Annotated in this window: 108 protein-coding genes (2 of these 108 cut by a window edge); 41 read left to right on the forward strand and 67 right to left on the reverse strand. The window is 37.6% G+C overall.

From position 1 onward, the window contains the following. Positions 1-247, reverse strand: partial view of a helix-turn-helix domain-containing protein gene (locus HL290_RS05560; protein WP_198495863.1) — the 5' portion only. The gene continues 608 nt to the left of window position 1, outside the view; the window shows 247 of its 855 coding nt (coding positions 1-247); its start codon is at positions 245-247; its stop codon lies beyond the left edge, outside the window. A 166-nt stretch (positions 248-413) separates the two neighbouring features. Here HL290_RS05560 and HL290_RS05565 point away from each other — a divergent pair, with 166 nt between their 5' ends. Continuing rightward, on the forward strand, positions 414-1,331 hold the full coding sequence (locus HL290_RS05565; RefSeq protein ID WP_198495864.1) for a DMT family transporter: 918 nt from the start codon (positions 414-416) through the stop codon (positions 1,329-1,331). Positions 1,332-1,364: 33 nt separating this feature from the next. Here the strand turns inward: HL290_RS05565 and HL290_RS05570 are convergent, their stop codons facing one another. From HL290_RS05570 to HL290_RS05585, 4 genes are all read right to left on the reverse strand, one after another. Then, a complete protein-coding gene (locus HL290_RS05570; RefSeq protein ID WP_198495865.1) occupies positions 1,365-2,369 on the reverse strand; it encodes a homoserine dehydrogenase in 1,005 nt (334 codons plus the stop codon). A 109-nt stretch (positions 2,370-2,478) separates the two neighbouring features. Beyond that, positions 2,479-3,270, reverse strand: coding sequence for a sulfite exporter TauE/SafE family protein (locus HL290_RS05575; protein ID WP_198495866.1), 792 nt, complete (start codon positions 3,268-3,270; stop codon positions 2,479-2,481). A 195-nt stretch (positions 3,271-3,465) separates the two neighbouring features. Next, positions 3,466-5,121, reverse strand: coding sequence for a bifunctional protein tyrosine phosphatase family protein/NAD(P)/FAD-dependent oxidoreductase (locus tag HL290_RS05580; RefSeq protein ID WP_198495867.1), 1,656 nt, complete (start codon positions 5,119-5,121; stop codon positions 3,466-3,468). A 9-nt stretch (positions 5,122-5,130) separates the two neighbouring features. After that, a complete protein-coding gene (locus HL290_RS05585; RefSeq protein WP_198495868.1) occupies positions 5,131-5,826 on the reverse strand; it encodes an MBL fold metallo-hydrolase in 696 nt (231 codons plus the stop codon). A 191-nt stretch (positions 5,827-6,017) separates the two neighbouring features. On the opposite strand from HL290_RS05585, the gene HL290_RS05590 reads away from it, so the two are divergent. Next, positions 6,018-7,289, forward strand: a complete 1,272-nt coding sequence (locus HL290_RS05590; RefSeq protein ID WP_198495869.1) for a sigma-54 interaction domain-containing protein — start codon at positions 6,018-6,020, stop codon at positions 7,287-7,289. Between the two features lie 69 nt (positions 7,290-7,358). Then, positions 7,359-8,270: a bestrophin family protein gene (locus HL290_RS05595; RefSeq protein ID WP_198495870.1), complete on the forward strand. Its 912-nt coding sequence runs from the start codon at positions 7,359-7,361 to the stop codon at positions 8,268-8,270. Between the two features lie 47 nt (positions 8,271-8,317). Here the strand turns inward: HL290_RS05595 and HL290_RS05600 are convergent, their stop codons facing one another. Genes HL290_RS05600 through HL290_RS05625 form a run of 6 tightly spaced genes read right to left on the reverse strand, consistent with a single transcriptional unit; the run spans position 8,318 to position 15,167 of the window. Continuing rightward, positions 8,318-9,376 (reverse strand): 2,3-butanediol dehydrogenase, encoded by a 1,059-nt coding sequence (locus HL290_RS05600; RefSeq protein ID WP_198495871.1) that lies wholly within the window; start codon positions 9,374-9,376, stop codon positions 8,318-8,320. Positions 9,377-9,405: 29 nt separating this feature from the next. Then, complete coding sequence (locus HL290_RS05605; RefSeq protein ID WP_198495872.1) at positions 9,406-10,191, reverse strand: acetoin reductase; 786 nt, start codon at positions 10,189-10,191, stop codon at positions 9,406-9,408. A gap of 26 nt (positions 10,192-10,217) precedes the next feature. Continuing rightward, positions 10,218-11,621 carry a dihydrolipoyl dehydrogenase gene (gene lpdA / locus HL290_RS05610; RefSeq protein WP_198495873.1) on the reverse strand — a complete coding sequence of 468 codons (1,404 nt, stop codon included), beginning with the start codon at positions 11,619-11,621 and terminating at the stop codon, positions 10,218-10,220. A 10-nt stretch (positions 11,622-11,631) separates the two neighbouring features. Then, entirely contained in the window at positions 11,632-13,170 is a 1,539-nt protein-coding gene (locus tag HL290_RS05615) for a 2-oxo acid dehydrogenase subunit E2 (RefSeq protein WP_198495874.1), read from the reverse strand. A gap of 1 nt (position 13,171) precedes the next feature. Beyond that, positions 13,172-14,191, reverse strand: a complete 1,020-nt coding sequence (locus tag HL290_RS05620; protein WP_045125398.1) for an alpha-ketoacid dehydrogenase subunit beta — start codon at positions 14,189-14,191, stop codon at positions 13,172-13,174. Positions 14,192-14,204: 13 nt separating this feature from the next. Continuing rightward, the gene (locus HL290_RS05625; RefSeq protein WP_004642729.1) at positions 14,205-15,167 is read right to left on the reverse strand and encodes a thiamine pyrophosphate-dependent dehydrogenase E1 component subunit alpha; all 963 of its coding nucleotides are present in this window, start codon (positions 15,165-15,167) and stop codon (positions 14,205-14,207) included. 361 nt (positions 15,168-15,528) lie between these two features. Between HL290_RS05625 and lipA the strand changes: the two genes are divergently transcribed. Together lipA and HL290_RS05635 are read left to right on the forward strand one after the other, a co-directional pair. Continuing rightward, on the forward strand, positions 15,529-16,515 hold the full coding sequence (gene lipA / locus HL290_RS05630) for a lipoyl synthase (RefSeq protein ID WP_045432554.1): 987 nt from the start codon (positions 15,529-15,531) through the stop codon (positions 16,513-16,515). A gap of 156 nt (positions 16,516-16,671) precedes the next feature. Beyond that, a complete protein-coding gene (locus HL290_RS05635; protein WP_198495875.1) occupies positions 16,672-17,811 on the forward strand; it encodes a transcriptional regulator in 1,140 nt (379 codons plus the stop codon). A 49-nt stretch (positions 17,812-17,860) separates the two neighbouring features. Here the strand turns inward: HL290_RS05635 and HL290_RS05640 are convergent, their stop codons facing one another. Then, positions 17,861-18,613 carry a TenA family transcriptional regulator gene (locus HL290_RS05640; protein WP_198495876.1) on the reverse strand — a complete coding sequence of 251 codons (753 nt, stop codon included), beginning with the start codon at positions 18,611-18,613 and terminating at the stop codon, positions 17,861-17,863. A gap of 319 nt (positions 18,614-18,932) precedes the next feature. On the opposite strand from HL290_RS05640, the gene HL290_RS05645 reads away from it, so the two are divergent. Continuing rightward, positions 18,933-20,162, forward strand: coding sequence for a GGDEF domain-containing protein (locus HL290_RS05645; protein ID WP_045432559.1), 1,230 nt, complete (start codon positions 18,933-18,935; stop codon positions 20,160-20,162). A 305-nt stretch (positions 20,163-20,467) separates the two neighbouring features. On the opposite strand, the gene HL290_RS05650 is transcribed toward HL290_RS05645, so the two are convergent. From HL290_RS05650 to HL290_RS05685, 8 genes are all read right to left on the reverse strand, one after another. Beyond that, the gene (locus HL290_RS05650; RefSeq protein ID WP_198495877.1) at positions 20,468-21,193 is read right to left on the reverse strand and encodes a hypothetical protein; all 726 of its coding nucleotides are present in this window, start codon (positions 21,191-21,193) and stop codon (positions 20,468-20,470) included. A gap of 332 nt (positions 21,194-21,525) precedes the next feature. After that, complete coding sequence (gene aroC / locus HL290_RS05655) at positions 21,526-22,617, reverse strand: chorismate synthase (protein WP_003651625.1); 1,092 nt, start codon at positions 22,615-22,617, stop codon at positions 21,526-21,528. Positions 22,618-22,629: 12 nt separating this feature from the next. Beyond that, a complete protein-coding gene (gene prmB, locus HL290_RS05660) occupies positions 22,630-23,634 on the reverse strand; it encodes a 50S ribosomal protein L3 N(5)-glutamine methyltransferase (protein ID WP_003651622.1) in 1,005 nt (334 codons plus the stop codon). Positions 23,635-23,871: 237 nt separating this feature from the next. Continuing rightward, the gene (trpB, locus tag HL290_RS05665) at positions 23,872-25,077 is read right to left on the reverse strand and encodes a tryptophan synthase subunit beta (RefSeq protein ID WP_198495878.1); all 1,206 of its coding nucleotides are present in this window, start codon (positions 25,075-25,077) and stop codon (positions 23,872-23,874) included. Positions 25,078-25,113: 36 nt separating this feature from the next. Continuing rightward, the gene (locus HL290_RS05670; RefSeq protein WP_198495879.1) at positions 25,114-26,301 is read right to left on the reverse strand and encodes a vWA domain-containing protein; all 1,188 of its coding nucleotides are present in this window, start codon (positions 26,299-26,301) and stop codon (positions 25,114-25,116) included. A 15-nt stretch (positions 26,302-26,316) separates the two neighbouring features. Then, a complete protein-coding gene (locus HL290_RS05675; protein ID WP_004642719.1) occupies positions 26,317-27,168 on the reverse strand; it encodes an AAA family ATPase in 852 nt (283 codons plus the stop codon). 29 nt (positions 27,169-27,197) lie between these two features. After that, positions 27,198-27,584, reverse strand: coding sequence for a hypothetical protein (locus tag HL290_RS05680; RefSeq protein ID WP_003651617.1), 387 nt, complete (start codon positions 27,582-27,584; stop codon positions 27,198-27,200). Further along, positions 27,577-27,882, reverse strand: coding sequence for a YcgL domain-containing protein (locus tag HL290_RS05685; RefSeq protein WP_003651616.1), 306 nt, complete (start codon positions 27,880-27,882; stop codon positions 27,577-27,579). The genes HL290_RS05680 and HL290_RS05685 overlap by 8 nt, the downstream gene beginning before the upstream one ends. 470 nt (positions 27,883-28,352) lie before the next feature. Here HL290_RS05685 and HL290_RS05690 point away from each other — a divergent pair, with 470 nt between their 5' ends. Beyond that, positions 28,353-28,517 (forward strand): hypothetical protein, encoded by a 165-nt coding sequence (locus HL290_RS05690; protein WP_002113596.1) that lies wholly within the window; start codon positions 28,353-28,355, stop codon positions 28,515-28,517. Between the two features lie 67 nt (positions 28,518-28,584). Here the strand turns inward: HL290_RS05690 and HL290_RS05695 are convergent, their stop codons facing one another. From HL290_RS05695 to HL290_RS05705, 3 genes are all read right to left on the reverse strand, one after another. Continuing rightward, complete coding sequence (locus HL290_RS05695; RefSeq protein WP_127491681.1) at positions 28,585-28,920, reverse strand: hypothetical protein; 336 nt, start codon at positions 28,918-28,920, stop codon at positions 28,585-28,587. Between the two features lie 159 nt (positions 28,921-29,079). Beyond that, positions 29,080-29,346 carry a hypothetical protein gene (locus HL290_RS05700; RefSeq protein ID WP_045432582.1) on the reverse strand — a complete coding sequence of 89 codons (267 nt, stop codon included), beginning with the start codon at positions 29,344-29,346 and terminating at the stop codon, positions 29,080-29,082. A 96-nt stretch (positions 29,347-29,442) separates the two neighbouring features. Next, a complete protein-coding gene (locus HL290_RS05705; RefSeq protein ID WP_198495880.1) occupies positions 29,443-30,294 on the reverse strand; it encodes a LysR family transcriptional regulator in 852 nt (283 codons plus the stop codon). Positions 30,295-30,412: 118 nt separating this feature from the next. On the opposite strand from HL290_RS05705, the gene HL290_RS05710 reads away from it, so the two are divergent. Further along, entirely contained in the window at positions 30,413-31,096 is a 684-nt protein-coding gene (locus HL290_RS05710; protein ID WP_198495881.1) for an FMN-dependent NADH-azoreductase, read from the forward strand. 462 nt (positions 31,097-31,558) lie between these two features. Here HL290_RS05710 and HL290_RS05715 read toward each other — a convergent pair whose 3' ends face one another. The 5 genes from HL290_RS05715 to HL290_RS05735 form a co-directional block, all read right to left on the reverse strand. Next, complete coding sequence (locus HL290_RS05715) at positions 31,559-32,683, reverse strand: ribonuclease D (RefSeq protein WP_004642712.1); 1,125 nt, start codon at positions 32,681-32,683, stop codon at positions 31,559-31,561. A gap of 327 nt (positions 32,684-33,010) precedes the next feature. After that, on the reverse strand, positions 33,011-33,607 hold the full coding sequence (gene recR / locus HL290_RS05720) for a recombination mediator RecR (protein ID WP_017390620.1): 597 nt from the start codon (positions 33,605-33,607) through the stop codon (positions 33,011-33,013). Positions 33,608-33,616: 9 nt separating this feature from the next. Next, positions 33,617-33,946, reverse strand: a complete 330-nt coding sequence (locus HL290_RS05725) for a YbaB/EbfC family nucleoid-associated protein (protein ID WP_004642711.1) — start codon at positions 33,944-33,946, stop codon at positions 33,617-33,619. A gap of 281 nt (positions 33,947-34,227) precedes the next feature. Continuing rightward, positions 34,228-34,461: a hypothetical protein gene (locus HL290_RS05730; protein WP_017390619.1), complete on the reverse strand. Its 234-nt coding sequence runs from the start codon at positions 34,459-34,461 to the stop codon at positions 34,228-34,230. Positions 34,462-34,655: 194 nt separating this feature from the next. After that, entirely contained in the window at positions 34,656-35,843 is a 1,188-nt protein-coding gene (locus HL290_RS05735; protein ID WP_198495882.1) for an O-succinylhomoserine sulfhydrylase, read from the reverse strand. Between the two features lie 135 nt (positions 35,844-35,978). On the opposite strand from HL290_RS05735, the gene HL290_RS05740 reads away from it, so the two are divergent. From HL290_RS05740 to HL290_RS05760, 5 genes are all read left to right on the forward strand, one after another. Then, positions 35,979-37,064, forward strand: a complete 1,086-nt coding sequence (locus HL290_RS05740; protein WP_005040948.1) for an alpha/beta fold hydrolase — start codon at positions 35,979-35,981, stop codon at positions 37,062-37,064. A gap of 10 nt (positions 37,065-37,074) precedes the next feature. Beyond that, positions 37,075-37,947 (forward strand): NAD(P)-dependent oxidoreductase, encoded by an 873-nt coding sequence (locus HL290_RS05745; protein WP_198495883.1) that lies wholly within the window; start codon positions 37,075-37,077, stop codon positions 37,945-37,947. Between the two features lie 719 nt (positions 37,948-38,666). Then, complete coding sequence (locus tag HL290_RS05750; protein WP_003651599.1) at positions 38,667-38,936, forward strand: YARHG domain-containing protein; 270 nt, start codon at positions 38,667-38,669, stop codon at positions 38,934-38,936. An 18-nt stretch (positions 38,937-38,954) separates the two neighbouring features. Then, on the forward strand, positions 38,955-39,368 hold the full coding sequence (locus HL290_RS05755; protein ID WP_198495884.1) for an HIT family protein: 414 nt from the start codon (positions 38,955-38,957) through the stop codon (positions 39,366-39,368). A 255-nt stretch (positions 39,369-39,623) separates the two neighbouring features. Next, positions 39,624-40,730: a porin gene (locus HL290_RS05760; RefSeq protein WP_045432597.1), complete on the forward strand. Its 1,107-nt coding sequence runs from the start codon at positions 39,624-39,626 to the stop codon at positions 40,728-40,730. A 109-nt stretch (positions 40,731-40,839) separates the two neighbouring features. Here HL290_RS05760 and HL290_RS05765 read toward each other — a convergent pair whose 3' ends face one another. Both HL290_RS05765 and HL290_RS05770 read right to left on the reverse strand, forming a co-directional pair. Further along, on the reverse strand, positions 40,840-41,430 hold the full coding sequence (locus HL290_RS05765; protein WP_198495885.1) for a YidB family protein: 591 nt from the start codon (positions 41,428-41,430) through the stop codon (positions 40,840-40,842). Between the two features lie 99 nt (positions 41,431-41,529). Continuing rightward, on the reverse strand, positions 41,530-41,991 hold the full coding sequence (locus HL290_RS05770; protein WP_080026988.1) for a DUF6231 family protein: 462 nt from the start codon (positions 41,989-41,991) through the stop codon (positions 41,530-41,532). A 39-nt stretch (positions 41,992-42,030) separates the two neighbouring features. On the opposite strand from HL290_RS05770, the gene HL290_RS05775 reads away from it, so the two are divergent. Then, on the forward strand, positions 42,031-42,900 hold the full coding sequence (locus tag HL290_RS05775) for a DUF2797 domain-containing protein (RefSeq protein ID WP_198078578.1): 870 nt from the start codon (positions 42,031-42,033) through the stop codon (positions 42,898-42,900). A gap of 44 nt (positions 42,901-42,944) precedes the next feature. Here HL290_RS05775 and HL290_RS05780 read toward each other — a convergent pair whose 3' ends face one another. Genes HL290_RS05780 through HL290_RS05795 form a run of 4 tightly spaced genes read right to left on the reverse strand, consistent with a single transcriptional unit; the run spans position 42,945 to position 47,978 of the window. Next, complete coding sequence (locus tag HL290_RS05780) at positions 42,945-44,063, reverse strand: ABC transporter permease (RefSeq protein WP_198495886.1); 1,119 nt, start codon at positions 44,061-44,063, stop codon at positions 42,945-42,947. A 4-nt stretch (positions 44,064-44,067) separates the two neighbouring features. Next, complete coding sequence (locus tag HL290_RS05785; protein ID WP_198495887.1) at positions 44,068-45,192, reverse strand: ABC transporter permease; 1,125 nt, start codon at positions 45,190-45,192, stop codon at positions 44,068-44,070. 10 nt (positions 45,193-45,202) lie between these two features. Next, complete coding sequence (locus HL290_RS05790) at positions 45,203-46,966, reverse strand: ATP-binding cassette domain-containing protein (RefSeq protein ID WP_198495888.1); 1,764 nt, start codon at positions 46,964-46,966, stop codon at positions 45,203-45,205. Beyond that, on the reverse strand, positions 46,956-47,978 hold the full coding sequence (locus tag HL290_RS05795) for an HlyD family efflux transporter periplasmic adaptor subunit (RefSeq protein ID WP_198495889.1): 1,023 nt from the start codon (positions 47,976-47,978) through the stop codon (positions 46,956-46,958). The genes HL290_RS05790 and HL290_RS05795 overlap by 11 nt, the downstream gene beginning before the upstream one ends. Before the next feature lie 118 nt (positions 47,979-48,096). On the opposite strand from HL290_RS05795, the gene HL290_RS05800 reads away from it, so the two are divergent. Continuing rightward, positions 48,097-48,744, forward strand: coding sequence for a CerR family C-terminal domain-containing protein (locus HL290_RS05800; protein ID WP_198495890.1), 648 nt, complete (start codon positions 48,097-48,099; stop codon positions 48,742-48,744). Here the strand turns inward: HL290_RS05800 and lpxB are convergent. Continuing rightward, positions 48,741-49,916, reverse strand: coding sequence for a lipid-A-disaccharide synthase (lpxB, locus tag HL290_RS05805; protein WP_198495891.1), 1,176 nt, complete (start codon positions 49,914-49,916; stop codon positions 48,741-48,743). The genes HL290_RS05800 and lpxB overlap by 4 nt on opposite strands. A gap of 221 nt (positions 49,917-50,137) precedes the next feature. On the opposite strand from lpxB, the gene HL290_RS05810 reads away from it, so the two are divergent. The 6 genes from HL290_RS05810 to HL290_RS05835 all read left to right on the forward strand — a co-directional run bounded on the left by HL290_RS05810 (position 50,138) and on the right by HL290_RS05835 (position 56,713). Then, positions 50,138-52,273 (forward strand): TonB-dependent siderophore receptor, encoded by a 2,136-nt coding sequence (locus HL290_RS05810; protein ID WP_198495892.1) that lies wholly within the window; start codon positions 50,138-50,140, stop codon positions 52,271-52,273. A 66-nt stretch (positions 52,274-52,339) separates the two neighbouring features. Further along, a complete protein-coding gene (locus HL290_RS05815; RefSeq protein WP_026056105.1) occupies positions 52,340-52,639 on the forward strand; it encodes a hypothetical protein in 300 nt (99 codons plus the stop codon). Then, entirely contained in the window at positions 52,632-54,188 is a 1,557-nt protein-coding gene (locus tag HL290_RS05820; RefSeq protein WP_198495893.1) for a PepSY-associated TM helix domain-containing protein, read from the forward strand. Before HL290_RS05815 ends, HL290_RS05820 begins: the two co-directional genes overlap by 8 nt. Next, positions 54,185-54,466 carry a DUF1634 domain-containing protein gene (locus HL290_RS05825; protein ID WP_127491660.1) on the forward strand — a complete coding sequence of 94 codons (282 nt, stop codon included), beginning with the start codon at positions 54,185-54,187 and terminating at the stop codon, positions 54,464-54,466. The genes HL290_RS05820 and HL290_RS05825 overlap by 4 nt, the downstream gene beginning before the upstream one ends. 153 nt (positions 54,467-54,619) lie before the next feature. Beyond that, the gene (locus HL290_RS05830; protein ID WP_198495894.1) at positions 54,620-55,507 is read left to right on the forward strand and encodes a sulfite exporter TauE/SafE family protein; all 888 of its coding nucleotides are present in this window, start codon (positions 54,620-54,622) and stop codon (positions 55,505-55,507) included. A gap of 96 nt (positions 55,508-55,603) precedes the next feature. Next, positions 55,604-56,713 carry a 3-deoxy-7-phosphoheptulonate synthase gene (locus HL290_RS05835; protein ID WP_080028257.1) on the forward strand — a complete coding sequence of 370 codons (1,110 nt, stop codon included), beginning with the start codon at positions 55,604-55,606 and terminating at the stop codon, positions 56,711-56,713. Between the two features lie 101 nt (positions 56,714-56,814). On the opposite strand, the gene HL290_RS05840 is transcribed toward HL290_RS05835, so the two are convergent. From HL290_RS05840 to ybaK, 8 genes are all read right to left on the reverse strand, one after another. Continuing rightward, positions 56,815-57,555: an adenosylcobinamide-GDP ribazoletransferase gene (locus HL290_RS05840; RefSeq protein WP_198495895.1), complete on the reverse strand. Its 741-nt coding sequence runs from the start codon at positions 57,553-57,555 to the stop codon at positions 56,815-56,817. 107 nt (positions 57,556-57,662) lie between these two features. Beyond that, positions 57,663-59,234, reverse strand: a complete 1,572-nt coding sequence (locus tag HL290_RS05845; RefSeq protein WP_198495896.1) for a histidine-type phosphatase — start codon at positions 59,232-59,234, stop codon at positions 57,663-57,665. A gap of 124 nt (positions 59,235-59,358) precedes the next feature. After that, the gene (locus tag HL290_RS05850) at positions 59,359-59,958 is read right to left on the reverse strand and encodes a histidine phosphatase family protein (protein ID WP_198495897.1); all 600 of its coding nucleotides are present in this window, start codon (positions 59,956-59,958) and stop codon (positions 59,359-59,361) included. Further along, a complete protein-coding gene (gene cobT / locus HL290_RS05855; protein WP_198495898.1) occupies positions 59,951-61,006 on the reverse strand; it encodes a nicotinate-nucleotide--dimethylbenzimidazole phosphoribosyltransferase in 1,056 nt (351 codons plus the stop codon). Before cobT ends, HL290_RS05850 begins: the two co-directional genes overlap by 8 nt. A gap of 1 nt (position 61,007) precedes the next feature. Further along, positions 61,008-61,526 carry a bifunctional adenosylcobinamide kinase/adenosylcobinamide-phosphate guanylyltransferase gene (gene cobU, locus HL290_RS05860; protein ID WP_198495899.1) on the reverse strand — a complete coding sequence of 173 codons (519 nt, stop codon included), beginning with the start codon at positions 61,524-61,526 and terminating at the stop codon, positions 61,008-61,010. Next, positions 61,514-62,140: a 2'-5' RNA ligase family protein gene (locus tag HL290_RS05865; RefSeq protein WP_198496393.1), complete on the reverse strand. Its 627-nt coding sequence runs from the start codon at positions 62,138-62,140 to the stop codon at positions 61,514-61,516. The genes cobU and HL290_RS05865 overlap by 13 nt, the downstream gene beginning before the upstream one ends. 105 nt (positions 62,141-62,245) lie before the next feature. Further along, entirely contained in the window at positions 62,246-64,393 is a 2,148-nt protein-coding gene (mtlD, locus tag HL290_RS05870; RefSeq protein ID WP_198495900.1) for a bifunctional mannitol-1-phosphate dehydrogenase/phosphatase, read from the reverse strand. Between the two features lie 651 nt (positions 64,394-65,044). Beyond that, the gene (gene ybaK, locus HL290_RS05875) at positions 65,045-65,512 is read right to left on the reverse strand and encodes a Cys-tRNA(Pro) deacylase (RefSeq protein WP_198496394.1); all 468 of its coding nucleotides are present in this window, start codon (positions 65,510-65,512) and stop codon (positions 65,045-65,047) included. A 190-nt stretch (positions 65,513-65,702) separates the two neighbouring features. Here ybaK and HL290_RS05880 point away from each other — a divergent pair, with 190 nt between their 5' ends. The 4 genes from HL290_RS05880 (at position 65,703) to HL290_RS05895 (ending at position 70,351) form a co-directional block, all read left to right on the forward strand. Further along, the gene (locus HL290_RS05880; RefSeq protein WP_004792622.1) at positions 65,703-66,005 is read left to right on the forward strand and encodes a hypothetical protein; all 303 of its coding nucleotides are present in this window, start codon (positions 65,703-65,705) and stop codon (positions 66,003-66,005) included. A 232-nt stretch (positions 66,006-66,237) separates the two neighbouring features. Continuing rightward, on the forward strand, positions 66,238-67,611 hold the full coding sequence (locus HL290_RS05885; RefSeq protein WP_092705633.1) for an ABC1 kinase family protein: 1,374 nt from the start codon (positions 66,238-66,240) through the stop codon (positions 67,609-67,611). Between the two features lie 227 nt (positions 67,612-67,838). Then, positions 67,839-69,122 (forward strand): acyl-CoA dehydrogenase family protein, encoded by a 1,284-nt coding sequence (locus HL290_RS05890; RefSeq protein WP_198496395.1) that lies wholly within the window; start codon positions 67,839-67,841, stop codon positions 69,120-69,122. A 23-nt stretch (positions 69,123-69,145) separates the two neighbouring features. Next, positions 69,146-70,351, forward strand: coding sequence for an acyl-CoA dehydrogenase family protein (locus HL290_RS05895; RefSeq protein WP_198495901.1), 1,206 nt, complete (start codon positions 69,146-69,148; stop codon positions 70,349-70,351). 110 nt (positions 70,352-70,461) lie between these two features. On the opposite strand, the gene HL290_RS05900 is transcribed toward HL290_RS05895, so the two are convergent. Next, positions 70,462-71,685, reverse strand: a complete 1,224-nt coding sequence (locus tag HL290_RS05900; RefSeq protein WP_045125381.1) for an alkane 1-monooxygenase — start codon at positions 71,683-71,685, stop codon at positions 70,462-70,464. A 189-nt stretch (positions 71,686-71,874) separates the two neighbouring features. Here HL290_RS05900 and HL290_RS05905 point away from each other — a divergent pair, with 189 nt between their 5' ends. Then, positions 71,875-72,819 (forward strand): AraC family transcriptional regulator, encoded by a 945-nt coding sequence (locus HL290_RS05905; protein WP_413784442.1) that lies wholly within the window; start codon positions 71,875-71,877, stop codon positions 72,817-72,819. 48 nt (positions 72,820-72,867) lie between these two features. Here HL290_RS05905 and HL290_RS05910 read toward each other — a convergent pair whose 3' ends face one another. The 3 genes from HL290_RS05910 to HL290_RS05920 all read right to left on the reverse strand — a co-directional run bounded on the left by HL290_RS05910 (position 72,868) and on the right by HL290_RS05920 (position 75,761). Then, on the reverse strand, positions 72,868-74,733 hold the full coding sequence (locus tag HL290_RS05910) for a SurA N-terminal domain-containing protein (RefSeq protein WP_198495902.1): 1,866 nt from the start codon (positions 74,731-74,733) through the stop codon (positions 72,868-72,870). Between the two features lie 131 nt (positions 74,734-74,864). Then, the gene (locus HL290_RS05915; protein WP_001043034.1) at positions 74,865-75,137 is read right to left on the reverse strand and encodes an HU family DNA-binding protein; all 273 of its coding nucleotides are present in this window, start codon (positions 75,135-75,137) and stop codon (positions 74,865-74,867) included. 168 nt (positions 75,138-75,305) lie between these two features. Continuing rightward, on the reverse strand, positions 75,306-75,761 hold the full coding sequence (locus HL290_RS05920; protein WP_198495903.1) for a phasin family protein: 456 nt from the start codon (positions 75,759-75,761) through the stop codon (positions 75,306-75,308). Positions 75,762-75,969: 208 nt separating this feature from the next. Here HL290_RS05920 and HL290_RS05925 point away from each other — a divergent pair, with 208 nt between their 5' ends. The 8 genes from HL290_RS05925 (at position 75,970) to fdx (ending at position 82,081) form a co-directional block, all read left to right on the forward strand. After that, entirely contained in the window at positions 75,970-76,617 is a 648-nt protein-coding gene (locus tag HL290_RS05925; protein WP_005041007.1) for a hypothetical protein, read from the forward strand. Positions 76,618-76,726: 109 nt separating this feature from the next. After that, positions 76,727-77,200 (forward strand): Rrf2 family transcriptional regulator, encoded by a 474-nt coding sequence (locus HL290_RS05930; protein WP_003651563.1) that lies wholly within the window; start codon positions 76,727-76,729, stop codon positions 77,198-77,200. A gap of 1 nt (position 77,201) precedes the next feature. Beyond that, positions 77,202-78,419 carry an IscS subfamily cysteine desulfurase gene (locus HL290_RS05935; RefSeq protein WP_198495904.1) on the forward strand — a complete coding sequence of 406 codons (1,218 nt, stop codon included), beginning with the start codon at positions 77,202-77,204 and terminating at the stop codon, positions 78,417-78,419. A 67-nt stretch (positions 78,420-78,486) separates the two neighbouring features. Beyond that, positions 78,487-78,873 (forward strand): Fe-S cluster assembly scaffold IscU, encoded by a 387-nt coding sequence (iscU, locus tag HL290_RS05940; protein ID WP_003651560.1) that lies wholly within the window; start codon positions 78,487-78,489, stop codon positions 78,871-78,873. 30 nt (positions 78,874-78,903) lie between these two features. Continuing rightward, entirely contained in the window at positions 78,904-79,224 is a 321-nt protein-coding gene (iscA, locus tag HL290_RS05945) for an iron-sulfur cluster assembly protein IscA (protein WP_003651558.1), read from the forward strand. 84 nt (positions 79,225-79,308) lie between these two features. Continuing rightward, the gene (hscB, locus tag HL290_RS05950; RefSeq protein WP_003651556.1) at positions 79,309-79,827 is read left to right on the forward strand and encodes a Fe-S protein assembly co-chaperone HscB; all 519 of its coding nucleotides are present in this window, start codon (positions 79,309-79,311) and stop codon (positions 79,825-79,827) included. Positions 79,828-79,865: 38 nt separating this feature from the next. Then, a complete protein-coding gene (hscA, locus tag HL290_RS05955) occupies positions 79,866-81,725 on the forward strand; it encodes a Fe-S protein assembly chaperone HscA (protein ID WP_198495905.1) in 1,860 nt (619 codons plus the stop codon). A gap of 17 nt (positions 81,726-81,742) precedes the next feature. Next, positions 81,743-82,081 (forward strand): ISC system 2Fe-2S type ferredoxin, encoded by a 339-nt coding sequence (gene fdx, locus HL290_RS05960; protein WP_003651552.1) that lies wholly within the window; start codon positions 81,743-81,745, stop codon positions 82,079-82,081. 45 nt (positions 82,082-82,126) lie between these two features. Here fdx and HL290_RS05965 read toward each other — a convergent pair whose 3' ends face one another. From HL290_RS05965 to HL290_RS06000, 8 genes are all read right to left on the reverse strand, one after another. After that, complete coding sequence (locus HL290_RS05965; protein ID WP_004642669.1) at positions 82,127-83,593, reverse strand: adenylate/guanylate cyclase domain-containing protein; 1,467 nt, start codon at positions 83,591-83,593, stop codon at positions 82,127-82,129. Positions 83,594-83,649: 56 nt separating this feature from the next. After that, complete coding sequence (locus HL290_RS05970; protein ID WP_003651547.1) at positions 83,650-84,084, reverse strand: HIT domain-containing protein; 435 nt, start codon at positions 84,082-84,084, stop codon at positions 83,650-83,652. Between the two features lie 201 nt (positions 84,085-84,285). Next, positions 84,286-87,747: a transcription-repair coupling factor gene (gene mfd, locus HL290_RS05975; protein ID WP_198495906.1), complete on the reverse strand. Its 3,462-nt coding sequence runs from the start codon at positions 87,745-87,747 to the stop codon at positions 84,286-84,288. A gap of 134 nt (positions 87,748-87,881) precedes the next feature. Continuing rightward, entirely contained in the window at positions 87,882-88,238 is a 357-nt protein-coding gene (locus HL290_RS05980; RefSeq protein WP_045432652.1) for a hypothetical protein, read from the reverse strand. 82 nt (positions 88,239-88,320) lie between these two features. Next, positions 88,321-89,253, reverse strand: coding sequence for a Dyp-type peroxidase (locus HL290_RS05985; RefSeq protein ID WP_198495907.1), 933 nt, complete (start codon positions 89,251-89,253; stop codon positions 88,321-88,323). A gap of 133 nt (positions 89,254-89,386) precedes the next feature. Beyond that, positions 89,387-90,169 carry a glutathione S-transferase N-terminal domain-containing protein gene (locus HL290_RS05990; protein WP_080758433.1) on the reverse strand — a complete coding sequence of 261 codons (783 nt, stop codon included), beginning with the start codon at positions 90,167-90,169 and terminating at the stop codon, positions 89,387-89,389. 21 nt (positions 90,170-90,190) lie between these two features. Then, complete coding sequence (gene rraA / locus HL290_RS05995; protein ID WP_045432975.1) at positions 90,191-90,697, reverse strand: ribonuclease E activity regulator RraA; 507 nt, start codon at positions 90,695-90,697, stop codon at positions 90,191-90,193. Positions 90,698-90,709: 12 nt separating this feature from the next. Further along, positions 90,710-91,375, reverse strand: coding sequence for an NAD(P)H-binding protein (locus tag HL290_RS06000; protein WP_198495908.1), 666 nt, complete (start codon positions 91,373-91,375; stop codon positions 90,710-90,712). A 212-nt stretch (positions 91,376-91,587) separates the two neighbouring features. Between HL290_RS06000 and rpsT the strand changes: the two genes are divergently transcribed. Continuing rightward, positions 91,588-91,854, forward strand: a complete 267-nt coding sequence (gene rpsT, locus HL290_RS06005; protein WP_003651535.1) for a 30S ribosomal protein S20 — start codon at positions 91,588-91,590, stop codon at positions 91,852-91,854. Between the two features lie 57 nt (positions 91,855-91,911). Here the strand turns inward: rpsT and HL290_RS06010 are convergent, their stop codons facing one another. Then, positions 91,912-92,646 carry a histidine phosphatase family protein gene (locus tag HL290_RS06010; protein WP_004642661.1) on the reverse strand — a complete coding sequence of 245 codons (735 nt, stop codon included), beginning with the start codon at positions 92,644-92,646 and terminating at the stop codon, positions 91,912-91,914. A gap of 57 nt (positions 92,647-92,703) precedes the next feature. Further along, positions 92,704-93,561, reverse strand: a complete 858-nt coding sequence (locus HL290_RS06015; RefSeq protein ID WP_198495909.1) for a 3'(2'),5'-bisphosphate nucleotidase CysQ — start codon at positions 93,559-93,561, stop codon at positions 92,704-92,706. 297 nt (positions 93,562-93,858) lie between these two features. Between HL290_RS06015 and HL290_RS06020 the strand changes: the two genes are divergently transcribed. Beyond that, entirely contained in the window at positions 93,859-94,227 is a 369-nt protein-coding gene (locus HL290_RS06020; RefSeq protein ID WP_127491629.1) for a hypothetical protein, read from the forward strand. Positions 94,228-94,285: 58 nt separating this feature from the next. Here the strand turns inward: HL290_RS06020 and HL290_RS06025 are convergent, their stop codons facing one another. The 7 genes from HL290_RS06025 to HL290_RS06055 form a co-directional block, all read right to left on the reverse strand. Then, entirely contained in the window at positions 94,286-94,945 is a 660-nt protein-coding gene (locus tag HL290_RS06025; RefSeq protein WP_005041036.1) for an SOS response-associated peptidase family protein, read from the reverse strand. A gap of 106 nt (positions 94,946-95,051) precedes the next feature. Further along, positions 95,052-96,785: an ABC transporter ATP-binding protein gene (locus HL290_RS06030; protein WP_198495910.1), complete on the reverse strand. Its 1,734-nt coding sequence runs from the start codon at positions 96,783-96,785 to the stop codon at positions 95,052-95,054. A 13-nt stretch (positions 96,786-96,798) separates the two neighbouring features. After that, positions 96,799-97,941: an ABC transporter permease gene (locus tag HL290_RS06035; RefSeq protein ID WP_198495911.1), complete on the reverse strand. Its 1,143-nt coding sequence runs from the start codon at positions 97,939-97,941 to the stop codon at positions 96,799-96,801. A 7-nt stretch (positions 97,942-97,948) separates the two neighbouring features. Next, positions 97,949-98,887, reverse strand: a complete 939-nt coding sequence (locus HL290_RS06040; RefSeq protein ID WP_198078611.1) for an ABC transporter permease — start codon at positions 98,885-98,887, stop codon at positions 97,949-97,951. Positions 98,888-98,899: 12 nt separating this feature from the next. Next, positions 98,900-100,912: a M3 family metallopeptidase gene (locus HL290_RS06045; protein WP_198495912.1), complete on the reverse strand. Its 2,013-nt coding sequence runs from the start codon at positions 100,910-100,912 to the stop codon at positions 98,900-98,902. 20 nt (positions 100,913-100,932) lie between these two features. Next, on the reverse strand, positions 100,933-102,756 hold the full coding sequence (locus tag HL290_RS06050; RefSeq protein WP_198496396.1) for an ABC transporter substrate-binding protein: 1,824 nt from the start codon (positions 102,754-102,756) through the stop codon (positions 100,933-100,935). A 15-nt stretch (positions 102,757-102,771) separates the two neighbouring features. Further along, positions 102,772-104,550, reverse strand: a complete 1,779-nt coding sequence (locus HL290_RS06055) for an ABC transporter substrate-binding protein (RefSeq protein WP_198495913.1) — start codon at positions 104,548-104,550, stop codon at positions 102,772-102,774. Positions 104,551-105,332: 782 nt separating this feature from the next. Here HL290_RS06055 and HL290_RS06060 point away from each other — a divergent pair. The 5 genes from HL290_RS06060 to HL290_RS06080 all read left to right on the forward strand — a co-directional run bounded on the left by HL290_RS06060 (position 105,333) and on the right by HL290_RS06080 (position 110,636). Beyond that, positions 105,333-108,023 carry a TonB-dependent receptor gene (locus tag HL290_RS06060; protein ID WP_198495914.1) on the forward strand — a complete coding sequence of 897 codons (2,691 nt, stop codon included), beginning with the start codon at positions 105,333-105,335 and terminating at the stop codon, positions 108,021-108,023. A gap of 109 nt (positions 108,024-108,132) precedes the next feature. After that, positions 108,133-108,846 (forward strand): energy transducer TonB, encoded by a 714-nt coding sequence (locus tag HL290_RS06065; protein ID WP_198495915.1) that lies wholly within the window; start codon positions 108,133-108,135, stop codon positions 108,844-108,846. A gap of 40 nt (positions 108,847-108,886) precedes the next feature. Then, positions 108,887-109,765: a MotA/TolQ/ExbB proton channel family protein gene (locus HL290_RS06070; RefSeq protein ID WP_198495916.1), complete on the forward strand. Its 879-nt coding sequence runs from the start codon at positions 108,887-108,889 to the stop codon at positions 109,763-109,765. Between the two features lie 15 nt (positions 109,766-109,780). Continuing rightward, on the forward strand, positions 109,781-110,203 hold the full coding sequence (locus HL290_RS06075) for an ExbD/TolR family protein (protein WP_198495917.1): 423 nt from the start codon (positions 109,781-109,783) through the stop codon (positions 110,201-110,203). Between the two features lie 19 nt (positions 110,204-110,222). Next, a complete protein-coding gene (locus HL290_RS06080; RefSeq protein WP_198495918.1) occupies positions 110,223-110,636 on the forward strand; it encodes an ExbD/TolR family protein in 414 nt (137 codons plus the stop codon). Positions 110,637-110,705: 69 nt separating this feature from the next. Here HL290_RS06080 and HL290_RS06085 read toward each other — a convergent pair whose 3' ends face one another. The 3 genes from HL290_RS06085 to HL290_RS06095 all read right to left on the reverse strand — a co-directional run. Then, on the reverse strand, positions 110,706-112,871 hold the full coding sequence (locus HL290_RS06085) for a malate synthase G (protein ID WP_198495919.1): 2,166 nt from the start codon (positions 112,869-112,871) through the stop codon (positions 110,706-110,708). 367 nt (positions 112,872-113,238) lie between these two features. After that, complete coding sequence (zapE, locus tag HL290_RS06090) at positions 113,239-114,381, reverse strand: cell division protein ZapE (RefSeq protein ID WP_003651500.1); 1,143 nt, start codon at positions 114,379-114,381, stop codon at positions 113,239-113,241. 77 nt (positions 114,382-114,458) lie between these two features. Beyond that, positions 114,459-115,343, reverse strand: the 3' portion of a protein-coding gene (locus HL290_RS06095; RefSeq protein WP_198495920.1) for an AraC family transcriptional regulator. 138 nt of this gene lie beyond the right edge of the window; the window shows 885 of its 1,023 coding nt (coding positions 139-1,023); its start codon lies beyond the right edge, outside the window; the stop codon is at positions 114,459-114,461.

Raw genomic sequence — 115,343 nt, forward strand, 5'->3', positions numbered from 1 at the left:
ACTCCTGATGTTCAGGCAATAAACAAAAACGACCCGGCCCACCGCCATTTTTCCAGCCCACTGGTGTTTTTTGATAGCTTTCATAGCCATCTTGAATATAGAGACTCAAAGTATGGTGGTCGCTACAGACACTTACACGATCTTGCTGATTAGACCAAAATGCAAGTTGCATATTTTCATCAAGCACCACGGTTTCGTGAAGCTTGGCTTTAGATTGCTGTAGCTGTTCTAAAGTTTGATAGGCCATGCAAAATTAAAACGAATATTATTGAGCTTAAGTTAACCATATTCAGCAAAATTGAGCTAGTTTAGATCTATAAAAAACGCAAGATCTTGCATGTACAACACAAGAATATATACGTGAAAAATGAAGCATTCCTCGATACTTAAGCTTAGTAATCGAGGATGAATTTATGAATATTTTACTCTATGTTGCGGTGGTGTTGATTTGGGGAACAACATGGATTGGAATTGCCGTTCAGAGCCATTATGCAACACCCATTGTCGCAATTTTATGGCGTTTTGCCATTTCAGCCTTATTACTTTGGGTTGTTTTACTATTTTCAGGAAAATTACAGCGAATTGCTTTAAAAGATCACTTGTTCTGTATGCTGCAAGGCCTTTGTGTTTTCGGCCTGAACTTTATTTGTTTTTATACTGCTGTTAAATATGTAAATAGCGGTTTAGAGTCTGTTATTTTTTCGATGGCTGTTTTCTTTAATGCCATTAATGCGCTTATCTTTTTTAAGCAAAAACCTTCCCCAAATTTTGCCCCAGCTGCACTTTTAGGACTTGGTGGTATTGTTTTACTCTTTTGGCATGACCTCATTAATAGCCAGTTTAATGCACAGTTATTGATGGGTATTGGGCTGTGTGCAATAGGCACTTACGGTTTTTCTTTAGGGAATATGATTAGTGTTAGACACCAGAAGCGTGGTTTAAATATTTTTTCAACCAATTGTTATGCCATGACCTATGGTGCATTGGTAATGTTAAGTCTGGTTTTATTTACTGGACAAGATTTAATGCCTCCGATGAATTTTCCATTTTTAAGTTCGGTACTTTACTTAGCTGTATTTGGTACAGTAATTGGCTTCTCTGCTTATTTTTCATTGGTTGGGCGAATTGGCGCTTCAAAAGCAGCATATAGCACCTTACTTTTCCCTTTAGTCGCGCTTTCTGTTTCTACATTCTTTGAAGGATATGTTTGGACCCTAAACGCTCTATTCGGAATTTTATTCATCTTACTCGGCAATTACTTAATGTTTAGTAAGTTTGAAATTGGAAAAAAGTTATTTAATACTCAAAAAAGTTGTGAGAAGCAGGCCTAAAAGCCTGCTTTTTTTTATAAATCATGATTAATTTTAGCAGCCCGTTTTCAGCATTAGTTCGAAATCTTTTAAAGCTGCGGCTGCTGTGGCTAAAGGTGCGGATGCTCCTCCACTTACAACAAGTTCCCCCATTTCTTGCGTTAGCACCCGAATGCATTTATTTGAACCTTGAAGATGGGCAAAAGGATGATTTGCTGGAACTAATCGTAATTCAACCCCTGTTTGAATTTGCTGATTTTCAATATGAATAAAACCCACCAGACGAGGAATTAGATCTTCTTTTTTCCAATCACGAATATGATCGGCAGTAACATGGCTGATTCCTTGTCTTGGAATATCTTGAATTTTTATATCAGCTCCCAAAACCGTATTTGCCAATATCGTAATTTTAGCAGCGGTATCCCATCCATCTACATCAAAAGAGCTATTAGGTTCGGCAATACCTTTTGCTTGGGCTTTTTCAAGAGATTCTGCAAACGCACATTCATGTTGCAACATATCATTTAAAATAAAATTTGTGGTGCCTGTAAAAACACCTTCTATTTCTAAAATCTGACAGCCAGCCAAGTTATATTCAAACAAATCAACTGTCGGTAAAGCCGCAGCCGTCGCGCCGCTAAAAAATAATTTTTTATTGTGTTGATGTGCCAAATTAATTATTTTTTTGCCCTCTACAACTAAAGCACCTTTAGATACTGCTATCGCATTCATGTTATGTGTTAGAGCATAATTTAAATAAAACAGGCCTTTTCCACCTGTCACATAATCACTTGGCCCAGTCTCAATAATGACATCCGCTTGTACCTGTTCTAAAAACTTTTGTTCAGTGAGACCTGTTTGATATTTAGTTTTATCTAGCCACTTGGCAGCTTGTAAACCGTCTTGATCAATTAAGCCTGATGATGAATTACATACACCCACTAAACGGGTATCAATTTGATATTTTTGTTTATAGTATGTCGATCGATTTAAAAGAAGCTCTGCAATTTGTTGCCCAATCCGTCCAAAACCACAAATTGCCACGTTAATTCGCTTCATATCGCTTTCTCAAAAAACTTAAATGGTTTAAATACAAAATTTCCAAAGATAATTTTAAGGCTTCATTTGGAAACTTTGTATTTATAAGTGAGTTAAAATACTATATCCCTTAGATATTTGTTAGATTAACAATCTTAATCACCATATAAATTGCGACTGCAAACACCATTAATGCAAAGACTTTTTGTACAATTTCAGCCGGAATAAAACGAATGGCTCTGCGCCCTAATAACATACCGAATGCAGATGCGAGTGCAAACGCACTGGTAATGCCTACGGGATAGTGAAAACCCTCTGCAATATGTATCACAATACTCATTCCACTAATGAGAAAAATAATCATGAGTGAGGTGGCAACAATACTATGCATGTCGAGATTAGTGACTTTTCTAAGTGCAGGTACGATCACAAAGCCGCCACCAACCCCTAACATTCCCGTTAAAAGCCCAGCAATAATCCCGATGCTCGCAAGAACGCTTCCCGTTTTAAAATTCCAGATAAAGCGCCCCGTACTTGGGTTAACCTGACACGGCGGATTATGAAAATCCGATACTCGGTTACTGATGAGTCGATAGCCTACTGTAAACATGACTAAGCTAAACATGAGCATGAGCCAAACAGGAGAAATCGTGTTGGCTATTAAAATTCCGATATGTGCCATAGATGCGCCAATAATGGCAATCCAGATTGCGGCACGATAACGAACCATCTTTTTAAATAGCCCTTCAATCGTTCCAATCAGTGTAGACAGCGCAACTGCTAATAAACCAATAGGTGCTGCTTGAGCTACACTCCAACCTTGACTGGTCATGAGCGCAGGTACAGCAAGAATACCGCCACCAGCACCAGTAAGACCAAGTAAAAAGCCAATCACAATGCCTTCAACGACAAGTAATAACATATCAGAAGCCTAAAATTTCATGTTTTTCATTTGCAATGAGCTACAGTATTTACTCGAACCTAGTTCTCACCTTCTTTCGAAGCTTTAACCGCTTCTCAGGGTAAAGCGTTGCTTTGCTTAACCTCTTCCGCTCAAGCACAGCTTTCGTCTTCTTGCGAAGCTTCAATCGCTTCTCAGGGTAAAGCGTTGCTTTACTTATCCTCGCTCAGGTTTGACCATCCATTCGCGGCCTTTGAGCATGCCTTGCCAATAAATCGGTGGCAAAATTTGCTCTTTCAGTAACCATGCCAATCGAGATGGTTTCTGCCCATCAATCACCCATTTGGGAAAACTTGGAAGTAATTTTCCGCCATAACCAAACTCAGCCAGAACGATTTTTCCACGCTCTACAGTCAGTGGACATGAACCATAACCGTTATACTCACAAAAGTTCTGCTCACCTTTTAGTTTCGCAAGAACATTCACAGCGACAATTGGAGCTTGTGCACGTGCTGCCGCAGCAGTCTTGGCATTAGGCGCATTCATCACGTCGCCTAAAGCAAAAATATTGGCATGCTCGGTATGTTGTAAAGTTTGCGGGTTAACGCTCACCCATCCAGCTTCATCTGTGAGAGTACTGGCACGAATAAAATCAGGCGCTTGTTGCGGTGGAACAACATGCAACATGTCAAAATCGGTTTCGACTAGTTCTGCATTTTCATCGTTCACTACCTTAAACCAAGCCTTCTTCGCAGGCCCATCTACTTTGACAAGTTGATGGTTAAAGTGCAGTTCAGAACCATATTTTTCGACATATTGCATCAGTGCAGGTACATATTCTTTCACACCAAATAAAACACCGCCGGTGTTATAAAAATGGATAGAAATATCTTTAAGTTTGCCGTGCTTTAACCAATAGTCGGCTGAGAGGTACATCGCTTTTTGAGGAGCACCAGCACATTTAATCGGCATAGGCGGCTGGGTAAAGATTGCCTTTCCACCGTTTAGCTGTTGTACCAGTTCCCATGTATAAGGTGCCAAGTCATAGCGATAGTTAGAGGTCACCCCATTTTTACCAAGGGTTTCGACTAAACCTTCAATCCCATGCCAATTCAGTTTTAAACCGGGGCATACGACCAATGCTTTATATTGAATCGGTTGGCATCCTTCCAGAATAACCTGATTGTGCTCAGGGTCGAATCCTGCAACAGCAGCTTTCATCCATTTAACTTTGGATGGAATCACACTTGCCATTGAGCGTGCTGTCACTTGCGGCTTAAAAATACCAGCCCCTACCATGGTCCAGCCGGGTTGATAATAATGCGTATCTGCTGGATCAATAATGACAATATCTAAGTTCGGTTCACGGCATAAGAGACTAGACGCTACAGAAATTCCAGCTGCACCAGCACCCACAATCACAACGCTATAGCAAGGAATCGTTGCTGGTTCATGATCACGTTTTAAAATACGTGGCACTAAGCCTTTCAAGTTAAAACCAAGTTTGTTACCTGTTTCGACTAAAAGGGCTGCATCTTTTGGGTCAACTTCCGCTAAAGCCCATAGACTGATGGCACGCATGCCAGAGCGGCAATACGCTAAAACAGGTTTCTGAGTATTGTGGTAAAACTGCTTAAACTCGGTAACTTGTTGATCGGTAATTTTGCCACTCGTAACAGGCTGATAAATTACATTTAGGCCATGTCGCTGAGCTGCTTCTTCAATTTCAATCACATTCGGCTGATCCGGACCTTCTCCATCTGGACGGTTACAGATCAGAGTTTTTATCCCCTGATCTGCAATTTTTGCGACTTCATCAGCAGTGATTTGACCAGCAACATAAAAATCTTTATTAATTCGTTTGAGTTCCATATTGCCACCCTAAGATTGCGAAGTTGAGCCACAGGCTTGATTAGCTGGTAATGCTTTATCGATCTGTTTTGGATATGGCAGATTTAAATCATCCATTAATTTAATAAAATCTTCACGGGAGCGTTTTTGGCCTAAACGTGAGTTATATAAACGTTCATTAGCAATAGTCGAAGATAAACGTCCTTTATAATCATGTCCCGGATAAACAATTGTATCGTCAGGTAAACTGAAAAGTTGTTTATGAATACTGTCATAGAGTGTTCCGGCATTGCCTTGCTGGAAGTCAGTTCGACCACAGCCATCAATTAATAATGCATCCCCAGTGAAAACCATGTTTCCAACCAGATAACTCGTACAAGCATTGGTATGACCTGGTGTATAGCGCGCTTCAATACTGAGGTTGCCCAATTTAAGCGTGCAACCATCTGTGATTAAAATATCTCCGCAATTTACACCTGAATTTCGGTGTAAAACTGATTTGCAATGAAAGCGTTCACGCAGCAAATTCGCAGCCGTAATATGGTCTGCATGAACATGTGTATCTAAGGTATAGATGAGTGTAAATTGATGCTGCTCTAATTCTTTTGTATAAATCTCTATATCTGATGCAACTGGGTCAATTAAAACAGCCTCTCGTGTTTCTTCACACCCAAGCATATATGTATAAGTCGAACTTTCCTGCTCAAAAAACTGCTTAAAGAACATGATTTATACCCCAATAATTTATTTCTTTCCTATATTTTGCAAATAAGATGCCAATTATTTTAATTTAAATAATAAGTATAAAAATCATATATTTAAATTAATAATTAAATTTAACTTGAGAAAATAAGCGCTACTTGATGTTTCTGTGCAACTCAAGTATGTTTCAATGAAACGATAGTGAAACACAAGCAATGGCAAAGTTAAATTTTGAGTCAGAACAAGATTTTTTTATTCTATTTGAGCAATTAAAGGCTCTATTCCCAAGTGCTAGCCTGTTTTTAGCAGATGTAACGACTCAAGCAATTCACTATAAATTTAATACAGATGATATTTCTGTCGAGAGTATGGCAGCGCTGACTCAAGATCATCACAATCAATATCTTGAAATCAATACGCATAAAATTAAAAAGCGATTTATCTATCAAGAGCATGATATTTATATTAGCGAAAACCATTTTATTGGGAAGTTACATATTTTACAGCCAGTTGGCACAGAAGATGATATTGCTGATCAAGTGCAATTAACAGAGCAGTTACAAGACTTAGCCAAGGTTTTTAATAGTTGCTCACCAGAAATGGCCCGCATGTTTTCAATTATTCAAAGAGTGGCAATTACTGAGTTTCCAGTACTCGTCCGAGGCGAATCTGGTAGTGGTAAAGAACTGGTGGCAAAGGCTATTCATGATTATAGCCAACGTAAAAATAAGATCTTTGTTGCTATTAACTGTGCTGCTCTAAATGCAAATATTTTAGAAAGTGAATTGTTTGGGCATGTTAAAGGCGCTTTTACTGGAGCAATTCGCGACCATAAAGGCGTGTTTGAACGTGCCGCAGGCGGAACCCTTTTTCTTGATGAAATTGCCGAGATCCCTTTAGAGTTACAAGCTAAATTATTGCGGGTTTTAGAAACTGGTGAATTTACACCGGTCGGTGGTGAAAAACCTATTCAGGCCAATGTGCGCATTATTACAGCAACGCACAAAGCTTTACGTGAAGAAGCTAAGGCTGGGCGTTTCCGCCACGATTTACTCTATCGTTTACGCGTGATTCCAATTTTTATACCGCCTCTTAGAGAACGTAAAGTCGATATTCCACTCATTGTCGATCAGATTTTAAAAGAAAGCTCCACGCAACTGGACACAATGCCTCATCAAGTCAATCAAAAAGCCATGCAAGTTTTGCTTAACTATGATTGGCCAGGGAATGTTCGCGAGCTTAAAAACACATTGCTTTATGCTTTAACAATGGCAAATGGTAAAAATGAAATTGAAGTCGAAGACTTACCGAATGAACTCTTAAATGCTGAGGATTACGTTAAATTGCCCGATACAAATACAGAGCTTAATCCTGAAAATGTGCAAGCAGCTTTGGAAAAATATAACCAAAACCTGAATATGGTCGCTAATATTTTTGGAATTAGCCGCACTACGCTTTGGCGATATAGACAAAAACATAAGCTTTAGGTAGGTATTTATCTGATCTAAGGCGTATCATACTGCACTTGGTTAGGTCCGTTAGTTCAAAGGCTTTCTATGATTGTTCGCGATAAAAACAGCGTTTTTAAACTCTTATTTGCATGGAAAGGAACAGTTCTACCCAAAGTTTTACCAGCATTGAGTTTTGTTGTTCTTATTTCAGCATGTGTAGTCTGGCTTTCTTATTATCATTGGATTCAAATCCCTACCGTTCCTGCAATTGGATTTACCATCTTTGGTGTGATTCTTTCAATTTGTACCGGTTTTAGAAATAACGCGTGTTATGACCGTTGGTGGGAGGGACGCAAACTTTGGGGCGCTTTAATTGCAAATGCAAGGCATATTGTCAGAGATAGTCATGTTCTATCCAATGAACAACGTGAAAATTTAATTCATCAAGTCTTAATTTTTAGTAATTTATTGCGCGATCGTTTGCGCCAACAAACAGCAGAGCCAACGAAATTTCTTGAACATGCCTATTTAAATAACTCTTCACTCGATTATCTAAATGAGCATATTAACGCGCCTCAGTTTGTACTCGAAAATATTCAAAAAGATTTAGTCAAAGCGTTAAAAGATGGCGAAATTAGTGACATTATCTACAGCACATTGACACGTCATATTGTTGAACTAGGTAATATTCAAGCAGGTTGTGACCGAATTGCTGGTACACCTTTGCCCTATTCATATTCAGTACTTTTACATCGCGCTGTTTACTGTTTCTGTTTCATATTGCCTTTTAGTCTTGAAGCAGCTTTAGGTATTTGGACACCACTTATTGTTGGCTTAATTGCCTACATCTTTTTAGGGTTAGATGCCTTAAGTGCCCAAATTGAAGAACCTTTTGGTTTACAAGAAAATGATTTACCGCTTGATTCAATTGTTCGTTTGATTGAACGAGAGTCTTTAAGCTCTTTAGGGCAGCCATTACCCCCTATTATTGAAGCCCAAAATAACAATTTACTTTAATAAAAAAGAGCGAATTATCGCTCTTTTTTATTGGTTTAGATGTCTACTTATGGCTGTACGATAATCTTAACGGCGGACTCATTGTTATGAATTAAGGTTTCAAAACCTTGTGAAATCAAATCATCAAGTTGAATACGCTGGGTAATAAAAGGTTCTAGATTTATTTTACCCTCTTCGACCAGCTTAATGGTTTCCTGATGGTCATTGACGTAGGCAATTGTACCTCGTACATCCAGCTCTTTCATCACCACACTATGCACATTAATTGATGCTGGATGGCTCCAGATCGAAACAATCACTATCACGCCTGTTGGTTTCACGGCCGCAACCAAAGTATCTAGAACTTTGTTAACGCTACTACATTCAAATGCAACATCGACGCCATCACCATTGGTGATTTTCATGACCTCAGAAACCACATCAACTTCTGATGGGTCTAGAATATAATCTGCGACTCCCGACTCTTTGGCTTTTTCTTTACGTTTTGCACTCAACTCGGTAATGATGACGGTAAGCCCTTTGGCCTTTAAAATTGCCGAAAGTAATAAACCAATTGGTCCTGCACCACCAACCAGTGCAATATCACCAGCCTTCGCGCCACTTCGTACATAAGCATGATGACCAACCGATAACGGTTCAATCAAGGCAGCCTGATCCAGTGGAATTTTATTAGAGATTGGGTGTACCCAACGGCGTTTAACTGCAATTTTTTCCGACAAACCGCCACCACGACCACCTAAACCAATAAAGTTCATATTTTTGGAAAGATGATAATTATCTCCCGGTCCAGTCAGCACATCATCCGCCACAATATAAGGCTCTACGACCACATGCTGACCGACTTCAATATCATCAACACCGTCACCTACTGCATATACAACACCTGAAAACTCATGACCCATGGTGATTGGTGCAGATTCGCCTGAAATAGGATGAGGATGTCCACACGGTGGAATAAAAATCGGTCCTTCCATAAATTCATGCAAATCTGTACCACAAATTCCACACCAAGCAACCTTAATGCCTACAGTGCCGGGAGTGACTTCTGGTTCTGGGATATCCTCAATACGGATATCGCCTCTGTCATAAAAACGCGCTGCTTTCATTATTATCTCCCTCAAATCAGGATGTTGTTTTAACGATAGACAATTCCGCCGTCCGTTAAAATAGATTGACCCGTAATGTAATCTGAATCTTCGCTTGCTAGAAAAGCAACTAATGCAGCGACATCCTCTGGTGTTTGGGCTCTACCTAAAGCAATGCCTTCTACATATTTTTTATAGGTCTCACCTATAGCCGCACCGGTAATTTCAGCAAACCGTTTATCGATTTCAACCCACATGTCAGTCCCGACAATTCCGGGGCAATAGCCGTTTACCGTAATACCGTGACTGGCATATTCTTTTGCGGCGGCTTGGGTAAGCGCACGCACTGCAAACTTAGTAGCAGAATAAACACCCAGCAAAGCAAACCCATCATGGCCTGCAATTGAACAAGCATTAATGATTTTGCCTTTATGTTGGCGTTGTTTAAATTTTGCAGCAGCAGCCTGTATTCCCCACAGCACTCCACCAATATTGATATCAACGATTTTGTGAAATTCAGCTGGTGTCGTATCAGCAATAGCCTGAACCTGAGCAATTCCAGCATTATTAATCATGATGTCAAAGCCACCAAGCATCTGTTCAGCATCGTTAATCGCTGCATAAACTTGCTCTCGGTCACTGACATCGGCAATAAACGTACTGGCATTTACGCCTAAAGCTTGAATCTCTTGCTGTGCAGCATTGAGTCGATCTTGTTTCATATCGACCAATGCAATGTGTACACCATCTTGCGCCAAGCGCAGGGCAATCCCACGGCCAATGCCTTGAGCTGCCCCTGTCACTAACGCGACTTTATTTTTTAATCCCTTAACCATTTTCAACTCCTGTAAATGCAGAATTTCTACATATGAATCGCTCGTTGCATTGAAGCCAAAATGGATTCATGCATGGCTTCTGATAAAGTTGGATGTGGGAAAATCACTTGAGCTAGACTTTCATCAGTTGCTTCTAGATATTTAGCAATTGCGAAACCTTGAATATGCTCGGTCACTTCATGGCCCACCATGTGTGCACCAAGTAGCTCGCCCGTTTCTGCATGTATGACAGTTTTAACGAAACCTGACGCATCTCCAATTGCCAAAGCTTTGCCATTCGCAGTTAAAGAAAACTTGCCGATTCGGACAGGTAGGTTCTGCGCTTTTGCTGCACTTTCAGTCAGACCAATGCTAGCCACTTGTGGATGAGTAAAAATGCAACCCGGAATTTGGCTACGGTCGAGTGAATGCACGTTTGCTACGCCAGCAATTTTTTCAACACATATCATTGCTTCATGGCTTGCTTTGTGGGCAAGACACGGCGCACCTGCTACATCACCAATTGCGTAGAGGCCTACAACATTGGTTTTACAATAATCATCAATTGCCACAAAACCTTGCGGGTTCAGTTCTACACCTAAACGTTCCAATCCTAGTCCCGCAGTATTAGGCTGTACACCAATTGCCGAAAGCACACGGTCAAAAACGACTGTTTGAACATCATTTGCCGTTTCAATTACACAGTGAACTTGCCCATTTTCAATTTGAATACTTTGAACAACAGCATCCGTTAGGACCTTCATTCCTTTTTGTTCAAATTGTTTTCTAACAAATTGAGCAACTTCTGCATCTTCGGTCGGTAGAATCTGCTTAGCTAAATCAATAAGCGTGACCTGACACCCCAAGTCTTGATAGAGGCTGGCAAACTCACTACCAATTGCACCCGAACCAACGACGAGTAAGCTTTTTGGCAGTTCTTCTGGAATAAGTGCTTCTTTATAACTCCAGACATACGTTCCATCAACAAGAAGCTGAGGAATATGTCGGGCTTTAGCACCGGTTGCCAAAATAATATGTGGGGCGCTCAAAGCCTGACTTTTACCTTGAGCATCGGTCACTTCAAGTTTTTCTTTAGCTGTAAGTTGAGCACGACCATTAAACACAGTCACTTGATTCTTTTTCAGCAAGTAATCTATACCTTGTACTAATTGAGCTGACACTTGTCTGCTATGTTGCACAAGCTTTTGAATATCAAAATCGAGTTGAGATACCTGAAAACCAAACTGTGCTGCATTTTTAAATTGAGTTGCCAACTCTGCGCCAGCCAATAGAGCTTTGGTTGGAATACACCCCCAATTCAGGCATATTCCGCCCAAATGTTGCTCTTCTACAATTGCGGTTTTTAGCCCGAGCTGGGCTGCACGAATTGCAGCCACATATCCACCCGGTCCCGCACCAATCACAATCAAATCGAATTGAGTTTCTGACATGCGGGTTCTCCTACACCAAAATTAAAGCAGGGTTTTCAACAAACTGCTTAAAGCTGGCCAAGAATTTCGCCCCAACTGCACCATCAATGACTCGGTGATCACATGACAATGTCGCTGTGACAATTTCACGAACCACTACATTTCCATTTTCAACGACAGCACGTGGTTCTGAAGCACCCAATGCCATAATTGCGCCTTGCGGTGGATTAATGATGGCATCGAACTGTTTAACGCCTAGCATTCCTAAATTGGAAATGCTAAAGCTGCCTCCCTGAAATTCATCAGGTTGTAACTTGCCAGTCTTGGCACGCGTTGCCAAATCACGCATGTCATCGGAAATCTGTGCTAAAGACTTCTGGTTGGCGGCTTTCACAATTGGTGTAATTAAACCGTTTGGAATCGCCACAGCCACCGAAATATCTGCTTGTGAAAATTGCAGAATCGACTGTGTGACTTCATCAAACTGAACATTCACTTCAGGTACTTTAATGAGTGCCGCTGCTGCGGCTTTAATGAGCATGTCATTAATAGAAAGTTTCACATGTGGAACACTTTCATTAATCTGCTTACGTAAATTTTGAAGTGCTTCCACGTTTAGATCGACTACAAGACGGAAATGTGGCGCATTACGTTTTGCCGCTTGCAAGCGTGAGGCAATCGCTTTACGCATACCATTCATCGCGACTGTGATGATTGTCGATTGTGGTTGAGCAACAGCACACTGAGTAGACTGCTCACTTCCCGCCGTTGGGTTATCACGGTTGTAAACCGCTTCAACATCTTCTTTGCAAACGCGGCCTCGGCTACCTGAAACACGGCAGTCATTGAGGTTAATGCCCCATTGTTTTGCCAAACGGCGTGCAACAGGTGTTGCTAAAACACGGCTATCATCGGCAGTAGATTTAACTACTTTAGCTTGATGTTGCTGCTTAACATCAGGCCACTGGCCTCCAGCAGCTTGCACAGCCTTTTGGATGTCTTGAACGCTAATACGCCCTTCACGACCCGAACCCGTCACTTTTGCCAAATTAACATTATGCTTTTCAGCAAGTTTAAAGGCATGCGGAGTTGCAAAAAGCTCATTAGATGCTTGATAGCCTTGTAATGACTCTGGTACAGCATAGTCACCTTTAGCTGCTTTTACAGGAGCTGAAGTACTTGTTGCGACAGTCTTTGGTTGTTCCGCTTTTTCAACAGCAGGTGCAGATGTTTCCGCTTTACTTTGTTCTGAAGATGTTTCAGGTGCTTTAGCTGCTGAACCACCTAATGATGCAATAAACTTCTCAATTTCTGCATCAGAAACTTGGCTTTCAGCACACACAGCAATAAGACCGCCTACAGGTAAAGTATCACCGTCTTTTGCTAAGATTTTACGCAGTGTTCCCGCAAAAGGTGCTTCTAATACATTGACGATTTTCGTGGTTTCAATTTCACAAATTTCATCGCCTTTATTAAAGCTATCACCTTCTTTAATCAACCATTGGGCAATCGTGCCTTCTTCCATGGATAATCCCCATTTCGGGATCTCCAGCGTTTTAATTTCGCTCATCCTAAGCCTCCAATGTTTTTCGCACAGCTTGCTCAATACGCTCTACACTTGGAATCCATTCTTTTTCTAAAACTGGTGAGAATGGAACAGGCGTATGTGGTGGCGTTACGAGTTCAATAGGTGCTTTCAAATAATGGAAACCTTTCTGTGCAACCAATGCAGCAACATCATGACCAAAACCACAGCGTGCCGCTGACTCATCCACAATCACAACACGCCCAGTTGATGCCACAGACTCTAAAATTCCTTCTTCATCAAGAGGAGAAATTGTTCGAGGGTCTACAACTTCAACCGAAATACCATCTTTTGCTAGTTTATCTGCTACTTCATTAGCGCGGTGTACCATCAAACCTAAAGCAATAATGGTCACGTCTGTACCTTCACGGGTATAATTTGCTACCCCAAAAGGAATGGTATAGGCTTCATCAGGAACGTCACCTTTAATGTCATAGAGCATTTTGTGCTCACAGAACACGACAGGGTCGTCATCTCGAATTGCTTGAATTAAAAGTCCTTTCACATCATATGGACTTGATGGAACCACAACTTTTAAGCCCGGAACCGCAGCAAATACGTTATAGGGTGACTGAGAGTGCTGAGCTGCTGCAGAAAAACCTGCACCAATCATACCTCGCACCACCATTGGCGCTTTTGCTTTTCCACCAAACATGTAACGGAATTTAGCGGCTTGGTTATAAAGCATGTCATGACACACGCCATAAAAATCCATAAACATTAGATCGGCAACTGGTCTCAAACCTGTCGCAGCAGCCCCAGCCGCCATACCAATAATTGCAGATTCAGTAATTGGCGTATCAATAACACGCTCCGAACCAAATTCTGTCCACAAACCTTTAGTTACACCCAGCACACCACCGAAACCTTCAAGCTGGTTATCTTCGGTATTTTTACCGCCATGTCCACCGCGTACATCTTCCCCCAACACGAACACAGTTGGGTCACGGCGCATTTCTGATTCAATGGCTTCTTTAATCGCATTACGAAAACTTTTATTTGGCATCTTTACTATTCCTTTAGTAAGAGACATAGACGTCGGTAAGGAGTTGTTCTGGTTTTGGATATGCCGCAGCACGAGCTTTAGCAACTGCATCATCAACGTTTGCCTTAGACACTGCATCAATCTCGTCTAATTTAGCTTCATCAATTTTGCCTTTAACTTTTTCTCGGAAAATTTTCAAAGGGTCTTTATTTTCTTTAACAAAGTCGACTTCCTCTTTTGAGCGAATGAGCCCTGGGTCACCTTCAAAATGTCCATAAAAACGGTTAGTAATCGTTTCAATAACACTTGGCCCTTCACCACGGCGTGCACGTTCAATGGCAGTTTGAGCCGCTTCATATACAGCAAAGAAATCGGTACCATCGACTTTAACTGCTGGCAAACCAAAACCTGCCGCACGCCCAGCAATGTCTTTACTTCCTACCGCGTAGTCATGGCCTGTACCCTCACCAAACCCGTTATTCTCAAAGACAAAAATCACAGGAAGTTTAAGTACGACAGCCATGTTCATCGCTTCAAAGGTAAGGCCCTGATTTGAACCACCATCACCTGTAAAAGAAAGCCCGACACCGCCTGTCTTTAAGGTTTTTGCTGTTAGCGCAGCGCCAATTGCCAAAGGAGGCCCGCCACCCACAATCCCGTTGGCGCCAAGCATGCCTTTGTCTAAATCGGCAATATGCATAGAACCGCCTTTTCCTCGGCACAGCCCATCATCTTTACCGAAAATTTCCAGCATCATGCCGTGAATGTCACAGCCTTTTGCAATACAGTGTCCATGGCCACGATGGGTTGAAGTGATGTAGTCTTTATCTGTTAAATTCTCACAAATACCGACTGCTACAGCCTCTTCACCACTATATAAGTGAATAAAGCCGGGAATATCACCATTGGTATTTTCTTCGTGAAGTCGATCTTCAAATTCACGAATATCACGCATGCTTTTATATGCTGCGAGTAATTGCTCTTCCGTTAATTGCATATCCTTTTCCTTTATTATCTTGATTTTAAAAATCAACCAAGTTTCAAGCGAAAATGCTAATTCGCTATAAATACTTAAACTTAAATTCAATAATTGATCTATTAGACTAAAAAGTTTTTATTTAAAATACTTCCAATTAAATTATTAATTTCAAAAACTTAACAACCCAAAATAAATTTAAAAAAATTTTATAATTTTCATTAGCTTGCAAAACAAACCTTTAACCAACCTTTGTTATTTTATAATAGTCGCCACACCCTGTGTTTATAATTAATTGTGACTTATTAAGGAAATTTAAATTAGTCTTTAAATTAAATAGGCAGGAGTTTAAGTAAGTTTTAAATAAAATGGAATTATTAATATGGATTTTAAAAGACAAGTGGAAACTGGTATTAAATTACGGGGAGCTGATAAAGTCGCCCGTATTCCAATTAAGGTTTTACCAACAGAAGAGTTGCCAACTAAACCTGAGTGGATTAGAGCAAAAATTACAGATTTTGAAGAAATTAAACGTATAAAAAACCTTTTACGCCAGCAAAAATTACATAGCGTTTGCGAAGAAGCGGCATGCCCAAATTTACCGGAATGCTTTGGTGGAGGTACAGCAACGTTTATGATTATGGGTGATATCTGCACCAGACGTTGTCCATTCTGTGATGTCGCTCATGGTCGCCCAAAACCCCTAGATGAAGATGAACCTAAACATTTGGCAGAAACAGTAGCAAACTTAAACTTAAAATATGTAGTGATTACCTCTGTAGACCGTGATGATCTACATGATGGTGGTGCTGCTCATTTTGTAAAATGCATTGAAGAGATCAGAAAACGCTGCCCAGAAACTTTGATTGAAATTTTGGTACCCGATTTTCGCGGTCGTTTAGAGACAGCTCTTTCAACCTTGAGCCTATCGCCTCCCGATGTCTTTAATCACAATATTGAAACTGTTCCGCGTTTATATAAAGCAATGCGTCCAGGCTCAGACTATCAGCACTCATTGGAACTACTAAAACGCTTTAAAGCATATTGTCCCGATATCAAAACTAAATCTGGTTTAATGGTTGGATTAGGAGAAATTGAAGCAGAAGTGCTTGCCCTACTAAATGACTTAAAAGATTATCAGGTAGACCTTATTACCATTGGACAGTACTTGCAGCCTTCAAAGTCACATGCACCCATTCATCGATTTGTAAATTTACAAGAATTTGAAAGATATACGCGACATGGTAAACGGTTAGGTTTTAAAAATATCTGGAGTGCACCGATGGTCCGTTCTAGCTACTTTGCTGACCGACAATATTTTGGAGAAGAAGTACCAAAACCTTTTAGTCGAAAAGATGTCTTATCTTAAAGATCATGTAATTAACAAAACTTATCCAATAGGCTAATGGTCAAGACTTATAAAAGTATTTAAGGTAAGGAGATAACGAGGAAATAGTCACAATAAAAAAGTTATAACGGTTGAGCGGCTACGGATACGCCATTTCAATGATAAAGGAATTTCGATATGGATATGTCAGAACAATTATCATCGCCTTTAATAGATATTACGCCGTCTTTATTTCGGCCAGAAAAATCATCTCATTCTCAATATTTAGGAAAAAAGCCATCACTTGACCTTGAAGCAGCACCTATATTTGACCTAACCGAAGAATGGGAACATTCATTATTCGGACGTTCTATTCATGAATGTCACCGAAACTTAATGCACATTGCCGAAGATGCCGATATGGCAATTGGTGTGACCGACCCACATGGCACTCTACTTTGGACATGGAGCAGTCATCCAATGCGCTCTTCGGCAGAGCAAGTTCATTTTGTTGAAGGCGGCCAGTGGTCTACTCAAGCTGTGGGGCAAAATGCAATTGGTTTAGCATTAAATACTCATTCAGCTAACTGCGTTTACTCACACGAAAACCAAATGAATAGTGTAAGAGATTGGGTCTGTTACGCAGCCCCTATCACCGATGCAAACACAGGCCAGTTTTATGGGATTATGAATTTATCGACTAAATATCAAAAGCATAACTCGTTAGGTCTTTTAGCCGTTGAGAGATGTGCGGACATTGTTAAACAAGCAATTCAGCTTCACCAAAAAAATATTTTATACATTAAGGCATTGGGAACTCCAAAAGTTCAATATAACCAACGCAGCCTTACTTTAACTCAACGTCAAATTGAGATTCTGTGCATTCTGACACTGTGCCCTGAAGGTATTAATCTTGAAGAATTACACTATGCTTTATATGGTGATCGGCCTGTAAGTACGACCACTTTAAAAGCAGAACTTTCTCAACTCAGAAACTTAATTCCCGATGTGATCGAGTCTCGTCCTTACCGACTTAACTGTGAAATTCAATGTGATTTTTTAATGGCAGAACAAGCATTAAATTTAGGCTTCACATCGACAACATTAACGCTTTATAGAGGAAGTTTTTTAGCTAAATCGGAAAGTCCATTTTTGTGTGCATGGAGAGACTGTTTTGATGCTCGCTTAAGTCATGTGATCTATCAGATTGAAGATGTTGATCAATTATTACGAGTCGTAAGCCGTGTTCCTGACCGTGTAGACGCAGTTGAACGTTTGCTAGAATTATTGCCTGAAGATACGCCTTATCGAACAAAACTGTTAAAACTACTCGAATAAATTAAAAGGGAGAATATCCATACGATATCCTCCCTTTTTTAAGATAAGATCAAGCAGAGGCTTGAAGCTGTACCTTATAGCAATCATCTAAGGCTAATTCATAATACCGCAGCCCTTCTTCCGCAGCATGAAAAGCTTTTTTCTGCCAGTCGGGACGATCATTACATAAACGCTTAATCAGCTCCATGGCTTCATAAGGATGAAGATCATCATAGTGAGCATGCGCACGCAACCAAGCTAAAGAACGTTTATCAATCGTTACTTCAGGATGATCAGTATAGGTATGAATACCCTTATAGACCTGAATCGACCAATCCCCAGTTGCCCACTCAATTGCCAGATTTGTTGCAGCAAGGCACTCTGCTAAATTACCACGATGACTCATATTCCATAAGAAATGGTTCACCGCATTCATCGCAGCTGGCGGTCGTACATGATCAAGCTCATCAACAGTTAAGCCAAAACCTCCAGCCCAGTCGCGATACCATTTTAAGTGTCGCTCTTCTACCTTAATATTCTGGATTAACCAATCTCGTGCTTCTGTAACGCCAGGTTCAGAAAACCCCGTTGCTTTGCCTAACGCCCCTGCCATATATGACGGGAAATGCGCTACTAATGGATAGAAATTAAGTAAAGCATAACGGAAACTATCTAGGCTCAATCCCCCATTGGCCATTTCCGAAAAAAACGGATGTTTACTTACCCGTTCTTTCGCTGGTAGCAGGTCATCCCAGAACTGCTGTGACCATCCATTATGCGGTGTAATTTCTAAATGCATTCCATATTGATTTAGAGCAGTCATTGCTAATTTTCCTATTTATATGACAGCAATCATCTGTATTTCACGGTATAAGTCTATCCGAAAATGATAAAGATACAATCGTTAATCGACCATTTGTAACTTTTTTCGATGGATTGTGAATCTTTAGATAATTGTTACGCTAATCGTTGAAATGTCGTGATTTTTATCACATTTAACTCAGATAAAAATCATTACTTTTTTAAAAAAACTGTATTATTATTTTGAATAAATCACACATTATATAATCAATATTTTTAGATGGAACTTTACTAAAATAAGTCTCATTTTATGACAACTTCCAATATAGTGAGCATTAATTATGAAGTTGCAGGGTTCCAATATATTGGGACAGGAACAAATAGATTTATTAACCACACGAGGATTAAATTTCGTATGGTTTCCAAAGCAGCTTGAAACGATTTATCGTTTTCAATACCAAAATGGTGCTGCCTATGAGTTCCGCTATAGAGCGCCTATTATTTTAATATTATATATATTTTTAAGCTTTGGTATATATCAAGTTTTACCAACTGAGCAAGTTTTACCCTGGTTTAGCTATTATTCTTGGGTAGGTATAATCATTCTTATCGCCTGGATTTTATCATTTATTAAAAAATTAAATCAGTATTTTGATTATTATGTAGGAGTCGGTTCAGCTTTAGCTGTGGCAATTACCTTTATTTTAATTAACGTCATTGAAAATGGCCAAGATAATGTTCTTTTTCATGCAGCGATGATGTATGCGATTGTGATTATCTATGGTGCGGTAGGTATGCGCTTTTATACCGCCATATTTGCTGGATGGATGGGCGGGGTTGTTGGAATTTTGGCAAGTAATTACTTAAATGGGGTGATCGACTGGACCTTCTTGAACCGGACTTACACCTTCAGTAGTTTTTTAGGAATGACCCTTGCCTATGCAACTGACCGTCAACATAGAGAAAACTATTTACAAAACTGCATGATTGAGCTGAATCGTATTGAACTGATGCAGCAAGCACAGCAATTATCTTTACTTTCACAACAAGACGCACTCACAGGTTTAGCCAATCGACGCTATCTAGATGAAACACTTGATAATGAATGGCGCCGTGCTTTACGACATGAAATGCCCCTGACGATCATGATGGTCGATATCGACTATTTTAAAGCATACAACGACACTTTAGGACATCTAAAGGGAGATGAATGCTTAAAAGAAATCGCAATTGCTATTTCTTCTATTGCTGCACGCAGTGGTGATTTAGTTGCCCGTTATGGCGGCGAAGAATTTTTACTCTTATTCCCAATGACAAATGCTCAGCAAGCCTTGATCCAAGTTGAACGTTTAATGAATGCTATTGATAAAATTGCAATTAAACACCCATGTAGTGATGTTTCACCACATGTCACCATTAGTGTTGGAGTGGCAACCACAATTCCTCGTCTAAACGATTCAATTTCTGCTTTTGTAGCTCGCGCTGATCATGCTTTGTATAAAGCAAAAACTAATGGTCGTAATCAATATAAGATTGCTGTAAACGAAGAACAAATTGTAGATTTAACTTAAAAAAGTCAGACTTCTATTCAAAATGACTTTTGACTAATTATTATCTCTCTTAACTTCTTTTATAGCTTCTTTCCCAATTAAAATGACTCGAAATAAACAATTAGCTTTTCCATCCGTGGTAAAGCTAAAATGTAATTTAGAACCAGTACGTACCAAAACCTCTTTTATTTAAGTTTAAACCATCTGTTAAAAATGACTTATATAAACTTAATAAATTTAGCGACTTTCAATACATCAACATCCTGTTTTTAGATAATGAAAATTATTAGATTCAGATAATCTAATATAGAAAAAATTCCATTTCATTAGAGCTCACCTTTCAACTTCTTCCAAAATTTAATTAAAAAATAAAATAGTGAATTTTGTTCTATCCTTTGCGGTACAGTGGAAATAACTTCAGTTGAAAATGGTAAAATCGAAACAATATTCTCGTGTATTGTTTCATAATTTGGATAGGCTTCTTTTTTTATTATTTCTATAATTTTTTGTATTTCATCAATAGATAAATTCAAAAATCTCTTAATTTCTTGGGCTGTTTTTGACTCAATAGATAATAAGGCACAAACTCTAGTGACATTAACAATCTGCTCAGCATGAATGTTTTTAAAGTTTGGATAACAGACAAGCTTGTAAAGAATTTTTGTCTCTAAATTATCTTTAGGCACTATATTCTCGTTATTTATTATACGTTCTTGATGACTAGTTTTAAAATATTCATTCTTCTCAATATCTTGTAAAATATTGAGAAGTTCCTGATATCTTATTGGTCTCTTCAAACCATACTGATAGCCCTTTAAAAGCTCAGGATTATTACTCAATACGATCTTAATTTTTTTTGGAATAAGAATATTGGTATAACCACTATCTAAATCAATAATATGTATATCAGGATTGTCTTCACTATATATCCAATTCCCCACAAGATGAGATGACAAAGATAAGTCATGAATAACTTTTATCATTGCCTCTAAATTTTTAGGCAATAGCCTATCCTTTGACATACAGCCAATTCTATATGTACACTGATTCATTGATATTTCCCCAATTTCAATGATGACTTTGAAAATTCTTTGTTTAAAGTAATAAAAATTTAAATATGTAATAAACTTATATAAAAGCAATTTGAGTAAATTAACTTTCAGTGATAAATATAGATATCGGGTGCAGTAAAAATTAACAATATTTAATTGCCAAGTTCTACAGATGAATATACTCAAAAATAATTCGCAGAATATTATATTTATATAAATATTATAAGACAAGAAAATAATTTAAAATTTAATCAAACTTAATGGAATAAAAATTTAAAACCCCATATTTAATTTAAATATGGGGTTTTATTTACTTTAGTCAAAAATTATGACTATGGTTCGATTGGAGCAAATGGTGGAATAACATCTGCATTTTGTGCGCGATGGCGTAAGAAGTGATCCATCAAAACAATTGCTAACATTGCTTCAGCAATTGGAGTTGCTCGAACACCTACGCAAGGATCATGACGGCCTTTAGTTAACACATCTGTATCTTCACGATTTAAATTAATCGTTTTACCTAGTGTCGTAATGCTTGCCGTTGGTTTTAGTGCAATAGCGACTCGAATGGTCTGACCACTTGAAATACCGCCCAAAATACCACCTGCATGATTCGCTAAAAAGCCATTACTAGTCATTTCATCACGTGTTTCATGACCAAACTGTCCAGCAACTGCAAAGCCATCACCAATTTCAACACCTTTAACCGCATTAATACTCATCATCGCATGAGCAATGTCAGCATCTAAACGGTCAAAAACAGGTTCGCCCCAACCCACAGGAACTTTTTCAGCTAAAATTTCTAGCTTTGCACCACAGCTTGTTCCTTGTTCACGTAAAGAAGTCACTAAGGCTTCAAAACGCGAAACAGCGTCTACATCACCACAGAAAAATGGATTATTTGCAACTTCATTCCAATCCAGTTTTTCGGCAACTTCATTACCAATTTGTGTCACATGACCACGAATCAAAACGCCAAATTTTTCTGCTAAATATTTTTTAGCAATTGCACCCGCTGCAACACGCATAGCAGTTTCACGAGCACTTGAACGGCCACCGCCACGATAGTCACGGAAACCGTATTTTTGCGTATATGTATAGTCGGCATGGCCAGGTCTAAAAGTTTGGGCAATATTGCCATAATCTTTCGATTTTTGGTCAGTATTACGAATCAATAAACCGATTGGTGTACCAGTGGTTTTACCCTCAAATACACCTGAAATAATTTCAACTTGATCAGGCTCTTTGCGTTGAGTCGCAAATTTTGATGTACCTGGCTTACGACGGTCTAGATCTTTTTGTAGATCTTCTTCGGTTAACGCAAGGCCTGGTGGCACACCATCAACAATTGCCATTAAGCCAACGCCATGAGACTCACCACAAGTAGTTACACGAAAGAGTTGTCCAATACTATTCCCTGCCATATGCCCAACTCCTTATATTTGCTCTTCAAATAGTTTTCTATAACGGCGACATTGTTCAGCAGTCAAAGCAAAAATACCTGAACCACCTTTTTGGAAAGTGAGCCAGTTGAAATCAATCGTATTAAAGTTCTGACGCATTGACCATTCAGAATTACCTACTTCAATGACAATGAGGCCATCTTCAGTTAAGTAATCTGCCGCTTGTGCAAGCATTTTACGAACTAAGTCTAAACCATCTTGGCCCGCTGCCAATGCAAGTTCAGGTTCATGTAAAAATTCTTCTGGTAAGTCGGCCATATCTTCAGCATCAACGTACGGTGGATTACTTACAATCAAATCATACTGATTTTCAGCTGGAATCTTGGCGAATAGATCCGACTCAAGCAATGCAACTTGATATTGCTTATTGTGGTGTTCAGTATTAATTGAAGCAACTTCTAAAGCTTCTTTAGAGATGTCTGTTGCATCTATTTCAGCGTCTGGATAAGCATAAGCCAAAGCGACTGCAATACATCCAGAACCTGTACACATATCTAAAATACGGTGCGGAGTTTTAGGCTTTGCATTTTCTGGCAAATTATTGAGAGCTTCGCGCATTTGACCATTTTCATCTAAACAATATGGTGCAAAACGTTGCTCAATTAATTCTGCAATTGGTGAACGTGGAATCAATACACGCTCATCTACATAGAATGGTTTATTAAAGAAATAAGCAAGGTTTAATAAATAAGATGTTGGAATACGGTCATTGATACGGCGTTCCAATAAGCTTAAAAACTCTGCTTTCTCGCTTGGTAATAACTTCGCATCTAGAATTTCTGCGTCTGCTGACCATTCAAGAGATAAGGTTTGTAAAACTAATGCAGAGCTTTCTGCAAAATAATCTTCAGTACCTTGTCCTAAATGTGCATCATGTTGACGTAATGCTGATACCCCAAAACGAATAAAATCTCGAATTGTTGATAAATTTTCAGCCGCTTCCTGTAAATTTTCAGGGCTAATCGTCGGTCGCTCCACTTAGGCGTCTCCAAAGGCAAATTTTGCAAAGTGACTATTCTACTGAGTGAGGTACAGCAAAGCAACGCTTTGCCTTGTGAACCGGAGTTTTACATGCCTATCTCGAACAATCACACGTTAAAATCAGAATACTTTGTTTTAATTATAAAATGATGAACTTTAATTAAACTTTAATTTAGATATTCAAAATAAAAAGCGGTCCTTAAATGATGGACCGCTTTTATAGTTTAATGGGTTTTAAAGCTTAAGTTTTTCAGCGACATAATCAGAATCTTTATCTCCACGCCCAGATAGATTCACTACAATCATGGTTTGTTTTGCTAATTTAGGAGCTTCACGAATTGCCCATGCGACAGCATGTGAGCTTTCAAGCGCAGGAACAATACCTTCAACACGAGAAAGTGTCATAAAAGCATCTAAGCACTCTTGGTCAGTTGCAGTGCTATATTCAACACGACCTAAATCTTTTAAAAAACTGTGTTGTGGGCCAACACCTGGGTAATCAAGTCCTGAAGCAATAGAATGCACCGGTAAAGGCTCACCGTCCTCATTTTCAAGGACATAACACGCCATACCATGAATTTGACTTGGCTTACCTAAAGTTAGTGTTGCTGAATGCATATTGGTGTCTAAACCATGTCCAGCCGGTTCAACTCCTACCAGCTTTACATCTGAATCATTTAAGAATGCAGTAAATGCGCCTATTGCATTTGACCCGCCGCCAACGCATGCCACAACATAATCCGGATTTTTTCCAAAACGATGATGTGTTTGTTCTTTAATTTCTGTACCAATAATCGATTGAAAATCACGAACCATTTTAGGGAATGGATGTGGCCCCACAACAGAACCAATAGCATAGATAAAGTTTTTTGGGTCTTTTAAATATTCTTCAAATGCACTATCTACAGCATCTTTTAATGTTGCAGTACCACGTGTTACTGCGACCAAATGAGCGCCCAAAATTTTCATTTTGACCACATTTGGATGTTCTTTTTCAATATCTACTTGCCCCATGTGAATTTCACATGGAATCCCTACTAAGGCACAAGCTGTTGCCAAAGCAACCCCATGCTGACCAGCACCCGTTTCAGCTATTACTTTCTTTTTGCCCATATACTTGGCAAGTAAAGCTTCACCTAAACAGTGATTGATTTTATGTGCGCCCGTATGATTTAAGTCTTCGCGCTTTAAATAAATTTGTGCACCGCCTAACTGGTCAGAAAGACGCTTCGCATGAAATAAAGGACTTGGACGACCTACATAATTCGTAAATAGATCTGCCAATTCATTTTTAAATTCAGGGGTATGACGAATCTCTTCATAAGCAACATTAATCTCATCCATTGCCTCTTTTAAATGTGGAGGAATGAACTGTCCTCCATATTCACCAAAAAATCCTTGTTCATTCGGCAAAGCAATACCGTTAATTTGATGTTGCATGTCATCTCTCTTTTTAAATTATTAAAGTTATTAAGCTTATCGAGAAAGGTAGCGAGTCATATCTTCAATGCCCTTTAGCGTCATTGGATACATATGATTTTCAAAAATTTCTTTAATCCAGCCAATGGTTTGAGTGTAATGCCAATACCCTTCAGTTTCAGGATTTAACCAAGCTGTTTTATCGAAATGTTGACGTAAGCGGCGTAACCAAACCTCACCAGTCTCATCATTCATATATTCAACCGAGCCACCCACCGATTTCAGCTCATACGGTGCCATACTGGCATCACCCACTACAATTACACGATAGTCGCGTCCATAAGTGTGAAAGAGATCCCATGTGTTCATACGGGTAGCTGTACGGCGATGATTATCTTTCCAAACATAGTCATAGAGACAGTTATGGAAATAGAAGTATTCGAGTGTCTTAAACTCACTTTTAGCAGCACTAAACAGTTTCTCGCATTGGGCAATATGAGCGTCCATAGAACCGCCTACATCGAACAACATAAGCACTTTTATTCGATTTCGACGCTCTGGTACCATTTGAACATCAAGAATACCTTGCTTGGCTGTTTCACGGATTGTACCGTCAACATCCAACTCTTCAGCTGCACCTTGACGTGCAAATTTACGCAAACGGCGCAAAGCAATTTGCATCTGACGAGTACCAAGAACTTGGTCGTCATCTAGATTTTGATATTTACGCTGTTCCCATACTTTAACAGCCGAACGTTTACGACCCGGCCCACCAATCCGCACTCCCTCAGGATGATCACCAAAAGCCCCAAAAGGTGAAGTACCACCTGTACCCACCATGCGGTTGCCGCCTTGGTGTTTCTTATGCTGTTCGCGTAACCGCTCTTCCAGCATTTTCATCATTTCTTCTAAGGAACCAGCTTTTTGGAGTTCTGCTCTTTGTTCAGGAGTTAAATGCTTTTCTAGAAGTTCTAAATCAAACCAGTCTTTTGGTAATTTATGAACTTGCTTAAGCAACTCATCCAGATCAAAGGTTTCGATACCGTCAAAGTAATCTTTTATGGCACGGTCGAACTTGTCAAAAAAGCGCTCATCTTTAACTAAAATAGTTTTAGCAAGTTGATAGAACTCTTCTTGATCGGCAAAAACTAAACCTTCACTTACTGCACGGTTTAAGTCAATGAGCTCACGAGTTGTAACTGGAACACCGTATTTACGTAGGGTGTAAAATAACCGCACAAACATGGGTTATTCCCTCCTTTAACGTCGAGACATGAAAGCCAAACGTTCGAGGAGTTGCACATCCTGCTCGTTTTTGATGAGAGCACCATATAACGGTGGAATAGCTTTAGATGTATCTCGATTACGCAATACATCTTCAGGCATATCATCTGCCATGAGCAAGCTTAACCAATCAATTAACTCAGATGTTGATGGTGGTTTCTTCAAATTAGGAATTTCACGTAATTTAAAGAAAACCTGTAAAGCTTCGTTGACGAGTGTTGCAGAAATATTCGGGAAATGAACATCGATAATCTCTCGCATGGTCACTTCATCTGGAAACTCAATGTAATGAAAGAAACAACGACGCAAGAAAGCATCTGGTAACTCTTTTTCATTATTCGATGTAATAATTACAATTGGGCGTTGTGTTGCCGTAATGGTTTCACTTGTTTCATAAACATAAAAAGACATTTTATCGAGTTCATGCAACAAGTCATTTGGAAACTCAATATCGGCTTTGTCAATTTCATCAATTAACAAGACACAACGCTCTTCACTGGTGAAAGCTTCCCACAATTTACCGGGTTTAATATAGTTCTTAATATCGTAAACACGGTCATCACCTAACTGGCTGTCTCGTAAACGAGAAACAGCATCATATTCATACAACCCTTGCTGTGCTTTGGTTGTCGATTTGATATGCCAAGTAATGAGTTTTAAGCCCAAACTTTCTGCTACTTGTTCAGCAAGTAAAGTTTTACCCGTACCAGGTTCACCTTTAACCAGTAAAGGCTTTTGTAAAGCACGGGCTGCTTTTACAGCGAGCTTAAGACTGTCAGTCGCGATATATTGATCTGTACCGGTAAAATGTTGGGTATCAGCAGACATGTGAAGACCTTATTTTTCTATTTCAATGGTTAGATGGAACGCATGCTTTTGTTTGTTGAATATTTTGACCAACAATAGCCAATAACCAAACCTAGACCAACTACAAACAGAATTAAAGATAAATTTGACCAGATTAGAGGACTATCTTTGGTTAAAACACCAAAAAGTAGTCCAAAAATAGCAGGTGCTACCGATGCATTTGGACCTTCAGACACTGTTGGTGTGACTAAAATAGCAAATACAATAAGCCAGCTAATCGCACCAAAAGTTGTAGGAAGACGGCGCATTAATCGCCACCAACACCACAAAGCAATAATAGCGCCTATTCCATAAGCTGTTAAAGCAATAGCATCTTCAGGAATAAAATCCAAAAAAGAGAATAATTGATTCATTATTCCTGTTTGATTTTCACGCACCACGTAAGCCCTCTGGTTCAACCGCATTCGGGTTAATTAACCCTTCTGGTGGCATCTGAATAAAGAAACCTTTTGTTTGTAATGAGTCTAAAACATGTAAAACATTAGCACGCGCCAATTTACGTGTTGGAGCTAATTCTAAATGCATGACAAACGTTGCACGACCAAACGCTTGTAAAACAGCTTCAGGAACATTTTCAAACGGATCAGCTTGTTCCGCATCGTCAGGATAGTTTGGACGAGCAATATAAATGTACATTTCATCTTTTTTGCTCGATCTATAAATATCACAGTGCATTTCAAATCAACTCTTGAACTAAGGACAGCATACATGAAAAAAAACGACTCACCCACGTAGGTTTGTTTACGCATCAGTCGTTTTTTTAATTCTTGGGAAATATTAACCCACAACATTGATTAACGTCGATAATAACTTTGTTCTAGACAAAAGCCAGCTTACACATAAAATAAACAAGCTGCTGATTTTAAACATTAAATACAATTGTTCATTTTAATAAAATAAAAAAAATTTTAGAAAAAATAAGAAATCGTTCGTTACCGAGTACTTTTTGTGATCTGTTTTTAATAGTTTTACCCTTTAACACTATGAAATTTATTATATTAAAATTAGCTATTACCTTTTAAAGTTCACATTTAAGTAAAACTTCTAACCACTTAATAAACATTAGCAGACATTACTTAACTGGTTTAAATTCTCAATATGTTTCAATAATAAGTATCTTAATAATAGATGTGGAGGATGAACTTATGCCTCGTGGCGATAAAACAGCTTACACAGCAAAGCAAAAACGTCAGGCTAAGCATATTGTTGAGAGTGAAGTAGACAGAGGTCATTCTCAAGAAGAAGCTGAACGAATCGCATGGTCTACCGTCAATAAACAAGATGGCGGCGGTAAGAAAAAGTCTCATTAATACAAACTTTGAATACTTCTTTAGCCCAAGCTAAAGAAGTATTTTTACCAAAACAAGTTAATGATATTTAAAAGACTCGAGAACTCTTTATATAATTATCAGTTACTTGATTTAGGGCATTCAAAATAGCACCATCATCTTGACTTAACAGAGCTTCATTTAGACATTCCATGTAGCCTATGAGCGTAGTCTTAGAAACGTTGGCAAATTCAGTTGTTACTGCTTCATCTTCATATAAAATCACGTAGCTACGTGCAAAACCATAGATCAAATAGACTGCTGCTTTTTCTTTTGTATTTTGAGATTCTTTAAGAGACTGTTCACAAGCATTTTTTAAGTCTTTAAATGCATCTGTACCAGTAGATTGATTTTTGAAAGATAAAAGTATTGTTTGGAAGTTCATATCCATATTCCACTCAAAAAGTAAAGCTACAGAAGATGGTAGAACCTGTCAAATAAAATCATGATTAACATAAGTTTAAATGTAAATAAATTTATCTTCCCTTTTTAATACGATATAAAAGACCGCCTTTAAAAAAGCGGTCTAACAAAAAATCGATATTTAAAAGCTTATTTCTATCGTTATAGTAGTACCAGAGTGTTCGATATTGGTCGATACATTGAAGCCTCTACCCTTAAGTTCCTCTTCTACTTGTGTGAGGTGATCAGGACTTACAGCATCAATCGGAAACAGGAAAGTTGCTTTTCGCTTCCCTGCTTTAGAATCAGTTTCAGTGCCTGTTAAAATTTTTTCCAGCATGGCCTCTTGATTGATTTTAAAATTTTTAGCATTTTGACGCGCTTGTTCAGCACTAAAGTTATTAAGCATATTTATCTCTCTAATTATTAATTTATCTCATTTTATAGCATAAAAAGCTTATATAGTTTTGGTGTTGTGTAGTTAATTCCAATCAGAAATATGAGCTTATTGTTTAAATAATCTTTCTATCCATTCAATAAATTTTCTGGCATTTCTATTTTTAAAATCTTCCTTATTTGGGATGTAATAGCACAGCTCAGATTGAACTGATTTAGTCTTAAGAGGTTGTATAAGATTCGCTTTAATAAATCTCTGGGCAAGTGTAGAAGAACAAAACACGAGTCCATTGGCCGCTAATGCCTCATGTATTCCAAAAATTTCCTGATCAAACTTCTTAATTGTTATTTGCGTTCGGTCCCATCCATTCAGCTCAAGCCAAGTTTCTAGTGGCGGACTTGGTAATGCTTTATTTTTCCATTCTGTGGTGAATAACGTTATTGGCTCATTAGAATGTTCTAGTAGATCAAGTTTAGATGCACCAAATACATTAAAAGACTCATATTTAAGAATATCGTTAGAAGGTATTAAAGATACATCACCATATCGAATAGGTAATGTATATAAGTGACTTTCTAACGCTTCCCCTGTAGAAAATTCAACTGAAATATCAGGATGTAGTTGATAAAATTCATTTATTGAGGGAATTAATAACATTGCTGCCAATGAAGATGTAGTAGCTACTCTGAGTGCATTTCCATTTACTGTTATTTCATCTAGCGCATCTTCAATTTTACGAAATCCTTCAGAAATCGCTACTGCTAGCCTATTACCTGTGGTTGTAAGCGTTATTTTTCTTACCTGTCGATGAAATAAATCAACATTTAACCTGCTTTCAAGATTGGCAATATGATGTGAAATTGCAGTCGGTGTTAGCGAAAGCTCTTCAGCAGCCAATTTAAAACTGCCTAGTCGAGCAGCTGATTCAAATGCCCTAAGTGCTTGCAATGAGACTTGCATGCTTTCTCCTGAATCACAGTTATAGGTGATTTAAAATCATCTATAGCTGTAATTTTCTCGTTTGTCTACTTCTCATTTAAAACTCAAAATAAATTAACTCCTAACCCTTATGGAATTTATGATGAGCAAAATGTTACATATAGATGCCAGCATACGAGCTGCAATTAACCCCAATCCAAATCATAATTCTATTTCAAAAAATATTGCCAGCCGATTGGTCAGTTTGTGGAAAAATAAAAGGCCTATGGATGAGTATATTTATCGGGATGTAGGAATGAATCCGCCTCCATTTATTACTCAGGACTGGATTGATGCCGTATTCACACCTGAAAATAAAAGAACACAAACTCAATGCGATGTCTTATCAATATCCGATCAGTTAATAGCGGAGCTTTCGAGTTCAGATATCATTCTAATTTCTTCCCCTATGTACAATTACGGTATGCCTGCTCAACTCAAAGCATGGTTTGACCAAATTATTCGAATTAATAAGACATTTGATTTTGACCTTGCTCGAGGAGACTTCCCTTTACAACCTCTTTTATCTGGAAAAATTTTAATCATTATCACGTCTAGTGGAGAGTTTGGTTTTGAGAAAGATGGAATTCGTCACGACATGAATCATCTTGCACCTCACCTGTGTACACTCAGTAAATATTTAGGTGTAGAGAAAATTTATAAAATTGCCTCAGAATATCAAGAGTTTGGAGATGAACGACATATAAAGTCATTAGAAAATGCTTTTCAAAAAGCTGAAGAACTTGTAGCTGAACTTGCTGGTTCATTCACAAAAAATCCATAGAATATTAATAGTTAATTTTTAAAATCTAATAACCTACTGACATTTTAACTGAGCTATATCATTAAAAAATAAAAAGCCGACCCAATTGGGTCGGCTTTCTTATTTCTGCACTGAAACAAACTTATAGTTATATATTATTCATATTGAAATTGTTTTTCTTGTCTCCAAGAATATACAGACCTGTATGTTTAATCAATTGAATTTTTCTCATTGAATCGGTTAATTTAATTCATTATCACTTTTACAAATTAAAACCCATTCAATTCATCACTTTACTAGCTTTTAAAATAAGTTGATTATTTAATATAACTAATATAATTATTTATTTTATTAACTATTGACGTTAAATATCTATTATTTTAAATAAAAACTACTCAATTTAAACTTCAAGCCATTCACTATCTTTAATTAAAAAAGCCCATCACGAAGATGAGCCTTTTAAATTTTAACTATCAACCCATTTTAAATTGATAGACTTTCTTTTTCTTCTTGAAATAAATGAATTAATGGTTGAGTTAACAACTCATAACGCCAACCCAAAAGATAATCAGGTAAATCTTGTTCATCCCCTTGAGAAAGAACATGTTGATGAATTGCATTTAGCCATTTTTTTCTAAGTAATACTTCTTTAGGAATAGAAGTTTCACTTATTGCATGGGCAAGTACCATATCCATTTTATTTAAAGTTTCTTTAGATGTTACTTTAAAAGGTTTGGCAATTCTTGTTGGCCATTCACTTTCATTAGGTAAATCTTTCAGTAATTCTAGAATCGTTTTTCCATATTCACGAACTACATTTGGGCGAATATCTTTAACTTGCGAGAGTTGAAAACTATTACGTGGATTCTTTTCAACCATATCAATCATGGTTGAGTTTCTAAGAATAAAACTACGTGGCTGATTCGTCGCTTTAACAATGTAATCACGCCATTCACTTAAATTTTGCAATTGCATCAATTGACGACGCGAATGACGATAATTACCAACATCGGTATAGAGTAACTCTTTAGGCGTTTCACTAATAATTTCTTTAGTTAAACTACTACAATCTTCAAGAACATAGTCATAAAGCCCTTTCTGCTTAAGTTGTTCTTGAATATGATGAGCTAACTTCATTATATATAGAACATCATTGGCTGCATAACAGAGTTGCTGAGGCGATAAAGGCCTTGCCAACCAATCGGATCTTGTTTGATCTTTTTCAATGTCAATATCGAGACAAAGCTTTAAAGCGCCTTGGTAACTCACTTGTAGTCCATGTCCTAAGAAAGAAAGGCCCACTTGAGTATCAAACACATTAAGCAAATCTTCTTGATCGGCGTAATGATAGATTAAATCGATGTCTTCCCCACATGCATGAAAAATGTTCTGCTGTGCGAGAAATATTTTTTTCCAAAACTGACTTAGATCTAATGAAACACCATCCAACAGATAGACATTACCATTTACATTGACTTGGCATACCCCAAGTTTAGGCCAGAGTGTGTCAACCTTAATAAATTCTGTATCAAGTCCATATATCGAACATTGATCCATTTTTTGAAGAACATCAACCAATTCGGTTTGCTGTTGGATAAACTGAAACATGCTTTCTCAAGTAAATGCAAAGAGTGCTTAGAACTCTGGTATATATAACATAGAAGTAGGAAATTACCACTTAAACCTTTATGAATACTCTATTTTTGAACAATTTTTCGAAAATAGATAATTTTTTGATCTTTTATTTATACTTTTAAAGTTAACTCCAAATACTCATTCTTTAAAATCTCTAAGATCTTTTTCATTCTTATGGCTTTCATATTTTATTTAAACGATTTTTTCTAATTAAAGACAAAATAATATTTGCCTTTAATAGCTAAATTAATAAATTTAATTCAATTTTATATCGCATCAATGAAATAAGCATCGGAATGCTTATTTCATTCTCATACGGTTATGAACTGCCTGACTTAAGGTATGGCTATCTACATACTCAAGTTCACCACCTTGCGGTACACCTTGAGCAATACGCGTCATGTGTATAGGTAAATGCTTAGTCGCCTCTACCAAATAATGAGCGGTTGCCTGTCCCTCTACAGTCGCATTAGTTGCCAAAATCACTTCTTCAATAGTGCCTTGACTTAAGCGCTGAATTAGATAAGGAATACCAATTTCTTCTGGGCCAATACCATCCAAAGGAGAAAGATGTCCCCCTAAAACATGGTATTTACCTCGAAAACTACCACTTTGCTCAATCGCCATGACATCTGCTGGTGATTCAACTACACACAATAGTTGATCTTCTCGCTCAGTTGAGGCACAAATATCACAAATTTCATTTTCAGTTAGAGAATGGCAAACGCTGCACTCATGAATATAACTTGAAGCCTCATGTAAAGCATGAGCTAATGCGAACGCACCTTCTCGATTTTTCATCAAAAGATGTAATGCCATACGTTGAGCCGATTTCGGACCAACGCTAGGCAATATACGTAAAGCTTGAACGAGTTGTTCAAATCTATCACTAAACACAGAACTTCCTTAGAACATGCCCGCTAAGCCAGGTGGCAAGCCCATACCAGAATTCGCTTTTTGCATTTTTTCTTCTGAAATAACTTCTGCTTGACGCACAGCATCATTTACCGCGGCAGCAATCAAGTCTTCAATCATATCTGGTTCATCTTGAAGTAATTCAGGGTTAATTTCGATACGTTTTACAAGATAGCGACCATTCATGGTTACTTTAACCAAACCACCACCAGCTTCTGCTTGGACTTCAGTTTGGGCAAGCTCTTCTTTCGCCTTTTTTATATTTGTTTCCATATCTTTTTGCATGCGCTGCGCTTGCTGCATGAGCATATTGATATTCATAACTTTACTCCGTATCTCTATCAAATCTTTAAAGTATTATTCGTTATCTGGTAATACTTTATAAAAACTTAATCTCATTGAACCAACCTATGCGATTAAAATACATACAGATTAGTGCGTTGAACTCAAATTAATCCGTAATTCTGACACAATAGACTAATGTTTTCTATCAGTATCTCTAGCTCTATTCCATGGAGGTATATCAGTAGCGTGGTTAAACTTAGATCCACTTCATAAACGCCTAAAAGTTATACATTAAAGTTTGATAAAAATTTATTTCACTATTGAGATGCCTGTAACCCTTTATCAATTGTTTTATATTCACTTAAAGGGACTTTCTTAAAGGAAGTATTTGCTTCTTGGATAGATTTATCTGCTTCTTGCACCGACTTCTCTGCATTGTTAATCAATAAGGTTGTTTCATTTACTGGGTGTTGATGCGGTTTGGTCAATAATTTATATCCAACCACCCCAATTACCCCTACCACAACAACAATAGCAATAGGCTTAAGCATTTTAAAACTCACATTTCTTTTAATTAAATTTAAAGTCTTTATACCTTGTACTCTTAGCCCTCATTTAAACAAAAATGTAGGTTTTTTATTGCGATTCTGAAATTTGAGTAACATTTAAATATAAAAAACCATCTCGATTAAAGAGATGGTTTCATGAACAAAATAACCAAAGAGAGTTATTTCGATAGAATTAATTAGATCAGATCCAGACCACGTGAGATATCACGGATAATATCATTAATATCTTCTAAGCCTACTGATACGCGTATTAGACCCTCTTGGATACCTGCCGCAGCTTTAGCTTCAGCAGAAAGTTTGCCATGTGTAGTCGTTGCAGGATGTGTAATTGTTGACTTCACATCGCCCAAGTTACCAGTAATTGAAATAAACTTAGTATTATCAATAACCTTCCACGCACCTTCACGTTCACCCTTAACAACAAATGAAACGATCCCGCCAAAACCATTTTGTTGTCTAGCAGCAAGTTCATGACCTTCTTGAGCAGGTAAACCAGCGTAGTAAACTTTTTCTACTTTTTCATGAGTAGATAACCATTCTGCAAGAATTTGAGCACTTTCACAGTGTGCTTTCATACGCAAACGTAAAGTCTCTAAGCCTTTTAAGAAAATCCATGCATTAAATGGACTCATTGATGGTCCAAGCGTACGGACAACACCAAAAACTTCTTCTAATAACTGATGATTACCGACAACAGCACCACCTAATGCGCGCCCTTGCCCATCTAAATATTTAGTCGCCGAGTAAATTACAAGGTCTGCCCCAAACTTTAATGGTTGCTGCAAAACAGGCGTACAGAAACTGTTATCAACCGCAAGTAATGCACCATTAGCATGGGCAATATCTGCAAGCGCTTGAATATCTGCGATCTCAGCTAGAGGATTAGACGGTGACTCAACAAATAAGAGTTTAGTTTCTGGACGTACTGCCTTTTTCCAATCGTCTAAATCACATAAATCAACAAATGTAATATCTACACCAAACTTGGCAATATATTTTTCAAATAAGGCAACAACTGAACCAAAAACTGCTCTTGAGCAAATGACATGATCACCCGCTTTGAGATATGCCATAGCAACTGCCAAAATTGCACCCATTCCCGAGCTTGTCGCTACAGCTCGTTCAGCGCCATCTAAAGCTGCCAATCGTTTTTCGAACATGCCTACAGTCGGATTGGTAAAACGAGAATAGATATTTCCTTGAACCTGACCAGAAAATTTTGCTGCAGCTTCAGCTGCATTTTCATATACAAAAGATGATGTCAAAAAAATCGGTTCGCCATGTTCACCTTCAAAACTACGAGTATGTCCGGTACGAATGGCTAAGGTATCAAGTTGGTATTCTAAATCATCAGACTGGTTCATTAAATGTTCGCCTTTACTGGTCATGTACTAAAAACTATCATCATTTTGAGTGTCTAATGTATTTAAGGTCAAGGTAAACCTTAAAATTATCGCTTAGACTTTATTCAATCTTTAGTAAATAGTTGGTAAAGCAAGATGAAACGCTTAAAGTCCCTTGTCTCTGAACAAAGTCAAATGAAGCATCTTTCTGCCCGACTATTTCACCCAAAAACATTGGTTCTATCACAAAGCACTCCCTATGAAGTCATTGGCGAGTTCAATCAAACCCGTATTCGCTATTACGCAGCAACACAGAAAAGATTTAAAGAGCCTTTAGTATTTGTTGCCCCTCTCGCCATTAATATGGCGATATATGATTTATATCCTTATCGCTCTCTTATTAAATATTTCCAAAATGCTGGTTTTGATGTCTATTTGGTCGATTGGGGAAGTTTAAAGTTTAAAGATAGACATCTTAACTTTTTATCATTTATTGAAGATTTCATTCCTAAAGCGATAGAAATTGTCCGCACACATTCAGGAAGTGAACAAATCTCACTTCATGGATGGAGTATGGCTGGCATATTCGTCACTCTATATACTGCGCTTAACCAACCTAACTATATTAAAAACCTAATTGTTCTTGGTAGTCCAATAGATAGTTATGCATCTGGCTATATTGGCAAACTCTATCGAAACATGAATCATCTTATTGGTCGTAACAAAAAAATTCAGGACCGTATTTATTCTGGATTACCAAAACGTCTGATTCATAGTCCCGGAATTTTAAATTCATTAGGCTTTAAAATTCTTGATCCTAAAGGCTGGTTTGATGGGCATGTTCAATTGCTAAAAAATCTTGATGACCTGCAATTTGTACAAGAGCATGCAACCTTAAGTAGCTTTTTAAATAATATGATTGATTACCCAGGTGGGATTAATCAGGACATGTTGTTTAATGTCTGGCTGCAAAATCCACTAAAACGTGGCTTTATTCAATTAAAAGATAAAAAAATCGAATTAAAAAATATAGATTGCTCTCTCTTAGTTGGCGCGGGTCGTAGTGATCAGTTGGTGACTGCTGATGCTGCTTCTCCATTAAGTCAATTGACAAGCAGCCAAGATGTCACGTTTACTCTCATCCCCGGCGGTCATTTAGGCCTAATGTCGAGTCAGGCCAGTGCTCTGGAGTTTTGGCCACAACTGGCAAAATGGCTGACCGAACGTTCAACACAAATTTAAGGACAAGGTCATGAGTCAATCTGTTGCATTTATTGGTTTGGGTGCAATGGGCTACCGTATGGCAGCACATTTACCGAAACACTTCGATACTGTCTATGTATGGAATCGAAATTTCGAAAAAGCCAAACAACATGCAATAGCATATGGCACAAGGGCTGCCCCACTAGAGCAAGCGGTACAAGCAGATATTATCTTTTCATGTTTACCGACAAGCAGTGACGTAGAAGCACTTATTAATGATGTACAAATTAAATCTGGGGCAATCTGGATAGACTGTACAAGTGGAGTCCCTGACTCTGCCCGCGCATTAGCAAGCTCATTAAAACAATTGAATGTTGATTTTCTTGATGCTCCAGTAAGTGGTCAAACAATAGGTGCTGAAAATGCAACTTTGACTGTAATGGTTGGCGGTGATGTAGCAGCTTTCGAACGCGCATTACCGGCTCTACAAGCAGTAGGCAAATTAATTAAACATGTTGGTGAATCGGGCTCAGGATTTGCCGTAAAAGCCGTTAATAATATGCTACTCGCGGTCAACCTTTGGTCTGTTGCAGAAGGTTTTAGTGCTTTAAAAGCGCATGGGGTAAGCTTGAACGAAGCTTTAGAGTGTATTAACGCTTCAAGTGGTAAAAGTCTGGTAACAGAGACTATATTCCCGCAGCGTGTATTGAGTCGTGAATTTCCAGTAACCTTTGGTTTACCGCTTCTGGCCAAAGATACAGGAATTGCTTTGGATTTACTCCATCAAGCAAAGCTACCTGCGCCGCTTTTATCATTAACACAAAGTTTAATCCAAGCTGCTCATTTAACTGCTGAAGACAATAGTGACTTCTCTGCGGCAGTTAAAATGTATGAAGCATGGACCAAGATTACATTGGAATAAATTTAATCTTTTAGATGGCAGCTTATTAAAGATGCTTAATTTTAATAAGCTGCATAATGAATATTAAAAAGACTTAAAAAAAAACCCATTTCAATTTTAGAAATGGGTTACAAAAACAAAAAACTATCAAACGCAGCAATTAAGGATCACATAATAGAAGCTAAAACATGTAAAATCAATACATCTTTCAGTTGAATTGTAAACTAAGATCAATTTTGGCTTATTTATATTTTAGATATCAAAAGAAAAAGCCCATTTCCGTCTAAATTAAAATGGGCCCTGTGAATTCCACTTAATCCTAAAATACAAAAATGTGATAATTATCACGCTTTGTATTTTTATAATGTCATTGATATATTTGTTTTTCATTGACCCAATTTCAAACTTAAGCCGTCTATTTAGCAAATGAAAAGCTATAAAATCTCATCTTTTCCTACAATTTTTTATATATTATCAACCGAGCCAGAAGTATATTTTTCTCTCTTTAATAACAGTTAAAGTAAATTAAAACGAGAATCAAATTCTGGAAATATATATATAATTTTCCTTAAGTTTATGTTTTTATTTGATTTTTATAAATAGTTGATATATAAAGTTTTTATTTATATTGTGAACAAATTATCAACCAAAATGACACTTGAGTAATTAATAGTCATTGAAATCTTGGTAATAAACCTTATATTGAGTACAGGTTCATACCTTTAACTGAGGAAACGCTCATGAATAAATTTATGGTTGCAGTCTTTACTGGCATGGTGAGCATTGCTGGTTTAAATGTTCAAGCTGCAACGCCTGAGCAAGAATGTCAGAAATTGCAAGACGATTATAATTTGATTTATGCATCAAAAGGCTTTTGTTTTAAAGATCCTGATGCAAAAGAAAAATATGGTAATGAAAACTGTCACACGACAAAACCAAAGTTTTCTGACAAAGAGCAGCAACGTCTTGATGCTATTAAAGAGCGTCAGAAAGAATTGAAATGTAAATAATTTTTAAAGGAATAATACATGGCATACGATGATCAAAATATCTTCGCAAAAATTTTACGTGATGAACTTCCAGCGATAAAAATCTATGAAGATGATCAAGTTCTAGCTTTTATGGATATTATGCCTCAAGCCGATGGTCATACATTAGTTATTCCAAAAACACCTGCTGTAACGCTCCTTGATTTACCTCCAGAAGCAGCTGCATATACCATACAAATTGTTCAGAAAATTGCCAAAGCAATGGAAAAAGCCCTCAATTTAGAAGGTATTGTCTTGATGCAACTTTCTGGAGCAGCGGCAGGACAAACTGTTCCGCATGTTCATTTTCACCTTATTCCTACAAATGTGCATCAACTTGGACGCCATGCTGTAGAATTTGGAGATCAAGAAAAAATTAAAGGATTAGCTGAGAAAATTAAAGCAGCTCTTTGATTTTTAATTCATTAAAGCGGAGTTTTGACTCCGCTTTTTTTCGTCTAAAAACTATAAAAAATTAAAATAATTAATTTATTTCTAAATTTTAACCGTCATGAAACTGTCATTTATTTTTCACGCCCCTGTCACAAAGTTTGCCGATACTGCTTAGCAAGTTGGTGAGCTTTTGTAACTTTTTGTACATAAGTCAACTACAAAATAAATAGTTAACTAGGCATACGCCATTTTTAAAAACTTTTTGGAGAAATCTCAATGAAGAAATTGCTACTCGCTGCCGCAGTTGCAACTTTGAGCATAAACGCGGTGCAAGCAGCGCCAACTTTGTATGGCAAACTGAATGTTTCTATTAACCAAGTTGACAATAAAAATTTCGATGGAAAAAGTGACGTTACTGAAGTTAACTCAAACTCTTCTCGCATTGGGGTAAAAGGCGAAGAGAAATTAACTGACAAGCTATCTGCTGTTTATTTAGCTGAATGGGCAATTTCTACTGATGGTTCAGGTTCTGATACTGATCTTAGCGCTCGTAACCGTTTTATCGGTTTAAAAACTGAAGGCGTGGGTACATTAAAAGTAGGTAAGTACGACTCTTACTTTAAAACCGCTGCTGGTGGTAACCAAGACATCTTTAATGACGATACACGTTTAGATATTACCAACATCATGTACGGCGAAAACCGCTTAGACAACGTGGTTGGTTTTGAATTAGACCCTAAATTATTAGCTGGTTTAACATTCAATATCATGGCTCAAACTGGCGAAAGCACCTCAGATAGCAAACAAGGTGAAACTGGTAAAGACAGCAAAAATGATAGCTTTGACTCTGTGTCAACAGCGCTTGGTTATGAAAACAAAGACCTTGGCTTAGCAGTGGCTGCTGCTGGTGACTTCGGTATTAAAGGTAAATATGCTGCTTACGGTCTGAAAGATGTTTATACAGATGCTTACCGTGTAACGGGTTCTTATGACATCGCAAAATCAGGCTTTGTTGTAGGTGCTTTATGGCAACATGCTGAACCTACTGATGACTTGACTGCATATGGTCAAACATATAAATCAGATGGTGCAGTTGACAAAGCTGGTAAAGCATACCGCGGTTTAGAAGAAGAAGCTTATGCTGTTACAGCGGCGTATAAAATTCCTAATACTAAACTTAAAGTGAAAGCTGAATACGCTTCTGCTGAAACACAAGTAAGTGGTCAAGCAGATCGTAAAATTGACTTGTATGGTTTAGGTCTTGATTACCAAATCAACAAGCAAGCTCGCTTCTACGGTATCGTTGCTCAACAAAAACGCGACTGGTTGAATGATGACGACAAGCAAACAGTTGTAGGTACAGGTATCGAATATAACTTCTAATTAGTTATCTTAGATTCAAATCTAAAATAAAAGGGCGTTAGCCCTTTTATTTTATTGTGCAGATTAAAAAAGCCGATATAAAAATATCGGCTTTTTTTAACTTTGTAGCTTACTTTAAGAAACCACTCACAAGATTCATCACATTTTGGATGTCCTTATTTGCTTCTTGATGGTCTGTACTGTCACCCTGAGGTGTTAATGAGTCAATGACTTGAGGTAAGACTGACGCAATTGCACCGTAAACTTGCTCTTTTGGAGCTTGAGCTTGCGCAGCAACCTGCTCAATGTCAGCTGGATTAAATAAACTCTGCAATTGTTGAGTAGGAACTTCGCTATTACTTTGATTTGGATCAACCCAGCTTTGAACTTGGTTACCTAAACCCGCACCTTTTAACTTTTCTAAAGCAGCCTGCAAACCACCTTGTTGCTGAACCCAACCTAAAATTAAAGGCACCACTGCAATTAATAAACTTTGTACACCACCACCTGCTTGAGGTACATTATTATTGCCAGTCACTTGACCCAATACAGAACCTAATACTCCACCAAGGCCCCCTTGAGCGCCAGAAGAAGTATTACCCCCCATTTGTCCAAGTACTGAACCTAAAATTCCGCCCAAACCGCCTTGACCTGATGCTTGCTGGTTCCCACCTAAAGCCTGCTGAGCCAAAACTTCAACAATGCTGCTTAAATTTGTCATGTGTAACTCTTATGTATGGTTTATACATGAGCATACGCGGATTCTTATTCAGACAGCAAAAGCCAAATTGTTAAATTTTGAAAGAGATTTAATGCTCTTTTACCAACGGAATTTATTCCAGTTTTCTGGGTTTGCCCAAAACTTTGAATTAAACCAATCTGGAACATGTTTATAGGTCAAGATGTTAAATTGCCATAAAGCAAAGTCACTATCATGCGAAGTCTTATCAATGAGTTGAGTAAAGCCTAAAGAACGTAATAACTGTTCATCACTTCGTTTGCTCACCACAACAATTCGTTTTGCTAATAAATCTCGTAGTTTTACTAATAACTGAGATTTTTGTACTTCAGTTATGTTCTGCATTTCATCAGTATCAAATAATACAAAACCCAAATCATAACGCTGAGTAAAAGGCAGACTTAAAAGCTCAGTTACGGTAAAATAGTGCCATTGAATTGCGTGATTCTGGTCAATTTTTTGGCCAATACAAAGTGCAGTATGAATGGGCTGTTCTTTTGATAAATCGTCTAGCATAGAAGCGATGACATTTTGTTCAGCCATGACTGCAACCCTTAATTGAAAGATGTGAGTTTAAACTTTATGGAACTACAAGGCATTTGCCATAAAATGCATGCAGGCCTAAAAGATGCTAGTGTAACTGATCAACAGACAACCAAGGCAAATGTTGAATACAAATTTGTATTAGACCGTTCAGAAATTGATCTTCCTTTTAATTTAGGACAAGAACTAGAGATCGAATGGACAGGTAATATTTACTGCACATCTTGTGGCACTAAAACACCAAAATCTTATTCTCAAGGTCACTGCTTTAAATGTTTTAAAACGAAAGCGGAATGTGACCTCTGCATTATGAAACCAGAAACATGCCATTACCACTTAGGTACATGTCGTGAAGATGACTTTGCCCACAATGTTTGTTTCCAGCCTCATATTGTTTATTTAGCAAATTCTAGCGCTTTGAAAGTTGGTATTACCCGCGTTAGTCATATGCCAGGTCGTTGGTTAGATCAAGGTGCAACTCAGGCCTTACCAATTATGAAAGTTGGATCACGTCGTTTATCTGGTCAGCTTGAAACAATGTTTGGTTCTTTAGTTGCTGACAAAACTGATTGGCGTAAACTCCTTAAGGGAGAAGCTGAACCTCTAAAACTAACTGAGCAACGTGATCAGTTAATCGAAGAGTTTGCACCTAAAATTCAAACGATTCGTGAGGAATTTAGCCAAAATCTTGAATTTAATGAAACCGTTGAATTATTAGAAGATGAGTTGCCACGTGAGTTTGTTTACCCTGTTGAGCAGTACCCTGAAAAGATTAAATCATTAAATTTGGATAAAACTCCAAAAATTCGCGGTGTATTACAGGGCATTAAAGGTCAATATTTAATTTTTGATATTGGTGTTATTAACATCCGTAAATATACAGGTTATCAACTGATTATACGTGCCTAAATAAGTTTTAAAGCCCCTAAAATGGGGCTTTTTCATTAACATGATTAAGATAATCTGTTCCTAAATAGCCAAGCAGCTAAGGGTAAAGTTACTACTCCAAGTATGATCATTGGAATAAAGTTGAATTTGACTTGTGCAAAGCTCGCACCTTCCAAATAAACCCGTTGTACCAAGTTAATTCCAAACCTTAAGGGGTTTGCGTAAGTTGCTATTTGCAGTACTTTCGGCATGTTTTCTACTGGTGTAAGTAAACCTGAAAGCAACATCAAAGGCATAATCAATAAAAATGTAAAAAGCATGGCTTGTTGCATATTTAAAGATAAGGCCGAAATTGATAGGCCCACTCCGACTACAGCCACATTAAAGCTTAATAAACCAAAATAAAGCAGCCCAATAGAGCCATTCATTGGAATTCTAAACCAGAACAAAATGATCAATAAAATAATGGTTGATTGCATCAACCCTACAAAAATTGGCGGTAAGGCTTTACCAATCATAATTTGTAATGGTGTATACGGCGTAACTAATAACTGATCGAACGTACCCTGCTCTCGTTCACGTGCTACAGATAAAGCAGATAAAAGCAATGTCTGCATCATACTTAAAGCCGCAATTAATGAAGGCATTAAGCTCCATCGAGACTCTTGATTTGGGTTGTACCATGTTCTTGTTTCAAGACTAATCGGTAAGGCTGAGTTAAATTTTTGCTGATTAAACTGACCAATAATTTTATTTAGATATGAACCAGCCACAACAGCAGTTGATGAGTTTCTGCCATCCACAATGACCTGTATAGGAGAGCTTTGGTTATTATTTAATTTGCTCTCGAAGTCTGAAGGAATCGTAATCACGACCAATGCCTGACGACTATCAATTACCTGTTTGATTTGATCTGTATATTGAAGTGTTGCAATCTGCTTAAAAATACCAGAGCCATCAAGCTTTGAGATCAGTTCATGCGAAACTTGCCCATTACTCTGATCTAAAATTGCATAATCCACACGGTTAACATCATAAGTTGCAGCATAACCAAACAAAAGTGCCTGCATGAGGGCTGGTACAAATAGAATGACTCTATTTGCAGGGTCACTAAAAATGGTCAGGAATTCCTTTTTGACTAAAAAACCTAAGTGTTTTAGCCAAGCGATTAGTTGCTGCCACATAACTTTATCTCAACCGTTTTTTTAGTGAAAAGTTCACAGCACATATCAAAACAACGATATATCCCAATAAAATACCGCATTCTTTAAACCATAACTTCCAATCATCACCTCCCATAAATAGGGTTTTAATTAAAATCATAAAATGCGTAGCTGGAAGTAACTGGCTAACAATTTGTACAACCAAGGGTAAATTTCGTGTATCGAAAACAAAACCTGAAAGCATGAGTGCAGGCATAAAACTTGCCAATAAAGCAATTTGACTCGCCTGAAACTGGCTTTGAGCAAAGCCTGATATGGTTAAACCAAGTAATAACGAAACAATTAAATATAAAAATGAAGCTGATAAAATTGAGAATAATGAACCGCGCATGGGTACTTCAAAAATAAAATACGCAGCAATAATACAGATCACGATATCAATCATGCCGACCACAACATAGGGAATGAGCTTTGCTAATACAATTTCAAATGGCCGTACAGGCGTCACAAATAAGGCCTCTAGTGTTCCCCGTTCCCTTTCACGGGCAATGAGTAACCCCGTTAAAAATGCACCGATTAAAGTCAAGATTAATACCATTAAGCCTGGGACTAAAAACCAAGTACTGTTAGCAGATTCGTTAAACCATATTCGTTGTTCAATATTAACAGCGCTTGAAGTTGCTAATATTGGACTACGGTCAACTTGTATAGACGGCGCGGTAGCCAAAGCACCTGTGACATATCCTTCCAAAGCTGTTGCTATGGTGGTAGACGTACCATTTAATAACAGTTGAGCCTTTGCGTTACCTTGTTGTGCCTGACTCGAGAAATCTGAAGGGAAATGCAAAATGGCATCAATCTCGCCATCTCGAATGGCCTGCTCTGCTTCAGGCAAATTATGAAATTGCTGACTCGTTAAATATTGCGAGCCATTTAAACCCGCTAAAACCTGATTGATCTGTGGTGAAGACTGATCAACTACAACACCAACTCGTGCTTGATTTAAGTCAAAGGAAAGTCCATAGCCAAATAGTAAAATTAAGATGATAGGTAAAACCAGACCAATCCCGAGGCTGCTTTTATCACGAATGAGCTGCTTAGTTTCTTTACGAACTAGCGCTGTCAATCGATTCCAAAATGCAAAACTCATTGTAGCCCCCCTAAACAGCATGCCTTAATGCACGTGCTTGCTCCACAATTGCTATAAAAGCCTCATTCATGTCACTAATATATCTATCTTTACTTGCTAATTCGCGTACTTGTTGGGGTGAACCTAAGGCTAACAACTTTCCTGCATCTTGTATGGCAATCCGGTCACAATATTCCGCTTCTTCCATAAAGTGCGTAGTGATAATGATGGTAATACCCTGATTTGCCAGCTCACCAATGCTGTACCAAAATGAACGCCGTGCAAGCGGGTCAATGCCACTAGTGGGTTCATCTAAAAATAAAATTTCTGGTTCAGGTAGCAATGCAGCAGCCATAGATAAACGTTGTTTATAGCCACCTGGTAAATCACCACTTTTAATATGAGTTTTTAAATCGTATTGCTGTAACGCTTTATCAATTTGTTGTTTTAGCTTTTCGCCCGATAAACCATAGGCTCCACCAAAAAATTTGAGATTCTCTAAAACAGTTAAATTACTATAAAGTGCAAATTTCTGAGAGACATAACCTACGTTAGCCCTAGCTTCAGCACGAGCTGTCCGTAAGTTTTTACCAGCAACTTCCAAATACCCACTACTTGCTGGTAACAATCCACACAGCATTCGAAATGTCGTTGTTTTCCCAGCTCCATTAGGCCCAAGTAATCCAAAGATTTCACCGCGCTGCACATCAAATGAAGTGTTAGCGACAGCAGTAAAATCTCCAAAAGTTCTAACTAAATCTTTGACCACAATGATAGGTTGGTCTGATTCCAACTCATGATTTTGCAGTGAATCAAAAGCTCGTTCAGAAATGGATATTTGTTTTCGTTGCTTTTGATTCTGTTGTAATAACATCATAAAAGCATCTTCAAGTTCAGGTTCTCGTGTATTTGCTATTAGCCCCTGAGGTAAAGCACCGGCTGATAATTCTTTCTGACGACTAATAAAACGTACTTGTTCACCTTTTAGAACAGCATCAATAATCTCTAGATGATTATCAAGTAATTGGGCTTGTACAGTCCGCGCCTTAATATTTGCAGGAGGTTCTACTTGCCATGTTTGCCCACGTGCTATTTTTTTTAATTGCTCTGGAGAGCCCTTCTTTAAAATTTTCCCCTCGTGCATGATATAAACTTGTGCACATTTTTCTGCTTCATCCATATAAGCAGTACTTATAATTACACTTAGGTTTTCTTCCTGAACAAGCTGTTCAATAATGATCCATAAGTCCCGTCTTGATAAAGGGTCTACCCCAACACTAGGCTCATCAAGCAATAGTAACTCTGGGGAACGAACTAAAGTACATGCTAGCCCTAGTTTTTGTTTCATGCCGCCAGAAAGTTGACCCGCTAAACGTTGCGTAAATTGAGCAAGGTCTGTTATTTCCAATAAACGTTTAAATCGTTGATAACGAATTTCTTTTGGAACGTCGTGTAAATCGGCATATAAATCAAGATTTTCTTGTACGCTTAAATCTTCATATAGTCCAAAACGTTGCGGCATATAGCTAATACGGTCTTGCACAGCTTGTGGATTTTTACTCACGTCAATTCCAAGTACATTTAATGAACCCGAAGTGGCTTTATATAATCCTGCCATTAATCGTAATAAAGTTGTTTTCCCCGAACCGTCTGGACCTACTAAAGCGGTAAGTTCTCCTTTATTGATTTGCATGTTTAAATGATCAATTGCAGTAATATCTGCTGCCTTTTTACTCTCAGCTTTAAAAATCATGACCAAATCATGCACATAAACCACTGTATTTTCATCGGTCATGGGCATTCTCACTTGAAGCAAGTGGAACTTTCACAGTAACTGGTTGCCCCATTTTTAATTGATCATTCGGATCATTTACATACACTCGGACTTCATAAACCAGTGTTGTTCTAATCTCTTCGGTCTGCACTGTTTTAGGGGTGAACTCTGCAACTGAAGATATATAACCAATTTTTCCATGAATAGGTTGATTAGGATAAGAATTACGAATGACTTGGGCAGTATCTCCCATCTTAATGGAACTCAGATCTTGTTCATTGACATATACACGCACCCATTTCGGATCAGTCAGTGCCAATGTATAAACGGCCTTTTGAGCAGTTGTCATATCGCCAATTTCTTGTAGACGTGCTCGGACCACTGCTTTTACAGGAGATTTTAGTTCAGTCTGGGTAAGGTTATAATTAATTAAATCTAAATTAGCCTGAGCGACTTCATATTGTGCTTTGGTCGCTTCACGATCTTCTTGTCTAGCGCCTTTAATTAGTAATTCTAAATTGGCCTGTCTTTCCCGCACCACTGCTTGAGCACTTTGCTGATTACTTTTGGCATAGTCCAACTCTTGTTGGCTAATTGCCCGACCATCTGTGCTACTCACCAAAATTTGTAACCGTTGTAAGTTTTTATCCGTTTTATCTAACTCTGCTTGAGCAGAAGCCAATTGTGCTTTTGCTTGGGTAATTTCTTCAGGACGAGCTCCGACCTCTTGTTTAATAATTGCCTCTTGTTGCGCTTTGAGCTGTGCTTGCGCCTGCTTTGCCTGAATTTGTAATGCATTGGTATTAAGAGTAGCAAGTAACTGGCCTGCTTGAACTTTATCACCCTCTTGGACCATGAGTTTTTGAATACGGCCAGACTGTTCAAATGCAAGCGAAACTTGGCGAATATCAACATTTCCATGCAAAGTTAAAAAACTATCTGATTGTTCTTTATCATTATATTTCCAAGCCCAAAAGCCGATTAGAGCCACAGCTATAATAACCAAAACACCGGCAATCACTTTTTTATTCATCTTATTGGCCTTTTTATTAAATTCAAATTTTCGTAGTTTAAATTCAATTTAAATTTAAATTACCTTACTCTTTGAATAAAAGATATACTTTTATGGTGAATTAAAATTAGGTTTAAACATGTCCAGATCTAGACGAAGTGATGGTGATTTAACCAAGTCTAAAATTATTGAGGCTGCGGGACCTTTGATAGCCCAATATGGTTTTGCAAAGACAGCAAACAAAGCAATTGCCAAAGCAGCAAATGTCGATTTAGCTGCGATTAATTATCACTTTGATGGTCGAGATGGTTTATATCAAGCAGTTTTATTGGAAGCTCACGCACACTATCTGGATGAAAACTACCTGCTAAAACTTGTTGAAAGCACTCACTCTCCAGAAGAAAAATTAAACTTATTACTTGAGACTTTATTGCATAAATTAACTGAAAAAGATGTCTGGCATGGCAAAGTCTTTATTCGTGAACTGTTTTCACCTTCAGAGCATTTATTAAGTTTTATTGAATTTGCAGGAATGCGAAAATTTTTTCTTATTCGTAAGTTGATTAGCCAAGCGGCTGGTTTAGATGAAAATGAACCGGCTGTTTTACCCTGCATTTTAAGTGTTATGACACCCTGCATGATGCTCATTATTGCCGGACCGAATGCTCAAGCACCCGAGCCTCTTAAGAATATAGCCCAGATGCCATTACACGATTTAGTTGAACATTTTAAGAAATTTTCATTGGCTGGCTTAAAAGCAATTAGCCAATCAAATCTTAAAAATTAGCTATCCAAACATTGCAAAATTGCCTGTACCGGATCTTCTGTATTTCCAGAAATAAGCTGTTTATGCATGGTTAAATGTTGCATCACTTGAATTTGAGCTGTTTCAACATTCATCAGTTTTTCTATTTCAGCTGCTAAATTTTCTGGTGTTGCATCTGCCTGAATCAGCTCTTCAATGACTTTCTTACCAGCAATAATATTTGGCAAAGAGTAGTAAGGAATTTTGACCAAAAACTTAGCAATTAAATAAGTTAACCAATGCAACTTATAAAAAGTAACCATAGGTCTATGCATTAACATTGCTTCTAATGTCGCTGTTCCAGAAGCTAAAGCAATGATGTCACTTGCATTCATGACCATACGACCAACTTTTGATTCAGTGTCTGTATTTTCTAAAATATGAATTGCAGCTTTTAAATGAGGTGCTAATTGTTCAACACCCTGCTCAATCTGTTGTTTACGTGCATCGTTAATTGCGGGAATCAAAAATTGAATATCTGGATATTTGGTATGCAAAATATTGGCAGCGCCCAGCAACATAGGTAAAAGTCGCTCTACTTCACCTTTTCGGCTACCTGGCAACAAAGCAATATGTTTTTGATTTTCATCAATACCTAATTGTTGTTTAGCAATTTGAATTGGATTTTCAAGTGGTAATTGTTTAGCCAATGGATGACCTACAAATGCCGCCGGAACTTCATATCGCTCATAGAAGACTTTTTCAAAAGGAAATAAACAAAGAACTAGATCTATACTCTGTTTAATGCCATGAACACGCCCCTGACGCCATGCCCAAACTGATGGACTCACATATTGGACTGTTTTTATTGGAAGATTCTTTTCTTTAATACTTTTTGAAAGTCTGAGGTTAAAGTCTGGTGCATCAATACCAATAAAAATATCAACGGGATGCTCAGTCCATTGGTTAATTAAGCCATCACGTACCGCAAATAGTTTTTTTAAGTCTTTTAATACCTCAACAATCCCCATTACCGACAAAGTTTCCATCGGGTAATAGCTTTTAAAACCTTCAGCAATCATTTGAGGTCCACCTATTCCCTCAAATTCAGCATCGATTCCCTGCTCACGAAAACTACGCATGAGCTTAACACCAAGCGTATCTCCTGAAACTTCCCCAACTACAATGCCTATTTTAAGTTTTCGGTTTGCCAAGGCGATTTACCCAAGAATTTGAAATAATGCATTCTAGCATAGAGGTTTATCAATCTTGAACTTGATCGATACGTACTCACGAAAAGTAGCCAATGGGCTTGGCTATCTAAAATTACATTCACTTACTATCTTTTAATCTAAATTAACAATGCAATTTGAATTGTAGCTTACATTTACAAACAATAAAATAAATGAGAATTATTTACATTATCTTTACTCTTATGAATATCCCACCTCGACCATTTAAGCTTACCGTAATCGCCTGCGCGATTTGTTATGCGAACCTCTCTTATGCTCAAGACTCAGAGGTACAAGCTTTACAGACCATTCAAGTTAAAGCCACAAGTGCTGAGCAGTCTTCTGAACAGACCAAAGCATACAATGTTAAAAACTCAAGTAGTGCAACCAAACTTAATATTGAGGCTAAAGAAACTCCTCAAACTATTAACGTAGTTACTCGTCAGCAAATTGAAGATTTCGGACTTACCAGTACGAGAGATGTTCTAAAAAATACTCCAGGAGTAACTGTAAGCAATCAGGAAACCGAACGTACTTCGTACATGGCTCGTGGTTTTGAGATTTCAAATATTTTGACTGACGGCGTAGGCTTTCCCCTCTCAGGTTATAACTACAACAACACTAACCCTGATACCTACTTTTACGATCGTGTAGAAATAGTTAAAGGTGCAGATTCTTTAACTAACGCATTTGGTGATCCAAGTGCAACGATCAACAATATTCGTAAGCGACCAACTCAAGAGTTCCAAGCTAGTGGTGGTTTGAGTTATGGTTCTTGGGATACTCAACGTTATGAAGCTGACGTATCAGGCTCAATTACCCCTAGTGGAAAAGTACGTGGCCGTATCATGGGCTATGAGCAAACGGGTGATTCTTACATTGACCGATATTCTTCAGAAAAAAATGGTTTCGCAGGTATTATTGAAGCTGACTTAACAGATACTACTTTACTCACCGCAGGCTATAGCCAAGAACAAAATAAACCGAATGCGAATAACTGGGGTGCTCTGCCCTTACTCGATGCAAATGGCAAGCAAATTTCGTACGACCGCTCATATAATCCAAACCCTGATTGGGCACACTGGGATAATGAAACACAAAATGCTTTTGTCGAATTAAAGCAAAAAATTAATGAGCAATGGGCAGCGAAGCTAACCTATAACTATCTTGATACTAAGCATAATAGTCGCCTCCTTTACTATTATGGTTATCCAAAAGCTGATGGTTCAGGCGTATCTTTAACACCTTGGGGAGGTCAAGAACATCAAGAGAAACATGCAGTAGATTTTAACCTCGAAGGAACCTATAAACTCTTTAACAGAGAACATGAAGCAACTCTCGGTTATAGCTATGTGCGTAGTCGTCAGCAAGATAAACAATCTACAGGAACGATTAACGATAGTAATGTTATCAATTCGACAACTACAGACTGGGCAAGCTGGACACCTCAATCTATAACTTGGTCAGATTTCACAGAAGCGGCTAACTATACGCAAAACATTGACTCGATCTATGCCGCGACGCGCTTACACCTCAATGAAGATTTAAAACTTTTACTTGGCGCAAACTATGTCAGAGCTGAGAGTAAAGGCGAAAGCTATGGCTCACCAATGTCATATAGCGAAAGTAAAGTCTCACCCTATGTTGGACTCACCTATAACTTTACACCTGAATATACAGGTTATATGAGTTATACCTCTATTTTCCGCCCGCAAACCGGTATTGATAAAGACACGAATCAGGCTTTAAAACCTATTGACGGTAAAAGCTATGAAATGGGCTTAAAAAGCTCATGGCTAGATGACCGTTTAACAGGCACACTTTCAGTCTTTAAAACTGAGCAGAATAATTATCCATTACGTAACTCTGATGGAAATCCCCTTAACAGAAAAGTACCAACCAGTGATTTAGAGTCACAAGGTGTAGAAGTCGGCCTATCAGGTCAAATCACAGATAATGTGAATCTTTCTTTCGGCTACGCTCAATTTAGTATTAAAGATATTAAGAATGGTGGTGAGGCAAGAACTTATAATCCGAACCAGACACTTAATTTGCTAACGACCTATACGCCGTCAGTTTTACCTAAGCTGAAAGTTGGGGCAGGCTTACAATGGCAAGATGGTGTAAAGCTATATGACTCAACTGCAAACAGTACTATCACACAAGATGCTTATGCCTTAGTCAACTTAATGGCGAGCTATGAAGTAAATAAACATATTACGCTTCAAGCAAATGGTAATAACATTTTCGATAAGAAGTATCTATATAGCTTCCCTGATGGCCAAGGATTTTATGGTCCTTCTGCCAACTATACAGTTGCTGTAAAGTTTAAATATTAATATCGTAGCCAATCCCAATTTAGGGATTGGCTTTTCTTATTATTCTTTGTTTATGTGTCATTAAAGATGTCCAAAACTGTAAATCTCCCTGTGTCATATCGCATAAAAGTTTTCTATCGATTCTTGCTGGTTTTCGGTATGGGTTTTGCCTGTATGGCGTATTTAAGTCTTGGACTCACTGGAATTCTCCTTTTGACCCTCGACAAAGCTGAAGCCATATATCTCGCAGCATTTATAGCAATTCTATTTTATGTATTGTTCGTAATTATAGGTTTTTGCATTCAATCACTTTTGAAACTCACTGGGCTATCAGTCGTTCTATGTGCCCTTTTCTTTTTTGCAACGCGTATGGTGGGTTATGCATAAAGGTATACGCCAATCCATGGCATGGCTACACTCATGGACTGGCTTAATTTTTGGATGGCTCGTATTTGCCATTTTCTTAATGGGAAGTTTGTCTTATTACCGCCACGAAATTAATTTATGGATGCAGCCTCCACTTGCGCAATATGAAGTAAAGCAAGATATTGCTATTAAAACAGCCTATCAATACTTACAAGACCATGCTCCAGATGCCAAATCTTGGTATTTAAATGTTGCAACACCTAAGAGTCCGGTAAACACCATGTATTGGGAAAAACCAGACGGCGGTTATGGAAATGCAACTCTGGATGCAAACACAGGCCAAGAGCTTAAACTTTCGGCAACGCTAGGCGGCGATTTTTTTTACCGATTCCACTACCAACTGTTTGGTATTCCAATATTCATCGGACGATTATTAGTTTGTATCGCGGCATTTATTATGTTGATTGCCTTAGTTTCAGGCATCATTACCCATAAAAAAATATTCACCGACTTTTTTACTTTGCGTACATTTAAGTCTCAGCGTTCATGGTTAGACTTTCATAATATTTCTTCGGTGATTGCCCTGCCTTTCTTCTTAACGATTACATTTACAGGCTTAGCTATTTTCTTTTATTTATATCTGCCTTGGGGAATGCAAAAGCTCTATCCTGAAAATCCATATCAATATTTTACCGAAATACGTACAAAGACTGTGCTTGAAAACCAATCGATACAGCCTGCTCAGAACTTATCTATCGAAAAGTTATTAAGCCAAGTGCAACAACGTTGGGGAAATCAAACTTTATCGATAATTAGTGTAAAAAATCCAAATACCAATCAGGCGCAAATTACCTTTATTCAAAATGAAGATCATTCAATTACCCGTAATCAGGCTCAAATTACATTGAATGCTTCAACAGGCAAAGTCTTAGAAGACACACGTAATAATAGTGCTATTGCAACGCTGAATGCGGGAGTTTACGGTCTACACATGGCAACATTTGCCCAACCTTTACTTCGCTTAGGTTTGTTCTTTTCTGGGATTTTAGGTTGTGTCATGATTGCCTCTGGTTTGTTACTCTGGAGCCTTAAACGGCAAATTCAAAATAAAAATAGTAAATTTCACTTTGGACACTATTTAGTTGACCGTTTAAATGTCGCAACTTTTGTAGGATTGCCGTGTGCAACTATTGCCTATTTAAGTGCGAATCGATTATTTACAGTCACTTCAACCACGATCAATTATGAAATTTATAGCTTTTTCTTGGTCTGGCTAATCAGCTTAATCATTGCTTTAGTCACTAAAAAACAATATTTATGGCGAACTCAACTTAGTATTTTTATTCTGCTTTGTATCGTGCTTCCTATCTTAAATTTAATTTATTTGCTTCAACATGACTATATTCAGAGCTTAAGCAATTATTGGGTCTTTGCACGTATAGATGTATTTTTGTGGATATTTGCAGGCTTAGCGATTTTTGTATTCTGCAAAATTCAACCTATTCAGCATAAAGCTGTAGAAAAAATTCAAAAGAAGCTGAGTAAATTAAATACTGAGGTGAGCTCATGATCTTTATAGCTTTCATCTTAATTTTATTAGGAATGTATTTGTTATTTATGGCGAGTGAAAAATATCGATCACCAAAATCAACAGGCCATTTCAAATCATTAGCTCAAAAATATTACCAGCACTTTAAGATAGCTGCATTCATATTGTTTGTTTTATGTGCATATATTCTGATTCGACATTATAATTTTTCAATTGGTTTTGTCAGTTGGTGGATATTTGCAACCCCGTTAACTTTTGGCCTAATACTTCTACTTAACCCGTTAAAACCATCAAAATAATCTTAGATCCTAATAATTTGATGAAAAATAGCTCAAGCTAAGCAATATTTTGATTGCTTAGCTTTTTTTTGCATAAGTAAATCATTATTCATGACAACTGTTTATCTCTAAAAGGAATAAGATATGGGCGTTTCGTGATAAGTGGCGATAAAGATGTCTGGTGCTTTTGAATTTATCTTAGCGGGTATGTTAGTTGGTTTCTGTGTAGGGATTACAGGAGTTGGTGGTGGATCATTAATGACACCAATTTTAATTAGTCTTTTTAGAATTGAACCGCATATCGCAATTGGTACCGATTTACTTTATGCCGCAATTTCAAAGTTCTGTGGATCAATGGTTCATGCCAGAAAACTCAATATTGTCTGGCCTATTGTTTTATGGCTTGCAGTGGGTAGTATTCCAGCATCTTTCGTTACCTCATGGGTACTTGAACATTATTTAAGTCAGTCAACTCACTATAAAGCTGTGTTAACCATGGTTTTAGGTTTTATGCTAACACTGACTGGTGTTTCAATTATCTTTCGTTCTCGTATTGAAAAATTCTTCAATAAATTCAGAAATAAAGAAGTAACCCAAACAGAAAATGAGCAATTGGCTATTCACCATAAACGCCTCTACATCATTATTATGGGTATTATTTTAGGCGTATTCGTAACGCTTTCATCTGTCGGCGCTGGTGCATTTGGCATTATGGCACTCGTGATCATGTTCCCTAACTTGCCAATGATTCGAATTATTGGTTCAGATGTGGTACATGCGGTATTGCTTACATTAGTGGCCGGCCTTGGACACATGAGTGCTGGTAACGTCGACTTTACGCTTCTTATGTGGTTATTGGTGGGTTCAATTCCAGCAATTATTGTAGGTACGCTCATTAGTTCCCGCATGCCTGAACGTTTAATCCGAAAAATTTTAGGGATTACCCTATTTGCTCTCGGTGTTAATTTTATGGTTAACCCGGTCAAAGCAAAACCAAAAGCCCCTGTGGTACAACAACAAGCAGTGATTGCTGAAAAAACAAGCAATCCAACTGAAAGATAGCAAAATCAATAAGATTTTTCCAAACTGAAATACCATGAGATGTAGGATTTTCATAATTATTTCATGGTATATTCAGTACACAAAACAACCTTTAGTATGATCGAACCAGTGACAGTAATGACTACACATTCAAAATCCGTTTCAAAGCCAGATATCGACGACCTTAATATTAAAAGCATTCAAACTCTTGTAACACCGGCTGAGCTTAAATCAGAGTTGCCTTTATCTGATGTTGCTTCACAAACCGTTCTAAAAGGTCGCGAAACTATTCGTAATATTTTAGATGGTTCAGATAACCGTTTGTTTGTCGTTATTGGTCCTTGCTCTATTCACGACCCGAAAGCTGCTCACGAATATGCCGATCGCTTAAAAGTGCTAAGCGAAAAAGTTAAAGATACATTGTATCTAGTTATGCGTGTTTATTTTGAAAAACCACGTACTACAATTGGTTGGAAAGGTCTAATCAATGACCCAGACATGAATGACTCATTTAACATCGAAAAAGGTTTACGTATTGGTCGTAAACTTCTGCTCGAATTAAATGAAAAAGGTCTGCCATGTGCAACTGAAGCACTTGATCCAAACTCTCCACAGTACTATCAAGACTTAATTTCATGGTCTGCAATTGGTGCACGTACCACCGAGAGTCAAACTCACCGCGAAATGTCTTCTGGCTTGTCATCACCTGTTGGTTTTAAAAATGGTACTGATGGTGGCTTAACTGTTGCAACCAATGCGATGCAATCTGTTAAATATGGCCATAGCTTCTTAGGCCTTAACGAAGACGGTCAAGTTTCAATTATTAATACGAGTGGCAACCCTTACGCACACGTCGTATTACGTGGTGGTAATGGTAAGCCTAACTATGATGCTGGCTCTGTTGAAGAAGCAGAAAATGCTTTAGCGAAAGCAAAAGTTAGCAATAAAATCATGATTGATGCGAGTCACGCGAACTCAAATAAAGACCCGTACTTACAGCCACTTGTTCTTAAAAATATTACTGAACAAATTTTAGATGGTAATAAGTCAATTGTTGGTCTTATGGTTGAAAGTCACTTAAAAGGCGGCCGCCAAGATATTCCTGAAAACCTTTGTGACCTAGAATATGGTAAATCAGTGACTGATGGCTGTATTGACTGGGAAACCACTGAAAAAACATTGCTTGAAATGCATGAAGCTTTAAAAGACGTTTTACCAAATCGTTAATTCATCTTTTTAAGAATATCGATTAAGCCCTCATTTTTGAGGGCTTTTTATTTTAATGAAATTTCTAGATAAGCCGTAATAGTGTTTAAAAGTTTTATTATTTATAAATAAAAATAAGTTACTACAAAGGCAAAAAGCAGCATAGTTTCACTAAGCTCAATCGCAGCCCCCACAGTGTCGCCTGTAATACCATCAATACGTTTTATAAACAGATGTCTTAAATAAACAAGGCTCATTAAAAAGACAATCACGGCAATTAGACCTTGCCATCCCCAATATAAAGGTAGCAGCAAAACTAACCCAGTTATTATCCAAGACGCTGTTTTAGGTAAATGATCAGTCAGAGAACGGCCTAAACCTTTTTCACGAACATACGGCGTAGTTAAAAACAAAATTGATGGCACAAGGCGCCCAAGTGCAGGAACCAATATTAAAAATAGCGTTTGATGTTGTTCAATCAGTACATAGACCAGTGCGGACTTGAGCAGACATATAAGAACTAAACTAAGTACTCCAATTGGGCCACAACTTGGATCCTTCATAATTTGTAAAGTACGTAACTTGTCTCCAAAACCACCTACCCACGCATCTGCCGTATCTGCCAGCCCATCTAAATGCAAACCGCCTGTTAGCCAAATCCATAAAGTCATTATGATGGCGGCAAGTAGAAGAATTGGTAATTTTGCGAAAAGACATGCAATAAGAAAAAGGATGCCACCAATAATGAGTCCAACCAATGGATAAAACAAAATAGCTCGACCATTTTGTTGCGCCGTCGGCATTGTCTTTAACTCGATCGGCAGAACAGTTAAAAATTGCAATGCGATCCAAAATGGTGTCATATCCAAATCTCTAACTGATCTATATTTAAAAACAGTTTGAATTATGAAGAAATAAAAATGGGAATAGCAATCCCTATTCCCATTAAAGACTTCAGAAAACTGAAAATCTATTGTATTTGATAGCACTGTTTCAATTTTATGTAGTCGTAGTAGAAACTAGTTGGGCTATAGCGCGCATAGTTACATGCAGACTTAAACAAAGTTTCTTTTTCGTTATAAAGCATTTTTACCAAAGTATTGCCTTGGCCATTTTGATAAATATCCCACTGTACATTGGCAGCCATAGGTGAAACTACTTCTCCACGCCATGTGCTTGTTGAATAGTTATAAGTCTGGCGTAGAGGTAAAGGTTGCATCATATTATGTAAGTCTAGGCTGGTGGCCAGAGGAATAATAATTTCAGCATGGGCAAAACGTAAAACCGCTTTGTAAGGTTGGGCTTTATTCACAACAGCATCAACTTGTTGGAACATATCTTGTTTTAAGCCTTGTGCAATTTCACTCGTGACCAGATTTGACTCTGTGAAACTTGGGCCTTTTTCATAGAAATCATTGGCATCATTAAATTCAGCATAGAATTTTGCGGCTTCAATAGGCATATATTTATCAAAATCGATACCTTTTAGCTCATCTTTCATGCCACCAGAAATCGAATAGAGCTCATACACATAAGCTGCTGCATCAACTGCACTGGCGATAGTGTTTTTCCCCTTACCTTTTTCCGTAATTTGCTCACCTTTAGGCGAAGTTACGGTAAAAGACCCTGTATTACTAAAGCTATAACCCGCTGTACCCAATTTTTTAATAAAGTCTGCTTTAAAAATCGGGTTGAGTACAGTCTGAGCAGTTTTTTCAGCTTGAGTATTTTTTGATAACTCATCCAGCTTTTGTGCTAAGTCATTATTATTTTCTTCAAAATCTTGATAGGCCTGACTTGCATCATAAATTTTCTGCTGACTAGCACTGAGTGGCTGTGTTAAGTCTTCATCCGCATTCAAACTATGAAAATAAAGTTTAAAACGGTCAACTCCGCCATCTATAACACTTGGAACACTTTCACTCGATAAATTGGTATAAGAGACTGGAACAATTTTATCTTTGAGCTGCGGTTGTTGTTTAATGAGTTCAGCAGTGAAAAATTTAGCACTATCTACCGCACGATCGACGCCTGAACTTTGAACCAATATACCCGCTTGCGGATTTAAAAGATTGGGTAAGCGTTGTAATAACCGATCTGCAATACCACGGTGCTCTAAAATACCCGTCATGGTTTCATTCCCATAACCATACTGGCGAATGCCTTCGACCCCATAACCTAACAGAATATTGGCTTTCATCATTGCTTCTAAATCAGCACCTAATTGCTCACCTAACGGCGTTAAGGCATTTTCTGCTTTTGCCTGCTTCCATAAATTATAAAGTGCTAAATCATATTTGAGACTTGATAAACCTCTTGAACCATGACGCGCCACTAACTCTGTAAAAACTGGCTGGAATCCATTTGGTGCCTGTTCATAGCTTTTTAAATCTTGTTGTGGTTGGTAAGGCGTTTTGGTTTGATAATACTTTGATTGAGTTGTAGGTGATGTCGTTGGTTGATCATCTTGATCGTCATTATTGTTGCAGGCCACAAGAAATAATGATGTTGCAAGCATCGTCGTTTTAAATAAAATATTCATAAGTCTGATAAATGATTAATAAGAAATGCCCATAGCATAATTTTTAGCAATGACAGTACGATTACATGACTTCAAATATCTTTATAAAAATAATAACTTACAAGTGTATAAAAATATAAATTTGCTATCTCAGCATAAAAGTTAATTGACCATCCATTTCAGAAAATTCGAGAGAATATAATTTCCCAAGTTCTGCTGGCATTTTAAGTAAATCATCTAAAGGTTGTTGCTTGGCTAAACAAGCCAATAGCTTAATGACACCGCCATGGGTAACAACCAATCCATATTGCCAGTTTTGGTTTTGCATCTCTACAAGTAGTTCCTGAAAGCCTTTAAGAACCCTTGTTTGAAATTGCATTAATGTTTCTGCCCCAGGCGGGCAATATTGACTCGGTTTCTGCCAAAAATTTGCCAGCAATTCTGGTGAAGTTTCATAAATTTGCTGAGTTGAAATGCCTTCCCAGTGTCCAAAATACATTTCTTTTAAGTCATGATTTAAAAGCAAAGGCAGTTCAGTTGTTTTAGCAAGTTGCTCCGCAAAGCATGCACACCGTTTTAACGAAGAACTTACAATGACATCCCATGTCTGGTTTGTGTCTTGCTCAATGGTTGACTGCATTTGCTGCCAACCTTTTGGTGTTAGGTCATCATCTAAATGACCACGTAAAGTATGGCTAAACTGACTTTCACCATGTCTGAGCAAATCAATTTTCAATTTACTCAATTTTGTCTCCACTTACAGCAGCTTGAGCAAAGGTAGCCATTTGATTATGTAATGCGCACGCCATTTTAACTAATGCCAAAGCAGCTGCTGCTCCACTACCTTCACCTAAACGCAAATTCATCTTTAAAATTGGCTCGGCATTGAGTTCTTGCAAGATACGTCGGTGACCATATTCTGCCGATTGATGACCAAATAACATCCAGTCACGTACTTTAGGGTTCATTCGTACCGCACATAAAGCAGCTATCGAACTAATAAAGCCATCCACAATTACAGGTAAGCCAATTTGAGCACATCGAATATAAGCACCGGTTATAGCCGCAATTTCCAGACCGCCTACAGCACTTAGGGTTTTAAAGGCATCCCCAATCACATGTTGGTAGTGAAGCTCTATTGCCTGCTCAATCACTTCAATTTTATGTCTTAACTGATCGGCACCAATTCCTGTACCTACGCCAGTTAATTGCTCAGCCGTATCATTTAATAAAAGACATGCTAGGGCAGAAGCAGAACAGGTATTTCCAATTCCCATTTCACCCGCAATATAAATATCTGCGCCGTCGGCTTTAGCTGTATCTACGCTCTTTTTCCCCAACTCTAAAGCAGCACGACATTCTTCAGCATTCATTGCCACTTGTTTGGCAAAATTTGCCGTCCCAGCACGAATACAATGACGTTCAACACCGACATATTCGTATGCTTCGCCTACTGTGCCACAATCAATGACTTGCAAATGAGCTTGATGATATTTAGCAATTACACTAATTGCTGCACCACCAGTTGTGAAGTTTTGCAACATTTGGCGTGTGACAGCTTGAGGATATGCAGAGATATTTTCTTCAACCACGCCATGATCGCCTGCAAAAACTGTGATCCACGGATAGTTAACTTGAGGATGAGCATTGGACTGTAAACTGGCAAGTGTAATTGCAATCTGCTCTAAATCACCTAAGGCACCTGTAGGTTTGGTGAGTTGAAGTTGATGTTGCTCAGCTTGTTGTTTTGCTTCCAGATTAGGTTGCTGTACAGATTCTAACCACCAGTTCATTTTACTTCTCACCTTTTAAAATCATTGGAAAACCAGCCACACAAAACATAACCTTATCTGCAATTTGTCCTAAAGCTTGATGCAGTCTTCCTGCTTCATCTACAAAACGACGGCTAATCTCGCCTAATGGCACAACGCCAAGACCAGTTTCATTACTGACTAAAATAATTTCTGACTGGAGCTTAGGTAAAACGTCTATTAGTTGCTCACATTCAAACTCTTGAACGTTTTGATCATCTAAAAGTAACAAATTCGTTAGCCAGAGCGTTAAACAATCCACCAGAATGATTTGATTAGATCGATCAATTTTTTGCAAAGTTTTTGCCAAAAATAATGGCTCTTCAACTAAGGACCAGTGAGCAGGACGCTGATTTTGATGGTGTGCAATTCGGCTTTGCATTTCTGAATCAAGCGCTTGCGCCGTCGCGACATAAGTCACAGCTAATTGCGTAGCTATTGCCGTTTGTTCAGCCAGTCGACTTTTACCAGAACGAGCACCACCCAAAATTAGTTGCAACATGAATCACCTAAAAATAAATGCTGATATGAATATAACTTACCTTGTAAAGTTTGGGCCTGGTAATAACCAAACGTCAAATGCTCAATTTTAAGTTCAAATTCAGCATGTTTATATTGTACAGGTAATTCAGAAATTTTTTGTAAAATCAAATCACTATTATAATTTTCTTTATATAGACCCAAGGTGATATGTGGGCAATAATCTAAAGCTGCAATTTCATTAGAAACCGTGCCTAACTTTTGTCGTATTAGAGATAAGATATTTCCGGCATCTTTAATTTCTACAAATAAAGCACTACTAAAACTATCAACTGAACCAATTTTTAATTCAAATGATGCAAAATTCTTTTTTCTTAAAATTTCTCTCTGCTGCTCGAACTCACTAAAGCTAAAGTCATCTTTATAAGCTTTAGATTCATCAGTCAAAAAACCACATATAAACAATGTGACATGATATTGGCGGCTATTAGGTTCTAATAAAAAATCTGAAAAATGCCTGCGCAATCCATCTAAATAATCAACTAATTTTTGATCATTAATTTCCAGATACCATAAAGCATAATTTTGACGCCCAAGGTGCCATTCCAGATAGTCCCGTATAGATGTTGGCACCATGGATGTCGAAGGTTTTAGCAGCACAGCTTTAATTCAAAATGATTCAATTTTTGTATTAAAGCATGTTTGCCTTTTAATTGTAGAGTCTTAATTCACTCAACAAATCTAAGCATATTGAGTTCGCGTAGTTTTGGAGTTAATAATATTCATGTTCAAAGGTTGCTTGCCTTGTTCAGAAAATAAATATTGAATTAATTGTGTCAACTCAACTTCCAGCTGTCTTTTCTGAACTGTACTCATGTCCAAGTTCTGAATTTGTTGCTGCAAATGTTTAATCGCATCAGTCTCATCAATTTCTAAAAATTGAATTGCATAGGCATAACCTAAAGCGGCGCCTTTTAATAAGTTTTTATAGGGTAAATCATGATTAATATTCACCACAATTGAAGCTATTACCCGTTCATTGTGACCCAGTTTACGTAGCGGATCTCGCGCAACACGCTGACATGGATCTTTAAATGCATATTCACATGAACCTAGAAAACTCTGTGCAAGTCGATCTAGATCTTTTGCATAGTTAGGTAATACGATTGCAAGTCCTTGCTTTACTTCTGTAATCAAATTCTTTGCAAATGCTTTAACAGAGCGATCGCCCATGGCAACACCAATAGAATCATAACCTAGTAAAGATGCATACCAAGCAAGCATCGCGTGTACGCCGTTCCACAGTCGGTTTTTGATTAATTGAATATCTGTAATTTGCTCAACCAACACAACTTGGCGCAATTTTTCGAGTAAAGGGCTACCTTTTTCTACATAAATTGGCATATCAGTTTCGCTATGGAACAAGATTAGATCCATGCTTTGTAATATATGTCCCGGCTGAAAATTACGACGCATATTATCTACATATAAAGAGGCCTGATTTTGCTGATCTTGAGTCAGTTTATTGCAATCTTCAATTTCAACTTGTTCTTCATGCTCCACATCAGATAAATGCTGTTCAAGAAAATGATGCTTAATACGAAGTTGACGATATAAATTTTGATTAGATAGTTTCGAAACCATACGGTTTACAACAGTGTCGCAAAAGTAATGTTCTTTTAAAATATGCTCAGTTACGTCCTCATCATTAGTTAGTTCTAAAAGTGCTTCTCTAAGATGCTTCATCACCAAATATTTTGCGCCAACTTTATTTAAAATAATTAAAAAAGTTAACGGTTCTATACATGTTTCGAGTGCCGAGTTAAAACGAGCGTATAAGCCTTTTGCAATCGTTTTTGACTCAACTTCAATAGCTTGTTCAGGCAAACATAGTGCAATCAAACTTGAATGGGTATACATCTCTAACATTTGCTGTTCATTGTCAGAATCAACAATTGTCATATTTTCAATGCATTCATCATAAGAAAACTGTCCATAGCGAATGCTATATGTTCCAAACGCATTTACAGCTTCACGGAATAGACTATTACGTGTAGAAGCAATAATACGTCTTGGTTTTGTGTATCCATCCCAGTGTGACAAGATTTGCGCTATATATCCGCCACCAATAGCACCAAAACCGTGTATGCCAACGGTAAGTTGATTTAGGCTTTGTGGAAAAGACTCTTGTCCTTGTGGCATATCCATAACAGGAATAAATTGGTCGAGATCTGTTAAGAAGTCATACATCTGATCGTAATAAAAATCGGCTTTTGCCAACATTTCATCATTTGGTTCTTTAATATCTTTTAATAAAATTGTTAGACCTTCTGATGAATGAGCTGACGTTAAACCATTTTCAGAATCTTCAAACATTAAACATTGGTTAGCATCTAAATGAAGCTGACTTGCTGCTTTCAGGAATATTTCAGGATGAGGCTTTCCATTTTGTACTTCATCCCCACAAGTAATTACATCAAAAAATTTATAAACATTCGCGTTAATTAAATATTCTTCGGCAATTGCTCTACGACTTGAAGTCGCCACAGCCATTCTTAAACCTGATTTTCTTAAACGTTCTAAAACTTGAACCAAACCTTTCTTAATAGGTACGCCGTGTTTTCGTATATGTTCAAGCTCCATCTCATCGGCTCTTTTTCGTATCTCTTTATATGGAACATTCACACCATACAAACGTTGAGCCAATTGTTCAGCAGTAGTTGCACTTAAACCTAAACATTGCATTAAATATTCGTGTGAAAATTCCTGTCCAATGAGTTCTTGAGATGCTTGTTGCAATGTTTGAAACCGCAACCGCTCAGTATCAAACATTGTGCCATCCATATCAAAAATTGCTCCATGAACAGGTTTTCCATGAAAAATAAGCACGCTTTTACCTCTTTTTTGATCATGTTTTATTCAGGGTATACAAAAAATTGGCTAAAAAGGCAGGATGTTAATAAATGAAACACTAGTGATCATTTTTTAATCAAAAATATAAGTAATCTGTTACTGAGCAGAGCTAAAACTCTAAAAAGGTTGAACAATATAAATAAGTATGAAACTAACTTTAAATACAAGAGTAGCAAGCCATCCTCGCTTGCTACTCTTGATTTATTCTTTTTATTGCGCTGATAGTATTTATTTTTCTTAGTTCCATTTACCGCTGCTTGAACCCGCATATTTTTATAATGTCTTGCAGGTGTCACATACCAGAAATCAACTCGTCTTTCGCTGTTCTTCTTGTTTGAGGTTCTGGTATAACTCTAAATTTCATTAGAAAATGAGCATAAACTTAGAATATGGGCTTTATATTACAATCAATCTCCTCCCCCTAATCGGGACTAGGACTACATCGCCATTAACAATAATGATAATCATTTTCATTTAATGATTCAAGCTTTTTTGCAATTATTTGTGCTTATCTCTTTTTTGAAAAATAAAGAAGGATCCGCAATGAGCTATACCTCTCAACAAAGTATTTTCTCAATGTAGATAAAAATAATGATTAATTCTTAGAGTATTTCCTCTAAACTTTTCTTACTGATCAAGCACATCAACAAATTGAGCATTTAAAAGCTGTGCTAAATCTTTAGGATTTAAACCAATATCCAGCCCTCTTTTTCCGCCACTGACATAAATTTTGCTAAAGTTTTGAGCCGATGCATCAATGACAGTTTTTAAACGTTTTTTTTGGCCTAAAGGGCTAATCCCTCCTACCAAATATCCCGTTAAACGTTCAGCATCTTTAAGATTAGCCATTTGTAACTTTTTACATCCAAACGCCGTAGCTACTTTTTTTAAATTTAATTGGTGATTAACCGGCAAGACAGCAACGAAATAATTTTTATCATCACTTACCATTAGAGTTTTAAATACTTCGTTTACATCTAAATCTAATTTTTCAGCTGCTTCTAATCCAAAACTTTTGGCATTTGAATCATGTTCATATTCATGAATAGAAAATTCGATTTTATTACTTTTTAACAATCTACATGCAGGAGTCATGATAAGTAGTGTTATAGATGAAATTGTTTCGATTATAGTTTTTTTTAAAAAAAAATTAAATTTGCTTAGGCTATTTAAAAGAGTTACATAAAAATTCAAACAGCAACTGAAGAAAAAATAATCTCAACTTGATATTCGTTGCTCGACTCCATATATTTTATTTAGATTTGAAGTCTGAGCTGACAATTTTATGAGTTATAAACACAACAATCTGATGGCGATGCGTCACCGTTTTTGGGATGAATCTTCAGATTCTGTATTAAATGAAAAGCAATTTTTGCAGCAGACGTTAATTGAACAAGGTATTTTTAATAACGCAACTCTTGATGATGTTAAGTACTTCTTTTACACCCTTCCTAGCATCATCATTGTAAAAGCTCATGCACTTGGTTTTATGCATGATTCAGTCAAACAGATGTTATTGCAACATATTCAGACGAATCGCCTGCATTTGATGCAGAAATCTGAATTAAAGATTCAATTTAAAATGTAATCCATTTTGTTATCAAAGGTCCGTTTTATCTTAGTTTTACTCATCTGAATGCTCTTAATTTCTTAAATTTATAAATTACTTAGGCTATTTAATAGTTAATGAAATAAAGATGGCGATTTCGACCTATCATTCAGTCTGAGAGAACTATTTTAATACGCTCAAAACATGTAATATTCGTTACAATTTTAGATCACAGCGTTTGGCTGCATGATGCGCATAGGATTCTATTTTCATGTCAAATCAGAAAGATAAGCTTAAGAGTTTAAAAACTTCTTCCATGGATCGACGCTTATCAATCGCGAAAGCTTCTTTACTTGCAGGAACACGTTGGGCAACTGCAAGTGCTTCTTCTATTTTTTCTAACGAGGAAGACAAAGAAAAGAAACGTAAAAAAGCGATGAGCGAACAAGCTAATTATCTGGTTTCTGAAATAGGTAAACTTAAGGGTTCTATTGTTAAAATTGGGCAAATGATGGCTCTTTATGGTGAACATTTTTTACCAGAAGAGATTACACAAGCATTAAATACCCTAAATAACCAAACCGTTGCTTTAGATTGGCCTGCAATTAAGCCACATCTACAAGAACAACTGGGCGCTAAGTTAAATGATTTAACAATTGATCATGAGCCAATTGGTACTGCCTCTCTCGCACAAGTACACCGTGCAACACGTAAATCAGATGGTTTGGAATTAGTTCTAAAAATTCAATATCCAGGTGTTGCGAACGCAATTGATTCAGATATGAGTTTGTTTAAAAACATGCTTAAACTGACACGCATGGTGCCACAAACCCGTGAATTTGATCAGTGGTTTGATGAAGTGCGTGAAATGATGCATCGTGAAGTGGACTATGATGTTGAAGCTGCCACTACTCGTCGCTTCGGTGAACGCTTAAAAGATGACGAGCGTTATATTGTTCCGACAATTGTAGATGAATATTGTACCAACCAAGTACTGTGCATGACTTTCGAACGTGGAGTTCCAATCAATAGCCCTGTGATGTTGTCTTTGCCTCAAGAGCGTCGTAATCAGCTTGGTGAAGCTTCACTAGAAATTGCTGTTCGTGAAATTTTTGAATGGGGCGAAATGCAAACAGATCCTAACTTCGGTAACTACCTTGTCCGTTTAGGTAATGGGCAAGATGTTCAGGATAAGATTGTATTATTAGACTTTGGTGCAATCCGTCAGTTTGATGACCATTTACTTTCAGTTGCACGTAATCTGATCCAAGCTGGTTATCAGCATGATAAACATGCGATGGTACAAGCAATGACTGGATATGAGTTTTTTGATGCCATGCCTGAAAGTATTAAACCAGGCATGGCCGATGTCTTTTTACTCGCAACAGAAGCATTTAGTACCCCTGCAAATAATCCAGATATGCCCGCTGGCCTTATGGATGAACATGAACGTTATGACTGGAAGAAAAGTCAGTTACATAGCCGTGTTATGCAGCAAGCAAGTAAATCAATGGCATCACGTTATTTCTCAGTTCCTCCAAAAGAATTTATGTTTATTAGCCGTAAATTTATTGGGGCATATACGTTTATGACAGTCATCGATGCAAAAACAAATGTACGTCGTATGATTCGTAACTTCGCTTAATTTAGTGAACGGCTAGAATGATTCCATGTCATTCTAGTCAATACCCCTCTAAACACACCACAAAAAATTATTTTAAATAAATAAAATCATACACTTAAAATATGTTTATTTTTACCTACCATTTATCCACTCATTTTTTGAATGTCAGTAACGACATAGTCTTTTACTATGATGCGTGTCAGCATAAAACAATAACAACGTGTTAGGACACCATAATCATGACAAGTATGATCAATAAAGCTCAGGGTTTGGGTTTATCGCTGATCACTAAATTGGCTGGAAGCGATGTACTTGATCAACTCAAGTTACGCAAATTTGTTGAAAAATCCCTATATCAAGGTTCAAAAGCTAGTTTTAAAGCATTAAGTCAAACTCAAAAAGCATTTAAACCGAAACAAATCTCTCAACAGCGATTGCCTCAACAACAAAAAACTCTGTTTGATTTAAGCCTAACTGAAGAACAACAAATGACCTCTGATGCAATGTCTCAATTTGCTCAAGAAGTTTTATTAGGGTTAGCTCATGATGCTGATCAAACTGCCCAGTTTCCAGAAAGCCTTTGGCAATATGTAGAAGATCTAGGTCTTAACTACTATGCACTTCCAGAAGCATTAGGCGGTGTAGCAACTGAACAAAATATTGTCAGTAACTTATTGATTGCTGAAAAATTGGCTGAAGGTGATTTTAGCCTTACAGCAGGATTACTGAGTACATTTAGTGTCATTAATGCAATTACGCGTTGGGGTTCTGCCGAAGTTCAGTCAATGTACTTACCTTGTTTTGCAGAAGACTCAGACATTACAGCAACCTTTGCTGTACAAGAAGCAACTCCAGCATTTAATCCTTACACTTTAAAAACCAAAGCATCACTTGAAAATGATCAGTTTTTTATAGATGGTGAAAAAACGCTTGTTATTTTAGGTGATCTGGCCGATGTATTTTTAGTAAGTGCGGACTTTAATGGCAAGCCAGATATATTTGTAGTGCAATGCAACGATAGTATTTCTATTAAAAATACGCCTGCTATGGGTCTTAAAGCGACAGAAACAGCAACTTTACGCTTTAATCACACTCCTGCTCTACGCTTAGGTGCAACAGATTTTGATTACACTGCTTTTCTAGATTTAGGAAATTTAATGTGGTGTGCCATGGCTGTTGGTACTTGTGACGCTGTAAAAGCCTATTGTATTAAATATGCCAATGAACGAACTGCTTTCGGTGAGCCAATTTCTCACCGCCAGAGTGTCGCTTTCATGATTGCAGATATGGCAATTGAAATTGACGCAATGCGTATGCTGGTTTTAAACGCAGCAAGCCTTGCAGAATCAGGCAAGCCATTTCACCGTGAAGCTTATTTAGCCCAACTACTTTGTGCTGAAAAATCCATGAAAATCGGTACAGATGGTGTGCAAATTCTTGGTGGACATGGTTTCACAAAAGAACACCCTGTTGAACGTTGGTATCGTGATTTACGCGCTACCGCAATTTTACAATCTGGCTTACATGCTTAAATGATCAATCAGAGGATACTTTAATGAATTTACAAAATCCTAAAAAATTCAAAATGATGATTGATCAGGCACATGATGTTGCGATCAATGTTTTACGCCCTATTTCTCGTAAATATGATAAAGCTGAGCATGCGTATCCAAAAGAACTCGATATGTTAGCTTCACTCATTGATGGTATGAATGAAGGTGGCGAAGGTATTAATGCCGGAGCTGCGGGTGCTGGCAAACGTGGCGATACAGACAATGAAGGTATTCGTAACGGAACCAATATGTCTACCGCTCTAGGGATTATTGAGATGTGTTATGGCGATACAGGCTTATTACTAAGTATGCCACGTCAGGGCCTTGGGAACTCAGCCATTGCTGCTGTTGCAAATGATGAGCAATTAGAGCGCTTCAAAGGAACATGGGCTGCAATGGCGATTACCGAGCCAGGTTGCGGCTCTGACTCTGCCTCGATCCGCACCACTGCAACCAAAGATGGTAATGACTATATTTTAAATGGTGAAAAGATTTTTGTGACATCTGGCGAACGTGCAGATTCTGTCGTCGTTTGGGCGACTTTAGATAAAAAATTGGGACGTGCAGCTATTAAATCATTTGTAGTACCAAAAGGTACGCCTGGAATGAAGGTTGAACGCTTAGAACATAAATTGGGAATTAAAGCTTCAGATACTGCCGTTATTAGTTTTATTGACTGCCGAGTACCTGCTGAGAACCTTTTGGGAAATGCTGAAGTCGATGTTGCAAAAGGTTTTGCCGGAGTAATGGAAACTTTTGACAACACTCGTCCATTGGTTGCAGCAATGGCGGTTGGTTGTGCTAAAGCTTCTTTAGAACGTATTAAAGAAATTTTTAAAGACCAACTTGATCCAGATTATTCTACCCCTTATCTACATACTTCTAATCTTGCAGCACAAATCTACCGTATGGAAGCTGAGTGGGAAGCCGCTCGCCTGCTTATGTTAAAGTCAACGTGGATGGCAGATAACAAAAAGCCAAACTCTAAAGAAGCTTCTATTGCGAAAGCCAAAGCTGGCCGTGTTGGTAACGAGATTACTTTAAAATGTGTCGAATTGGCAGCAAGTGTTGGTTATAACGAAGATGAGTTACTTGAGAAATGGGCACGCGATTCAAAAATTCTCGATATCTTTGAAGGCACTCAACAAATCCAACAATTGATTATTGCCCGCCGAGAACTTGGTAAATCTTCTAGCGAACTAAAATAATAATTAAGGGAAATTTTTCCCTTCTTTTATTAGCTCTTTATGTCAAAACCTAAAAAGCCCTCTAGCTATTAAACTAGAGGGCTTCGTATTTCAGGAATTAATATTTTTATTTATTCAGTAGTTGTACTATCTAACGTTTTATCAACTACACCAAATTTCTTAAAGATTTTTGCACGTCGTTTTGACGAAATATTTGCTTTGTTTAAATCACCTTTATAATGATCAAAAACGCGTTTATCCATTATTTTGAACCACAATGAAGGGATTAATGCTGGTAATAACATACTGGCATAACCGCTTGGTAGCTCTGGTGCCTCATCAAAATGACGTAATGCTTGGAATGGACGAGTTGGATATGCATGATGGTCTGAATGACGCTGCAACTGATACAAGAATAAGTTTGTTACTACGTTATTGTTGTTCCAGCTATGCTCAGGCATTGTGCGCTCATAATTACCATCAGCTTTTTTCTGACGCAATAAACCATAGTGCTCAATATAGTTAATAATTTCGAAAAGACTAATACCATAAAAAGCTTGAGTCGCTAAATATGGAATTGTACCTTTACCAAAGATTCCAACCATGGAGCCATGAAAAGCAGCGGTCATTCCCCAGCCTTGTAATAATTCATTATCTGAAGACCAGAATTCTTTACCTTTACGTTTTAAACGATTTTTTTCAATTTCTATTGCAGATTTAAAAGAACCAATAACTGTACGTGGCCAGAACTCATAGAATGTTTCACCCATACGTGATGAAGCTGGATCTTCTGGTGTTGCTGCACGCTTATGATGACCGTAAGGATGTTCAATACGGAAATGGTTATAACCTGTAGGAACTAAAGCAAGATGAGATAGAATATGGTCTATACGATCATGCTTATGACTTAACTCATGGGCTGTATTAATCGCAATACCATTGATTGCACCCATTGAGATACCAAGTAAAATCTTATCAATAAAAGATGTCGTTTTACGACTTGTTAAATAACATGCATAAACATTTGCAGCGTACTGTAGAGGAATAAAGCTCTTCACAAGACGAGAATAATATGGATCTTTTTCTAAAAGCTTAATTTCTTCATCTGTCGGATTTCGAGCATCTTTCCCAATAATAGTATCAATTGCCGGAATTACAACATGTAATAAAAGTGGACCACCTAAAGCAAAGACTTTCTTTAATGGGCGTGGACCAAACTGATAACCTGCTAAAATACCTAAACCGATAGCAGGTAAAGCAGGACTAATCATCCATAAAAAGCGTTTGCGATCTATTTCACGCATAGACGCAGGCACTGGCATAAGTTCTTGCTGAACATTTACTGGTGCATTCATAGCTATATTTCCTTTTTCTATATGTCTATATAGTTAAAGAAATAGTGTTTAGTTAACAGTAGTAACCGTCCAAAAAACCTATGTTAAAGTCTTTGGCATTTTCTTCCACTTTTCTGTCCTAAAAACACATGTTGATCTATTCTTGTAGCTCACTATAATTTTATTAAAATAATGATTGATCATTTAAATATGGATGCACTAAGTAAATTTTTTGATGATATTCACCTTAATAAGTCTGAATACATCTATTTAAAAGCGCAAGGAGAATGGGCTTTTAAAACACAAGATCAATCTGCTCTACTTGCTTATATTGTTTTAACTGGTTCAGTATATATACAACTTAATGCTTCAGAAAAAATAACTGCGACTGCTGGTGATATTATTTTAATCCCTTCTGGGAAAGCACATAGTGCGACTGACTCAAAATCAACAGCGAGTAAGTTGGTAGATTCTCTGGATATCACTTCGCTTTTTAACGGTCACAGACAAGATGCAATCGAGTTTGGTACTTCATCTCCGGATAATACATTATTGCTATGTTTACGCTGCCAAATCGATACTCATATGGCTGGGCCACTCATTAATGCACTGCCGTCCATCATGCATATTCAGCATGAAAATCAAACCAATCCACCTGAATGGCTACAAATTGGACTCTATTTTCTAGCCATTGAAACTCAAAAAATCAGGCCGGGCCATGACAAAATTATTGATCATTTAGTCAGTATTTTGCTCATTGAATGCATTCGTGATCATATTCAACAAATGACAGATCAACAAAACTGGTTAAGTGCCTTAACTCATCCTGAACTGAGCAATGCACTATCTGCTATTCATAGCCAACCTGAAGTCACATGGACAGTTGAATCTTTAGCTGAACAATGCTGTATGTCACGTTCTAAATTTGCGAATATATTTAACAGTATTATTGGTGAGCCACCCCTCACATATTTACAGCACTATCGTTTTCGCTTGGCAAGTCAGTATTTACGCACAAGCAACTTATCAATTCAGCAAATTTCAAATAAGGTCGGCTATTCATCCGAAACAGCATTTAGTCAGGCATTCAAACGAATTTTTGATTTATCTCCTAAACAATATAGACAGCAATATATTGGACACAGCTTAGATTAACTGCCAATAAAAAAAGCGCCGAGGCGCTTTTTTTATTGAATCAAATTATTATTTAATTTTCGCATGTGATTTTAAATATTGACTGTAATCTTCTAATATTTGTTGACCACGCGATTGACGATAAAGTTGCTTTAACTGCTGTAACTGATCAGCAGGAATAGCATTCGCAGCAGATGAATTTACATTTGAAACTGCAACAACAACCAGCTCATTTGGTAAATTCGCTGTTGAAACAGACCACATACCTGGCTTAGGTGTAGCTGCACTAAATGCTGCACGCTCAATTTCACGCTTTAATCCTTGTGAACGACTAAATACGCCAGCCGATTCAAATGCTACTTTATTTTTAGCAACAACCTGATCTGCTGGTTGAGTTTTAAATTCAGCCAACATTGTAGCAATTTTTGCTTGAACAGCTTTACGCGCTTTTTCATCGATAACTTTTGCTTTCGCTTCATTCATCGCTTGTGCTAAAGGTTTTACACCAGCAGCATGATAATCACGTACTTTAACCCATACCGTATCACCATTCGCTAATTGAATATTAGATGATGTATTACGGTCACCATTTTTCACGTCATCATTAAACAATTTAATTTTAACGTTTGGATCACTTAAATATGGATTTTGTGTAAGTAAAGTTACGCCATTTAATGATTCAACTTTTGTACCTTTTACTTCTTGCACAACAGCTTCTAAAGAATCATTACCAACAATCGTTTCATTTAGACTATTTACGGTATCTGAATAAACAGTCGCAACTTTATTCTTTTCAACCTCAGCAGTTAAACGCGCCTTCTCTGCTTCGAATGAAGGGATTTGATTAGCTTGAGTTTCTGCTTCAATAATATGATAACCATATTGAGTTTTTACTGGTTGAGAAATTTGTCCATTTTTCAAGCTCACTACAGTTTTATCAAACGCATCGGAAAAAACACCTGGTGCATATGCTTCAACTAAACCGCCTTTTGCTTTCGAACTTGGATCTTCAGAAAACTGAGATGCAGCTTGTGCAAATGTAAGGCCGCCTTGAATTTTCGCATATACTTCTTTAGCAAGTTTTTGAGCTGCTGCATCATCACGAGCATCTGTAGTAATTAAAATATGCTTCACAGTCCGTTTAGCATCTTTTTTCTGAGTTTCAACGAACTTGCTATATGCTTGCTGAAGTTCAGCTTCAGTTGCAGGAGCTGGTTTAGCCATCAGTGATGGAGACACAACAACATAATCCACGTCAACAGAAGCCTGTTGTTTAAACTCATTTTGGTGTTTGTTGTAATAATCTGTAGCTTCTTGATTAGAGGCAGTTAAACCAGTTTTATAACCATCTAATTTAATGCTAGCCAAATGTAATGTACGTTGTTCAGTTTGCAAATTCGCAATTTGCATTAAATCAACTTTACTTACTAAAGAGTAATCAGAAAAAGTTGAAGTTAGCATTTTTAAAGCATGATCTTGACGAAGGCTAGATATTAAGCCCTGACTTGTCATACCAATAGAACGTAAATAATTTTCATATAGTTTTTGCGAGAATTGTCCATTCTCTTGCAAACTAGGCTGCTGAGCTAACATCTGCTCAATTTGAGTATCACTCAGTGAAATACCTAGTTTTTCAGCTTGTTGAATTAGTAAATTACGTGACACTAAAATATCGAGTGCTTTAGCCTGAATAACAGGCAAATTAAGTAAACTCTCATCACCTTTAACAGCAGCTAAATATTGTTCTTTGTAAGACTGAGTTAAAGTTTCAAGGTCTTTTTTAGATATTTCTTGGCCATTTACTGTCTTTGCAACATCAGCCTTGTTTCCCCTATTAAAATATCCTTCAATACCTACAAGTGCTAAAGGGGTCAAAAACAAAATTAGAAGGACTTTGCCGAGCCAACCCTTAATGACTGTACGAAACGATTCCATAAGTATTCCAATATTTTATTTCGAGGCGAATTTTAACTGAAAAACCACAATCAATGAATGAGCAATATTGGTCAATTCAGATTTTTAATAAAAAACGCGCCTATATTGGCGCGTTTAATCATCTTAAAAGATTAAGCTACTGAATCTTTAAGACCTTTACCAGCTTTGAAGCTAGGTACTTTTGTTGCTTTAATTTGAAGCTCTTCACCAGTTTTAGGGTTACGACCAGTACGTGCAGCACGTTCTTTAACACTGAAAGTACCAAAACCAACTAAAGTTACTGTGTCACCTTTTTTAAGTGCTTCAGTAATTGACGCAATTGTCGCATCGAGTGCCTTGCCTGCATCAGTCTTAGATACTCCCCCTTTTTCAGCAATTGCATCGATTAATTCTGATTTATTCATGAATAAAACATCCTCTTAATATCGTTTGTTTAAGGTCCAAGGCTATAGTTTAAAAGGCCATGACGCCTTTATAGCAATGCTTTGGGGGAAAACGCAATACTAGAGCAGGGCTTTTAGCGAAAATAAATGCTAAAAAACTGTTATATATTTGCTAAATCCCAACATTTTTTACTTTTTATTCAATTTTTCTTTCAACTGCTGGTTTTCTTCTATTAAAGCATCCACCTTAATATGAAGCTGCACCAAGAGCTGTTCAATGTGCTGTAAATCCTTCGGAGTCACCAATCCAATCCGGTTTAAAGAATGGTTAACACTGGTATCAAGAATTTTTTCTACTTTATCTTTTGTTTCAGATACAGATTCTTTTGCTTTTTCTGTGACCTTACCAACAGTAGTGTCTGCTAAGTCTCCTGTTTTAGATTCCAGTTCTTCACCTACTTTGACCAAAGAGTCAAATAGCTTATTACCTTCTTCTTCTGCGCGTGAAAAAGCCCCTAGCCCTGCTAACCAAATTTGCTTGGTATACTTTCTAAAATCCAAAGCCGACTTTCTTGAACCTATTGATTTTAATTTGTTTTTTTCTTCTGACTCTTCTGTCGGGGTATCTATATTTGCATTATCCATTGATCTAAGCTCCTAATCAGATGAGAGAGATGATGACTGATTTGACCACAAAATATTTCTATAATATCAAAGTAAAGACTTGATCCATTTACAAAACTGTTCTACAAAGCAATTAAGTCGTGTAAATATATTTAACAGGACATTTATTAAAGTTTGGGATAGGATGTCCCATTCTTCGGTTAACTGCTATTTGTAAGGATAAACTTTTATGAGTGAAACGCAACAAAGACAAAAACATCCCCGTCTGTTGCTGAATATTGTTCTAATTATTTTAGAAACTTTCTTTTCATTTATTCTCACCCACGATGGTGTTCTTCGCTTGCAAGCGAAAAAGTTTATTTCAAACAAAACAACTATTCGCATCAATAGCTACCTTCCTTTTTTTGACTTTTATGTTCAATTTACAGAAAAGGGTTTGTTGTTCGATATCCACTCCTTTGACCGACGTATTGATCTTGAAATCAATAGTACGCTTATCGATTTGATTAAGATTTTCGCTTTTTCAAACCAGCGTAGTCTTAAGAACATGCGTATTGATGGTGATGAAGAAACGAAAAAAGAGTTATTAGATTTAATTTCTCATCTTACTCTGCCTAAACTTTTAGCTGACTGGAAGCAATGGTTTAACACACCAGATGATGAAGCTGAAACCCTTGCTTCACGTAAACGCATTGCTCCATTGCTTGAAAAAATTGATCAACAACGTTCAGAAATCAATTCACTTCATGTGGAAATCAAACAATATCAAAATCGAATTACTCGCTTACAACAACGTCAACGCAACATTAACTTAGGCTTTGGTATAATTAGCCTGATATTTATTGTTTTTTTCATATATAATTTGTGGGTTGCTTAAATTATTTTTCCATTTTGTTCCTGCACTTGAATTAAAAATAAAAAAACTTGACTATTTTAGTCGGGATTCATAAAATCCTATTATCTAGTCTTAACATGTGTATCGAATCATGCGCCTTACAACTCGCGGTCGCTACGCAGTGACTGCTCTACTTGATTTAGCTTTGCAGCCAACTGAACAAACGATCACGCTCGCCGAAATTGCCGCACGTCAATCTATTTCAGTTGCTTACTTAGAGCAGTTATTCGCTAAACTTAAGCGTCATGGGTTAGTTTCTAGTGTCCGTGGTGCAAATGGTGGTTATCATTTGGCTCGAAACGCTGATGAAATTACTGTGTTAGAAATTATTGAAGCCGTAAATGAAACCGTTGATGCAACACGTTGCGACCACAAAGCTAACTGCCAAAATGGTGCAATGTGTCTTACTCACGATTTATGGCAAGAACTCTCTCATCATATTGCCGACTATTTAGCAAAAATCTCTCTTGCCGACCTCATTAGCCGAGACAACGTTCAAACTGTTGCATTGCGCCAAAATGTGACTGGCACAGATTCAGCTCTTTTATCGGGTACAGGTATTTGATATGAAACGTCCAATTTATCTTGATTACGCAGCAACCACTCCAGTAGATCCGCAAGTTGCAGAACGTATGATGGAGTGTTTAACTTTCGACGGTACCTTTGGTAATGCTGCATCTCGTTCCCATGCTTATGGCTGGCTGGCAGAAGAAAAAGTTGAATATGCGCGTGAGCAAGTCGCAAATTTAATTAAAGCCGATCCACGTGAAATCGTTTGGACTTCTGGTGCTACAGAATCAGACAACCTTGCACTTAAAGGCGTAGCTCAATTCTATGCTTCTAAAGGCAAACACATTATTACAAGTAAAATTGAACACAAAGCTGTTCTAGATCCTTGTCGTGAATTAGAAGAACAAGGTTTTGAAATTACTTATTTAGAACCAGAACCACAAACAGGTTTAATTACCCCTGAAATGGTAAAAGCTGCACTTCGTCCTGATACTGTCCTTGTTTCTCTTATGATGGTAAACAACGAAATCGGTACAGTTACAGATGTAGCAGCAATTGGTGAGTTAACACGTGCCAATAAAACCTTCTTTCATGTAGATGCTGCTCAAGCTGCTGGTAAAGTTGAAATCGATTTATCTACCATGAAAATTGATCTTATGAGTTTCTCAGCTCATAAAATTTATGGTCCAAAAGGTATCGGTGCATTATATGTACGTCGTAGCCCACGTGTTCGTTTAAAAGCACAAATTCATGGCGGTGGTCATGAACGTGGTATGCGGTCTGGTACTTTAGCAACTCACCAAATTGTTGGTATGGGTGAAGCTTTTGAACTTGCTGGCAAAAGATTGCATGCAGAACAAGAACGCATTCGCAAACTACGTGACAAACTTTGGAATGGCTTACAAGGCCTTGAACAGGTTTTCTTAAACGGCCATCCAACTCAAAACGTTGCTAACTATTTAAACGTCAGCTTTAACTTTGTTGAAGGTGAATCTTTAATGATGGCACTTAAAGATGCTGCTGTATCAAGTGGTTCTGCTTGTACTTCTGCAACTTTAGAGCCTTCATATGTTCTTCGCGCATTAGGTTTATCTGATGAGCTAGCGCACAGCTCTATCCGCTTCAGTTTTGGTAAATACACAACTGAAGAAGACATTGATCATGTGCTTACAATTACCAAAGCCGCTGTTGAGAAATTACGTGAACTTTCTCCGCTTTGGGATATGTATAAAGAAGGTATCGATCTTTCTACAGTTGAATGGGCTGAACACTAATTCATTGAAATTAGTATTTTTACCCTCATATTAATATTAGGCTGACCCCGAGGTTTGGAGAAGCGACATGGCTTATAGCGAAAAGGTAATTGATCATTACGAAAACCCTCGTAATGTTGGTGTTTTAGATAAAAACTCTGAAAATGTTGGTACAGGTATGGTCGGTGCACCTGCGTGTGGTGACGTAATGCGTTTACAAATCCAAGTAAACGATAACGGTGTAATCGAAGAAGCACGTTTTAAAACTTATGGTTGTGGTTCTGCAATCGCATCAAGTTCTCTTGTAACCGAATGGTTAAAAGGTAAGACTCTTGATGAAGCTCAAACCATCAAGAATATTGATATTGCGACTGAGCTTGCACTTCCACCAGTAAAAGTTCACTGTTCTGTACTAGCTGAAGATGCGATTAAAGCTGCGATTGAAGATTACCGCACTAAAAAATCTAAAGCGTAATTTGTTACCATTGTAAACGTTGGAGTTTTCATGATTCATTTAACTGAAAATGCTGCGACTCATATTAGCAATTACCTTAAAAATCGAGGTAAGGGTGAAGGCATTCGCGTGGGTGTGAAAACTTCTGGTTGTTCTGGATTGGCCTATGTTCTTGAGTTTGTAGACTCTATTGATGAACATGACCAAGTTTTCGAACAATTTGGCGTTAAGGTATTTGTAGATCCAAAAAGCTCAGTATATTTAGAGGGCTTAGAAATGGACTACGTTAAAAATGGCCTTAATGAAGGGTTCGAATTTAACAATCCTAACAAAAAAGGTGAATGTGGCTGTGGTGAATCTTTCACTGTCTAAGCTTTTTCCTTTCATCTCTCATTAAAACAGTGTCTTTCTATAGCACTGTTTTAATGTATTTAATTAATGTGGACCTCATTTCCAATGAATCATTTTGAGTTGTTCAATTTACCCGTAGCACTCGATATCGATTTGGCGAGCTTAAAATCTAGTTTCTTGAATTTGCAGCAGCAGTATCATCCAGATAAAGCTGAAGATAAAGATCAGGCGTTGATCAAATCAAGTGAAATCAATCAAGCTTTTAAAACTTTGTCGCAAGTAGATAGCCGCGCTGCTTATCTATTGTCACTCAAAAAGCAAGATCACCACCTCGATCAATCCATTAGCGATTTTGAGTTCTTACAATCAGCTTTAGAAATTCGTGAACAACTTGATGAAGCAACTTCACAAGAGCATCTGACAACACTTAAACAAGAAGTGTTTCAATGGATGGATGGCCTAGTTCGCGAATTTAAAATTGATTACGCAGATGAGGACTGGGGTGAAGCTCGAGATACTGTACGTAAATTACGTTTCTTTCAGCGCGTTCTTAACGACATTGAAAAAGCAGAAGATCAAATGTTGGATGACGAAGACAACTTTGATTTAGACGACGATTTTTAATTTTGCTTTTTCCAAATTATATTCAAGGGATTTAACTCATGGCACTTTTGCAAATTGCTGAACCGGGTCAATCCAGTGCCCCACATCAACACCGCATTGCGATTGGTATCGACCTAGGAACAACACATTCTTTAGTTGCGACAGTGTTATCAGGCAAACCTAAAGTACTCAATGACGAAAAAGAAAGAAGACTCCTTCCTTCTATTGTACACTATGGAAATGATGCAACTCACTATGGTGAAGAAGCAAAGCCTTTCCTTATTGCCGATCCTAAAAATACAATTGTTTCTGTAAAACGTTTTATGGGTCGTTCAAAAGCAGATATTAAATTTCAACACCCATATGAGTTAGTGGGTTCTGAAAATGAAATGCCAGCTTTTGAAACACGTGCGGGACGAAAAACACCAGTTGAAATTTCTGCTGAAATTTTAAAGCAATTAAAAGACCGTGCTGAAGCTAGCTTACAAAATCCAATAAATGGCGCAGTGATTACTGTTCCAGCCTATTTTGATGAAGCTCAGCGACAAGCAACACGTGATGCTGCCCAGCTTGCTGGCTTAAATGTATTACGTTTATTAAACGAGCCAACTGCTGCTGCTGTCGCTTATGGTTTAGACCAAGAAACTAATTTAGCTACAGATCATAACTATGTAATTTATGATTTAGGTGGTGGTACTTTCGACGTATCAATCTTGCGTTTCTCACAAGGTGTCTTTGAAGTATTAGCTACAGGTGGCCACACTGCTTTAGGCGGTGATGACTTAGATCGTCTCATTGTTAAATGGGCTAAAAAGCAGCTCAATATCGATACTCTTAACGATGAAACTTATGCAGTATTTATTGTTGCTGCTCGTCAAGCAAAAGAACAACTATCTACACAAGAATCAGTTCAGTTAAAACTACTTGAAAACGTACTAACACTTGATCGTCCAACTTTTGAAAGCATTATTCAAGTTGCATTAGATAAAACAATCAGTGTTTGTAAACGTGTTTTACGTGATGCGAAACTTGAATTATCAGATATTCAAAATGTTGTTTTAGTGGGTGGCTCTACCCGCTCTTATGCTGTTCAGCAAGCGGTTCGTAATGTATTTAATCAAGAACCTCTTTGTACGATAAACCCAGATGAAGTAGTTGCAATTGGTGCTTCTATCACGGCTAACCAGCTTATTGGTAATAGCCAAGATGGCTCATTACTTTTAGATGTCACTCCTCTTTCACTTGGCTTAGAAACCATGGGTGGATTAGTAGAGCGTCTTATTTCACGTAATACCGCTATTCCAGTCGCTCGTCGTCAAGAATTCACAACTTATCAAGATGGCCAAACTGCCATGCTTATTCATGTGGTTCAAGGTGAACGAGATTTGGTAGAACATTGTCGTTCATTAGGAAGATTTGTCCTTCATGGCATTCCTCCAATGACTGCTGGTCAAGCACGCATTGAAGTTACCTTTCAGGTAGATGCTGATGGTTTACTTACAGTTTCTGCTCGTGAAACAACTTCAGGTGTACAGGCTCAAATTGATATTAAGCCATCTTATGGCCTATCGGAATCTGATACTGAACGCTTATTAATTGAAGGTTTCCAGCACGCAGAAGAAGATAAAAATCTGCGTCATTTAAAAGAAACCAAAGTTGAAGCCCAACGTGAACTTGAAGCTTTAGAACAAGCTCTCAAAGTTGATGCTGATTTACTCAATGATGAGCAGCTTAAAGCACTTAAAACTACTGAAAATTTGCTAAAAGTACAACTTGAAGGCAATGATATTCAAGCGATTGAAAAAGCTGTAGAACAACTTAAAGTACATAGTGATGCTTTTGCCGCACTACGTATGAATCGACATATTGACCACGCCTTAAAAGGTACAAAACTTGAAGATTGGTCAAATTCAAACTAAAGGTATAGGTGATCAATATGCCCCGCATTAAAGTACTTCCTCATGCTCAGATCTGCCCCGAAGGCGCAGAATTTGAAGTCGAACAAAATGCAAATCTTTGTCAAAGTTTGCTTGATCGAGGAATTAAAATTGAACACGCTTGTGACATGTCGTGTGCTTGTACAACTTGCCATGTAGTCGTTCGCAAGGGTTTTGACAGTCTAGAAGAAATGGATGACGTTGAAGCAGATCTTTTAGATCGGGCTTGGGGTCTTGAACCAGATTCTCGTCTCTCTTGCCAAGTGAAGATTGTTGATGAAGATTTAGAAATTGAGATTCCTAAATACACAATCAATCACGCTTCCGAAAATCATTAAAATAAAAAAGCTGCTTTAAAAGCAGCTTTTTTTTACTTCACGTTTTTAAACTTGATCTTGTTGATCAATTTCAACTGGCTTAACTTCATCTTCAAGTCTTAACCGTGCAATGCCTTGAGTATTAATTAAAGTTTGTTGAACTTTAAGTCGTTGAACCATTTTCTCAAGTACTTCTACCAATTCTGGATATTCATAATTTTGTACTTCTTCTAAATTAAGTACTAAATGAAAGCCTTTATACTCATAGTCGAACCATTGTTGATGATCTGACTTATTCCCCGTGTACTTCTCCATCACCTGCCATGTCTTTACTGCACCTTGAATACCTTTTAAGTAAATTGGCGTTTTGGGAGCACAAAGAAAATCACTTTTGATTATTTGATAAGTATCATCTGAAATTAAGATTTCATCTATTTCAGCAGCATATTGTAAACGAGCTGCCAAATTCACATCACGACCTACAATGGTATAAGCCATACGATGCGTTGCCCCATAATTTCCTACGTGGCAGTAACCGGTACTAATTCCCATACGAATGTGTAAGGCTGAATAGCCCATTTTTTTCCATCGTTCACGTAACAATTTCATTTGCTGACGCATAGCGATTGCCATTTCTACACAGGCTTTAGCATCTTGTTCTACACCCTGAGAATTCGGATCACCAAAAAATATGAGGATGGCATCCCCCATAAATTTATCGACAGTAGCTTCATACTGTTTCGCAATTTCCGTCATATGGCTTAAATAATCATTAAGCAAAAATGCCAAATCATCAGGAATTAATGTTTCTGATAACTCTGTAAAGCCCTGAATATCAGAAAAAAATACAGTCATTTTTTTTCGTTTATATTCAATTTTTGCTTCCGCTTCACCGCGCATAATAGACTGCCACAACTGTAGCGGTGCATAACGACTTAACTGATTAGCAAAAGCAATATAGCGCGTCATTTGATCATAGTAATGTTGGCGCTGCTGACTGATTTTTTTAACCCAACGATGTTGGTAATAATTTCCAATGGTGATAAACATGACCAAACCTAAGAGTGTAATTACAGTTAACTCTTGGCTAGTAGGTTCAAAATATGTATAAAAACCAAATAGGAAAAAAGTACTTAAATAAAAAATAATAGCGCCTAGCAAGCTAGTCAAACAAATGACTGCGAAAGAAATACGACTATTAATTGCAGAATAAAATAATGCAAAAAGTGCAATAAATGTAGGCACCAAATTAAGATGCAGACCCGCTAAGGTAACCGCTACAACAATTGCATCAATTGCAAAAAAAACACTTTTTTGTGTTTTCTTATCAAATTGGTATTGAAGCCAGTGCTCTAACTTTGAGCTAATAAAAAGCAAAAATAGGAAGAAAGGTGGAACGTAGATCTGATAATTTGTATTAGGTGAGGTAAAAGCATAGATCACTAAAATTAAGGACAGAATTGAATATCCCATCAAGCGATGAAAATATGCAAACTGCTTAGGCTCTCTATCGATAAACCTCTCTAATTGCACCCTATCCTCCATACCTCAATGTAGCCACATTCATATAAATGTGGCATTGCATTGATTTAATCCATGCGCCAATCAAAAGGCATATCACCTTGACCACGTAAAGCAAGCATAAGGGTTTGACGCATATGAGCCAGTACATCATTTGTATATGGAACAGCAGGTGTGCCCCAAACTGGCTTAGGCCATGCAACATCATTTTGATAACGCACGACATGATGGAAATGCAACTGAGGCACAATGTTACCTAGAGCTGCAACATTCATTTTATCAGCACGGAATACTCGAGATAGCTGGCTAGACAACCAACTTGATTCGCGTAAAAACTGCTCTTGATCGGCTTGGCTCAATTCATATAATTCTGTGATTCCCGGCACACGAGGGATTAAAATCAGCCACGGGAATTGCATATCATTCATTAAACGACATGTTGAAAGCGGGAAATCGCCTACAAAAAAAGTATCTTGAGCAAGTTGTGGATGCAAACTAAACATATCTTTTATAAATGACAATAAACAATAATGGCTAATACTATCACATCAGTTTTGATGTGAGTATTGCTAGTGTCTGGTTTGATTACAAATAACAATGATTTTATGCACTTATTCACCACTCGATCCGATAAATCATGCATAAAACCATGCTATCAACTTACATAAAATTCACATGCAGTAAAAAATGCTTCAAAACATCATTTATACATGTATTTCAGTTAATAATTTCGCTAACAAATCGTTAATGAACTGGATACGTTTTTCATGTTCTTCAAGCTGAACCATAACCTTCAAACGCTGCCCACCATCCATTCGGTAATAGGTCGGATTTTTTTGCATTAACTGAATAATACTGATGGCTTGAACTGGAGTATCCGGCGAAAACTCAATATTGCCGCCTTGTGTATTGATATCAATTTTAGTAATACCCAACTGCTCTGCTTTCAATCTAATTTGATGAACACTAAATAAGTGTTTTACAGATTGTGGTGGAACACCAAAACGGTCAATTAACTCCATACGGATATTGTCGAGTTTTTCTTGAGTATCTGTATTACTAATACGCTTATAAAACAACAAACGCTGATGAACATCACCTAAATACTCATCTGGAATAAGTGCTGGAATATGTAAATTAATTTCTGCAGTTAATGACAAAGGTGCATCGAAATTCGGTGTTTTGCCTTGCTGAATTGCCTTAGTGGCTTTCTCAAGCATTTCCATATACAGACTATATCCAATTGCCTGCATTGAACCACTTTGTTGCTCACCTAAAAGCTCACCCGCACCGCGAATTTCTAAATCTTCTGTAGCTAGCATAAAGCCAGCACCCAGAGTTGAAGCACGCTGGATTGCATCTAAACGCTTCTCTGCATCACCTTTTAAATGTTTTATAGAAGGAACCAGTAAATAAGCATAAGCTTGGTGGTGTGAGCGCCCCACGCGGCCACGTAATTGATGTAATTGAGCTAAACCAAGTTTGTCAGCCCTTTCTATCAAAATTGTATTGGCATTTGGAACATCAATTCCGGTTTCAATAATGGTTGAGCATACCAATACATTAAATTCTTTGTGATAGAACTGCTGCATGACTTGTTCGAGCTCTCTTTCTCTCATTTGGCCATGAGCTACTGCCACACGAGCTTCAGGCACAAGAACACGGATGTTTTCAGCAGCTCGTTCAATCGTATCGACTTCATTATGTAAGAAGTATACTTGGCCACCACGTAGTAATTCACGCAAGATCGCTTCTTTAATAGAAGCTTCCGTATGTTCTTGTACAAATGTTTTAACCGCTAAACGACGGGCTGGTGGTGTAGCAATGATAGATAGATCACGCATTCCCGAAAAAGCCATATTTAAAGTTCGTGGAATTGGTGTTGCGGTAAGCGTCAACATATCGACATCAGCTCTCAATGCTTTGATGCGCTCTTTATCACGCACACCAAATCGATGTTCTTCATCGACTACCATTAGGCCCAAGTCTTTAAATTGCACATTTTCTTGTAAAAGTTTATGTGTTCCAACCACAATATCCACTTTACCAGCAATTAAATCTTCAATATTTTTTGTATGGGCTTTATTTGAGCCAAAGCGTGACAACACTTCTATACGCACAGGCCAATCAGCAAAACGATCTTTAAAAGACTCATAATGTTGTTGTGCAAGTAAAGTTGTAGGTACCAAAACAGCAACTTGCTTACCGTTTTGCACAGCAACAAACGCGGCTCGCATTGCTACTTCAGTTTTACCGAAACCAACATCGCCACAAACAAGTCGATCCATAGGTCTAGCTTGTTGCATATCGTGAAGCGTGGCTTCAATAGCATTCGCCTGATCGAGTGTTTCTTCGTAAGCAAATCCACTGGTAAATTGCATATAAAGTGATTGATCGAGTTCAAAACCAAAACCAGGTTTTGACTGACGACGTGCTTGGATATGTAACAATTCAGCTGCAACATCATGAATTTGTTCTAAAGCTTTGCGTTTAGCTTTACTCCATGCATCACTTCCAATTTTATGAAGTGGCGCTAAATCTGGGTCTCCACCACTATAACGACTAATAAGATGCAAATTAGTTACAGGGACATAAACTTTTGCGCCTTCAGCATAATTTAGTTGCAAGAATTCATAATCTTGCCCTTCAATTGCTAAAGTAACTAATCCTGCATAACGCCCCACACCATGATCAATATGGACAACAGGAGCATCAATACTTAATTCAGTCAAACTGCGAATTAAGAACTCTTCTGAAACTTCTTGCTGACGTTTACGACGACGCTGAACTACCCGATGTTCATATAACTGATTTTCTGAAATAACCGACAATTGGTCTGTTAAAAGTAAACCACGGTCTAGCGGTGCATTTGTAATAGCAATCGCAAACTGACTTGTCTGAAATTGTTCAAAACTGTCTACGCCAGGGATATCTCCTAAACTGGCACGTAAACCATCTCTTAAGCTTTCACGTCGGCCTGCACTTTCTGCAACCAACAAGACCGGATGATTTGCTTCATCAATATATTTTTTGACTACCGAGAATGGTTTTTCTTTTTTTGGATCAACTGGTAACTTGGGTGGCTGCTCTACCTTAAGATTTAACGCGCCAGCTTTTTCTTCAACTATTTCTGCGCTCACCAACATACGCGGAAATTGATTTAAAGCACTGAGCAGATGATTTGGAGCAATAAATAATTCTTCAGGAGGAAGAATTGGTTGATCTACGTTATGACGTCTGTCTTCATAACGACGAAAAACTTCTTTCCAAAAATTAGTTAAATCAGTATCTATATCATTGGTTGTAATTACAATGCAATTCTTTGGGAAGTACGTTGTAAGTGTACTTTGCGATTGCATTTGTGCTTTATCAAAAAACAATGGCAAATAAAATTCAATTCCTGGTGAAGCAATTCCCTCTAGGACATCTTGATAAATCGGGTTTTTCTTAGGATTAGCCGTAGGGAAAAGTTCAGAATACCGATCTCTAAAAATTGAACGGGCTTCTTTTAGTGGAAATTCTTTTGCTGGTAAAACTGTAAAACTTTTTAAAGGCTTCGTTGTTCTTTGCGTTTCTGGATCAAAGAATTTTAATGTATCAATTTCATCATCAAACAGATCAATACGAATAGGCGCTTCTTGCCCTGACGCAAAAATATCCATAATACTGCCACGTACAGCAAACTCACCATGATCATAAACAGTGTCTACCAAATGATAACCGGCTTGTACTAAACGTAACTTTTGCTGTTCTAAATCGAATTTCTGTCCAACATGAATATCAAAGTGTTCGCCCAAAACCCATGAATACGGTGCAACTCTTTGAGCTAGAGTACTTGCTGAAATGAGCAATACACCCTTCTGAGGCATATTAGATAAAATTGCAAGACGTTCTGAAACAATATCTTGATGAGGTGACAAACGATCATAAGGCAAGATTTCCCAATCAGGGAAAATTGTCGGTTTTATGCCATAAAACTCAAGTTCACTTTCTAATTGAGCAACATGTTGGTTATTCCTGGCGACCACAACAAGTAAAGAAGAATGCTGAACAGCAATTTCTTTAAATAATAATGCAGCAGATGAACCTAATAACGACCCCACCCAACGCTTTTCACCGGCTTTGAGCTGTTGTAAATTCAATTGAGAGATTTCTTGTTGAAACATGTATTTGGCTTTTATCAGCTAAGAAGATATGAGCCTAATAGTAGCATGATGTTTTTAGTGAAATGAGTTATTTTTTTGAAAATCAAACTACTAGTTAGCTCTACTTTTTATATTTTTTAATCAATCAACTATGATTATTTATCACGCAAAAACAAAACGTAATATTGATTTAATATTTGTATAATCGCTTTAAGCTGAAGTAGCTTTTCTTGTGTATTTCCTAATCTTTCTACATAACGTTGGGTTGCGATTTCCAGATCAATCTTTTCATTAATTTGTGGAGTAATTAGGAATAATTTCTGAAGATTATCAAAATTTTGCAATTTACGGTTTGAGAAATACTCAAGATGTTCTGACCATTTCTCATTAATCAGCACATCCTTGATTATAGGACCGCGTTCAGAATCAAATTTTAATAGATTCTCTCGCAAGTAAATTTGTTCTGGTGTTTCTTTTGAGCCTTGAAAAAGCTGCGTTATCTTCTTAAACATTTCATCACATCATATTAATTTTCAATTCAAGCAATGGAAGTAATCTAGTTACTTCCATCATTTAAGCCTTTTAGTTTAACGACTAGTCATCACCTAAATCATCAAGAAAATCGACCGTTGGTACAAAAAATAAGGTACCAGTCTGAGCAGTACTAAAGTCAAGCAACCGATCAAGATTGCCCTGCTCATTTCCCAAGAACATATTTTCAAGCATTTGACGTGTAGTACTGAATTTACGTGAATAACCAATAAAGAAAGTACCATATTCATTTTTTGAAGGATTTGAGAAAGGCATATTAGCTCGCATAATTTTAAGCTCATTACCTTCTGCATCATGCGCTTTGCTTACAACATTATGAGCAGTTAAAGGCTTTTCATCATCACCGAGTTCAACATCATTGAACTTTTTGCGCCCAATCACTTTTTCTTGCTCTTCATCGGTTAATGAACGCCATTTTTCCATGTCGTGTGTATATTTCTGGATAAAAGCATAACTTCCCCCGATAAAGTCAGGATCTTCATTGCCCACTAATGCCCATTGCGCTGCAATAACTGGTTCTGGATTCTCTGTCCCATCTACGAAGCCAATAATTGCCCGTCCATCAAAATAACGGAAACCATGCACTTCATCAATTGGATAAGTCACTTTACCAAGTTGTTGATTGATTATATTGCCCAGCTCATAACATAAAGCCTGACGATCAGCACGAATATGAAAAAATAGATCACCAGCTGTTGAAACAGCCGTGTATTTCGGCCCTTTAATTTCTTTAAATGTTTCTAATTCTTGAGGCTTCGTTTGCTCTGGAAATAAGATATCCCATGCATTTGAACTAAACCCTAGCGTGGCATTAAACTTACTATCTGGATAACGATTAGTTAGACTTCTAGTTAATGCTGAAAAATTACTAGCAAAATCTTTTACTTTTTCTATTACAGAATCACCTTGAGTGAGTCCCAATACGATAAATAGTGCATTTTCACCAGGACTGCTCGTTACAGGTTGAATTCTCATACATTCCATAAAATATGCCTTATTTGGGTATTTAACCTCTTTAATTTAGCATATTCATGTTCTTATGAAATCTGATCTTTCTAAGAGTTTAAGTAAATTGACTTAAACTCTTTCTAAAGCCTATCTTAATTAATCAACGACCATATTGCTTCTTTAAATATTTTACGATTTGAGCAGACTCAAACATCTTCACTCCCGTATTTGGGTCTACCAAATAAGGTACCTGCATTTTACCTTGCATAACAGGCAATATTTTTTCTCGTTTTCCACCTTTTAGAGGCACATATTTACCCGGTTTTAAGCGAAAAATAGCTGGGCCTTGATCTTGCCATCTTTCTTTTGCAACATTATGCAGAATATAAGGAAGCTCCAACTCACAGAGTAGACTTCTTACAACTCGTGAATAAGGACTTGCCTCAAAACTCCATAACTCAAGTTTTTGTTCAGGCACAGCTCTATTAATGATTTTTTTATTTATCCAAACTCCCCGAGCACCATTTAATATGGTCCCAGCAAATGCAGCATAAGGGACGTTAGGGTAACTCGAAAATTTCTGAGGCGTCTTCCCAGTCTTACCGTAGTGTTTAAATAAATGATGAATAATTTCTTGTGACTCATATAAGTAGTCACCTGTATTTTCATCTACTAAAAAAGGAAACCGTAATTTGCCACCTTTTTCTTTTACGACCGAACGATGTTTTGTCCCACCTTTAGGACATGGATAAATTTCTACATCCAGATTTAAAAGTGTAAGGACTTCACGGACACGACGGCAAAATGGTGAACCTTCAAATTCATATAACTTCAAGGCTTTTACAGGTTGCTGAGGAAATGCGGTACCTGTTACACCCCGACCACCTTCAGCAATTGCAGAGACAACTGCCTGTAATACTTTAATTTGATGATTCACCATCATGCGATCCTTTATGAACTGTGATTACACTAATTTTTCTTTTGAAATCACAATTCCATTATTATCAGCATAGATATAATCGCCTGATTGAATTGTGACACCACCAAAATACAAAGTGGTATCTACTTCGCCAATGCCTTTACGATTACTTTTTTGGGGAATTGCTGCCAATGCATGTATACCTAAATCAAGGGTAGCAATAGCATCGACATCGCGTACACAGCCATAGATTACGACACCATTCCAGTTATTTTTAACTGCCGATTCTGCAATCAGGTCACCCATAAGCGCACAACGCATAGATGCACCACCATCTACAACGAGTACTTTATCTGTACCATCTGTTGCCAATAACTCTTTTACACGCGAGTTATCTTCAAAACACTTTACTGTTACAACCTGCCCCCCAAAAGTTTTACGCGCCCCATAACTTTGAAAGAACTTTCCATCCATTGAGGGAATTACAACTTGTAAGTCTTTTTCAGGGTTATCATCTAATAAATCACATGTTACAAACGGTACTGTCGACACTTCTATTCTCCCTTATCGAGTTTTCTGTATGCTCAGATTATCATATCGTTTGAATGCTTCAATTTGCGTTAGCGCCGCTACGACCATGGTATGAGCCAATTGCTCCGCAGTCACAGGTTTATATTTGAATGGTTTTTGCCATTTATTCTCAATAAATTTAAATAGACTTTGCCCTAAATCCTCTATAAGCCGTACATCACTACGCTTACCAATCAGTAAAGAGGGTCTAAAAATAGATAATTTTTCAATTCCCAAACTCTCGATATAATCTTCTAACTGTCCTTTCACTTTATTGTAGAAAATTGGTGAGTTTGCATTTGCACCAAGGGCACTCACTAATAAAAGATGAATATGTTTATCTTGCACCAAATCTGCCAAATGGGCATTGATTTCATAATCTACCGCGTAGAAGCCTTGCTTTGAGCCCGCATTTTTTAATGTTGTTCCCAAACAGCTAAATGCATGGGTATAACCATTCACATCTTCATCATTCAACATTAAGAAATCTTCTATGATGAGCTGATTAACTTTTTCATATGTATTAAATACTTGAGATTCTTTTCTAACCACCAGCGTAATAGCTTCAAATTCCGAAGCCTGCTGGAGCTTTTCAACAAGTGCTAATCCGACCAACCCTGTTGCGCCGAGCACAATCGCTTTTTTCTTACTTGCTGTCATTTTTTATCCATCCCTCTTTAACTTTGTTTTAAATTTAACCTTTTCTTACCGTTTTAACAGCCCCTAAAACAGCTTAAAACGTTCTCAAGGCTTGACTTCACGGTGTCTATTCATCACAATATGGCACTTGTTTACGGGCTGGTGATGGTTGCACCAGTTTACTGGATTGACCACAGCCCGCCCAGACCAACTTATTTTCAAGGAGTGCAAGAGTGGCAAACTCTGCTCAAGCTAAAAAACGTGCGCGTCAAAACGTTACTGCACGTAAACACAACGCAAGCTTGCGTTCTATGGTTCGTACATACATCAAACGTACTTTAAGTGCAATTGCTGGTGGTGATCATGCTGTTGCTACAGAAGCTTACCAAAAAGCTGTTCCTGTAATCGACCGTATGGCTGATAAAGGCATCATCCACAAAAATAAAGCTGCTCGTCATAAGAGCCGTTTAAATGCTCAAGTTAAAGCGTTAGCTAACTAATTAAAGCATGTAAAAAAAGCCCAATAGGGCTTTTTTTATTATCTATCATTTTTGAGCTTATAGCGTTTTTCCAAATTTGGCTACATTTAGCTCATAGGCCTTACCTCTCCAAATCCATTTTAATTTGCAATTTGGAAATTCTTCGCCTTCAAACCATACAAATAGGCCTTCCATCATTTCAGGCCAATCTTCTTTCTTAATTTCATTTTCACCAGAAATTACAGCAACAATTGCAGCAATAATAGTGTCATGGCTGACAGCTAAACTAAGCCCGCCTTGTGTTTTAGGATGCGTATGATAAATAAGCTCTAGTACATCTAAAACACCAGTAATTGGGTGTTTCATACCAGGTAATGCATTATTTACAAAACTATTAATAAAACCCAAAGCACCTTGCTTTTTAAAATAAGGGGCAGCTTGTTGTATGTCTAGTACAAAACTCCCTGGCTCAACCAGTAATCCTTGCTCAATAATTTCAATCGTATGTGTATTAAATTCAGGGCTTACGGCATCCGCCCCTTCGATCATGAGTGCAGCCGTATCGACACAACGTTGTATTGGACTTGAAATACAATGCTGAATAACACGATCTGTATTTTTAATTAAATAATTACCCCATGCCTGCGCAAGCTCACGCCCTTGAGGAGTGAGTTGGAGATCATATCCAGCTAAGCCCTGTCCATCCACAAGTTCTCTTAGAGAATGACGCGTAAATAAGGTTACAGGAGTTGAAGCATCGGGCAATAAATCAATTGCTTCAAACATACTTTTAGGCAATAAATCAAGTGCCATTTTTATCTTGTCATCTTTTTTCAATACTTTGCCACTATAACATGTCTGGCATAACTCTCAATCAATAACACCTGCTTGGGCCAATGCTTCAAATGCTATTTTTTTGCTTTCCTGATCACGAAATGCGATAAAGCCCTTATTTAAAACCGTGTGTCTCTGATTATATTCAAAAGGTTTTCCATCAAGGGTAAGTAAGCCACCCCCTATACTCTCTAACAAACCTTGACCAGAACTTGTGTCCCATTCAGAAGTTGGATGAAATCGCGGGTAAATATCTATTTCACCTTCTAGCATCATGCAGAATTTGTAGGCACTTCCTGCTTCTCGTCGAATAATGCTATGTTTTTCTTCAATAGGTTGAATAAATTTTTGATATTTCGGGTTTTTACTGCCATGACTAAGTCCTATTTGAATAGGCTCATCTGGCGAAAACGAAGTTATTTGATATTGATACCACTGTTTTTGAGTGAAACTATATTTAAAAGGTAATTCTTGCAGATATCCCAAGTACACGACTTGTTCACATGGTACAGCAATAACTGAAAAGATCGTTTCTTTACCCTTAATCAAACTTAGGTTGATCGTAAACTCATCACGCTCATGTATGAATTCTTTAGTTCCATCAAGAGGATCTAACATCCAGCATGTGGACCACTCATGCCGAGCACTATAATCACTTTCTTCAGACAAAACCGGCAAGTCTGGCGTAATCTCTGCCAAGTGCTTTAATAAGAAAAGGTTCACTTTTAAATCTGCTTGAGTTACAGGTGAATCATCTTGTTTTTCGTGAATAGTGAACTCATAACCCGCAGAATAATTTTGATATTCTTGTAATAAAATCTGGCTCGCTTGTTCCAAAACTGGAAGAAGCTGATTAATCAAAGTATCTTGTGGGCGCGTAGTTGTTATAAACATAAATATGCTCTATATAGTTTCATTTCTATTATAGGTGAATTATGAACAATTCAGTATTCGCCAACAGTTTGATTTACTAAAATAGTCATTTATCTTAATCATTAGGTAAGCGCTGCTTTCTGTGCGTGCTATATAGCTAATATGAATAATTATAGTGTTTAAAAAAGCCTTTATTTCGTACAAAAAACAATCTATAAGTTATGAAAAATAAACAACTTAAATCAGATTTATCCATTTCCTTTTCATATATTTCTTGTTATGTTCAATCACACAATAACAAGATGGAAGAAAGCGCACATGATGCTATATGGATATCATTTCTCGACAATAGAACACAACTGGGAAGAACTCACGCCCTTAAATGAGTTCCTACAAACATTTGCAGACGATGATGGTGATGTTTCAACAAGAGATAAAGAGTCTCTCAAAGAAATCATTGCGAAATCAGATACGGCTTTAGCTTTAGCAAGAGAAATGGGTTGGGACGGTAGTTACACAGGATGTCCTTATCTATTCTGGTTACCAAGTAAAAATAGCCAGTCTTTTGAGTATGGCTTTGTATTTAAACAAACATCAGACAATACCACTTTTGTGATTTCACCAATTGAGTTGAGCTATCTAGCTCAAGATTCAGAAGTGCAAACATTAAGTAAAACTATTGAATAAGCAATATAGGTTATTGATTCAGATTTGATATCAATAACCTCATCTTATTTTAGATAGATTAGTCAAACATGCTTAACTGTGGTGTAGGTTTTATAATTTTTTCTTTTGGTACATGTGAGCATTCAAACTCTTCAACTGGAAAACCTTCGATAAAGCTTGAAATATCTGGTGATTCCAAACTCAACCACTCTTCTAATCGGTCATGTGGGATCACAATAACTGATCTTTTGACATCTCCAGGCTCATGAAAATCTTTCATCATAGGATGATCTATAGCATCCATGGTCAACATACTTGCAGAACGAATAATCGTTTCATTTATTTTGCAAATTTCATAGATTGCTGCAATATAAAAAGCCTGTCCATCTTTACGGCGTACACCCCACCGCTCAGGTTTATCATTTATATATTTACTTTCATAGAATTCCATCACCGGAATCACACCAAACTTACATTTAAGTGCAGCTTCTTGAAAACTCGGTTTTTGGAAAATCGTTTCATGACGGGCATTGTAAGTATGTTTTGCTATGTTTGTATCTTCAGCCCATTTAGGAACTAGGCCAAACATGACTTCACGCCATTCAAGACCTTGTGGTGATTTAAATAATAGCGGCATTGTTCCCGCAGGATAAACCTCTTCGGCATAGCTAAAGCCAACCACAGGCAACTGGAGTTGCTGCAATTGAGCAAGAGTTAAAGGTTTAAAGTTGGCACACATAGCAAGACTAAACTACTGTATTTTTACTCTCTTATTTTATAAGTATTTACGCGATAAACCAAATAAAAAGGCACTTAAAAGTGCCTTTAACGACATAACTTTACGCTTATGAAACGTGGTGAATCCCTTGAGGAATGGCTTGTAATAGTCGTTTGGTATAATCATGTTGAGGATGTGCATAAAGCTCATCCGAATTGGCAATTTCAACAACTTCACCATGATTCATGACCATGACCTGATCAGATATATATTTCACAACCGATAAGTCATGGGAAATAAAGATATAACTGAGTCCAAACTCATCTTGTAAGTCTTGTAATAAGTTAAGTACCTGTGCTTGAACCGAAACGTCTAGTGCTGAAACAGATTCATCACAGATCAAAATTTCAGGTTTTAGGGTTAAACATCGTGCAATCGCAATACGTTGACGTTGCCCACCCGAAAACTCATGTGGATAGCGATAATAAGCTTGCTCAGGTAAATTCACTCGCTCAAGTAATCCAAGCGCAATTTGTTTACGCTCAGCATCATCTTTACCAATGTTATGAATTTGCATGGGTTCCAAAAGAATCTGACCAACTGTAAAGCGTGGATTAAGAGAAGCATATGGGTTTTGAAAGATAATCTGGATTTTCCGTTGATATTTAGCAAACTCTTTCTCAGTTAATGAAAGAATATCTTTTCCTTCAATAAAAGCTTGCCCACCTGAAGCTTGATGTAACCGCATGAGTAGTAGCCCAACGGTTGTTTTACCTGAACCGGATTCACCGACTAAACCTAAAGTTTTTCCTTTAGCAAGTTTAAAAGAAACTCCTTTTACGGCCTGAAACTCTTCTTTGCCAAATAACCCTTTACGACTATAAAAGCTTTTTTTCAGATCTTTTACTTCTAAAATAATTTGCTCATCGCCATTTAAGCCACGTTTGCGCTGCGGAATTTCCGAAGCATCAAAACTTTTCTCAACCAATATATCGTCTTCTTGGCACATAAAATCACTGGTCACAGGCAATCGGTAAGGACGCTGTGATATTTGTGGACGACAGTAAAGTAATGCTCGGGTATATACATCTTTAGGCTGTTCCAGAACCTGCTCAGCAGCGCCTTGCTCTCTAATTTCACCATGACGCATCACAATGACTTTATCTGCAATTTCACCGACCAGTGCCAAATCGTGGGTAATAAAAAGCATCGACATTTGACGGCGCTTACGCAACGATTCGAGTAAATCAATAATCTGCTTTTGAATGGTGACATCAAGTGCAGTGGTTGGTTCATCGGCAATGAGCAATTTAGGCTCACAAGCAATCGCCATTGCAATCATGACACGTTGCTGTTGACCACCTGAAAGTTGATTTGGATAGGCATCAATTTTAATTTCAGGTGAAGGAATACCTACTTCTTTAAGTAATTCTAAAACGCGTTGTCGTGCTTGTTTACGGTTCAATCCCATATGCAAACACAACACTTCCGCAATTTGATTACCAACTGTAAAAACTGGGTTTAAAGATGACATCGGCTCCTGAAAAATCATGGCAATGTCTTTACCACAGATTTTCCGCATCTCTTTACGAGATAAACTGAGTAGGTCTTTGCCTTCAAATATAATTTTACTTTGATCATCAATTTTGCTTTGCCCTACAGGCAGTAATCCCATAGTTGCCAAAGAAGTTACCGATTTACCACTACCCGATTCACCGACTAAAGCAACCGTAGTATTTGCTGGAATATCAAAAGAAATTCCTTTTACGGTTTCAATATATTGCTTATCTTCACCTTTAAAACTTACTCGTAAATTTTTAACATGAAGCAACGGCGCATTTTTATATTCTTGTTCTATCATTTGGACCTTCCTCTTATTTTAGCTTTGGGTCTAACGCATCACGAAGAGCATCAGTAAACATTGAGAATGCCGTAACCAAAACAGCCATTGCGACAGAGGCTGCGACTAACTGCCACCATTTACCTAAAAGAAGTTCACTTTGCGCTTCATTTAACATGCTCCCCCAAGACACCACACCTACTGGTACACCAAAACCCAAGAAACTCAAAATGACTTCAGATTTAATAAAAGAAACCACTAAAATCGACATTTGGACTAAAGCGATATGGCTGACGTTTGGAAAAATATGAATGAACATACGGCGGAAATGTCCAACGCCAATTGCTTTAGCAGCAAGAACGTACTCACGTGCAGTATGTTTCATATATTCGGCACGAATTAAGCGATAAACGCCTGTCCAACCCGTTAAACCCAATATAAGAACAATAGATAAAATGCCTTTTTGTTGAAGCACGGCAGCAATAGCAAGCACTAATAATAAATATGGAATTGAGGTGAAAATGTTGTAAAACCAGTTGAGAATATCATCCACCCAACCGCCAAAATAACCTGAAATTGCACCTAAAAGTGTACCAATACCTACCGCAAGTAAAGCCGATATCACCCCAACAATAATTGAAGTTTCAGCCCCCTTAATTGTTTTCTTTAAAACGTCTTGTCCCCACTTATCAGCGCCAAACACAAGTGTGCTTTTAAGCTCGGCTTGCTGGTCTAATAAATGTCCGCCAAGTTGCTGATCGATCGCTTTCATATCATCGGCTAATGGGTCAACTACACCATAGTAATCAATCGCGTCCCCAGAACTCTTGCTTTGCTTAATCTGCTCATTCAGTTTTTTGATAACATCTTTTAATGGATCGACTGGATTTTCTGGTAATTCCTCGTCAACCGCCGCTGCCTTTTGCCCTGCATCTGTTGTCTTATCTGCCCCTATAAATGTAGGCGGTGCATAACTTACGGCTACCTCTTTATTCCAGTCAGATGCAATCACGCCCGTCATTGATAGAATCAAGATAATAAAATAAAGCAATACAATCGCTAGTGATGACATCGCGATTTTGTCAGCCCGAAGACGTCGCATGGCAAGTTTCCACAGGCCAGATGAATGAGCTTCGGCTTTTGTTTGTTCTTTTCTTTTTGATAAAACGCTCAGCATAGCCCACCTACTTCAACTGTACACGTGGATCAACCACTTTGTAGACCAAATCGGCAATCAGGTTAAAAATCATGGTTGCAGCTGCGATGTATACTGTAATTGCCTTAATAACAGGAAAATCACTTCGTTCAACTGCAATAATGACTTCTCGACCAATACCGGGAATACCAAAAAAACGTTCAATTAAAAATGCGCCTATGAGTAACGCCGGTAAAGTTGACATCACGTCGGTAATAATAGGAATTGAAGCGTTACGCAGTACATGTACACCTAAAATTCGGCTTTCACCTACACCTTTAGCACGTGCTGTTCGAACATAGTCCTGATTAATTTCATCAAGCACAAAACTACGATACAAACGTAAGGTTGGTGCAATACTCACAACTAACATGATTAAAATTGGAAGTAAGGCAAATTTAAATAAATTCTCGGTAAAGGTGTCACTCCAGCCTTGTACAGGGAACCAACTTAGCTGATAAGCTAAAACATATTGAAAAACAATAATATAAACTAAAATACTAATTGACATAGCAATGGTACATAGCATCATGACCATACGGTCGGTTAGAGAACCTCGTACCGCTGCAATAGCCAATGCCAAAATAATTGAAATAACGGTTTGTAAAATAGTCAGCGGAATTAAAAGAGTTAACGACGGCCCTAATCGGGTTAAAATAATTTGGGAAACAGGTTCGCCAGTACTCCAACTCGCACCATAGTCAAAAGTCAGAATCTGCTTAATGAAAATCCAGAGTTGAACGTAATACGGCTGATCGACACCTAGCTGTTTACGAATGTTTTCGATTTGCTCAGGATTAGACATCTTGCCTGCTAAAATATAGGCAGGATCTCCACCGACCCAGTTAAAAAGAATAAAAATAAGTAAGACGACTCCCAACATGGTTGGAATCATCTGCCATAAACGCCGAATAACATATGCCAGCATAGTAATAATTCCTTATTTAACCCGTTGTCCGGTAATTTCATTAAAGAACGCTTTGTTATCAGGTTCACGGCCAAGGAAATCTTTCACTAGATCAGCAGCGGGCTTTTGGCTACCTTGCGATAAAATCGTTTGACGGTAACGTTGCCCTACTTGCGGATTATTGAGGTTATCGCCATAAGCAGAAAGCATGTCTAAAGCCAAAACTTCAGACCACATATAGCCGTAATAACCTGCTTGGTAACCGCCCATCAAATGCCCAAACTGACCTGGAAATTCAGTTGTTGGTACATAACCTAAGGCTGTAGCGGCTTCCATTTTTTGCCAAGTTTCCAAAGGTTTTACTTTTAAAGCATCAGCGCTATGAAGGGCCATATCGTACTGGGCATAGAGTGTCTGACGTGCATAACGCAAACCACGTCCATAGTTATGTACCGCTTTTAAACGGGCAATTAACTCATCATCAACACGTGGACATGCTGGATCACAATAATCGGCAACTTTAGATAAGGTTTCTTTACGGCGCGCCCACTCTTCATACATTTGCGAAGGTGCTTCTACAAAATCACGTTCTACGGATGTTCCTGACTGACTTGCATAACGTGTATTTGACAAAATGCCATGCAAGGCATGACCAAACTCATGAACAAAAGTTTCTAGCTCATCACTATTTAAACCTTTGCGGTTAAAATTGGTGACCAATGCTGAAATAGGTAAACGGTTGGTTAAAATGCTACCACCGTATACGCCCCAAACCGCGGCATGGCCATATTTCCCCTCACGAGGGAATTTATCCATATATAGGCCGCCCAAAAGTTTTCCTGTCTTTTTATCAACTACATCGTAATATTCAACTTCATCCTGCCATGCTTTTACTTTGACAGGTTTAAAGTCAATACCGTAAAGGTCAGATGAAATAGCAAACAACCACTTTTGAGCAGCTAAAGTTGGGAAATAATCACGAAGTTTTTCCTGATCAATCTGATATTTACTCTTACGAAGTTTTTCGCTCCAGTAAGCTTCACTCCAACGTGTTATCTCGGTTTTATCTAATGGCGTTTTTAAGGTTTGCGCTTTAAATGCTCGGAGTTCTTCGACTTCTTTACGTTCAAGAGGTGCTACTGTTTTTTGTACTTCTGCTAAAAACTGGTTTACAGCATCAGGGGTTTTAGCCATACGATCTTTTAAAACCCAATCCGCATAACTTGCTTTTCCAAACAATTGTGCCAACTCATAACGCAAATCTACTGCCTGCTTGAGTAGTTTTAAATTTTGCTCAGTACCACGTCTTGTAAAAGCAATCTGATATCTTTTTCGAGCATCATCATTGTCTGCCAACTCCATAAATGGCCGATATTCTGGATATTCAAAACCAACTAAATAATTTCCTTTCGCATTCTTTTTCAAACCTGAAATATAACTTTCTGGTAAACCCTTCATCTCTTCAGGAGTAAACTCAAGTTTTTCAGGGTTATCACGAACGTTACGGGCATATTCTTGTTCTAATTTAGTCAATTCATCCAGAATAGCTTTCATTCTTGCGCGTTTTGTAGGTTCAAGTTGAACACCTGTATCTTCAAATTGGCTCAAAATATCTTGACGATATTTTTTATCAATAGGGTCCGTTGCTTGTGTATTTTTAATTAAGTTATATAGCTTGGGATTTTGAAACATATCAGTGTGAAATTGATTAATTTTGATTTCACAATCTTCGGCTGCCTTACGCAACTTTGCATCTGGGTCTACGTTACTATATAAACTTATCGGACCTGAAAAATCTTCAAAATGAGCAAAAATTTTATCCCATTTTGCCAAAATAGGTGCCGCTGCCACGTTAGCATTAACAGGTGTTTTCTCAAAGTCTGTAATCTGTTGCTGAATTTTTTTTAAATTAGAATCACACCATGTTGGAAGCTGCTTTGCTTTAAGTAGTGGCAATGTACTACGAGTTGTTTCAGCTGAAGCATATTGGTTTATACCTATAGCCAGCATACATAACGTTGTCATTTTTAGTGTTTTATTCTTCATCATATCTCCAGATTTTTCATTTAATGATTAGATTTAGTATTTGTATCAATATCAAAGTACATCCACTCAGCATGTAAAATTGGATGCTTTTTATAGCCAATGACATGCGGCTGGGCCAACATATTTCGGTAGCGGGCATAGGACATCTGCACAGGCATATAGACTTCTAACAAACGCGTCATTTTTCGATAAAGTGCATCCCGTTCAGGACCTGATTGCATTTGTTGGGTTTGGCGATACAACTGATCAAACTCTGGAATTGAGCCACAAGACCAGTTTGTCATATGCGTATTGGGACCATAAAAATTCTGCATAAAATTATCCCCATCCGGATAATCGGCTATCCATGCAGAGGAACCAAACATTCCATCACACTGTTTTTGTGCTCGAATTAGATCTGCAAAAAGCATTGGTTTAAACACCATTCGAATATTCAAACTGTCAAAGTTCTTTTTCCAAAGCTCAGCGCTTTGTTGACCAATACTGTCATTACGTGCCATATATTCAATGACAAGGGGCTTCCCATTTGGTTGAGTGCGCCAACCTGATGCATCTTTTTTATAGTGATATTTATCTAATAGTAAATTTGCTGCTTTCACCGAATATGGCGTACTGGTTCTATACTGAGGGTCATATCCCACTACACCGGGTGGAACTGGAAAATGTAGACGCTCGGCATCATCATTTCTTACTAATTTAATTTCTTGATCTAGTGAGCGAGACATTGCAATTGCACGGCGTAACGCAATCTTTTCTTTACTCATTCCGCCTACGACTGGATTTTTAAGGTTCCAATAAATATAGCTAATTTCAGGATCAACAATACGAGATAAATGCACACCTTCTTTAGCCAGCTCAGGTCTTAATTTACCGTCTTTAATTGCTTTTGCGATCAGTTGACCTTCAAGCTGAAATATATCAATTTCACCACGCTGAAATGCCAGCCATCGTGATTGGTTTTCTTCCATAACCTGAATATCAATTGTGCCTATTTGAGGCATTTTTTTACCTTTAAGGCGTTTTACAATTGCCCCATCCTCAGGGCTACTGGCTGCAAAGTTCCAAGTAAAACCGCGATAATCAGGATTCGCTTTTAAAACAATGCGCGAAGCTGGCACCCACTTGCTCAGTACATAAGGGCCTGTACCTACAGGATGTCCCATGACAAAACCAGCTTTATCTTTATACTTTTCGATGACTTCACGCGCCACAGCACCTGTCGGGTCATGTGCCAGTAATAAAGGAAAGTTATAATCTGGTTTAACTAATCGGATCACCAAAGTGTACTTATCAGGTGTTTGTAAACCACTTACCTTTTGGTCATAGTTAAATTTTCCGGTTTTATTGGCTGCTTTTATTAATGCATCCATACCTTCAATTTTGTTCTCTAATAACCAGCTATTGGGAGAACGTAAATTCGGATCCAATAAGCGCTTAAAAGAGTACGCATAATCATTGGCTGTTAACTCTCTAGACTTCCCTTTAAACACAGGGTCCGGCGTAAAATAAATGCCTTTTTTAATGTGAATGGTATAAGTCAGACCATCTGCACTGACTTGTGGCATAGTCGTAGCAATATGAGGAATTAATTTTGCAGGTCTTGCTAAATAGTCATACGTATATAAAGTTTCAAATATTGAAGTAGTTACATGCGCCGAATATAAATCATGGATATAAGCTGGGTCGAAACCTGTTTCAGCTGTCGGGAATACATAACGTAGAACTTTATTTGGATCGGCTGGGCTTTTTGCAAAAATACTTGTAGATCCAGTTAATGCCATACTGGCAAATAGCAAACCCACACTACAATGCTTGAGCTGTTTTATTAAATTTTCAGTCATAATTATCTTTATCTAAAATTATTTTTTAACAGGGGTAATATCAAGATATTGCCAGTTTGTATTCATCATTGGGTGGGGTTTAAAACCCTGAACTTGTGGCCGTATCAACCAATTACGAATTCGAGTTACATGAACGATCCACGGATTATCAGCCTCAATCTGGCGGTTAAGCTTTTCATAATATGGAAGACGTTGTTGGGGTGGTAAATGAGTGGCTTGATTATAAAGAGCATCATATGTTTTAGACTGGTAACAAGCATGGTTTCCCTGACCTGCGTTTGGACCATACAGTAATTGTGCGAAATTATCTCCTTCAGGATAGTCAGCAATCCATGCGCCGCCCCAAATCATATATTTACATTGAGTTGCGGCTTTTAAATTATCTGCAAAATTACTTACTTTAAAGTCAGCACGAATACCAATGGCATCTAGATTTTTTTTCCATAGTTCGGAAAGAATAACTGAAGCCGAGCTATTTTCATTATTAATTTTTAAAACCAAAGGCTTCCCATTTGGTAAGTTTCGGTAACCATCAACCCCTTTTTTATAACCATAATGATCAAGTAGTTTATTGGCTAATAGCGGGTTGTATCTTACGCTACTTCTGTACTTCGGGTTATATCCATTTACACCTTCAGGTATAAACATTTCTGCTCTAACTGCCTGACCTTTATATACTTGTCGTATGCTTTCATTTTGATCATAAGCCAAAGTAATTGCTCTACGAAGCGCTATTTTTTCAGGACTAAAACCACCAATGACAGGGTCACGCATGTTCATCATCGTATAGGTAATTTCAGGTTCTTTATATGGAAAGTGTTTAATTCCTCTTTTTTGAAAAGAAGTCTTAAGTTGATTGCCATCTAAAGCTTGCGGAACAGCATCTGCTGTAAGTCTATCAAAATCTAATTGACCAGACTGAAAAGCTAACCACCGTGACTGTTGCTCTTCAATAATACTGACCACCACCTTGCCAACTTGCGGCATTTTCTTTCCAGACATTTCTTTAACAAGCTGGTTATCCCACGGCGTGCCTGTCGACTTAAAGTTCCAAACAAAACCACGATAATCAGGATTGGCAACCAACTCGACCTTACTTCTTGGAACATATTTACTTAACATGTAAGGTCCAGTACCTACTGGATGCATGCCAATACGATCACCGTAATAATCAACAACCTCCTTAGCAACTCCACCAAAAGATATATAGGCAAGAATATAAGGAAAATTAAAGTCTTGCCGAGTTAAAGTGAGTTGTAGAGTATATCGATCAAGCACTTTAAGCCCTGCAATGGGTGCGGCGTAATCAAACTTTCCAGTTTTCTTTGCTTGAGCTACAACCGCATCGGCACCTAACAATTTCCCATCAATAAATGAAACAGAAGGTGCCCTATTTTCAGGATCTAAAATGCGTTTAATTGCATAAACATAATCTTCTGCCACAAGTTCACGGCGTTTACCTTTAAAAGCAGGGTCATTGGTGAAGTAAATACCTGGTTTAATTTTAAATGTATAAACTTTACCGTCTTGTTCAACCTTAGGCAGACTTTCAGCCGTATAAGGAACTAACTGCACAGGACGAGCTAAATAATCATATTTGAGTAAAGGCTCGAAAATAGCTTCCACAATACTACCACTATAAAAATTGGTGGTTTTAACCATGTCAAAACCATCATCAGGCGCTTCATAAGCAACATGTAATATTTTGTTTGGTTGTGCAGGCGTTTGGGCGAAAGCACAAGAAACTGATGTAATAGCCAGACTTAAAATGGCGAGCTTAAAAATTTTTAATTTCAAGTTCCTACCTACTTAATTAATATTTTAAAGATATTATCCTTTTGAGTAACATCTAAATCCGCATAAGAAAAGTTCTTTCTCAACGGACTACTTTCTTCTTTGTAAATTACTAACCGTTTTATTCAATCTTTTATTTGATCAAATGGAAAAAGCTAACAATAAAATTAGAAAGCTGTAACTATCTAATATAAAGCGAATTTCATGCCATATTTTGTGATCAAGAATAATCCATATAAAAATATTTAAAATTTACATTTTTATTAGGCACTTAAAACTTCTGGGACTATATAAATAAAAGTAAGTTTTTGCCAAATATTATATTTATATAACCTATCCATCATTAACCTATATTGCACAATTAAAAGTCATAAATGTTTCATTCTAGTTCAGAAAAAATCGTTATTTTTCACAAAAAATAACAGATTAACACTTTGATTTATAAATATAAGTATATGAAATTACCATAATGTTACGTTATATAATTACATTTAATAAAGTTCTAAAAAGATACAGAAATGGATATCTAATACATGAAGATTCAAACAATGATTATTTTTTATACAAATAAATTTGAAACTTTTCGCCAACTCATTATTTTTTTCCAAATAGAAAAATAATTTGTTTGATTCTACCCTCTGAATTACAGCCTAAAACATAATAAAATCAATATTTATCAATATTTTGCATAAACTAAAAAAAGAAAAATATATAGTTGGCACTTGCTTTGCTTAAACACTTTTCAGCAATATCGCTAACTACAACAAAAAGGGATCAAATCCACGATGAAAAAAAAATACAATGTTCGATCTCAGGTAACCCCCAAGATCGGCAAAACAATTCTTAAATTAAGCACCCTTAGTTTAAGCATGATGTGTCTTACCCTGGCACAAGCAGCAGAAACCGAACCATCATCAACATCTGAAGACAAACCAGTCAAAGTCATAAAAGTTGCTGTGACAGGTTCATCAATTAAAGGAGTTGCTGCTCAAAGCGCTTCACCAATTACGGTAGTAAAAGTTGATGAAATTTTAAAACAAGGGGTAACTACAACTGAAGAAGCCTTAGCCAAAATTAGTGCAAACCAATCGAACTTTGTTACTGCCAGTAACGTCGGTGCAAGCAAAACAGCAGGCTCGGCGGCAAACCTTAGGGCTTTAGGCGCCAATAAGACACTTGTTTTACTGAACGGTCGACGACTAGCTGCAAATGCCTATGATAGCGGTGTCACAAACTTAAATATTATCCCACTTGCAATGTTAGACCGTATTGAGGTTTTACGAGATGGCGCCTCTTCCATTTATGGAACAGATGCAATTGGCGGGGTAATTAACTTCATTACCAAAAAGCAGTTTACAGGACTTAATCTGACCGCAGGCTATCAAAAACCAGAACAAAAAGGTGGTGAACAGCAAGACTATAGCATCTTTGGTGGCTTTGGTGATTTAGACGAAAATGGCTATAACGTTTTTGGCGTTGTGGACTATCGCAAAGGCGATGATGTCATGGCCAAAGACCGTAAAGTTAGTCGACGTGGAGGCATACTACCTGAATTAGGAATCCACAAAACTAGTAGTGGTTCATTCCCTGCTAATGTACCTGGATTAGGTAATCCCTATGCATCTACAGGTTGTGGTAATAATCCTCTAGTAGAGACTGATGGTCAAATTTGTAAATATAATAGCCAAGCAGTAATTGGTATTGTTCCAAAAACTGAAGATATCTCAGCTATGGGCAGAGCTACTTTTAAACTAAATGATAATTTTAACGCGATTGCAGAATATTTATATGCAAGAAGTGAAGTCACTACTTCAGTTGCACCAGATGTATTTTTTGATCTGACTCTTGACCCTAGTAGTAAATATTATCCAGGTAAAGGTATCACTCCAGCTTTAGCAGGTGCTACTGGAACTATCCCTTTATATCTGCGTTCACAATCAGGTAATCGTATAAGTAACAGTATTAACCAATCTCATAGATTGTTTGCTGGTATTGAGGGTGAAACTCATGGTTGGGATATTAATTCAGGCATTACCTATGCGCATAGTAGTGCATCGGATGCTATCGTAAGTGGCTATTTAAACTTTGATAAAACACAAGAAGCTTTAAACAATGGCATTTTAAACCCATTCGGGCCACAAAACCCTGAAGATGCTAATGCATGGAATGAGTTAGGAGTTGAAGGTAAATACTTAAAAGCCAACCTAGATACAACTACCGTTGATTTCACTGCAAGTCGACCTATATTTAAATTACCCGCTGGAGACGTTGGTTTTGCGGTTGGAGCAAGCTATCGTTATGAAGATTGGACTTCAAAAGTCGTTACTGATGTTGCCCGAGTGGCACCTAGTACAGGCGTCGATCCTGATGAACCAGTAAATACCGGCGATCGTAATATTAAATCGGTATTTACCGAATTCCATATCCCACTTCTTAAAACTTTAGAAGCTCAAATTGCCGCTCGTTATGATGACTACAATGATTTTGGTGATACGTTTAATCCAAAATTTGCACTTCGTTGGGAACCTATTAAACAGTTAATGTTCCGTACTACTTATAGTACTGGTTTCAGAGCGCCAACACTTTGGGAAGTGAATGGACCAAACTCAGTAACCAATACTGGTGGATACTATTATGATCCCGTACTCTGCCCAGGGAATGTCTTAAAACCAGGTGGTGTAAGAGAACGTGATTGTAATATGCAATTCGACAGACAAAATGGAGGAAATAAAACTCTAGATCCAGAAGAATCAAAGTCTTTTACTGCTGGCTTAGTATTTGAACCAATTAAAAATTTAGCCTTTACTCTCGACTATTTCAATATTGAAGTAGACAAGCAAATTGCTACACTTTCAGAAACTGCTATTTTTGATGACCCTGTGAAATATGCAGACAAATTTGTACGTAATCCTGATGGCTCATTAGATTATATTATTACAACACAACAAAATTTAGGTGGAATTAAAACCTCAGGTTTCGATGTCGGCTTAAGTTGGGTTTCTCCAATGACTGCTACAGGTCGTTTTGGTTTCAACATTGATGGAACATATATTACAGATTACAAATATCAAGCCGAGCCAAATGGCGAATGGAAAAGTGTTGCCGGCACTTATAGCGGTCTAGACTACCAAGCTATTATTCTGCGATGGAAACATACTGCAAACCTAAATTGGAATTATGAAAACTGGGCTTTAAACCTCCAACAAAACTTCTCTCGCGGTTATCAAGATCAAAATTCAAGTTCTTCTGTTAAGCCTGGTTATCAAAATCACAAAGTGAGCGACTATACAACATACAACATTTCAGGCACATACAAAGGCTTTAAAAATCTAGAAGTGACCGCTGGTATTAAAAATATTTTTGATGAAGACCCTCCTGCTTCAAATGTCGGTGACAACTTCCAAATGGGATATGACCCACGTTACGCAGATCCTTTAGGACGTACGTACTTTGTACGAGGTACATATAAGTTCTAAATGGTTGTTCTGCAAACATAACTCTCAACAGTTAGTTTGCAGAACAAATACCCATTCTTAGTCAAACAGTTATTTAAAAAATTGTTTGTCTACAGTTTCAGGAGTAACTATGGGCATGACTTTTACAGACATAGAAAATAAATCTGCAAAGCGCCTTATTGGTATTGCCGCAGTACTTTTTCTGCATCTTATTGTTGCCTATATTCTGATGTCAGGTTTAGCAAACAATATTCAAAAACCAGCAGAAAAACCTGTGGAATTACAAATTATTCAAGATATTAAACCACCTCCTCCACCTAAACCAGAGGAGCCAAAACCTAAGGAAAAACCGCCTGAGCCACCTAAAATGGTAGAAAAAGTTGCCAAAGTTCCTGAGCCGTCTAAACAAGTAGAGAAAATAGCGACACCGGTACAAAAAACGACACCAGTAGCTCAACCAACTAAAGTTGCTACCCCAGCTCCTGCTGCACCTAGCACCCCATCACCAAGCCCTGTTGCCGCACCAGCTCCAGTGGCAGCTGCCCCAACTCCTAAACCAGCTGGCGTAACTCGCGGTGTTTCGGAGGGTTCTGCTGGCTGTGAAAAACCGGAATATCCTCGTGAAGCACTGATGAATGAAGAACAAGGTACTGTGCGTATACGTGTTTTGGTTGATACTTCAGGCAAAGTCATTGATGCCAAAGTAAAAAAATCAAGTGGCAGCAAAAACCTAGATAAGGCGGCAACTAAAGCCTACAGCCTATGTACGTTCAAACCTGCAATGAAAGATGGCGTGCCTCAGCAAGACTGGTATGAAATTGAATATCCATTTGTAATTGAATAAACAATTGAATTAGCAAGAAATTAAAAATATTGGAGATAATATGATGAAAAAATCAACTCAACACCTAGTACGCTTCGCTTCTGCAAGTTTAATCGCAGCATGCTCTTTACTTCCATTAAGCTCGGTTTTTGCAGAAGAAACGAATACTCCTGTTGCAACAGCAACTACTGAAGCCACTTCAAATGTAAATACTCCAACTCCACCACCAAAGCCAGCAACTAGCGAAACTGTTAAAAATCCCTATGGCCTAGAAGCGCTTTGGCGTGAGGGAGATTTAGTTGCTAAATCTACTTTATTTATATTAGTACTCATGTCGATTGGTACGTGGTACATCATTATTTCTAAATTCTTACAGCAAGCTAAAGTAAAGCGCCAAGGTAAAGAAGCAGAGAAAAGTTTTTGGGAAGCAACTTCACTAGATAATGCAGCCGATAATCTAGAGCAAAGTAGTGCATACCGCTTTATTGCAGAAAAAGGCATTAATTCAACCAAATCACACGGCGGCTCTTTACTTGAACGTATTGACTTTAATACATGGGTAAGCATTTCAATTCAACGCGCAATTGAAAAAATACAAAATCACTTAGGTGGTGGTTTAGCTTTCTTGGCAACAGTTGGATCAACAGCACCATTTGTTGGTCTTTTTGGTACGGTTTGGGGAATTTATCATGCATTAACAGCCATCGGCATCTCAGGTCAAGCATCTATTGATAAAGTCGCGGGTCCTGTAGGTGAAGCTTTAATTATGACAGCTATTGGCCTCGCAGTCGCAGTACCTGCTGTACTTGGTTACAACTGGCTAACTCGCCGTAATAAAGCAGTTATGGAAAATGTCCGTTCGTTTGGTTCAGATTTGCATGCGGTTTTATTAAGCGGAGAAATTAATACCAATAACTCCATTAACCGCAGCATTAAATAATCAGGAGTAAACATTATGGGTATGAGTGTTGGCTCTGAAGATGATGATGAAATGATTGGCACAATTAACACGACGCCTCTCGTGGATGTCATGTTGGTTTTACTTATTATTTTTCTCATTACAATACCGGTAGTTACACATACGGTTCCTGTGAAACTACCAGAAGAAAAAAATACGCCATATGCCACCACACCTGAAAATATTCAACTTTCTGTGAACAAGAAAGGAGATATTTTCTGGAATGAAAACTATGTGCCTAATAAAGAAATATTGCTATCAAAGCTTCAAGCAGTTGCACAAAAAAGGCCTCAGCCAGAGGTACACATTCGTGGAGATCAGCTTACCCATTTTGAGGCAATAGATCAGGTTATTAGCACCACCAAACAAGCCGGTATTGGCAAAATTGCCTTTGTTACTAACCCTCCAGCCTCCCCGTAATTAACTTAAGGAGAATTTTATGGGTATGAATGTCGGCTCAAATAATGATGATGACGTGATGTTAGAAGTCAACATGACACCTCTTATTGATGTCATGCTGGTACTCATTATTATGTTTATTATTACCATACCTGCGCCAAACAACGCGATTAATATTAATTTGCCAAATGGTACACCGCCACCAACAAATGAAAAGCCACCTGAAGTCATTGATGTTCGTATTGATGCTGCTGGCAAAGTATTTTGGAATAACCAACAGGTTTCTGACCGCAAGGCACTAGAAACTTTATTTCAAGGTGTTATTGCCAAAAAAGATCAAGACCAGATCAAACTTAAACCTGACCAAATGGCTGAATATAAAAACGTAGCAATGGTTATGGCTACAGCACAGCGTTTAGGTGTCACTAAAATTGGAATTGTGAGTAATAATTAAGTCATACATTTGATTTATTCTTGCAAATAAAAAAGCCTCCGAAGAGGCTTCTTTTATGACAGGTTAAAATTAGTCACCTGTATAACCTTTTAACTTTAAACGAGCAGCGTGTAGTAACGGCTCAGTATAACCAGAAGGCTGTTCACAACCTTTGAAGATTAGGTCGGAAGCTGCTTGGAAAGCGATATTAGTTTCAAAGTTAGCTGCCATTGGTTTGTACAATGGATCATTCGCATTTTGCTCATCAACAATTTTCGCCATGCGTTTAAGCACTTCTTCAACTTGTTCACGAGTCACAATACCGTGACGCAACCAGTTCGCAACGTGTTGAGAAGAAATACGTAATGTTGCACGGTCTTCCATCAAGCCCACGTTGTTAATATCAGGAACTTTCGAACAACCCACGCCTAAGTCAACCCAACGAACTACATAACCCAAAATACCTTGACAGTTATTTTCAAGTTCGTTGTTGATCTCTTCTGCTGACCAATTTGTTTCTGGTGCAAACGGCGGAGTCAACAAGTCGTCTAATGACAACATTTCTTCAGCTTTTAACTGATCTTGACGCGCTTTTACATTAACTTGATGATAATGCATTGCATGAAGTACCGCACCTGCCGGAGATGGAACCCAAGCACATGATGCACCCGCATTTGGATGTGCAGCTTTAGTTGCCAACATATCTTTCATGCTATCTGGTTTTGGCCACATGCCTTTACCAATTTGTGCTTTACCTTGTAAACCAGTCTTCAAACCAATTGCAACGTTACGGTTTTCGTAAGCAGCAATCCATTTTTGTGTTTTTACAGCTTCTTTACGAACAACTGGTGCAGCTTCCATTGACGTATGAATTTCATCGCCAGTACGGTCCATGAAACCAGTATTAATAAAGATAGTACGGTCTTTTGCAGCAGCGATACAGTTTTTCAAGTTTACAGATGTACGACGTTCTTCATCCATAATACCAATTTTTAATGACTTCGCGGGTAATCCAATCGCCTGTTCAGCACGTTCAAATAACTCTACAGCAAACGCAACTTCTTCTGGACCATGCATTTTGGGTTTAACAATATACATAGAGCCTTTGCGAGAGTTCTTGTTTTCGTTTTCACTACGAATGTCCGCAACTGACAACAATGGTGTTACCAATGCATCCATAATTCCTTCGAAAATTTCTTCCCCATCTACCAAAATAGCTGGGTTAGTCATTAAATGACCTACGTTACGAAGTAACATAAGTGAACGACCATGAAGTTTTGTTGTGCCACCAATTAAGTTTTTAATTTCGCGGTCTTTATTTAAATCACGAACAATCGTTTTACCATTTTTCTCGATAGATTCTTGAAGCGTACCCTTCATTAAACCTAACCAGTTACGGTAGCCTTCAATTTTTTCTTCAGCATCTACCGCAGCAACAGAATCTTCTAAATCCTGAATTGTAGTTACAGCTGCTTCAAATGTTAAATCTTTAACACCAGCTAAATCAGTTTGACCAATTGGGCTAGTCGCATCAATTTCGATAATGACATGAAGGCCATTACTTAGAAGTACAACTTCTGTAGGATTCGCTTCTTCACCGTTGAAACCAACGAACTGAGCTTCATGAGCTAAACCTGTTTTTGAACCATCTTTCAAAGTTACAACAAGTTTATTTTGCTCAATCGCATATTTTGTTGCATCTGCATGCGAACCTTGCGCAAGTGGAAAAACTTCATTTAAGAAATTTTTAGCGAACTCGATAACTTTTGCACCACGTACAGGATTATATCCTTTACCTTTTTCAGCCCCGCCTTCTTCAGAAATTACATCGAAGCCGTAAAGTGCATCATATAAAGAGCCCCAACGAGCATTTGCTGCATTTAAGCTATAACGTGCATTACGCACAGGTACAACTAACTGCGGCCCTGCCAATAATGCGATTTCTTCATCAACATTTTCAGTTGTAATTTGAAAATCTTCAACTTCTGGCAATAAATAACCAATTTCAGTTAAGAACGCCTTATAAGCACCTAATTCAAATTTGTTGTTACGGTGCCATTCATCAATTTTTGCTTGTAATTCATCACGCTTAGCCAATAATGCTTTATTTTTTGGGCTAAGATCGACAACAACTTGCTCAAAGTTCTTCCAGTAAGTTTCACTATCTAAACCAGAACCTGGTAAAGCTTCATTTTCGATAAAATCGTAAAGTTCTTTAGCAATCGCTAACTTGCCTTTTTGAATACGTGCAGTCATTGTCTTTCCTGAAGTTGCTACTTTTTATACCAAGAGAATCCTAGTATACCGATTTAAATTAAGCTGAATACTAATATCACATTCCTAAATAGTAAGCATTTTCCCTTGTAAAACTATTGACAAAGATAAATTTATCTATATAGGAAATATTAAAATTCTAACTAGGATTCCCAACAATTTATTCAATATTTAAAGATACTGAAACTAGACTTTTTGTTAACAGACAAAAAAGTTCACTATCTTATTTTTCTAAAGCGTATTTAGTTATATCAAACTTTGCAGCTTGAAAAAGCACTATTTAACGAAATTTATCTATTTTTGTTGTAAAAAAAAGCGCCCTATATAGAGCGCTTTTCATATCTATTTTTTATGCGTTTTTAGCTTCATCAATATGGCGATGTTCTGAATGCAAATATTCATCAGATTGCATTTCTAATAAACGCGAACGAGTACGCTCAATTTCAAAGGCTAATTTTTCACCTTGATAAATATCAATAATACTATCTTGAGAAGTTAAAAGTAATTTTACTCCACGGTCATAAAACTCATCGACTAGATAAATAAAACGACGTGTGCCTTCAGACAAGAAATCTGTTAAATGAGGAACATTACTCACCAGAACCGTATTATAGATATTTGCAATTTCAATAAAATCTGCTGGGCTACGTGGTTTAAAGCAGAGTTCAGAAAACTCACACCATAATACATCTTCTGTATGCCCTAGAGTCTCAACAATACGATTATTGATTACAATAGGCTCTTGAGAATGAGCTTGTGTATGAGTTAATGCACTGAAGCGTTCAGACATCCAGTTTTGGACTTCATTACTTAATGGTGATTTAAATAATTGAGCTTGTTTTAATACGCGTAAACGATAATCCACACCTGCATCTACATTTAAAATAGCGCAGTTCTTTTTAACCATTTCAATTGTTGGCAAGAAACGGTCACGATGAATACCATTTTTATATAAGCCGTCTGGTGCAATGTTTGATGTTGCAATTAATGTCACGCCACGAACAAACAGTTTTTGAAATAAATCACTCAGAATCATTGCATCTGTTACGTTTGATACAAAGAACTCATCAAAACAAATAACGACTGCATCTTTATAAATTTGGTCAGCCACGATTTCAAGTGGATTACGTTGGCCTGAAAGCTTATTTAGCTCTTTATGAACATGTTGCATGAAATGATGAAAATGCATACGTGTTTTACGACGAAACGGCACTGACTCATAAAATTGATCCATAAGCCAAGTTTTTCCACGACCTACACCACCCCACATATAGACACCTTTAGGTGATGTTTGGCGGCGAAAACGACGGAAAGCTTTTTTAGAGGCTTTATAACGGTTTAAAAGTTCTTTCCATACGCGATCTAATTCTTGCACTGCCTGTGCTTGCGCTTCATCTGCCATAAACTGGCCTGAAGCTAAAGCCTCAGCATAGCGTTCTGCTGGGGAAGAAGGTGAGAATGCAGTACTATGAGAAGATTTTAAATTTAACATATCGTTTTATTTCAATTTTAACTGATAGGAGTATAGCGAACATTTTGTTCAACCACATTAGCTTTTAGCATCAAGAATTACGACGATGACTCTTTGCCATATTGTCGAGGACTCTGTCCAAACCATCGTTTAAATGCATGATTAAATGCCGCTGGTTCAGAATAACCGAGCAATTCAGCAATAACTTCTATTGAGTATTCCCTATATTCCATAAGCTTTAATGCCTTATTCTTGATGATTTGTTCACGAATTTGCTTATAACTCGTATTTAACTGTTGCAATTGATGCCTTAGTGTCCTTTCAGGCATTTTCAATGCAAAAGCAGTTTCCGCCATGCTCGGAATAATACCTTGTTGCAACTCAAGATAATCTTGCACACATTGTATGATATGTGGAGTTTGGTGATCTTGTTGATTTAATCTTGTTATTTCTGTAATACATTTTGATTCATAAATACGATGTGTAATGATATCCGCTGAGGGAATCTTAATTTCAAGCACATCCTTGCTTAGGCTAAATACTGCATATTTACCATTAAAGTGCACATCATCGCCATAGTATGCAAAATAGCGAGATAAAGTATCTGAGTCAGTTGGTTTTTCAAATGGAAGTTCTATACGCATAGCAGGCATTTGTAATCCCATCATCGTATAAATATCTTGAATAAATTTATAAGTTCCTGAAACTTCACATTGTGCCCGCAACTTGCCAATTTGTGTTTTCAAATCAACAGGCAAATAACTTAAAATTGTACGCTCATCAGTTTCATCTAGGCCTAAAGCACCAAATAAATGAGTAAGTTTTTGATACTTTATCCCTTTATTTAATGCAGTTTGAACATCATTACTTGTTACAAGCAACATAAGCAATGGGCCGTAACCCGCTAAAGCATAATGCTGTCCAATAAATAGGCCCTTTTCAGGCTCAACATTTTCACTAATAATTTGCTGAATATCCCATTC

Source organism: Acinetobacter sp. AC1-2 (assembly GCF_016124155.1).
Taxonomy (GTDB): Bacteria; Pseudomonadota; Gammaproteobacteria; order Pseudomonadales; family Moraxellaceae; genus Acinetobacter; species Acinetobacter calcoaceticus.

Bases quoted from the DNA above. Each gene is read 5' to 3' on its own strand.
- HL290_RS05565 (WP_198495864.1), top strand. From the start codon at position 414: ATGAATATTTTACTCTATGTTGCGGTGGTGTTGATTTGGGGAACAACA.
- HL290_RS05570 (WP_198495865.1), bottom strand. From the start codon at position 2,369: ATGAAGCGAATTAACGTGGCAATTTGTGGTTTTGGACGGATTGGGCAA.
- HL290_RS05575 (WP_198495866.1), bottom strand. From the start codon at position 3,270: ATGTTATTACTTGTCGTTGAAGGCATTGTGATTGGCTTTTTACTTGGT.
- HL290_RS05580 (WP_198495867.1), bottom strand. From the start codon at position 5,121: ATGGAACTCAAACGAATTAATAAAGATTTTTATGTTGCTGGTCAAATC.
- HL290_RS05585 (WP_198495868.1), bottom strand. From the start codon at position 5,826: ATGTTCTTTAAGCAGTTTTTTGAGCAGGAAAGTTCGACTTATACATAT.
- HL290_RS05590 (WP_198495869.1), top strand. From the start codon at position 6,018: ATGGCAAAGTTAAATTTTGAGTCAGAACAAGATTTTTTTATTCTATTT.
- HL290_RS05595 (WP_198495870.1), top strand. From the start codon at position 7,359: ATGATTGTTCGCGATAAAAACAGCGTTTTTAAACTCTTATTTGCATGG.
- HL290_RS05600 (WP_198495871.1), bottom strand. From the start codon at position 9,376: ATGAAAGCAGCGCGTTTTTATGACAGAGGCGATATCCGTATTGAGGAT.
- HL290_RS05605 (WP_198495872.1), bottom strand. From the start codon at position 10,191: ATGGTTAAGGGATTAAAAAATAAAGTCGCGTTAGTGACAGGGGCAGCT.
- lpdA (WP_198495873.1), bottom strand. From the start codon at position 11,621: ATGTCAGAAACTCAATTCGATTTGATTGTGATTGGTGCGGGACCGGGT.
- HL290_RS05615 (WP_198495874.1), bottom strand. From the start codon at position 13,170: ATGAGCGAAATTAAAACGCTGGAGATCCCGAAATGGGGATTATCCATG.
- HL290_RS05620 (WP_045125398.1), bottom strand. From the start codon at position 14,191: ATGCCAAATAAAAGTTTTCGTAATGCGATTAAAGAAGCCATTGAATCA.
- HL290_RS05625 (WP_004642729.1), bottom strand. From the start codon at position 15,167: ATGCAATTAACGGAAGAGCAATTACTCGCAGCATATAAAAGCATGCGT.
- lipA (WP_045432554.1), top strand. From the start codon at position 15,529: ATGGATTTTAAAAGACAAGTGGAAACTGGTATTAAATTACGGGGAGCT.
- HL290_RS05635 (WP_198495875.1), top strand. From the start codon at position 16,672: ATGGATATGTCAGAACAATTATCATCGCCTTTAATAGATATTACGCCG.
- HL290_RS05640 (WP_198495876.1), bottom strand. From the start codon at position 18,613: ATGACTGCTCTAAATCAATATGGAATGCATTTAGAAATTACACCGCAT.
- HL290_RS05645 (WP_045432559.1), top strand. From the start codon at position 18,933: ATGAAGTTGCAGGGTTCCAATATATTGGGACAGGAACAAATAGATTTA.
- HL290_RS05650 (WP_198495877.1), bottom strand. From the start codon at position 21,193: ATGAATCAGTGTACATATAGAATTGGCTGTATGTCAAAGGATAGGCTA.
- aroC (WP_003651625.1), bottom strand. From the start codon at position 22,617: ATGGCAGGGAATAGTATTGGACAACTCTTTCGTGTAACTACTTGTGGT.
- trpB (WP_198495878.1), bottom strand. From the start codon at position 25,077: ATGCAACATCAAATTAACGGTATTGCTTTGCCGAATGAACAAGGATTT.
- HL290_RS05670 (WP_198495879.1), bottom strand. From the start codon at position 26,301: ATGTTTGTGCGGTTATTTTACACCCTACGTAAATACGGTGTTCCAGTT.
- HL290_RS05675 (WP_004642719.1), bottom strand. From the start codon at position 27,168: ATGTCTGCTGATACCCAACATTTTACCGGTACAGATCAATATATCGCG.
- HL290_RS05685 (WP_003651616.1), bottom strand. From the start codon at position 27,882: ATGCACTGTGATATTTATAGATCGAGCAAAAAAGATGAAATGTACATT.
- HL290_RS05690 (WP_002113596.1), top strand. From the start codon at position 28,353: ATGCCTCGTGGCGATAAAACAGCTTACACAGCAAAGCAAAAACGTCAG.
- HL290_RS05695 (WP_127491681.1), bottom strand. From the start codon at position 28,920: ATGAACTTCCAAACAATACTTTTATCTTTCAAAAATCAATCTACTGGT.
- HL290_RS05700 (WP_045432582.1), bottom strand. From the start codon at position 29,346: ATGCTTAATAACTTTAGTGCTGAACAAGCGCGTCAAAATGCTAAAAAT.
- HL290_RS05705 (WP_198495880.1), bottom strand. From the start codon at position 30,294: ATGCAAGTCTCATTGCAAGCACTTAGGGCATTTGAATCAGCTGCTCGA.
- HL290_RS05710 (WP_198495881.1), top strand. From the start codon at position 30,413: ATGATGAGCAAAATGTTACATATAGATGCCAGCATACGAGCTGCAATT.
- HL290_RS05715 (WP_004642712.1), bottom strand. From the start codon at position 32,683: ATGTTTCAGTTTATCCAACAGCAAACCGAATTGGTTGATGTTCTTCAA.
- HL290_RS05725 (WP_004642711.1), bottom strand. From the start codon at position 33,946: ATGAATATCAATATGCTCATGCAGCAAGCGCAGCGCATGCAAAAAGAT.
- HL290_RS05730 (WP_017390619.1), bottom strand. From the start codon at position 34,461: ATGCTTAAGCCTATTGCTATTGTTGTTGTGGTAGGGGTAATTGGGGTG.
- HL290_RS05735 (WP_198495882.1), bottom strand. From the start codon at position 35,843: ATGAACCAGTCTGATGATTTAGAATACCAACTTGATACCTTAGCCATT.
- HL290_RS05740 (WP_005040948.1), top strand. From the start codon at position 35,979: ATGAAACGCTTAAAGTCCCTTGTCTCTGAACAAAGTCAAATGAAGCAT.
- HL290_RS05745 (WP_198495883.1), top strand. From the start codon at position 37,075: ATGAGTCAATCTGTTGCATTTATTGGTTTGGGTGCAATGGGCTACCGT.
- HL290_RS05750 (WP_003651599.1), top strand. From the start codon at position 38,667: ATGAATAAATTTATGGTTGCAGTCTTTACTGGCATGGTGAGCATTGCT.
- HL290_RS05755 (WP_198495884.1), top strand. From the start codon at position 38,955: ATGGCATACGATGATCAAAATATCTTCGCAAAAATTTTACGTGATGAA.
- HL290_RS05760 (WP_045432597.1), top strand. From the start codon at position 39,624: ATGAAGAAATTGCTACTCGCTGCCGCAGTTGCAACTTTGAGCATAAAC.
- HL290_RS05765 (WP_198495885.1), bottom strand. From the start codon at position 41,430: ATGACAAATTTAAGCAGCATTGTTGAAGTTTTGGCTCAGCAGGCTTTA.
- HL290_RS05770 (WP_080026988.1), bottom strand. From the start codon at position 41,991: ATGGCTGAACAAAATGTCATCGCTTCTATGCTAGACGATTTATCAAAA.
- HL290_RS05775 (WP_198078578.1), top strand. From the start codon at position 42,031: ATGGAACTACAAGGCATTTGCCATAAAATGCATGCAGGCCTAAAAGAT.
- HL290_RS05780 (WP_198495886.1), bottom strand. From the start codon at position 44,063: ATGTGGCAGCAACTAATCGCTTGGCTAAAACACTTAGGTTTTTTAGTC.
- HL290_RS05785 (WP_198495887.1), bottom strand. From the start codon at position 45,192: ATGAGTTTTGCATTTTGGAATCGATTGACAGCGCTAGTTCGTAAAGAA.
- HL290_RS05790 (WP_198495888.1), bottom strand. From the start codon at position 46,966: ATGACCGATGAAAATACAGTGGTTTATGTGCATGATTTGGTCATGATT.
- HL290_RS05795 (WP_198495889.1), bottom strand. From the start codon at position 47,978: ATGAATAAAAAAGTGATTGCCGGTGTTTTGGTTATTATAGCTGTGGCT.
- HL290_RS05800 (WP_198495890.1), top strand. From the start codon at position 48,097: ATGTCCAGATCTAGACGAAGTGATGGTGATTTAACCAAGTCTAAAATT.
- HL290_RS05810 (WP_198495892.1), top strand. From the start codon at position 50,138: ATGAATATCCCACCTCGACCATTTAAGCTTACCGTAATCGCCTGCGCG.
- HL290_RS05815 (WP_026056105.1), top strand. From the start codon at position 52,340: ATGTCCAAAACTGTAAATCTCCCTGTGTCATATCGCATAAAAGTTTTC.
- HL290_RS05820 (WP_198495893.1), top strand. From the start codon at position 52,632: ATGCATAAAGGTATACGCCAATCCATGGCATGGCTACACTCATGGACT.
- HL290_RS05825 (WP_127491660.1), top strand. From the start codon at position 54,185: ATGATCTTTATAGCTTTCATCTTAATTTTATTAGGAATGTATTTGTTA.
- HL290_RS05830 (WP_198495894.1), top strand. From the start codon at position 54,620: ATGTCTGGTGCTTTTGAATTTATCTTAGCGGGTATGTTAGTTGGTTTC.
- HL290_RS05835 (WP_080028257.1), top strand. From the start codon at position 55,604: ATGATCGAACCAGTGACAGTAATGACTACACATTCAAAATCCGTTTCA.
- HL290_RS05840 (WP_198495895.1), bottom strand. From the start codon at position 57,555: ATGACACCATTTTGGATCGCATTGCAATTTTTAACTGTTCTGCCGATC.
- HL290_RS05845 (WP_198495896.1), bottom strand. From the start codon at position 59,234: ATGAATATTTTATTTAAAACGACGATGCTTGCAACATCATTATTTCTT.
- cobT (WP_198495898.1), bottom strand. From the start codon at position 61,006: ATGAACTGGTGGTTAGAATCTGTACAGCAACCTAATCTGGAAGCAAAA.
- cobU (WP_198495899.1), bottom strand. From the start codon at position 61,526: ATGTTGCAACTAATTTTGGGTGGTGCTCGTTCTGGTAAAAGTCGACTG.
- HL290_RS05865 (WP_198496393.1), bottom strand. From the start codon at position 62,140: ATGGTGCCAACATCTATACGGGACTATCTGGAATGGCACCTTGGGCGT.
- ybaK (WP_198496394.1), bottom strand. From the start codon at position 65,512: ATGACTCCTGCATGTAGATTGTTAAAAAGTAATAAAATCGAATTTTCT.
- HL290_RS05880 (WP_004792622.1), top strand. From the start codon at position 65,703: ATGAGTTATAAACACAACAATCTGATGGCGATGCGTCACCGTTTTTGG.
- HL290_RS05885 (WP_092705633.1), top strand. From the start codon at position 66,238: ATGTCAAATCAGAAAGATAAGCTTAAGAGTTTAAAAACTTCTTCCATG.
- HL290_RS05890 (WP_198496395.1), top strand. From the start codon at position 67,839: ATGATCAATAAAGCTCAGGGTTTGGGTTTATCGCTGATCACTAAATTG.
- HL290_RS05895 (WP_198495901.1), top strand. From the start codon at position 69,146: ATGAATTTACAAAATCCTAAAAAATTCAAAATGATGATTGATCAGGCA.
- HL290_RS05900 (WP_045125381.1), bottom strand. From the start codon at position 71,685: ATGAATGCACCAGTAAATGTTCAGCAAGAACTTATGCCAGTGCCTGCG.
- HL290_RS05905 (WP_413784442.1), top strand. From the start codon at position 71,875: ATGGATGCACTAAGTAAATTTTTTGATGATATTCACCTTAATAAGTCT.
- HL290_RS05910 (WP_198495902.1), bottom strand. From the start codon at position 74,733: ATGGAATCGTTTCGTACAGTCATTAAGGGTTGGCTCGGCAAAGTCCTT.
- HL290_RS05915 (WP_001043034.1), bottom strand. From the start codon at position 75,137: ATGAATAAATCAGAATTAATCGATGCAATTGCTGAAAAAGGGGGAGTA.
- HL290_RS05920 (WP_198495903.1), bottom strand. From the start codon at position 75,761: ATGGATAATGCAAATATAGATACCCCGACAGAAGAGTCAGAAGAAAAA.
- HL290_RS05925 (WP_005041007.1), top strand. From the start codon at position 75,970: ATGAGTGAAACGCAACAAAGACAAAAACATCCCCGTCTGTTGCTGAAT.
- HL290_RS05930 (WP_003651563.1), top strand. From the start codon at position 76,727: ATGCGCCTTACAACTCGCGGTCGCTACGCAGTGACTGCTCTACTTGAT.
- HL290_RS05935 (WP_198495904.1), top strand. From the start codon at position 77,202: ATGAAACGTCCAATTTATCTTGATTACGCAGCAACCACTCCAGTAGAT.
- iscU (WP_003651560.1), top strand. From the start codon at position 78,487: ATGGCTTATAGCGAAAAGGTAATTGATCATTACGAAAACCCTCGTAAT.
- iscA (WP_003651558.1), top strand. From the start codon at position 78,904: ATGATTCATTTAACTGAAAATGCTGCGACTCATATTAGCAATTACCTT.
- hscB (WP_003651556.1), top strand. From the start codon at position 79,309: ATGAATCATTTTGAGTTGTTCAATTTACCCGTAGCACTCGATATCGAT.
- hscA (WP_198495905.1), top strand. From the start codon at position 79,866: ATGGCACTTTTGCAAATTGCTGAACCGGGTCAATCCAGTGCCCCACAT.
- fdx (WP_003651552.1), top strand. From the start codon at position 81,743: ATGCCCCGCATTAAAGTACTTCCTCATGCTCAGATCTGCCCCGAAGGC.
- HL290_RS05970 (WP_003651547.1), bottom strand. From the start codon at position 84,084: ATGTTTAGTTTGCATCCACAACTTGCTCAAGATACTTTTTTTGTAGGC.
- mfd (WP_198495906.1), bottom strand. From the start codon at position 87,747: ATGTTTCAACAAGAAATCTCTCAATTGAATTTACAACAGCTCAAAGCC.
- HL290_RS05980 (WP_045432652.1), bottom strand. From the start codon at position 88,238: ATGTTTAAGAAGATAACGCAGCTTTTTCAAGGCTCAAAAGAAACACCA.
- HL290_RS05985 (WP_198495907.1), bottom strand. From the start codon at position 89,253: ATGAGAATTCAACCTGTAACGAGCAGTCCTGGTGAAAATGCACTATTT.
- HL290_RS05990 (WP_080758433.1), bottom strand. From the start codon at position 90,169: ATGATGGTGAATCATCAAATTAAAGTATTACAGGCAGTTGTCTCTGCA.
- HL290_RS06000 (WP_198495908.1), bottom strand. From the start codon at position 91,375: ATGACAGCAAGTAAGAAAAAAGCGATTGTGCTCGGCGCAACAGGGTTG.
- HL290_RS06010 (WP_004642661.1), bottom strand. From the start codon at position 92,646: ATGGCACTTGATTTATTGCCTAAAAGTATGTTTGAAGCAATTGATTTA.
- HL290_RS06015 (WP_198495909.1), bottom strand. From the start codon at position 93,561: ATGTTTATAACAACTACGCGCCCACAAGATACTTTGATTAATCAGCTT.
- HL290_RS06020 (WP_127491629.1), top strand. From the start codon at position 93,859: ATGATGCTATATGGATATCATTTCTCGACAATAGAACACAACTGGGAA.
- HL290_RS06025 (WP_005041036.1), bottom strand. From the start codon at position 94,945: ATGTGTGCCAACTTTAAACCTTTAACTCTTGCTCAATTGCAGCAACTC.
- HL290_RS06030 (WP_198495910.1), bottom strand. From the start codon at position 96,785: ATGATAGAACAAGAATATAAAAATGCGCCGTTGCTTCATGTTAAAAAT.
- HL290_RS06035 (WP_198495911.1), bottom strand. From the start codon at position 97,941: ATGCTGAGCGTTTTATCAAAAAGAAAAGAACAAACAAAAGCCGAAGCT.
- HL290_RS06040 (WP_198078611.1), bottom strand. From the start codon at position 98,887: ATGCTGGCATATGTTATTCGGCGTTTATGGCAGATGATTCCAACCATG.
- HL290_RS06045 (WP_198495912.1), bottom strand. From the start codon at position 100,912: ATGAAGAATAAAACACTAAAAATGACAACGTTATGTATGCTGGCTATA.
- HL290_RS06060 (WP_198495914.1), top strand. From the start codon at position 105,333: ATGAAAAAAAAATACAATGTTCGATCTCAGGTAACCCCCAAGATCGGC.
- HL290_RS06065 (WP_198495915.1), top strand. From the start codon at position 108,133: ATGGGCATGACTTTTACAGACATAGAAAATAAATCTGCAAAGCGCCTT.
- HL290_RS06070 (WP_198495916.1), top strand. From the start codon at position 108,887: ATGATGAAAAAATCAACTCAACACCTAGTACGCTTCGCTTCTGCAAGT.
- HL290_RS06075 (WP_198495917.1), top strand. From the start codon at position 109,781: ATGGGTATGAGTGTTGGCTCTGAAGATGATGATGAAATGATTGGCACA.
- HL290_RS06080 (WP_198495918.1), top strand. From the start codon at position 110,223: ATGGGTATGAATGTCGGCTCAAATAATGATGATGACGTGATGTTAGAA.
- HL290_RS06085 (WP_198495919.1), bottom strand. From the start codon at position 112,871: ATGACTGCACGTATTCAAAAAGGCAAGTTAGCGATTGCTAAAGAACTT.
- zapE (WP_003651500.1), bottom strand. From the start codon at position 114,381: ATGTTAAATTTAAAATCTTCTCATAGTACTGCATTCTCACCTTCTTCC.